This is a genomic window from Bacillus marinisedimentorum (assembly GCF_001644195.2).
GTDB classification, from domain to species: domain Bacteria; phylum Bacillota; class Bacilli; order Bacillales; family Bacillaceae_O; genus Bacillus_BL; species Bacillus_BL marinisedimentorum.
Genome location: NZ_LWBL02000005.1, coordinates 1 through 114,874, shown reverse-complemented (window position 1 = coordinate 114,874; position 114,874 = coordinate 1). Strand labels below are relative to the sequence as shown.

The window sequence follows — 114,874 nt, the reverse complement described above, 5'->3', positions numbered from 1 at the left end:
GAAACGGATGGATCCTCAGTTTCCCGCCGTTTGACGGTGATGAGCAATCCGGCGCATCAGTCATGCGTTTTGATCCGCAGGCTTCGTTCGGTACGGGACAGCATGAAACAACCAGGGATTGCCTGCGCTTTATTTTTGGTCATGACTTCAGCGGTGCCGCTGTCCTTGACCTCGGAGCAGGTTCGGGAATATTGAGCGTTGCTGCGGCCCTTAAAGGTGCCACAAATGTTCATGCGGTTGATATTGAGCCGATCGAAAGGGAAGTATTGCTCAATGCGGAACTGAACGGCGTTGACGCGGTCGCAGCTGAACAGGCTGACCTGTTGTCGGGAAGCTATCAGGTTGAAGGCCGCTACGATTGGATATTCATTAATATTGGAGCTGATGAGACGATCGGGCTGTTTGAACGGCATGATCTGTTCAACAAAGCGGAATCGATGCTCATATCGGGCCTCGTCGAATGGAATGCCGATCGGGTCATGACGGCCTTCCGGCAAGCAGGCTGGCACATCACCTGGAAAACTCAGACCAACGAATGGATTACATTATCGGCCGTAAAAGAATAAGCAGTACAAAAGGAAGCGTACTTGCGCTTTCTTTTTTTGTGGGGTTATGGAGCGGGAGCGGAAGCATTGCCTGGCAATTGCCTCGCAATTGCCAGGCAATGATATGCCAAAAGACCTACTAAAAGGAGAATTCAGCAAAAAGTCGAATTAAATAGAGAGGAATTTTCACGGGCTTGAGTATAAAAAGGGTGGTAATGTAATGAGAATTCAGAAGGCAGATGATAAAGCGGTACAGGAAATAATGGGGATGATTCATCGGACGATGCATGAAGGGACGATGGGACATTTGCCGGAAGAAGGTGAAAAAGCATCGAACCTTGTGCAGCAGGTCCTTGATAAAGGGGCGTATTTTCTTGCTGCGCAGGAAGAAGATGATCTCGCAGGATGGGTACTTTTCGGAACCAATGTTGATTACTTCACAGATGCGCATCATGCGTTCATCTATGATATTTATGTACTGGAAAAATACCGCGGCCGCGGCCTGGCCCGCAAACTTGTGATGGAAGCGATGAAAGAGGGGAGGCGGCAGGGAGCAAAAGAAATCCGCCTGAACGTTTTTGCCGGCAATCCTGCCCGCAAGCTGTATGAAGAAATCGGATTCGATGAATTCAACATTCTTATGTCCAAAAACCTGTAAAGCGGCTGCATCCGAGGCATACTGCTAATGACAAAGAAGTTCCTGGCTGACAGGAAGAATCGGCGGCATGACTTTTCACCATTCCACATGCCGGGAAGCGTTTCAGACCAAATAGGAAGAAGTGACGGACCGTGTGGAGTCAGAAATCGGCGCGCGAAACGGCAAAACTTCTGAATACAAGCATAGAGGACGGCTTAACAGATGGAGAAATCACGGTTTTGCGTGAAAAGTATGGTGAAAATGTATTCGAAGAACAGGAAAAGCAGACGGTTTTGCAGATGGTATGGGAGCAGATCAACAGTGTGCTGATCTATATATTGATGGCGGCCGCTGTTATCTCGGCAGTTGTCGGTGAAATCAGTGATGCCGTCATTATAGCGCTTGTCATCATCCTTAATGCCGCAATCGGTGTTTTCCAGGAATCGAAGGCTGAGAAGTCGCTTGATGCATTGAAAAAGATGTCTTCCCCAAAAGCTGTCGTGAAGCGGAACGGCCAGGTGCAAGAGGTGGCGTCGGAAGAACTCGTTCCCGGTGATCTGGTGCTTTTAGATGCCGGGCGCTATGTTCCGGCAGACCTCCGTCTGACGGAAGCGATAAATTTGAAGGTGGAGGAATCGGCACTGACAGGGGAGTCCGTGCCGGTTGAAAAACGTGCGGACTGGACGGCACCCGGGAATGTGCCGGCAGCCGACCAGGTGAATATGGCGTTCATGTCGACGCTCACCACTTATGGACGCGGTTCCGGCATCGTCGTAAGAACCGGAATGGATACTGAAATCGGTAAAATTGCCGGGATGCTCGGGAAACAGGTGAAAGAACAAACTCCATTGCAGATGAAACTGGCGGAGCTCGGCAAATTTCTCGGGTTTGGCGCTGTCGTCATCTCGCTCATCATTTTTTTCCTCGGTTTCTGGCAGGGCCGGAATCCGTTTGATATGTTCCTGATTGCCGTCAGCCTTGCCGTTGCGGCAATTCCGGAAGGGCTGCCGGCGATTGTGACCATTGTACTTGCTCTTGGCGTCCAGCGCATGATTAAACGGAACGCCGTGGTCCGGAAACTCCCTTCCGTTGAAACCCTCGGGTCTGTCAGCGTCATTTGTTCTGACAAAACAGGAACACTGACACTTAACAAAATGACCGTCACTGATTTTTTCACAAACAATAAGCAGGGAAAAATGGAGGATTTGGACCCGGGTGGAAACACAGAAAGGCTTTTTCTGGAAGCGATGGTTCTGTGCAATGATGCCGATATTTCGAATGGCCGGGAAACCGGTGACCCGACCGAAACAGCCCTTCTGACGGCGGGTGCGGGCAACGGACTGGATAAAAAAGCGCTTGATGAAAAGTATCCGCGGATTTTTGAAGTTCCGTTCGATTCCGAGAGAAAGAGAATGGCAACCGTTCATGAATACAGAAATGGCACAGCGGTTTTTGTAAAGGGTGCTGTAGAGAGCGTGCTTCCAAAGTTGACCGGCATCATGGCTGGCGGAACGATAAAACCGATCGGGCAAAACGAGGAACAGGCAATCCTCAAACAGGTGGACCAGATGTCAGCGGATGCCTTGCGAGTGCTCATGTTTGCTTACAAAAACACTGACAGGGAAAGATTGTCGCCAGATGCGCTGGAAAGTGATCTTGTTTTTCTCGGGCTGACCGGCATGATTGATCCTCCCCGAGAAGAAGTGAAGGATGCTGTACAAACCTGCCGGGATGCCGGCATTCGGACAATCATGATTACCGGAGATCATAAAATGACGGCGGTTGCCATCGCTAAAAGCCTCGGTATTGCCGATTCCGAGAAAGAGGCAATGACAGGTGCTGAGCTGGACAGCATCTCTGATGAAGAATTGAAAGAGCGTGTGACCGGGACCACTATATTTGCAAGAGTCTCGCCGGACCATAAGGTGAGGATTGTGCAGGCATTAAAGGGAAACGGCATGATCGCTGCCATGACGGGTGACGGGGTCAATGATGCGCCGAGCCTCAAGCAGGCGGATGTAGGTGTTGCAATGGGGATTACCGGCACCGATGTCGCCAAAGGTGCTGCTGATATCGTATTGATGGACGATAACTTTGCGACGATAACAGCTGCTGTGGAAGAGGGACGCAACATCTACCGCAATATAAGAAAATCGGTTTTGTTTCTGCTTTCCTGCAACATTGGAGAAATTATTGCGCTGTTCATTGCTATTTTGCTTGGCTGGCCTGCCCCGCTCGCTGCGATTCACATTTTGTGGGTGAACTTGATTACCGATACATTACCGGCGATTTCCCTCGGTGTTGACCCGGATGACTCTGATGTCATGAAAGAGCCGCCCCGTCAGTCGGGGGAAGGGATTTTTTCCGGAACGGCTGGTCTTTTTACGGCGGCAAACGGCCTGGTGATCGGACTGCTGACGCTCACTGCGTTTGTAACGGGATTGAAAGTATACAGCGGTGCCGAATCGTTCATCGGCATGGATTTCAGCATGATGAACGATGGTGTGATGGCTAAAGCCCAGACAATGGCCTTCCTGACACTTAGCATTTCCCAGCTTGTGCATTCGTTGAACTTGCGCCATCCGTCCAAATCGATTTTTGAAATCGGCCTTACGACAAACCCTTACTTGCTCGGTTCGATTGTCTTAGGCATTCTCCTTCAGGCGGGACTCGTGTACACGCCATTTCTGGCTGAATGGTTTAAGCTTTCACCGATTGGCATGAATGATTGGCTTTTCATCGGGGGACTTGCCCTTGTTCCGCTCATTGTCAATGAAATTGCGAAGCGATTCAGCACACGGGAATGGTGATGATTCGGCCGCAATTTCGCAGCTCGAAGCACTGAATAGGAACAAAATGGTTTTTCCGTAAATAAAGCGGGAAGGTAATGTATAAAGAAGGTCTATTCTTCTAAAGCAGGTATGCCTCTTTTGAAAGGAGGAGTGAATTGAGGAGCAACAAGCAGCGGAACATCACGTTATTCACATTCCTGGTTGCACTCTATGTCGTTCTTGCCGCATCCCTGTTTTTCTTCGGGGAAAAACTTGAAATTTATCCGAATGGATATTCTTATAACGTAAAGCAAAATGTTATGACAGTAAAAGATTACGGCCCTCTTGGCATGGAAGAGAGGACGAACAAGATCAGGATCAGCGATCAAAATTACAAAGCTATGCTGGAAATCCAATGGGGCATCCAGGAGATGAAGCTGGCCTGGACTAACATCGTTGTCATTGCGGCCCTGTTTGCGACGCTTATCCTGATTGGCGTCATCGGCCTGTTGCATCCTGCGTTCAAGCCTTTCAGGAAACTCCTCACCGGAAAGTTTTTCGTTTCCTATACACTCATTCTGTTCGGGCTTGCTGCAGGTTTTTACCTTACGATGTACCGGCCGTCTGTCCAGGAAGTGACGAGGTTTGTTTATTCCATTACATGAAAAAAGAGAACGTCCGGCGAATTATTGCTGCCGGACGTTTCTTTTTGCCTTCAGTAAGGAAGCATTTCAACAGAGCTGCTCTCCCGTGTTCGCTTGAAGGCTCGCAAATCGCCGTTTTTTTACTCTTTTATCACGACTTTCGTGCCAAGCGGGACGCGGTCAAATAACCATTCGACGTTTCTGTTATCCAGCCTGATACACCCGAGGCTGACGTCCTTTCCAATCGAAGAAGGGTTATTCGTTCCGTGGATTCCATATTTTTCACCGCTTGTACCCGGTACACTCAAGCCAAGCCAGCGCGTTCCGAGTGGATTATCCGGGCTGCCGCCGGTGATTCCCTTTGGGGAGTACCACGGATTTTCCAATTTTGCGATCACCTGGAACGTACCGGTCGGTGTCAGATCGTCACTTTTGCCGGTTGCCGCTTTTTCCTGGAAAAGAATCCGGTCTCCATCATAAAGCGTAACGAGATGCTTCGATTTGCTGACCTCTATCCAGCGTCCCTCATGAACCTTCTGTGTCTTCCCTTCAAGTTTGAAAAAATTAGGTATGTATAGGGTTGTGCCTGCTTGCAGGGACGATCCGCTCAGATGGTTGAACTCCTTCACCGCTTCAATATATGTATCGATTTTGTAATAGGAGTCCATAATGCTATAAGCTGTTTCGCCGGGCTGGATAATATGTACATCCAGATGATGCGTCTGCGGAAACATCACTTTTGCTCCTGCTTTTACATCAACCGAAGGATTGGTGATGCTGTTCAATCCGGAAAAATAGGAAAGTACTTTACTGCGGCTGTAAAAGTGTGAAGCGATGCTGAAAAGTGTGTCGCCCTGCTTCACTTTATAAACCGATAAAAAGTCGGGATCAGGAATTTTCAGGGCGGTTCCTGCTTTTATATCGGACGTTCCTGCCAGTCCGTTTGCATCAATGATGAATTGCTGCCCCTCTTTCGACTCATAATAAATACGTGCGATGCTGTACAGCGTCTCGCCTTTTGAAATGGTATGACGTAAAATGATACCCTTTTTTACTGCTGGCTGCTCCTGCTTCCCGGAAGTTTGATATCGGGCTGCGCTGCCGCTTTTTTTGCCTTGCGTAAGCGGCGGGACTGCTCTGTCCTGCTCCCTCTCTTTTTCCCCGTCAGCAATTGCTTCTTGCACTTGCTCTTTTTTCGGTTTCTCAGAATTAAGCACGGTCACCGGTTCTTTTTCCAGGTTATCCGCCGGTCGCGCAGCAGCGGCTGTTCCCTGCCTGAAAGGAATTTCATCCTGCCGAAGGCTCGCTTCTTTTGTCCCGCTAAAAAAGGAAGTAAGGCCAAGCGTTTCTGTAGTAACAAAGACACCGGCTGCCAGGACCAATGTGACAGCGGTCCACACACCCCTTTTTACCATCCTCCGCCTTTTATACACCGTTTTCCGTGACAGATTGCCTGACGAATTCTGCTCAGAATCCATTTCACCACCTCTGAAAATATGACATCTTCTCCGTTATTTTACCGATAGAGAAAAAAAGTTCCAATGTGTCTGAACGACTATTTATAGGAATGAAAGCCTGGAATACAGTCATTTGGATGGGGGAAAATAGGCGTACGCACGTTTATTTTTGACCGAACGAGAAGGATAATGAGTGAAAATTCGAATACGAAATTCGGCGAGACGTCTTTTGCACGATTCGCTGACTTGCAGGACGCCGATATCATTGCAAGTTCAGCGCTTGATTCCCATCATCTTAAGAAGTATCAAAAACATACAAGAATAGAAGTGGTGAGCACATGATTTATACCGTTACATTGAACCCATCGGTTGACTATATCGTTGGCGTGGACAATCTTGAGCTCGGTTCCCTGAACATTACATCTTTTGAAACGAAAAGCTCTGGCGGAAAAGGCATCAACGTTTCGCGTGTTTTAAAGAGACTTGGACAAGAAAATACCGCACTCGGATTCCTCGGCGGTTTCACCGGAGCTTTCATTTCGGAGGAACTATCGCGAGAAGGGGTCTCTTCCGATTTCGTCCATGTAGGCGGAGATACACGCATCAACATCAAACTTAAAACGGGGGAGGAAACCGAAATAAACGGCCAGGGACCTGAGATTACGGAAAACAATCTGGCTGGACTGGAACGGAAACTTGAAACACTCGGCAAAGAGGATGTGGTCATCTTTGCGGGCAGTATCCCGAAGTCCGTTCCTGATACCGTTTATCAATTCCTTGCCCAAAAAGCAAAAAGCAAAGGGGCAGAAGTGATCATTGATGCTAAAGGGGGCGCATTAAAGAATGCCCTCGCCGAGCAGCCGTTTCTCGTAAAGCCGAATCACCATGAGCTTGGCGGCCTGTTTGATGCACAAGTCGAAACGATGGAAGATGCGCTTATTTACGGCAGGAAATTGCTTGATCTCGGCCCTCAAAATGTCATTGTTTCAATGGGTGGAAAAGGGGCGCTGTTCCTTAACAGTTCAGAAGCTTATGCAGCAGCTGCACCGGAGGGCAAGGTGAAAAATACGGTGGGTGCCGGTGATTCTGTCGTTGCCGGTTTTACAGCATCTTATCTGGAAACCGCAGATAAAAAGGAAGCCTTCCGATATGGAATCGCAACAGGGAGTGCAACGGCATTTTCGCTTGGATTTGCCGAGAAAACAAATGTTGAGGCACTGCTGGAAAAAGTGAAGATGATAGAAATATAAAAAGTTGAGAGGTGAACCAGTATGAAAGTATGAGAGTTGCTGACAAAAGACACCTTAGTGGCGGCCGCCATGTCAGGACCATGCGCCGGATTCATTGCGTTAAGTATCGCTGACAGGCCAGGGCTTTCACCAGGTATGATCGGCGGTTCATAGCTGCATAGGGCAGCTCGGGTTTCACGGCGATTGATTGCCGGGTGAAATTAAAAAAATGCCCGAGGGCATGCCGGAGTCGCTTGCCGGGATCAGAACAAACTTGTAATATCCGCTGTTTGGCATTTTTGCGACAGGCATGATCATGTTCTACGTAGTCAATGATCTGGCGGGAGCTTTTAACATGCGCCTTCAAGAATGGTAAGGTGGATTAGGAACAGGAAATGCTGTATTATTAGGATTGTTACTTGGTGGGATGATGGCGGTTGATATTGGCGGACCGATCAACAAAGCCGCATTCACCTTTGGAATTGCGATGATTGATGCAGGAAACTATGCTCCGCATGCCGCAATTATGGCTGGCGGTATGGTGCCTCCGCTTGGATTGGCGCTCGCAACGTCGTTTTTCAAATCCAAGTTCACAAAACAAGAACGCGAAGCCGGAAAAACAGCTTATATCATGGGGCATCCTCTATAACAGAAGATGCAATCCCGTTTGCAGCTGCAGATCCGGGACGGGGCATTCCGTCCATCATCACCGGCTCTGCAATAGCAGGCGCACTGACCATGCTGTGTGGGATCGGCCTGCCGGCTCCGGACGGCGGCGCATTTGTCATTCCGATTATGGAAAGAAGCGCACTGTTATATGTTGCTGCGATTTTGGCGGGCTCCATTGTCACTGCATTGATGGTCGGGTTCTGGAAAAAACCTGTACAATAACATAGGAGTGAAGTAAAAATGGCAGAAAAGACATTTACAATCACAGACGAAACTGGAATCCATGCACGTCCGGCGACACAGCTTGTCAATAAAGCTGGACACTATCAATCCGACGTAACCCTTGAGTACAAAGGCAAGACCGTCAACCTGAAATCCATCATGGGTGTCATGTCCCTTGGTGTACCACAGGGAGCGGAAGTCACGATCAAGGCTGAAGGGTCAGATGCTGATGAAGCACTTGCAGGCCTTGAAGAATTGATGAATGAAACGCTGAGCAAGTAAGAATGGGGAAAGGATCCTGCCTGAAATGGGCAGGGTCTTTTGTATTTTTGAAGAGTAAATCTGATTAGAAAAGCTTATGAAAATCGTGTAGTGTAATTGATACATGATTTTCCGGACGATTTCATGTACAATCACATTAAATGCCAATTACAGACAAGAAGGGGAACAAGTGAATGAAACGGGTTATCATCCTAATGTTTTTTCTTGCAGTTGCAGGATTGACGATCTCAGCGTGCGGCGACTCGGCTGGAACAAACGAAAACACCAAGACGAATGAAGAGAACGGACAGCCGCAATCTGATCAAAATAAGAAGGGAACTGAAGTGTCAGAATATCCTCAATTCATGGAAGTCCAGGAAAATGAAAAAGTGGCAGTCATCCATACGACAAAAGGCGATATAAAAGTGAAGCTATATCCTGAAGAAGCGCCTAAAACAGTAGAAAACTTCATCACCCACAGCAAAGACGGCTATTATGACGGCGTAATTTTCCATCGTGTCATCCAAGATTTCATGGTGCAGACAGGCGATCCGCAGGGAACTGGTGCTGGAGGAGAGAGCATCTGGGGCGAACCATTCGAAGATGAATTTTCAAATAAGCTTGCCAATTTCCGCGGCGCCCTTTCCATGGCCAACCGCGGCCCTGATACAAATGGCAGTCAGTTCTTTATTGTCCAAAAGAAAGATGTGGGCAGCGATATGATACAGCAGATGCAGGAAGTCGGCTTCCCGGAAGAAATCATTGACCTTTATAAAGAGCATGGCGGCACTCCCACGCTTGACGGAAGACATGCCGTATTCGGCCACGTCATCGAAGGCATGGACGTCGTCGACGAAATCGCCAATGTGAAAACCGATGCTAACGACCGCCCGGCAGAAGAAATCAAAATCGAAAGCATCGAAATTGTAAAAGAATAGCGAAACGAAGAAAAGCAGCCTGCGGGCTGCTTTTTTGATTGCTCCATTGTTTGCCTGGCAATTGCCAGGCAGCATTATGTTAACTAAAATTTTCCACCCTATAGATTAGTTGAATTTAGATAATTCAGAAAAATTTAAAGGAAATAGAGAGCGGGCATCGAAAGAGTTAAAAAGCCCCGGGGGTGATTTCGTGACGAATATCGGCCTGGAAATTAAAGCGAGAAGAAAACAGCTCGGCATGACGCAGCAGGAAGCGGTCAGTGACAAAATGTCCATCAGCAAACTGAGCAATATTGAAAACGGAAAGATCAAGCCTGACCCTGAAACGTGGCATTATCTCAAAACGAAACTCGGTTTGTCAGACGATCTTTTTAAAGATGATGCAGAAGCGGACCGTGTCGAGTTTTTGCTTGAACAGGCGGCAACGTATCGCCAGGCACAGCTGGTTGATAAGGCGAAGGAAAAATATCTTGAAATCATCCGAAACGAAGACAGCAGTCTGTTTTACAAAAAACAGACTGCCCATGCATACAAAGAACTGGCACTCATATATATAGAAGGAAAGGATTATAAGAAAGCGGTTCCCTGTATCGAAAGGGCGGAAAAGCTGTTTGGTGAACTGGATGATTTAAATAACCTCATTAAATGTGAAATCATTTATGGAACGATGCATTATAGCATGGGGAAGTTTGAGGAGGCGATCCATGCATACACCATAGCTGTAAAACACCTGGAAAAAGAGAACGATCGAGGCCTGTTAGGAACAGCTTATTACAATATGGCATCAGTTTATTACTGGCTGAATAAAATGGACCAGGCTAACTATGCGTGTGAAAAAGCTGTTAATCTGCTTGATGAAAAAAGCATTCATTATGCAAGTGCACTAACCCTGCAAGCAATCTTATATAAAAAAGAAAAATTTTTTCTGTTGGCCCGTGAAAAGTTATTGGAAGCCAGGGATGTGAGTTCCCATACTAAAGATTCCTGGCTGAAGGCAAAGTACTGGCATAATCTTGGCCAAATAGAACTCGAACTGAAGAACTATGAAAAAGCATTGGAATACTTTCAATTCTCTTTGGAAATAAAAGAGCAGCTATCAGATGGTGAAGGGATCATTAGGACAAATTGCAGCCTGGCAGAGTTATATTTGAAATTAGATAATATGGAACAAGCGCTTGAATATGCACAGGAATCTGTCACACTATCACGCCAGTTTCGGCTGCACCTGGAAGAAATTATTGCACTTACGGCTAAGTGTAAAATTCATTCCAGAAAAAATGATGAAGTGAAGTTTCTTGATTCCGTTTTTAAAGCATTGCTTCTGGCTGATCAGATGAACATGAGGAATAAAAAAGTGGAACTTCTTGAATTAATGGCTGTATTTTATAACAACAAAAATGATCAGGAAAAGTGTAAAGAAAAGCTCTATGAAGCTTTCTTAATAAAACAAGAAATTGCAGAAAAAGTGGAGGTGCTTTAATGAAAAAGTTATTAGGAAGTGGAGCGATTATCCTTTTGCTACTTGCTGGCTTTTCTACAAACGTATTTGCGGATGATCCACCAGGACCAGTTATGCCAACTTCCGAGCATACCGACCTTTAAAGACCCGTTTAAAATTTTACTTTGAAAATTTTCACCCAAAAACAAGCCCGGATTTAACGGAAAGCCCCGCAGCCCGACAGCTGCGGGGCTTTTATCGTTATCACAATGCAAACAATGTAAAATTTTCAGCCTTGAATTTTATCGAAAAAAATCGATGGGAAAAAAAAGAGATTGCTAGAAATCTATATATAAGTTCTTTTTGAGAGGAGGGCGGGGAGATACGGATTTCACGGTCATTCACCATAGAGCCGACATTGCAAAAAAATTGAAAGGGGAATGGAGATGCAAACAAGCGGTAAAGTGTTATCGTTGTGCGTGGCTGCCGGGATGCTTCTTGCTCCGTCGTATGCAAGCGGTGAACAGGATGGTAAAACGACCACTGGCAAGTCGTATGAAAATGAACCCGCCCCTGCTGCAGTGATGGCTGATCGGGACGGGAACAAAGTGTTCGACAATCTTGAAAAACGGATGGAAAAATCGGCAATGTCAGACAAAATCCCTGTCATTATTCAGGTTGATACAACCAGGATGAATGGCAAGGCATCAAAGGCAATCGAAAAACGGGTTGGAAAGTACAGTCTGAAGCATGAATACACACATGCTCTAAAGGGAATTGCCGCAACAATGACCAGGGCACAAATTCAAAAGCTTCAAAACGTGCCATTCATTAAGCAAATCGAAGAAGATGTGGAAATGAAGGCGTTCAATGGCACTGCGAACTACTGGACCGGCACAGAAAAGGCCCGCACAGACTTCGGGCTGGATGGTGACCGGGACGGTAATCCCCTATCCTATTCAAAAGATGATATCGTCGTTGCGGTAATCGATACAGGTATCGATGCAGGACACCGTGATCTTGACAACGGCAAGGTCATCGGCTGGAAGGATTATGTGAATGGCAGGACAACGCCGTATGACGATCAGGGGCACGGTACTCATGTCGCCGGAATAGCAGCCGGTGAAGGAGAGGCGAACAGCACCAATAAAGGTGTTGCTCCAGGGGCTGCCCTCGTTGGAATCAAAGTGCTTGATGCGAATGGGAGCGGCAGCATGAGTGACATAACTGCCGGCGTTGATTGGGCCGTCGCAAATAAGAGCACCTACGGAATTGAAGTCCTGAATCTCAGTCTGGGCAGTTCCGGCAGTTCGGATGGAACGGATTCTACTTCGGCGGCGGTAAATGCCGCAGTTGATGCCGGCCTTGTCGTGGCAGTCGCGGCGGGCAATTCCGGACCGCGCACGTATACTGTCGGGGCCCCGGGAGCCGCCGAAAAGGCCCTGACAGTCGGCGCTATGGCCGACCCTGGTGAGAACGGGTTTTTCCTTGCCGACTTCTCAAGCCGCGGCTATACGGCAGACGGCCGAATCAAGCCAGATATTGCCGCTCCCGGTTATAACATAACGGCACCGCAGGCGAACACATCTGCAAGCTACGTGACATACAGCGGGACAAGCATGGCAACGCCATTTACCGCCGGTACGGTTGCGTTGATGCTTGATGCCAATCCTTCTTTGACTCCATCGCAAGTATTCAGCAAGCTAACTGCCACTTCCGTGGATTGGGGACCGTCCGGAAAGGACATTGACTACGGTTTTGGCCGCCTTGACGGATATGAATCAATTAAGAGCGCCGGAGGGTTCACAGGCACTAATATCAGTGCGCCTGCCCATCATAAGCGTTCAGGAAGCCTGGGCGGCTCTCGAGCGTATGACCAGTTTGACCTGGAAGTGACGAACACAGCGCATCCGCTTGCTGTCACTATGATCATGCCGGACTGGCGCTCGAGCTGGTTCTCAAGCACACCTGACTACGATTTATATGTTTATGATCCTTCCGGTAATATCGTTGCAAGAGCGGAAGGGACGAAACGACAGGAAACCGTCAGCTTCAAGCCTTCAGCTGCCGGCACTTACACCATTGAGGTTTATTCCTACAGCGGATCCGGAAAGTACTTCTTTGATGTAAGTGCAGGGGCTGCAAGCCTTACCCAGACTGTCAATCAGTAATTCTGTTTACACCCCCCCCATTGTTTAACATATATTTCAAGGCGCCGGATCCCACCCCTCCGGCGCCCTTTTTTACTGTTAAGGAAGGTATAAAATTTAAATGTTGTGGATAAAAAGCCAGAATCGTCCAGCTCCAGGCGCCAGCGGCTATCGTCATAAGCGGTGATCCCCTCCGGGAGGAAAGAGCACCTCCCTGCGGGTACCCCGCTTATGCGTATGCCGCTAAGCGACCGCCTTGGCATTTGTTCTTCCTTGATGAAAACTGCAAGAATGAAAACAACTATCTGTTCTGGTATAATATAGGACAGCTAATGGGACGCAGGGGAAAGGAGTGATGCGGTATGATGGAGTTTTTATATTTTCCTGATGATAAAACAGCGTACCTGGTGCCGGTGATCACGCTTGTCCTTTTCTTTTTGGGCGCATTGCTTGCGATGTGGCTGATTTCAAGAGCATCAAAGAAGGAACTTGCGAAACAGGAAGAAAAGTATGCCATGTTAAAAACGGAGCATGAGAAGAAAGAGCCGGAAACCCGCGGATCGTAAGCGGTATCTTTCCAGGGCATGCCCCGCAGTCATATTAAACATTTTCGGAACAGCTGGAAGCCAGCTGTTCTTTTTTAGCGTCAAGGGGTATCAGCAAGGAAGCTTTTTCAACGCCGTGACCGGCTTTAACAATATTGATGTCTCGCCAATCGGCGAGTTTTTTTATGGCTTTTTCAGGGCCGTGCCCAATATTCAACGTCGGATGTCAGGGGAAAATGATAGATTTAAGGGTTTCATTAAGTTCATCTTTGAAATTTTCTTTATGGTATTCGTCCATTGCCCTGCGCCATTGATCCATGAGATCGCTATTAGTCAGATAGCTGAAAAGCTGCTGTTCCAGGGGCTTTCGGTTATGTTTTTCCATAAGGCTGTGTACGACCCCGAGTTTCTCAAGTTCAATATAATTAATTTCTTCCTGACCGGGCAGTGAGTGGTAAATAAAAACAGGCAGGCGTTTTGCCAGGCTTTCCGTTATTGTGACGCCTCCCGGCTTGGTGATAATCGCGTCAGCTTGATCATAAAGCATATTCATTTCTGCCCTTGAATCGATATAAGGAAGCGGAGTAATCCGGGGATGATCCCGTTTTTTTATTCGACGGTAAAGTTCAGCATTCCTCCCGCACAAAACGGTATAGTGGAGATGCTGATTGGCACCGATTTTATCCAGTAAAGACAAAATAGGGCCAATACCCAGGCTTCCACCGGCAATGAAAATTGAAAAAGGCTCACGGATCGTTCGGTGTTCAGCCCTTTTTGTGATTTCTTTATGAAAAGGGATCCCTGTCATGAAAATCCGTTCGGGCTCGACTGATCGTTGTTTTAATAATTCCTTCATGGCCGGGTGGCCGACAAGGTGGTAATCAATCGACCCTGTCCCCCAAAGCTGATGGATAAAAAAATCCGTGTATGCATTGACTGCCGGTATGGTGATCTTTCCGGACCGTTTCAGCTTGCTGACAAGATAAGACGGAAGGGCATGGGTGCAAATGATGAGGTCAGGATCCCTTTCTTCAATAAGAGTTTTCATCGCCTGTAAATATAATTGTTCATATAGTTTAAAATGTTTCTGCCCGGAAGTATTCCGGCAGACTGAAAATCGGTAAATCCAGCTGTACATTGCTGGAAAATATCCAATCCATTTCAGATATGTGCTGGAAATAAGCTTTTCGAGAATTTCAGATCGATAGGATAAAATTTCCGCCTTTTCACATGAAGCGGACGGAAAAATGTCAAGAACTGCATGTATGATTGTGTCTGCTGCCTGATGGTGTCCGGAAGGGATTTGCAGGAGCGGCAGACAAAGCACTTTAATCATTTTCCTTCACCTTATCTTTTTCTTTTAGTGTTAAACCTGGCTGACTGAATTATACCTGTTCAATTGGCTGAAATTGCTATTATGAACAATCACCGATCGGTAAAAACTTAAAAAAGATAAAAGGTAAAGGAGCAAAAAATGTGTTATTCATGATTAGGACTTGCATGATTTCCATTTGGACTATTTTAGACCCTTTTTATTACGCACTGACAAGGCTCCAGTATGTAGAAAACGAGGAAAAAGAAAAACAAATCTTCAGAGTCAGGCTTACAAGGTATAAAGGGAAAGACTTAATGCTGACTGACGGCACATTGATCAAGAAAAATGATCTCCTCCTTAAAATTCATCTTCATAACATCCGGATCATTCACGAGATGAGGGGCCAACGATCAGAAGTGCGTAAAGCACTGTTTCTTTATAAGAAGGTGGAAAAAGCCCTCCCCTATCTGGCCCACTATATTGAAGCACATCCCCGCAGTACTGAAATTAAAGGTATAATCGGCATTACCGTTTTAAATAAAGGAACGGAGCGGCTGGGATTTGAGATGTTTACCCTTCATAACTCCTTTTATATAGGTATTAAGCGTTTTATCGCCATACCTATTTATTTGCTGTCGAATTCCATGGGCAAACACTCTGCAATGCAAAAGAAACCCTGTTATCTTTGTATGTCAAAAGAGAAGTTGCTGAAGAGTTATTGCAAAGTTGGAAGTTGAATTGACTTGCTGCGAATCAATGACGTCCGATGACAACGCAGCTTTTATCTTATCAAGGTTGAATGATGAAAGGGTATAATGCTTAGCAGATAGATCTTTTTAGTCCGATATCATGCGGTTCTATGGGAACGCATTGCGAGATGCTGGCTTCAGCTGTCCCGGCCATTATATAAAAAAGCACCTGTCCGGCACTTTCCTGCGCTGGACAGGTTTTTTGCTTCACTGATAATTAACGACAGCCGGGCTCGGATCAAGTTTAACTACATCAAGCGGTTCGAGAACAGGTTCATCCTTTTTGTAAAAGATTTTAAAACCGCCGTATTGGGAGGTTTCGTTACGGACGAATTTTCGGTAAAGCACTTGTTTATCAGTGGCTGCTCCCCATCCATCATTATTTAATACCACTTCTACATTACCTGCCGGCTGTATTGCCTCTTTATTCGTAAGAACATGATCTGTAAATTGGTGTACAAGCACAAATTTATCAGGCAAATTATTTTCTTCAATGATATTTGATAAATAGTTTACCGCTTTTTGTACTTCGGCACCGTCTACCTGGCCAAGGTCTTCACCGGGGACTTCTCCTTCCCCTACATGGAATTCCGTATCAATCGCTAGATGAACATGAGGAAGCTTCAGCCATTTTTCAATCAGCTTGACTTGATTCATGACAGAATCCTTGCCGAGCTGGATATCCAGCAGGATCAGGGCGTTGTGTTCCCTGGCAAGCTTTACATATTCATCGATATCGGCTTCAGGTGTCATACGGAAGTATTTCCCTTCAGGGCCGGGTTCCCGCTGGGCGACTGTCGTTATCAGTTCAATCGTCGGAATGGCAGGTCTTGATGGATCAGCATCCGAATAGGCCTGCGTCTGTTCTTTTAACTTTTTCATAAAGTCCCCGGGCTCCATCTCACCTAAAATTCCCATTTTCGTAGAGTTTGGGTGGCCATAATAGGCAACAATCCGGTTATTTTTCAAAGGGCCTTCGCTTTCATCCTTGCCCCCGTTTACAAGGGTCTGTCCGGGAGGAACCGATCTCTTGCTGTCGCCTCCATATGCTTCTGCTGTCGGCATATTCTTCAGTTCCTTATCAGAAAGCTTTTCTTTTAAGGGCGTTGCCTCATTTGAGGGCTTTAACGCTTGATAAGGAGGTGGTGTCCTGGTATCTTCTTTATTTTTCTCCCCCGGCATGTCCTTTTCATCCTTTTTTGTCTCCTCCGCTTTCTGGCCTGGATCCGGCTGCTTTTCTTTATCCTCCTGGGAAGATGAAGCCGTATTAGAACAAGCGGCCATTATGAAAGCTGCTAAAACTATGTAAAGCAGGTAAAATCTTTTTTTCATGGTGACCACATCCTTTGGTGTATTTTCTAACTTATTCGTTTAACATGTTATTCATATGTAGGGACAACTTGAAAAAGCATCCTGCATTGTAACATAGGATGCCGGATGCAGCGAGGCATAAATACTCCCGATAAAAAAGGCGGTTAATGCCCGAGTCAGTTTTCAGTATAATGATAGCCAGGGGGGATCGGATGAAACCCAAAATCAAAATATCGATCATCATATTCTTAATAGCATTTGGCTTTTATTATGTGAACTCGGTCCAGCCCGAACAATTACAGCGGGATATTTATGATGAAAACGGATTTGACGTACATGAAGTTGGCGATAACTTTACAGTACGTTTTAAATTGAATAAGAACTGGCTGGATATTTCAGAAGGGGAAACGCAAGTCATCAAGGAAGAAGTAGGCGGGAAATATGGTTCAGTCCTGCTATTGGAAAGTATTCGCAATAACGGCGGCAATTACAGCCTTTTATTTAATATAAAACATGACCTTGATAGCAAAAGCGGGAAATTCTTAACCCATACGATTTTTAACGAAGACGGCACCTTCTCTTCCAAGGATATTAAAAAAGTGTTTACCTTCTATGACAGGGAAGGCAATGTATTAAAGGCTTCCAGTGTACTAGCAGGAGGCGGCTCAGGGCCTGATGAAAAATTCAGCGGTGACTTTAAGGCTCTGGAATGTAGACGTCAAGTCGAATTTTACACTTTTTGCTCATTTCCTTTTTACACTTCTGCTGAAAATATGCTTTTCCGGTTTTTCATACGATGGCTTTCCTCATTCTCTCCGCCATGTATGACTTCCACACGATGAAGTAAACGATCTAAAATCGCCGTCGTGATCCCTTGATCACCAATCAAATTACCCCATTCATCTGGACTTTTATTGGAGGTCAGGATGATCGAACTTCGTTCGTATAAATGGTTAACCAAATGAAAAAACAGATTTGCCTCTCGCTGATCCATCGCCATATACATCAAATCATCGATAATCACAAGGTCGGCATTTCTAATTCGTTTCAGTTGTACCTTTGATTTGTTTAGATATTCTTCCGTCTTTAAGAGCTGTACAAGCTCACCCATTGTAGCGAAATAGACATTGAATCCTCTGTAAACGGCTTCGAGTCCGAGTCCAACTGCGATGTGCGTTTTTCCAATGCCAGGTGGACCTAAGAGAATTAAATTGAACTGCTGCTCTAGCCAGCTTAACTCTCTGAGTTGTGTTAGTTGGCGTGCCGTCAGAACGTTTTGACCTTTCAGTTCAAACTCATCTAAGGATTTCACGAAAGGGAAGCGTGCCCACTTCATCCTTTTTTCCAGGCTTTTTGCTTCACGCTTTGCTAGTTCATATCGCGTAATAGATTCTAAGAATTCTAAGTAGGTCCATGAAGCTTTTTCAGCTTCGCGAAGAAGCTGTGGGAGCTCCTCCGCAGTTTCTGATAGACGTAACTGACGAAATTGATCTTGTAATTCATTCACGGTCTTGTACATCATGGCCGACCCCCTAAAATGCTGGTATAAGCATTTATAGAACGGGTAGAGGACTTAATATGAGAATGTTTTGATGGATTGGTATAAAAGGATTTCACCTCTTTTACCGGCTCATGGCACAATGTATTAATGTGCTGTGCAATATCACGAAAATCATTCGCACTATACAGCCTCTCTGTCATACACTTGGTCAACACGGTATCAACTAACGTTGGATACTGTTGGATGACCTGATGAATGATCGCGAACTGGTCTCGACGATACCTTGGGTATCTTTGGCTAATCTCATCAAGATAAGCAGCTGCCTGTGTCTGATCTTCAAAAAAGGAGATCAGCCGTCGTTTAAATTCTTCAATCCCTTTTGAGCGATTACGGGTATGATTGCGATTTTGAATGAGTTTCCCTTTTTCTAAGCTGATACCATGTTCGGCAATGATTTCACTCTCTGCTCCTTTTCGAATCACGAGCGTCTGTTGTTCTTCACCTGTAACCTCAATCAAAACAAGATTCTCAGCGTTTGTTTGATAAGTCCCAAGTGGGACGGAATAACGATTTGACTTATACCGGATCGTGTTGTCCTTGCTTACACTTCTTGTTATACTTCGAGTATGGGTACTTTCAAATGGAAGTAACGAAGAGACTGGCTGTAAGTGTTGCTTTTCGAGGAGAAACACTTCTGCTGGTCTTTTTTTCGTTGTTTGATGAACCTGATGGTTCCCGGTACGCAGTAGCCATTGTAATGCCCGATGATTCCAGTCCTCTATATCACTGAACACTCGACTGTCTGCGAAGTTGCCTTTTATGTACTTCACTACATTTTCAATCATACCCTTAGACTCCGGATCAGCTCTTCTGCACAAATGAACCTTAAACTTACGTTCATTAACATATCTTTGAAACTCAGCTGTTAAAAGCAGCTGTCCTGCATTTTCACTCACTGTGATTAAGTGATCCTGATCGTATACGATTTCTTCTGTGCGCCCTTCGTAGAATTGAAATGCATTTTCATGACACCGGATTGCATCTCTTGTGGTAAAAGGACGTGTCTGCCATTCCATATACTTATGCCTGGAGTGAGCGAGTACAAACGCAATGAAATACAGCTTGATCTCTTTCTTGTCAGTAGTCCTCTGTTTTGTTTCACCCCAGTCTACCTGAAGTTGTTTCCCCATTGGTTGTTCAGGAACTGCTTCGTATTGGCGAACAATTACCTTCTTCTCAATCTGGTAGACTTCCCTGACTTCTTTTACATAAGATCTCACAGTACTTCCACCGACCACAAGGTCGGGGTATCTCTCCAGAAGCCAATCATGTATTTGTGCAGCACTCAAGTGAGGGTATTCCTCTAACCAGGCAAGTATCCAGTCTTTGTAGCGGTCTAATTTCTTTTTCCTCCCAAGAGGCTCTTCAGTATAAGCTTTTGCTTCTTCAAATGTCATCTCTAAATATTTATAGACAGTTGGTCTTGAGATCTTTAGCTCCTTAGCGATTTGTGCTACTTTAAACTTCCGTTTATGTAATTCCTGAATCTTTACATATAACACTAATTTCTCCTCCAAAATCCTACCTCCAGTAAAATAACGTCACCAACTATTTTACTAAAGTAATAGGCTGATAGAGCAAAAGTGTAAAATCTAATCAAGCAAAAACTGTCAACTTTATTCTAGCGTTTACATGGAAAAGGTAAGTGAGATAGAAGTTCGTTTATTTTTGTATGAATATACTTCATTGTAGGATGTGTAACGACATTGAAACTAACCTATGAAATAAAGAGCATGGAAGAATTTAAAGCTCTCCCGATTTTAAGCAAGATCGGCATTATCGTATTTTTGGGGGGAGCCGTTTCATTCAGTGTTTCTATTATTCTTATCTTTTTAAGTATAAAACTGGCAAATTTCAATTTTCCGCTTTATTCAATTGCGGTCGGTTTAGTTGGTTTCCTGGCGGCCGTTATTTTTGACAAAGGGAGAAGAAAGAGGACAAAGGTTGGCCCGTTGAAGGGGCGGCAGTAATTGATGTATTTGTTTGATAAAACAATTCACGTAGCAAGTTTTATTATTAATTTGAAAAGATGGTGAAACATAGGGGTATGAATTACAGTGCTGCATTAACAGCTTATACAGATTTAAAAGCTATTCAAAGGTTAATATTAAATATTCAAAAAAATTCTACTTTTTGGGGTGTTCATGGATTTTCAATTTTGAGGAGTGTTTGCATCATTTTAGATGAAATTTTTAAAGAGTTTTTTCATGATACCTTACCGAAAGAAAATGAAGAAAAAATCACTCAAATTAGAAATACCGTACATCTCTTCGTTAAAGGTAAAGGGAAAAATAAAATAGTATTGGATAAAGTATTGAAGTACCATATTAATGCTTTTGGAGAGGATACAAATAATATAGGCTTTTATATGGATAGAAGTAAGCGTGTAGTAGGAAGTACTCTGTTTAGCACGTTTATTTTAATGAACACTGACTTACTCCCTAATCCTAATATCAAAAGTGAAAAAGAATCCGGTGAAAAAATGTTTGAGTTTGCGAAATATCTTGGAGAGTTGAGTGTGGTACTGTCTAATTATTTAGAGAACGAGATTCTATACAGTATTAATTTTAATATAGATGAAGTTATAAATAAGGAGAACCTTGAGACTAAAGACGTTAACTACAAATATCTTTTTAAATCAGAAGATGGTAAACAAAATATTTTTAAAATAAGGCTGATTTTCAATTTGCAAGAAATCACCGATTTTTTATGGCTTAAGGAAAAGTATTATGATTACTTGAGTAATAAAGAATTGATTGATGAGTATCTCTTGTTAAGAATTGCTGCAATTAAAATTGATGAAGTAATGGACAACTTATTTAATTTGCAAAACTTTTTTAGAAAGGAATTTAATCATTGGAATAGCTGTAGTGAAAACAAAATATCTTTGTTACTAAAAATTTATAACGAAAGATTCGAAAAAGAATTTTGTAAGTTACGGAATATGTTGCATTACAACATGGAATCTACAGATCCAACAAAAAATTTTCTCGGCTATATAAATAAACAGACAAGAGATAAACCTGAATACATTAATTTTATGATTAATACTGCCTTAAATGATTTCTTCATACCCTTGTATAATGAAATAGAAGAATATCTCAACATAAGTAATATTTATACAATACCTAAATGGAAAATTTTAATAGGAAGGTTAATGAAATAAAATAAACTTACTACCTTATCCAAAAATAAAACGGCGGGCCCCCGCCGTTTTTCATCCTCTCATCAACCCCATCTGCAAGAAGAAAAGCAAAATTGCCGCAGCAATCAAGGCATAGGAAATCCGCCGATAGGACATGTTTTGCTTCGTTGTGCCGACCATCAGCAAAGCGATGCCGGCAATGAAGATGATAAGAATCAAGCTTGACAGGCCCATAAGGACAAGGCCCCCCTTCCGGAATGATGACATGTCCATCATACCACAGGAAAACAATCAAGGGGAAAGGCCCATGCTCCTTTCCGCTCCATCATACCTGTCAGTCATCAACATACCGGCCGTAATCCGGAACTGCGATTTTATCAAAATCAATCACCAATTTCTCAAGGCTGGTGGTCAATTCCTGTCCGCCCATCGGACAACCGTGCCCGGTTATTGCCACCGCCGGATGAAGGTTTGCCAGTTTCTTGACTGATTCATAGGCAGCGTCCCAATCCGGTGTCAAATAGCGCGGCGGCCCGCTGATTTCTTTATGCTGGGTCAACACTTTAAAAAGGGATTCCTGTTTGACCGTAATGAACGCATCCCCGGCAATCAGGAAACGGTCTTCACCACGGAACAGGGAAATATGCCCTGTTGTATGTCCTGGTGTATGGACCCAGCGCCAATCCGGCAAGCCAGGCACAGTGCCGTCGGCAGGCAGTTCATGGACATGCTTGCCAAGATCGATTCCCTCGTTCGGGAACATGCCTGCCATTTTGGCGCCGAGGCCACCTTCAACGGATGTGTCCGGCTCGGGATAATCGGCGTGCCCGGTCAAATACAGCATTTCAAGAGGATGGGCATAAACGGGGCATCCCCAGTGTTCGACCAGTTCAAGCAGACCTCCTACATGGTCAAAATGCCCGTGCGTCAGAATGATGGCTTCCGGCGCACGATCTTCCCCGAAACGTTCTTTTACTGCCTTCAAGATGTTATCTGCCGACCTCGGCATTCCTGCGTCGACAAGCACCCAACCGTAGCCCGAATCGGGATGTCCGACCATGCTCACATTCACCACCTGGATGGTGAAGCAGCTGACATCAGGAGCGACTTCCTGCAAATTGCCGCTATTCACCGAAGTCACAGGAATGAACGATTTTTCAAAAGGGTTCTCCACTGCAATACCTCCTGTCAAACATCTTGATGCTTTATATTTTTCCCTCCAGAGGAAGCGAATATCCTTCGATTTCTCACACTTTCTGATTGCATTCCCATTAAAGAAATTAAAATTTTAATAAAAAATAATTGAAATTTTCTAAATATAATACTATGATTACAAGTAACTTATATTTTAATGCCTAAAAGCATAAAAGCGAAAAAGTACCAGCAAAAAATAAAAACAAGCTTTCTTCGTGAACGGCAATTTTTTATTCTTTCATCAATAAACTAGAGAAGGTATGGCACTTATTTTAAAAGGGGGATCATAATGGCTGCTATTGTACGTAAAAGTTGGATGGTGTTGATGGTGCTGATCTTACTGACGGCCGCAGGCTGCGGTTCAGAGGAAAGCGGTTCAAGCGGCGGTGATGGTGAGGTCAAAGGGGAAAAAATGATGACGGTCGGTGTTACGCAAATCGTGGAGCACCCATCGCTTGACGCTGCTTTTGAAGGGTTCAAGGCTGCCCTCGAAGAAGCCGGCCTGAAAGAGGGAGAACAGGTCGAATATGATGTGCAGATCGCCCAGGGGGACCAGAATAACTCCCAGACGATCGCAAACAACTTCAAAAGTGACGGCGTTGATTTGATATTCGCCAATTCCACGCCAAGTGCACAGAGTGCCCTTAATGCAACGAAGAATATTCCAATCGTCTTTACATCTGTCACCGACCCTGTAGGAGCAAGCCTCGTTCCGTCCATGGACGAAGCGGGAGCAAATATTACGGGGACAACCGATACCCATCCTGACGCGATTCCGAGTACAGTGAAATTCATTAACGAAGAAACGGACGCAGCGAAAGTCGGCATGATTTACAATGCCGGAGAACAAAATTCTGTTGCCCAGGTCGAAATTGTGAAAGAAGCTATGGCAGGAACGGATCTGGAAGTTGTGGAAGCAACTGTTTCAACATCAGCTGAAGTGAAACAGGCGGCGGAATCGCTCGTCGGCAGGGCAGATGTCTTTTATATCATTACCGATAACACGGTAGTTTCAGCTCTGGAGTCAGTGATAAAGGTTGCTGAAGATAAAGATATCCCGCTGTTTGTCGGAGAACTCGACTCTGTTGAGCGGGGCGGCATGGCAGCATATGGCTTCGACTACTACGATATCGGTTTTGAAGCGGGCCAGATGGCGGCACAGGTGCTGCAAGGCGAAAAGGACATTTCAGAACTGCCGCCTCAGTATCCGCAAAACCTGAAGCTTGAAATTAATGAGGAAGCAGCAGAGGCAATGGGTGTTGAAGTGAAAGAGAGCTGGAAGGCAACAGCGGAATAAATTTCGGGATAAAACACCAGCCTTCCGCTACCCGAAAGCGTGCGGAAGGCAATTTTCAAAGAGAGGATGAATCGTATGCCAGCAGCGATATTTGGATCGGTTGAATCAGGAATCATCTATGCGATCATGGCTCTCGGGGTCTATATTTCGTTTCGCATTCTCGATTTTCCCGACTTGACGGTGGACGGGAGTTTCGTTACCGGAGCAGCTGTTGCCGCAATCATGATTACAACAGGCAGCAGTCCGGTACTGGCCACGTTCGCAGGGGCAGGCGCCGGTTTTGCAGCCGGAACGATTACGGGATTGCTCCATACAAAAGGAAAAATCAATCCGCTTTTATCAGGGATCCTGATGATGATTGCCCTTTATTCGATCAATCTGCGCATAATGGGACGGCCGAATGTCCCGCTTCTGAATCAGGAAACCGGAATGACTGCGGTTGGGGAATGGTCGGCCGCCCTTGGGATTGATGGGGCATTAAACGGTTTATATGGAATGATTTTCACAGAGAGTTACTTGCCGGCGACATGGGGCATATTGCTAGCGATGATTGTAGTAACATTCTCCATCAAACTGCTCCTCGACTGGTTCTTGAAAACGGAAATCGGACTTGCACTGCGGGCCACCGGCAACAACAAGCAAATGATCAGAAGCCATTCTGCGAATACGGACCGGTATATCGTCGCGGGACTGGGTCTTTCCAACGGGCTTGTCGCTTTCTCGGGGGCGCTCATCGCCCAGTATTCCTCATTTGCGGATGTCGGCATGGGGATCGGCATGATCATCATCGGGCTTGCATCTGTCATTATCGGTGAAGCGCTTTTCGGGACGAAGTCGATTGCCAGAACGACACTTGCCGTTATCGGCGGCGCTGTCATTTACCGAATCGTCGTCAGCATGGCGCTCAGGGTCGAGTTTCTGGAAACAGGCGATATGAAAATGATTACTGCGGCTATCGTTGTCCTTGCCCTTATCGTCCCAAAATGGGTTGATGCAAGAAAAGAAAAACGCCGCAAGGAAAAACGCAGGGCCGAGCGGGTTGCAAGCATCCAGGAGCGTAAACAGAAGGGCGGTGACCATATTGCTGCAGCTGCAACAGATCAACAAAGTGTTTAATGAAGGAACCGCTGATGAAAAAATCGCGATTGACCATGTCAATTTGAACCTGGAGCCTGGCGACTTCGTAACAGTGATCGGAAGCAACGGAGCGGGAAAATCGACGCTGATGAATATTATTTCAGGCGTGCTGTTTCCGGATATGGGCAATGTCATCATTGACGGAAAAAACGTCACGGCTCTTCCTGAATATAAACGGTCCCAGTTGATCGGAAGGGTGTTCCAGGATCCGTTGGCAGGCACTGCCCCGGCGATGACGATCGAGGAAAACCTGGCGATGGCCTACTCACGCAACAAGCCGAGACGGCTGCGGATGGGGGTTTCGAGAAAACGCCGCGACTTTTACAGGGAAGTTCTTGAGCAGCTGCATCTTGGCCTTGAAGACCGCCTGAATGCAAAGGTCGGACTGCTTTCCGGAGGAGAGCGCCAGGCGCTGTCCCTGCTGATGGCGACGTTCACGGAACCTTCGATCTTGCTGCTTGATGAGCACACTGCCGCATTGGATCCAGCGAGAGCGGAATTGATCACATCGCTCACCAAGGAAATTGTGGAAAACTACCAGCTGACGACGCTCATGGTCACCCACAATATGCAGCAGGCGATCGAGCTCGGCAACAAGCTGATCATGATGGATAAGGGACAGATCATCCTGTCATTTGATGAAGAGCAGAAGAAGGGCCTCACTGTTGAAAAACTGCTGAACGAATTCCAGCGGATCCGCGGTGAGCAGCTTGCGAGCGACCGGGCGGTGCTGGGGTAAATAAGAGCTTAATAAAAAATGCCAGGCACTCCGGCGGGAGATTGCCTGGCATTTTTTGTGAACTTCTTGTATCATGCTTTTATTCCTTTAGTGGAAGGCGAGGTCCTTTCAAGGGACGAGTAACACCATACGCTCCAGCCGTATGCGTCCCCATTTTGGAGATTAACCCGTTCGGTTCAGAGGGAGAAAATATTAATTAACATGGTAATTAGCAGGCCTAATCGCAAGGTCTGCTTTTTCCATATACAACATTGGGGATATATAACTTAGTGCTGTTATAATATAAAGGAAGACGTGAATGACAACGTTATAAGAATGGCGTTAGTTATTCAACGAACAGGAGTTGAATAAGTAATCGTGCTGAATATTATTATATGTACGAAATTGCCAAGAAGGGATTGGGGTTAAAAAGGAGTGGTTGTTTGGTCTTGTCTACTGAAGTATGCGAAGCCTGTAAGATCAATTCAATAAGCGTTGTAGAGGAATCTGATGATGAGAGACAACCCTACAGGCTTTGTCTGGATTGTCGTGATAGATTAGTAAAATATTCTCTTAAGCCTAATGATTGGTATAACTTAGCGGTTATTCATTCTCCAAAGAAATTCTTATTACACGATGATTTTTATGATGATGACGGAGAAGCTACTCAACCAGAAGAAGAAGTATGTATATCTGATAATGATATGGCATCATCACTGGAAAGTGTTAAAAATGATTTGGATTTGTTGTTAGATTTTTCTATTACAAGATGGTTCCTTGAGGATGATTTAATATATGCTCTGAGCCAGCATGATAAAGTTTCTCTATTAAAATCTGTCAAAAATCGATTTTATGTTACTGTGAATTATGAAGTAAAATCAAGAATGTTAGAAATAACAGCTGACGTTCTTGGCGATGTTGCTTCTGATTGGGTTAGAGAACTTTGGGATAATTACGATGAGAATTTCATCATGCAATTATCTTGGGCAACATCAAGTAGTTTGCCTGCCAAAGAAGGGCTTAATTACATCTTCGAAAAATTACAATCTTTAAGCGATAAAGAACTAATTATGTCTGTATTTTCGTGTTTGCATAGATTTCGATCAAATGAAGTACTTGATTGGATTGAAAACAACTGTATGAAGTTTCATGATAATTGGGGTAGATTAGCAGCTCTATGCTTTCCGACTTGGGATAGGATGAAGGCATGGTTAGAGAAAGGACGACCTCTTAGCTTGGTGGCATTAGACACAATGGCTAAATGTGCTGCAATCGGTAACGACCCATATGTTGAAAGGTTCAATCCGAAAATACTTATGACAAATATGAGCGAAATTAATACTGTGTTAGACAGATATTACGATAACGATGATGTACCTCGTGTTAAGAACAAAAGAGAAAGAATTTTAAACCATAAAGATATTATTTTTGAGTAAATGCAAGGAAGCCTACCTTTAGTAAGTTTGCTAATGAAATAAGTGAAGTTTATTCATCTAGAAAAGGTGTAGGTGAGTTTTAGTTAAATAAGAAAATGTTCACGCGTAAGGAGCCTTTTTCATCTAAGCTCCTTTTTTCGTATTTTTGATATAATCCAGCACCGTAATTATAAAATGTCTTTTAGTTCGAAAAAACCTTATCTTTAATTTACAACATTATAATTAGCAACCTTTTTATCAGTAGTGCATAAATTTATTCACAGAAGTTAATTAGGTTGCTAAACATAGTGTTATTTTGTATGTTAAAATGCAAAATTCCTCTATAGAACGTTCATCTATCAACAAAAAAGGAGATGCGAATTAGTATGCTAATTGCACCTCCAAAAGCTATGTTATTTATCGTTTTCTCCCTATCAACCGAACGGGTTATTTGGAGAAGGTAGGCCGTTTAAGGGAACGAATAGCCAATGCGTTCCCAATTTGAAGACGCGAAGCCCTTTTAGGGAACGACTAACAATATGCATTCTCTTTTTAACGATCAAGAATGAAAAAAAGCTGATCTGTCTTATATCCCCCCGCTTCAAGCTCTCTATGAAACTCATCTATTATTCTTTCACCTGCCTTTTCTTTTACCCAAATGTTGATTTCGAGTGCCTTCTCATCCAGAGAAACCAACTCAACATTGACCTTTTTATAATCCGGCATCAGTTTTTCTAAAATAGAACTTACGGTGTCATATGCGGCGTTCGCTGTTTTTTCATACGCGTATCCGTCTGTAATTTTCTTATCGCTGCTGTTTTGTCCGACATAGAACGGTAACTGTTCATTCCCTTTTTCGAAAGCCTCTGCCTTGTAGGTATTATGGAAAAAATCATAGGAAATATTTTTAATTTCAAAATCTGATTGATATGTTTTCTCCAAATAATGTTCAAACGCTTTGCTATATTTGTAGGCATTCCACGGCAGCCCGTAAAAGAAATAAATAACAACGCTTGTTATCACCACAGCAGTTAATAAAATAGCTTTCGACTTCAGTACCCTCATCAGCAGCCCTCTCCTCCTCAATGGTTCCCGGCAATGTTTCACTGTCTTATTGTTCTCTATTTAATAAAAGTGGAGATTTCTGGAATCTATTATATCACTGATCAACTAGTTTGAGTCTTTTACCTGAGTATTGTTTTTGGAGAAGGAGCGTTTAGTAATTTATTGGTGATTTAAACTGGAGAGTTGATGGTTTGCTGAATAAATTGAACGGTAATCTTTCAAACTGAGTGGATTGAAGCGGAAGGCATTCGACTCCTGCGGGGATAGCGAACAGGGGAGACCCCGCAAGAGCGATAGCGATGAGGAGGCTCTCCGGACGCCCCGCGGAAAGCGAATGCCTGCAGCGGAAAGGAACGGGCAGGGTCCAGAGCAGTCAATTTAGAACAACTAGAGTGTTTTGCTTTATATACTAATCTTCTAGAATGTCTTCATTTATTAACCAAACTTCCTACAAATACTAATGACGATACTTATTATCAAAAATACCATTTAGAATTTTCAGAAAAGTTATTGACAGTTTGTACTGTTGTCTGTATGTTTATAGTAACAAGTATAACAACAAAACATCATACCGGAAAAATAACGTCATATGATTCATAAGGCGTTATTTTTCCGGCAACAATGAAAGCGCTTCATAAAAAGTCTGGCCGGCCGCTGAACGGGGCGCTTTCGAAAAGTCCATATCTCAGGAGGGGTAAACGAAGTGATCCTGCATGACATTGAAACTGCCGACAGGGAGGAAATCGAGCAGCTGCAGCTGGAGCGCCTGAAAGAAACTGCTGAACGCGTGTTTGAGAAAGTGCCGTTTTACAGTAAGAGATTTGAAGAATGCTTGATGACACCTTCGGCCATAAGTTCATTGGAAGACATCCGCAGGCTTCCGTTCACGACGAAGAAAGATTTGCGCGGCAATTACCCATTCAAAATGTTTGCGGCTGATATGAAGGAGGTTGCCCGCATTCACGGGTCATCCGGGACAAGCGGCAAGCCTACTGTTGTGGGATACACGCATAAGGACATTGCCAACTGGGCGAATATTGTAGCCCGCTCCATTACGATTGCCGGAGGAGAACCGGGCGGAATCCTTCATAACGCTTATGGATACGGCCTGTTCACCGGCGGTCTCGGTCTTCATTACGGCGGCGAAAACCTGGGCATGGCGACCGTGCCGGTTTCCGGAGGGAATACAGACCGCCAGATTACCCTCATTGAAGATTTCAAGCCGACGGTGATTGCCGGGACGCCATCGTACGTTCTTCATATTGCGGAGGAAATGGAGGCGATCGGAAAGGACCCGAAACGCTCAAGCCTTCAATACGGGATTTTCGGCGCTGAGCCATGGTCCGAGGAAATGCGGAGGACGCTCGAGGACAAATGGGGGATTAAGGCCTGTGATATTTACGGACTGAGCGAAGTGATGGGGCCGGGCGTATCGATGGAATGCCACGAAGCACAGGATGGGCTCCATGTCGCGGAAGACCACTTCATCGTGGAAGTCATCAATCCGAAGACACTGGAACCGGTCGCGGACGGAGAAGAAGGGGAACTCGTTTTTACAAGTCTCACAAAAGAAGCCTTCCCTGTCATCCGTTACCGAACAGGTGATATCGCCTCCATCACGAAAGAGAAGTGCAAATGCGGCCGGACGACAACCCGGATGTCGCGGGTGAAAGGGCGGATTGATGATATGCTCATCATTCGCGGTGTCAACGTGTTCCCGTCTGAAATCGAACATTATCTTCTAGGGGTAAAAGAGCTTGATCCTCATTACCAGCTTCATTTGACCCGGGTTGAATCCATTGATGCTGTGGAACTCCAGACAGAGATCAGCGAAGAGTTTTTACAGGAAATCGGCGGGGACATCAACCATGAGGCGATCAGGCAGCTGCAACGGAAAGTGCGCCATATGCTGAAAAACTGCTGTCTCGTGTCAATGGAAGTGAATATTTTACCGCCAAAGTCAATTCCGCGCTCACAGGGCAAAGCGGTCCGGGTGGTGGATAGGCGGAACGAAAAGGCCAAAGTATGATTTAGGAGTTCAGAATATTCTGATTAAAATTATATCACAATTATTTTAAAAGTCGTTTATTTATCGTTATAAAAGGAGGGTCAGCATGGAAAGTTCGTTGCAAATGATGACGGAAGAACAGAAACATGAGCGGTTTATGGAGCGCATCGAAGCCGGCGAAAAGATCGAAGCGGACGACTGGATGCCGGAAGACTACCGGAATACGCTCATTAAGCTGATTTCGATGCACGGAATCAGCGAAATCATGGGGGCGCTGCCAGAAAAGGAATGGGTGCCGAAAGCACCGTCGTTACGGCGCAAGCTCGGCATCATGGCAAAAGTCCAGGATGAAATGGGTCACGGGCAGCTGCTGCTCAGGGTTGCCGAGGATTTGATGAAGCCGTACGGGAAGACGCGTGAAGATTTGATGCAGGATCTGTTTAGCGGGGACCTTAAGTTCCACAATGTGTTCCACATGCCTGCCCCGACATGGGGTGACGCCGGCTTGATCGGCTGGCTTGTGGATGGTGCGGCCATCATCACGCAGACGAATATGCTGAATGCATCTTACGGCCCTTATGCCCGGGCGCTGCAGCGGATTTGTGCGGAGGAAGTGTTCCATGCCCAGCACGGCGAAGCGATCATCATGGCGCTTGCTGAAGGAAGCGATGAGCAGAAGCGGATGGTGCAGGAGGCACTCGACCGCTGGTGGCCTGCGCTGCTGATGTTCTTTGGGCCGCCGAGCCCGTCAACAACAGGGTCTTCGAAAGTCGATACGACGATACGGTATAAAATCCGCAAGAACACCAACGAAGAACTGCGCCAGTTCTTTTTCACGAAATATGTGCCGCGCATCCTGTCTCTCGGCCTGAGGCTGCCGGATGAAACGATGCACAATGACGAGGAAAAAGAAGAGTGGGTATACAAACAGCCGGATTGGAATGAGTTCAAGAAGATCATTTCCAACAACGGACCGAAATCACAGGACCGCCTGCGCCTGCGCCGGCTATCCTATGAAAACAATGCCTGGGTGCGGGAAGCGCTCACGAAAGAAAAAACGGAGGCCGTCTGACGGTATCGGAAAGGAGGTTGCCAGGTGGAAATGGATGCGAAAAGGGCAGACGGGTTTTACCAGGAGTTTGAAGTGTTCAGCAAACGGACAGATTCCGCCCCGATGCAATACCAGTTCAGCTTGCTTGCACCGAATCACGAACTGGCGCTTGTCATGGCCCAGGAAAACTTCATGAGGCGCGAGCCGGCTGCTGATATATGGGTTGTGAAGCGATCGGATGTCCGGATGCTGAATGAAGAAGAGCGGAACATGCTGAAGCGCCTTGACAACAAAGATTACCGCACGACGAAGGGGTACGGCTACTTGAAGAAAAAGTGGCGCCATTACGAGCAGCAGATGCTTGATGAAACAGAAATCCTGTCATGGAAGGAGGGGAAGAAAAATGCAGGTGACAAGCCCGAAAGAAGCGGCACAACATGAGGAATATCTTGCAGCCCTGAAAGAATTGCTCTTTCAGCTGGCTGATGATGATTTCATTCTTGCTTACCGGGGTTCGGAATGGCTCGGCCTTGCTCCCCATATCGAGGAAGATGTCGCCTATTCATCAATCAACCAGAATACGATGGGGCATGCGGCCATGTACTATCTGCTTTTGGAAGAGCTCGGCGAAGGAGATGCCGATGCCCTTGCACACGGGAGGGAAGCGGCCGAACGGCGCAATGCCATCATCCTTGAGGAAGTGAACGGCACCGGGCACTACCTGAAAGAACCGCGGTATGACTGGGCGTTTGCGGTCGTCCGCCACTTCTTTTACGATCTTGCGAAAAAAGTGCGGCTTGAATCACTGAAAAATTCGTCCTATGAACCGCTTGCCCAGACGGCCTTAAAAATCAACATCGAACAATACTATCATATCATGCACTGGAAAACCTGGTTCATCCAGCTTGCGGGCAGTGAAGGCGAAGCGGCGCGCCGCATGAAAGAAGCTGTCGAGAAAGTGTGGAAGGATTTCGGCGGTGTACTGACCCTCGGTCCGCAAGCGGAAAAAATGGCCGAATTCGGGCTGATTGAAAGTGAAGAAAACCTGAAAATGCGGTGGCTTCATGCTGTGAGTGATGTGCTGGAAAAAACGGGAATCGCACTGCCGGGAGAACCGGGGATTGCAAGAGGTGACGGAAGAAGCGGCATTCATACCGCTGATCTTGATGCAGCGCTCTCCCAATTGAACGAAGTTTATGCTTCCGGGCCGGCTTTAAGCTGGTAGATTGCAAGGTCGGAATGCAAGATTAAGAGAATGCTAGCGAAGAAAGCGGGTGCAGTAATGGAAAGTCTGAAAGCGAACATCATGGAAGTGCTGGAAACCGTCAAAGACCCGGAAATGACAACAGTCAGTGTGCTGGATCTCGGGATGATAGAAGAGGTGGAAGTAAGCGGAAGCTCGGTCCGCATTTCCGTCCTTCCTACGTTTCTTGGATGCCCTGCTCTTGATATCATCCACAACAATGTCAAGACGGCGGCTGAAGGTGTGGCGGGGATTGAGCACGCCGAAGTCATTTTCATCAAGCATCCCGCCTGGACATCCGATCGCATCACAAAGGAAGGCCGCGAACACCTGAAGGAATTCGGCATCGCTCCGCCTCCTGAAAAGGTGGCTGATGACGGCATGTGGCAGGTGGAATGCCCGTATTGCGAGTCCCCTTACACTGCTGTCGAGAATCTATTCGGGCCGACAGCATGCCGCAGCATCCTGTACTGCAAATCGTGCCGGAATCCGTTTGAAGCGATGAAGCCGATGACTGATCTGAGCATGACCGGCAATTAAGCTTTTCAAAAAATACGAATAAGAAAGGTTGATGAAAAATGGTAAAAGTAATCGCATTGTACAAACAGCCGAAGGACAAAGAGAAGTTTGAGGAGTACTACTACAATCACCATGTGCCGCTGACGGAAAAAATCCCGGGCCTCCGCAAAATGGAGATGACAAAAATCGTCGGTTCCCCAATGGGCGAAAGCGAATTTTACCTCCTTTGCGAGATGTATTACGACGATCATGAATCGATGAAAAAAGCGCTCCGGACCGATGAGGCGAAAGCTTCAGGAAAAGATGCCATGTCGTTTGCCGGTGACATCGTCACACTGATGATCGGTGAGGAAGTTGAGCATGCCAAAGCATGAGCTGATTGAAACGCAGCAAGAGGACGGGATCGCCTGGATCAGGCTGAACCGTCCCGATGTCCTTAATGCGCTCAATCGCCAGCTTATTTCCGAAATCGTTGCCGAGATGGAAAGCTGCGACCGTGATGATAACGTCAAGGTCATCGTGCTGACCGGTAACGGCAGGGCGTTTGCAGCCGGTGCGGATATCTGTGAAATGGCTGCTGCAGATGCCGTGTCGATGGATATGGAGAACCAGTTTGCGGAATGGGACCGGCTGCTGCAAATCAAAAAACCGGTCATTGCCGCGGTTAACGGCTTTGCTTTTGGCGGCGGGTTTGAACTTGCCCTCGCCTGTGACCTGCGGTTCGCTTCCGAAAACGCGCAGTTCGGGTTTCCGGAAATCAAGCTCGGTGTCATGCCCGGAGCGGGCGGCACCCAGTGGCTGACAAAGTATATGGGGAAAGCGAAGGCGCTCGAGTGGCTCTGGAGCGGGGACCCGATGAAAGCGAAAGAAGCGGAGCGCTTCGGGATTGTGAACCGGCTGGTCGCTCCTGAATTGCTGGAAGAGGAAACGAAGAAGTTTGCACAGAAGCTCGCCCGGCAGCCGCTCATGTCATTGCGGCTCATCAAAGAAGCCGTCGCCGCCGCGGTCGATTCCACGATAGCGGAAGGAATGAAGTATGAACGGAAAAACTTTTACATGCTGTTTGCGACAGAAGACCAGAAGGAAGGCATGAAGGCGTTCGCTGAAAAACGGAAGCCGAATTTCAAGGATCGATAGGGGGGCTGCTGGATGTACGAAACGATACGTTACGAGCTGAAAGGACACGTCGCTGAGATTACGCTGAACCGTCCCGACAAGCTGAATGCTTTTACAGCCCAAATGAATAAAGAGGTTACCGCGGCGGTCAAAAAAGCGTCCCGGGACCAGGGTGTCCGCTGCCTTGTCATCACAGGAGCGGGCCGGGCCTTTTGTGCGGGCCAGGACCTTGCCGAAGTGACGGATGATATGGACCATGCCGAAGTCATCCGCAGCAACTACCGGCCGATGATATTGGCGCTTTCCGAGTGCGAAAAGCCGGTTGTCGCCGCCGTCAACGGCACGGCAGCAGGTGCTGGGATGAGCCTTGCCCTTGCCTGCGATTTCCGGCTGCTGTCGGAAAAGGCGAGTTTCATGGAAGCGTTCATTCACGTCGGCCTTGTGCCGGATTCAGGCAATTTATATTATTTGCCGCGGCTTGTCGGCCATGCGAAAGCGCTGGAGCTTGCCGTTCTCGGCGAAAAAATATCCGCACAGGAAGCGAAGGAAATCGGGCTTGCGACCAAAGTGATCGCGCCGGAAACGTTCGAGCAAGAGACGGCATTGTTCGCCGATAAGCTTGCGGAGATGCCGACAAAAGCGATCGGCCTCATCAAACGATATCTCCAGGAAAGCTGGGAGACGGACCTTGACGGCATGCTTGAAAAAGAGGCATACGCCCAGAGAATTGCCGGCCAATCAGCAGACCATAGGGAAGGTGTCGCCTCTTTTCTCGGAAAACGGAAACCGGCCTTTCAGGGCCAATAATTTTCAAAAGGAGTGGGATGAATGGCAACGGTAAAAGAACAAAAAATGGAACCGCTGGACATGAAACGGGATTTTTATCATCTGATCATTAACGGTGAACGGGTGGAAAGCAGTTCCAACGAAACGTTCACTACATATAACCCGGCAACTGGCGCTGCGCTTGCCGAAGTCGCAAAAGGGTCTGTTGAAGATGCGGATGCTGCCGTCCAGGCGGCACGGCAGGCGTTTGATAAAGGCAAATGGAAGCGGTATCCGGCCGGAAAGCGGGCGCGCGTGATGAACAAGATCGCTTCGATTATGCGGTCCCGCTTCAAGGAACTGGTTGAGCTGGAGGTGCTGAACAGCGGCAAAACGATCGCCGCCGCCCAGGGCCAGGTCATGCAGGCCATTGAGGACTTCGAATTTTATGCCGGTGCCATCGTCAGCCACCGCGGCAAAGTGAACAATGTGCCGGGCGGATTTTTCAACTATACGATGAATGAACCGGTCGGCGTATGCGCGCAAATCATTCCGTGGAATTACCCGATGATGATGGCAGCCTGGAAAATCGCCCCTGCGATTGCGGCCGGTTGTTCGGTCGTTGTGAAACCGGCCAGCCTGACGCCGCTCACCGCCATTGTCATGGCTGAAATTTGCCACGAAGCGGGAGTTCCGGAAGGGGTAGTGAACGTAGTGCCTGGGCCGGGTTCCACTGTCGGCGATCATCTCGTGAAGCATGAAGGCGTCGACAAAGTGGCGTTCACAGGTTCAACTCCTGTCGGCAAAGATATCATGGAAAAAGCTTCGCAAACGCTGAAGAGAGTGACGCTGGAGCTTGGCGGCAAATCCCCGAACATCGTATTTGAAGATGCCGATGTGGATGCTGCCGTCGATGGATCGCTTTTCGGTATTTTCTACAATTCCGGACAATCCTGCGAAGCACGGTCCCGCCTTTATGTCCACGAGGATATTTATGATGAGTTCATGGAAAAGTTCACTGCCAAAACGAAGCGGCTCGTCCTTGGCGACCCGTTTGATAAAGGCACGCACATGGGTGCGATCATTGACCGGAGCCAGCTGGAAACAATCCACGGCTTTGTGAAGTCGGCAATCGAGGACGGGGCGACTGTTGTCACGGGTGGCGAAGAAATGAAGGTTGAAGGATATGAAAATGGCCACTGGTACGCACCGACCATCATTACCGATGTGAATCATGATATGGAAGTCGTAAAAGAAGAGATATTCGGGCCTGTCGTTGTCGTCATGAAGTTCAAAGATGAAAAAGAAGTGATCGGCCTGGCAAATGACTCAAAATACGGTCTCGGTTCTGCCATTTGGACAAAAGACCAGGGCAAAGCGACACGCGTCGCCAACCAGATTCAGGCCGGCATTGTCATGGTGAATTGCCCGTTCTCCGCCTTCCCGGGCACACCATTCGGCGGATACAAGCAGTCCGGTTTCGGACGTGAGCTCAGTGCTGAGACGCTTGACCTTTATACAGAAGAAAAGAGCGTCATTTCTTATTACGGCAGCCGTCCGCTCAATCCGCTCGGCGTCGAATAAACGTACAAACCAGGCCGGCCTCTAATAGGGGGCCGGCGCAATGGCTAAAGGAAGGGGGAGTCAGAAATGGCGGACAATTTGGTTGTCATCGGTTCAGGCGTAATGGGGCGCGGCATCGCGTATGTCAGTGCTGCCGGCGGTTTCAGCGTAAAACTGTATGACATCGATGACGAAAGGCTGGATGATGCACGAGAAGAGATTTCTTCGATTTTTTCAAAAGGCATCCGCCGCGGCAAGCTGACTGAAGCTGAAATGCAAGCAGCGAAAAACAGGCTGCACTATACAACGGATCTTGCGCAGGCAGCTGCAGATGCCGACCTGATCATTGAAGCGGTCCCGGAAAACATCGAGATCAAAAAATCGGTGTTCCAGGAAATCGACCGCTTCGCACCGTCGCACTGTTATTTTGCAACGAACACATCTACCATGAGCCCGACGGAAATCGCATCCTTCACGAAAAGGGAAGAAAAAGTGATCGCCATGCACTTTTTCAATCCCGTCCACAAGATGCCGCTCGTCGAGATTATCAGGGGTATTGCCACTTCCGATGAAACCGCCGCGGCGGCCAGGGCGTTTGCGGAACAAATGGGCAAGGAAACGGTCGTTGTGAATGAGTTTCCGGGGTTTGTGACTAGCAGGATCAGTGCACTTGTCGGCAATGAAGCATTTTACATGCTTCAGGAAGGCGTCGGCACCCCGGAAGAAATCGATAAGGCGATCAAGCTCGGGTTGAACTATCCGATGGGGCCTTTCGAGCTCGGCGATCTGGTCGGCCTGGATACGAGGCTCAATAATCTTAATTATCTACATCAAACACTAGGTGAAAAGTACCGTCCCGCACCGCTGCTCGTCAAGTATGTGAAAGCAGGCCGGCTCGGGCGCAAAACAGGCCGCGGTGTCTATGATTATACAAAACGGGAAGAAGAGCAGAAGGAGCGGATCGGCAAATGAATGAAGTTGTAATCGTCGATGCGGTCCGGACACCGATCGGACGGTACAGAGGCGCACTGAAAAATATCCGGCCCGATGACCTTGGGGCCTATGCAATCAGGGCATTGATGGAGCGGAATCCGGACGTGCCCGCTGCGGAAGTGGAAGAAGTCGTCCTCGGAAATGCGAATCAAGCCGGGGAGGATAACCGCAATGTCGCACGGATGTCGGCATTGCTCGCCGGCCTTCCGGTTCAAACAGCCGCCGTCACTGTAAACCGGCTGTGCGGATCTGGACTGGATGCGGTCATTTATGCAGCCCGTGCCATAGCGGCTGGTGAAGGGGAAGTTTTCATAGCGGGCGGCACGGAATCCATGACACGGGCGCCATATGTGATGGCAAAGCCTGAACAGGAATTTCCGCGCGGAGCGATGGAGCTTTACGATACAACGATTGGCTGGCGTTTCACCAATCCGAAGCTTGAGAAAATGTATGGCGCTGACAGCATGCCGCAGACAGCCGAAAATGTCGCTGAACGGTATGGCGTCACGCGTGAAGAACAGGACCGCTTTGCTTATCAGAGCCAGGTAAAGGCAAAACAGGCGATGGAAGCCGGCCGGTTCAAAGAGGAATTGGTGCCGGTCGTGTATACGGACAGGAAGGGGAACCCTGTCACGGTGGATCGGGATGAACACCCGCGACCGGCAACGACGCTTGAAAAACTGGCTGGATTGAGGCCGATTTTCCCGGGCGGCACAATTACAGCCGGAAACGCATCGGGGGTAAATGACGGAGCGGCGGCACTACTGATGATGAGTGCCGAAAAGGCGAAAGAACTTGGAATCAAGCCGCTTGTCAGATATGTTTCCTCGGCAACAGCCGGGTTGGAGCCGGCCGTGATGGGCCTCGGCCCGATTGAGGCCTCTCGCAAAGCGATGAAACGGGCAGGCATTGGCGTGCAGGATCTCGGACTTGTCGAGCTGAACGAAGCCTTTGCATCGCAATCACTGGAATGCATCAATCAGCTGGGCCTTGATGATGGGATTGTCAACGTGAATGGCGGGGCAATCGCGTTCGGGCATCCGCTTGGGGCAAGCGGCGCCCGCATTTTGACAACGCTCGTACATGAAATGGAAAAGCGCGAAACGCGCTATGGGCTGGCGACGATGTGTGTCGGTGTCGGCCAGGGAATCGCAGCAGTTGTGGAAAAAATATAAAAGCCGTCAGCGTAAGATGAAAAATTGAGGTTTCGTTTAAGTGTTGTTATACTAGGAACTAAATTTCTGCATATTTTCAGAAAAGAGAGAGCAAAAAATCCTGTCTTTTCATTGCAAAGGAAGCTGATATCATGGATAAAACACTGAACACCCGATCAATGATCTTTACGCTGTACGGCGATTATATCCGTCACTACGGAAACGAGATATGGATCGGCAGCCTGATTCGGCTGCTTAACGAATTCGGTCATAACGACCAGGCGGTGCGGGCGGCTGTTTCCCGGATGAATAAACAGGGCTGGGTCCAGGCGCGGAAGGAAGGGAACAAAAGCTATTACTTCCTCACCGAAAGAGGCGTGAGGCGCGTCGATGAAGCCGCCAAGCGGATCTTCAAGCTCAAGCCTGAAAAGTGGGACGGCAAATGGCGTCTCCTCATGTACACGATTCCTGAAGAAAAAAGAAGCATTCGCGATGAGTTGCGGAAGGAACTGGTGTGGAGCGGATTCGGCACGATGGCCAGCAGCTGCTGGATTTCCCCGAACGATCTCGAGGAGCAAGTGAACGCCCTTGTTGAAAAATACGAAATTCACGATTATGTTGATTTTTTCACTGCGGCTTATAACGGTCCGGGGGAAAATATCCGCCTCGTGGAGAACGGCTGGGACCTGGAGGAAATCAATGCGAAATACAATGATTTCATTTCTGAATACAGTCAGAAGTATATCATTGATAAGAATAAAATCGCGCGCAGTCAAATGACGGATGCCGAATGTTTCGTGGAGCGGACAAAGCTGGTCCATGAATACCGTAAGTTTTTATTCGTGGATCCGGGCCTTCCGGAAGAACTGCTTCCGGAACAGTGGATGGGAAGCCATGCCGCCGCCCTGTTCAGCGAATATTACCGGCAGCTGGCCGAGCCGGCAAGCCGCTTTTTTGAGGAAGTGTTCGAAGCGGGAAACGGCAAGAAGAAAGATAAACAATATGATGCCCTTGACCATCCGCTCATTATCGAATAAGGTGATTCGGCTGCAGGCCATCGGCACCCCCTGTTGAGGGGAGTGCCCGCCCTGCGGCACTATTTCAGCTCTTCCTTGAATTCCCTGCCTTTATTAACATACGTATCAATTGTAAGCTGGATCAGTTCCATATCCTTCTCGGTGAGTTCCCGGACCACTTTCGCCGGTGAACCGAGCGCAAGGGTGCGCGGCGGGATTTTTTTGCCGGAAGGGACGAACGCGTTGGCGCCGACAAGCGCATATTCGCCGATTTCTGCCCCATCCATAACTACTGCCCCCATTCCGACAAGTGCTCCTTTACGGAGTACACATCCATGGATGATCGCGTTATGCCCGACGGAAACTTCATCTTCAAGTACAAGCGGGTACTGTTCAAACAAATGGCATGTCGTGTTATCCTGCACATTGCACCGTTCCCCGATTGTGATTGGGGCTTCATCCCCCCTCAATACGGTATTGAACCAGATGCTGGAATCCTTGCCTATCGTCACGTCGCCGATGATGCGTGCGCCTGGTGCGACAAACACGCTGTCATCCACATTCGGCTGCTTGCCTTTGTATGGATATAACATTGGTATCCCTCCTGTTTTCTGATTATTCTGCATTCGATTTCAAGTATAACACTTATTTTACGAGGGGTGTATAAAATGGCGAATAAGCTTTGCGAAACATTACAGATCCGTTTACCGATTGTTCAGGGAGGAATGGGGAATATCAGCAGCCCGGAACTGACTGCCGCCATTTCAGAAGCGGGAGGCCTTGGCACGCTCGGTGTCGGCACAATGACGCCTGAAGAAGCGGAACAGAAAATTTCGGCGGTAAAAAAATTGACGGATAAGCCGTTTGCGGTGAATATTCCGCTGAAAGTCACGCCTTATTTGAAGGAAGTGCTCGGGCTTGCCGTTCAATATGGTGTCCCGGTGTTATCCCTGTCGGCAGGCAACCCTGCCCCATATATCGCGCGTTTGAAAGAAAATGGGATAAAAGTCATCGCCGTTTCATCGACTGTCCGCCAGGCCCAAAAGGCGGAAGCAGGCGGAGCTGATATCATCGTGGCGGAAGGGTTTGAAGCGGCCGGCATCAATTCACCGAAGGAACTGACGACATTGACGCTCATTCCGCAGATCGTGAAGGCTGTTTCGATTCCGGTCGTTGCAGCGGGAGGGATTGCAGACGGCAAGGGACTTGCTGCCATGCTTGCACTCGGCGCTGCCGGAGTCCAGATGGGTACAAGGTTCATCACCGTTAAAGAAGCGCCATTTCACGCCAACTATAAAAACACCGTCCTCGAAGCGGATGAACTCAGGACAGTCGTAGTCGGAAGGTCGTCAGGAAAGGTGAGGCGCCTATTGCGGACGCCGTATGCCGAAAAGCTGCTCGAGCTTGAAAATAACAGGATCTCGCCTGAAGAATTCGACCGGCACACAAGTGAAAAGCAGCATTGCCTTGGTGCGCTTGGCGGCGACCTGGAAAATGGTTTCATCAACGGCGGCCAGATAGCCGGATACATTGAAGACGAGCCGTCAGCGGCTGAACTTCTTGAAACGATGATGGAGGAAGCAAAACGAACGCTGCGCTCAGCGAGTGACGCACTTAATGAAAGCTTTAGCAAAGGAGGATTGGCATGAAGGAAGGAATGGAGACCGGACAGACAGCTGAAGTGACGGCAACGGTGACACCTGAGATGTTTGCCAGCTTTGAAGGACAGGTTGTCCATCCGGCTTACTCGACTGTTTCAATGGTTTATCACATGGAATGGGCATCCAGGCAAATTATCCTACCTTATCTGGAGGAGGATGAGGAAGGAATCGGCGGGGCGGTGACAGTCAAGCATGTTGCGCCAACCGGAGCCGGTTCCGTCATAAAGGTAATCGCAACACTGACGGAGTTTAATGAGACGGTCGTAAAAACGAAGGTCGAAGCCTTCAATGAAAAAGGGCTGATCGGTGTCGGAGAAGTCAAGCAGGCTATCCTGAAGAAAAAAGACATCAAGAAGAAGCTCGAATCAGCTGTATAAAGCCATAAAAAGAGAATGGGGTGGTTTCTGTGACAGAAGAGGTTATGGAAAAGTTGAAAAGCGACCCGTTTGCCGCTTTTTTGGAGATGGAAACAGAGGAAATTGGCGAAGGCTATGCGCGTATTTCCATGGAAGTGAAGCGTGAGATGCTCAATTTCCACGGAACAGCGAACGGCGGTGTCATTTTTTCACTGGCGGATGCGGCATTCGCGATTGCCAGCAATTCTTATGGACAAACGTCAGTCGGCATCAACATGAACATTTCTTTTATGGCAGCGGGATTTAAAGGGGACCGATTGACCGCTGTTGCGGAGGAGGAAACAAAAAATCCGCGCCTCGGTCTGTACAGAATAAAAGTCTTCAATCAGAAAGAAGAACTGGTTGCGGCGGCTGACGGAATTGTATACAGAAAGAAGGAAAAGTTTGCCGGAGATTCAAAAAACTGATTTTAAATAATATTCTGATAATATGTTGACGCTGAAAAATTGCAGTGATACTATAACGATATATAAACGGTTATCACTATTTGTGTGATGGAAACCGTATTTTTTTCAAACATTATGAAAACGCTTACAATTTAACGCGGTGAAGTAATTCTACATAGGGGAGGAAGAAATATGCTTCAATTCAAGAAAGGGCTGCCGATTATGGCATTGCTGCTATTGCTTGTAGGCGGATGCGGCACGACTGCACAGGAAACAGGCGGGGACAATCCTGCAGAAGCGGAAGCGAAAAACGCCACAATCGGCGTCACCCAGATCGTTGAGCATCCATCGCTTGATGCGGCATTCGAGGGGTTTAAAGATGCCCTGGCCGAAGCCGGTTTTAAAGAAGGTGAAAATGTCAAATATGACGTGCAAATTGCCCAGGGGGACATGAATAATGCACAGACGATCGCCTCGAATTTCACAAATGACGGTGTGGATATGATTTTTGCCAATTCGACGCCAAGTGCCCAGAGCGCCTTGAATGCGACAAAGGACATTCCGATCATCTTCACATCGGTGACGGACCCGGCGGGCGCAAATCTCGTTGAATCGATGGATAAGGCCGGACAAAACATCACCGGGACAACCGATATCCATCCGGATGCGATTCCGAACACCGTGAAGTTCATGAGCGAGGAAGCCGGGGCCAGTAAGGTGGGCATGATTTATAACTCCGGCGAACAAAACTCCGTCTCACAGGTGGAACAGGCCAAAAAAGCGATGGAAGGCACCGGAATGGAAGTCGTGGAAGCGACCGTTTCCACAACAGCTGAGGTGAAGCAGGCCGCTGAGTCACTCGTTGGAAGGGCGGATGTCTTTTACATCATTACCGATAACACCGTCGTATCGGCGATCGAATCGGTTGTAAACGTCGCTTCGGAACATGATATGCCGCTGTTCACCGGGGAGCTTGATTCGGTGAAGCGCGGGGCATTCGCCGCGTACGGTTTCGATTATTATGATATCGGCTTTGAAGCCGGCCAAATGGCTGCACAGGTATTGAATGGAGAGAAGGAAATCAGTGAAATCCCTCCCCAATATCCGCAAAACCTGAAGCTCGTCATGAACAAACAGGCAGCGGATGAAATGGGAGTGGATATTAAGGAAGCGTGGTCGAGTGAAGCAGAATTTCTTGAATAGATGATGATTAAAACATTTGAGAGGGTGAGACACCATGTTTACCGCGCTGTTCGGTTCAGTTGAGTCGGGTATCATTTATGCCATTATGGCGCTTGGCGTGTATTTGTCATTCCGGGTCCTTGATTTTCCTGATCTGACGGTCGATGGAAGTTTTGTCACCGGGGCAGCGGTTGCCGCCACGCTGATCGTCGGCGGGGCCAATCCTGTCATTGCCACATCACTGGCTGCAGCGGCCGGCTTTATCGCAGGCTGCTTTACCGGCCTGCTGCATACAAAGGGGAAGATCAACTCCCTTTTGTCAGGGATCTTAATGATGATCGCCCTTTATTCCATCAATCTGCGGATTATGGGAAGGCCGAATGTTCCGCTTTTGAACCAGGAAACGGGTTTCACGAAAATAGCGGAATGGGGAGAATTGCTTGGAATCGATGCGTTCATGAACGGCCTGCTGGCGGCGATCGGGCTGGAACAATTTTCACCGGGCACATGGACGGTGCTGTTATCCATGATTGTGGTCACGTTTGCCATTAAACATCTGCTGGACCGGTTCCTGCTGACGGAAGTCGGGCTGGCGTTGCGGGCGACGGGTGACAACCAGCGCATGATCCGGAGCTTATCGGCAAACACCGACCGGCTTATTGTCGTGGGACTCGGCATTTCCAATGCGATGGTTGCCTTTTCCGGCGCCCTGATAGCCCAGTACGGCTCATTTGCCGATGTCGGAATGGGAATCGGGATGATTATCATCGGACTTGCCTCCGTCATCATCGGGGAAGCACTGTTCGGAACGAAAACCATTGTGCGGACGACACTGGCTGTGATCGGAGGGGCAATCGTGTACCGCATTGTCGTCAGCCTGGCACTTCGGGTCGAATTTCTGGAAACAGGCGATATGAAAATGATAACGGCCGCAATCGTCATCATTGCCCTTGTGCTGCCAAAACTGCTTGAGGATCGGAAAAACAAGAAACGGAAGATGAAGCGCCAGGAAGAACGGCTTCTTGAAATGGAATCTGCAGAAGAAGAGGGTGGGAAAATTGCTGCACCTTAAACAGATCAACAAGGTTTTCAACGAAGGCACACCTGATGAGAAGATTGCAATTGACCATGTGGATCTGGAATTGCAGTCCGGAGACTTTGTGACGATCATCGGCAGCAACGGAGCAGGCAAATCGACGCTGATGAATATCGTTTCCGGCGTGCTCATCCCCGATATGGGAACGGTCGCCATCAATGACAGGAACGTGACCGCCCTGCCGGAATACCAGAGGTCCCGCATGATCGGAAGGGTGTTCCAGGATCCAATGGCCGGGACCTCCCCGTCGATGACAATCGAAGAAAATCTGGCGATGGCCTATTCACGGAATAAACGGCGGACGCTTCGCAGCGGTGTGACGAAAAAACGCAGGGCTTACTTCAAAGAAGTTCTGGAACAGCTCCATCTCGGGCTGGAAAATCGTCTCAATGCGAAAGTTGGCCTTTTATCAGGAGGGGAGCGGCAGGCCCTGTCTCTCCTGATGGCGACCTTCACCGAGCCGGATATCCTGCTCCTTGACGAGCATACGGCGGCCCTTGACCCATCCCGTGCCGAGCTGATCACCGGCCTGACGAAAGAAATTGTATCCAGGTACCAGCTGACGACGCTGATGGTCACTCACAATATGCAGCAGGCCATTGAACTTGGCAACAGGCTTGTCATGATGGATAAAGGGCAAATCATCCTTTCCTTCAATGAAGAAGAGAAACAGAAGCTCACTGTTGAAAAGCTTCTGACCGAGTTCCAGCGGATCAGGGGCGAAAAGATGGCGAGCGACCGGGCTCTTTTAAGCTAGCAGACTACTATTCAAGCAACAATAAAAATAAACATATATCAGGGGAGTTTCATGAGCGGCGCTTAATCATATCTTCCCTTCTTTTTTACGCAAAATTAAAGATGGATATCGAAAACCAGCAAAATGAGGTGGAAATATTGGAGATGTTCGAAAAGATTTCTGAACATGAACAGGTTATTTTCTGCAATGATCCTGATACTGGACTGCAAGCCATTATTGCCATTCATAACACAACGCTCGGCCCGGCTCTTGGCGGGTGCAGGATGCGTCCATATAAAAGCGTTGACGAAGCGCTCGAAGACGTACTGAGATTATCAAAAGGCATGACGTATAAATGTGCTGCCGCAGATGTGGACTTCGGGGGAGGCAAGGCTGTCATCATAGGCGACCCGACAAAGGATAAATCCCCGGAACTGTTTAGGGCTTTCGGGCAGTTCGTCGAATCATTGAACGGCCGGTTTTACACCGGAACCGATATGGGGACCGATCCCGAAGACTTCATTCATGCCTGCAAAGAAACGAACTGCATTGTCGGTGTGCCTGAAGAATACGGCGGCAGCGGCGACTCTTCCGTACCGACAGCGCTCGGTGTGATTTACGCGCTCCAGGCAACGAATGAACTTTTGTGGGGCGACAATTCACTAAGCGGTAAAACGTATGCAATCCAGGGGCTCGGAAAAGTGGGCGGCAAAGTGGCCGAGCGGCTCCTTGATGAAGGGGCGGACCTGTATGTCGCTGACATCAATACAAAGGCGATCGACCGGATTGTTTCAAAAGCGAGGGAATTGAACCGTACGGTCAACGTCGTGCAGGGCGATGAAATTTATGCGGTGGATGCGGATATTTTTGTGCCGTGTGCTTTCGGGGGAATCATTAACGATGATACAATCGATCGTTTGAAGGTAAAAGCAGTCGCCGGTTCGGCCAATAACCAGCTTCTAACTCTTGAACATGGGAGGATCTTATCTGAGAAAGGCATTCTTTATGCCCCTGATTATCTCGCAAACAGCGGCGGCCTCATCCAGGTGTCCGATGAATTGTATGGCCCCAATAAAAACCGCGTCCTCCAAAAGACGAAATCCATTTACGGATCTCTGCTCGAAATCTACCTGGATGCGGCCCGGGAAGGAATCCCCACCGTGGAAGCCGCCAACCGTTACTGTGAACGGCGCATGGCCTCAAGAAACCGCCGCAACAGCTTCTTCACCCATTTAAAGCGCCCGAAATGGGCGGTGCGAGTATAGATTGAAAGTTTAAGAGAGAGGTGAAAGAATGGAAAGCGAATTTCCAATGAAACAGATTGTCGACGGACAGGGAAATATTACGGATGATTCATATAAGGATTCAGTGACAAAAGAACGTGCCCGGGATTTTTACAGCAAGCTGCTGCGCCTCAGGACATTTGACCGGAAAGCGGTCAGCCTCCAGAGGCAGGGGCGCATTGGCACATATGCCCCTTTTGAAGGACAGGAAGCTGCCCAGGTCGGAAGTGCGAGTGCGCTTCAGGCGGATGACTGGATGTTCCCGACCTACAGGGATCATGGCGCCATGATGACTTTCGGCCAGCCGCTTGCCACCGTTTTGCTGTTCTGGAGCGGCCGGCCGGAAGGATGTGTTCCGCCGCAGGACCGGAAGATTTTCCCGCCGGGTGTCCCGATCGCCACGCAGCTTCCACATGCAGCCGGTGCCGCATGGGCGGAAAAAAAGAGAGGATCGAACAATGTGTCAATCGCTTACTTCGGGGATGGGGCCACTTCGGAAGGCGACTTCCATGAAGCGCTCAACTTTGCGAGCGTTTTCAACTTGCCGGTCGTTTTCTTCAACCAGAATAATGGCTATGCGATATCCCTTCCGATCAAAAAGCAAATGAAGTCGAAAACGATCGCCCAAAAAGCGGTCGCTTACGATATCCCCGGCGTACGCGTTGATGGGAATGACGTGTTTGCCGTCAATGCGGTGACAGAAGAGGCGCTGGAGCGGGCCCGCAAAACAGGGGAACCGACGCTGATCGAAGCGGTGACCTGGCGTTACGGCGCCCATACGACGACGGATGATCCGACAAAGTACAGAAATCAGGCGGAAAGCGAGGAACGCCGGGGGGCAGCAGATCCGCTGCTGCGCATCGAGCGGCTGATGAAAAATAACGGCTGGTGGGATGATGAATGGGCCGCAAATGTGCAAGATGAGATTGCGGCTGAAATCGAATTGGCCATTTCCGAAGTGGAAGCTGTGCCGGAAGCAGACCCGGCCCTTATGTTCGATCATGTCTTTAACCGGATGACCTGGACAGTCGAGCAGCAAAAGGAAGAGTACACAGCATTGCGGAAAGGAGAGGTGCTATGAAAGCCGCAGTTGAAACGAAAAAGCTGACAATGGTGCAGGCTGTCACCGATGCCCTTGAGGTTATGCTTGCAGAGCATGATGAAGTCCTGCTGCTCGGCGAAGATGTCGGCAAAAACGGCGGGGTTTTCCGGGCGACGGACGGGCTGATGGAAAAGTTCGGTGCCGACCGGGTCATCGATACGCCGCTCAGTGAATCAGGCATCGTCGGGACATCGGTCGGGCTGGCGGCTGCCGGTTTCCGTCCTGTCGTGGAAATGCAGTTTCTCGGCTTTATTTATCCGGCTTTCGAACAGGTTGCGACCCATGTCAGCCGCATGCGCTCAAGGACACTTGGCCATTTCACCATGCCGATGGTCATCCGGGCGCCATATGGGGCAGGGGTGCGGGCACCGGAAATCCATTCAGACAGTGTCGAAGCCCTATTCACCCATATGCCGGGGATTAAAGTCGTCTGTCCTTCCAACCCGTATGATGCAAAGGGGCTCTTGATATCCAGCATAGAAGATGAAGATCCGATCCTGTTTCTCGAACCGATGAAAAGCTACCGGGCCGGCCGCATCGATGTGCCGGAAGGGAAGTACACGGTTGAAATCGGAAAAGCGAGCCGCGTGCTAGAAGGAGAGGACATCACGATTTTTGCGTGGGGTGCCATGATTCCGCTTGCGGAAAAGGCCGCGGCCGAACTGAAGGAAGAAGGTATCAAATGTGAAATCATTGACCTGCGCACCCTCTATCCGCTTGACCGGGAAACGATTGCCGAATCCGTGCAAAAAACAGGCCGGGCCGTCATCGTCCATGAAGCCCAGCTGACAGGCGGTGTTGGCGCAGAACTCATCTCGCTGATCAATGATACGTCATTTTTATATTTGAAAGCGCCGATTGCCAGAGTTGCAGGCTTCGATGTCCCTGTCCCGGTTTATGCTCTCGAAGATCATTATCTCCCGGACAAAAAGCGCATCAAGCAGGCGGTGCTTAAAACGATGGACTTTTAGGAAAGGGGGAGAAAGATGGTTGAAGTAAAATTAACCGACATTGGTGAAGGGATGACGGAAGGCGAAGTGATCAGCTATTTCGTGAAGGTCGGCGATGAAGTCGCCGCCGACCAGCCCCTTCTTGAGATCCAGACAGACAAGATGACGGCAGAAATCCCTGCACCTGCAGCCGGTAAAATACGTGATATTTTAATCGAGCCGCAAAGTACCGTGAAAGTGGGTACGCCTTTACTGATCCTGGATACTGGAGTGGCGGAGAAACCGGCACCAGAAAAGCGGGAGGCCGGCCAGGGGAAGACCGGGCACATGACAGTGAGCATCAAACGGAGCCAACCGGGCCGCCGTGTTCTGGCCGCACCGTTCACTAGGAAAATTGCCCGTGACAACGGCATCGACATTGAAAATGTGGAAGGGACGGGAACCGGCGGAAGAGTGACCGATGATGATGTATACCGCTGGATCGCAGACCATGCCGGAAAGGAAACAGAAGATGGGGTTTCAGAAGGACCTGCACTGAAAGAAAACGCGCCGGAATCTGAAAACGTCCCATCACCAGCCGGAAAGCCGGAAACCGAAACGCTCAACATGGTAGTGGAGGAACAAAAAGCTCCGGAGCAGCAGACCATTCCATTCAGGGGACGGCGCAAGCAAATCGCCCGGAAGATGGCAAAATCGCTCTACACGATACCGCATGTGACCAATTTTGAAGAAGCGGACGTCACGGATATCCAGGAACTGCGCGAAGAATGGAAAAAACACGGCAAAAGGATTTCAATGACGGCTGTGTTCGTTAAGGCAGCTGCCATTGCATTAAAAGATTTTCCTGTTTTCAATGCCAGACTTGATGAAGAACATGAGCAAATCATCCTTGAAAACCAATACCATATCGGGGTGGCGGTAGACACGGAAGATGGCTTGATTGTGCCGGTTATCAAACATGCAGACCGCAAATCGCTGTCCGCCATTCATACGGAACTGAAAGCATTGGTGGAAAAAGCCCGAAACAACAAGCTGAACATGACAGAAATGACAGGCAGCACGTTCACAATCAGCAACGTCGGCCAGACAGGCTCGACCGGGGCAACACCGATCATCAACTATCCTGAAACGGGCCTGGCGGCTTTCCATAAAACGAAAAGACGGCCGGTAGTGAACGATAGCGATGAAATCGTCATCCGTTCCATGATGAACGTATCCATGAGTTTCGATCACCGTGTTGCAGACGGGGCAGCTGCGGTAGCCTTCACCAACCGGCTCGTGGAACTGATTGAGCACCCGAATCTAATGATGCTGGAGATGGTATAAATGGTCGTTGGCGAAATCGCCGAGGAAAAAGAGGTTGTCATCATCGGCGGCGGGCCGGCAGGATATACCGCAGCCATCAGGGCGGCCCAGCTTGGCCTTGAAGTGACATTGATCGAGAAAAACCAGCTTGGCGGCCTGTGCCTCAACGAAGGCTGCATCCCTTCCAAAGTGTTTGCCCATGCTGCCCAAAAAGCCTGTGAAAAAAAGCACCTTCAGGAAATTGGGCTGGAGATGCAGGGAAGCGGTATCGACCTCGACCGGTTGCAGGCATATAAGGAAAAAGTAGTCAGCCGCCTGAGAAAAGGGGTGGAAGGGCTGTGCCAGGCGAACAAAATCGAAGTGATCAACGGAACAGCCTCCTTTTTATCGGAAGACCGGATCGGCGTTGAAAGCGGCATGAAATTTGAGGTGTTCCGCTTCAAGCATGCCCTTGTTGCAGCCGGTACGGAAGATCGTGTGCCGGAAACAGTGCCGCTTGATGGCAAGCGCATCCTCAGCATGCGCCAGGTGTACCGCATGGTTGAAGTGCCTGAATACCTTATTATTGCCGGCAGCGGTTATCAAGCGCTGGAAACAGCTTTCAGCTTCAGGGCGGCCGGCGCACAGGTCACCCTTCTGTATCCAGACGAAAGGCTTCCTTATGATTCATCCATCAGCCGGGAGCTCGAACGGAATTTGAAAAAGCAGAAGATAAAACTGATCAAAGGCGCCAAAATAAATCAGGTTTCCGCCTTTGAGGGACATGCTGAAGTCAAGTATAGAGCAGGTGAAGGTGTTCATACGGTCGCCGGCAGCCAATTCTGTACCGAGACGGCACGCCATGCAAATCTGGAAAAACTCGGCCTGAACCGGCTTGGACTACGCCAGACGGAAGAAGGCCTGCTCGATACCGACCATGAAGCACGGACCTCGGTATCATCCATCTTTGCGGCGGGTGACATTACAGCCGGCCCTGCCCTGGCGGTAAAAGCGATTAAACAGGGGAAAGCGGCTGCAGAGGCCATGGCAGGCGGCAAGCCGGAAGTGGACCTTACCTTCATGCCTGAAGTCATCCACGCTATTCCGCCGGCAGTATCCGCAGGCATGACGGAAGAAAAAGCCCGGAAGCACTACAGCAATCCGAGGATCGGCCAGTTTTCCATGGCAGGCAACGGATATGCTGCAATCAATGGGGAGACCGGCGGATTTGTAAAAATGATCAGTGATCCGGAAACAGATGCCATCATAGGATTCCATGCAGTCGGCCCGGCAGCTGTCGAGATGCTGGCAGCAGGCACACTCGGCCTCGAGATGGCAGCACGGGAGGAGGATTTCCGATTCCCTCTTTACGCACACCCTTCTTTTAATGAAGGGATTCTTGAAGCGGCAGAAGCGCTGAAACAGGAAGCAATTCATATGGCGCCTGCAAAAATAAAGAAGGAACCGGTCGATTCCAGGTAAGGGATCACCGGTTCTTATTCGTGTTCAAAAAAGGAACAGAAGGAAGTTGAACATTGAAAAGGGGTGTTCTTTGATGACAAATAGCAAAATGAACCCTAAAGTTGATGAATTTTTAACGAAAGAAAAAAAGTGGCGGGAAGAATTTGAGAAATTGAGAACGATCCTTCTTGACTGCCAGCTGGCCGAGGAATTGAAGTGGGGTGTTCCCTGTTACACGTTTCAGAGTAAAAACATCGCTTTAATACATGGTTTTAAAAACTACTGTGCAATTTTGTTTTTCAAAGGTGTCTTATTAAAGGATAATCATGATATTCTCATTCAACAAACGGAAAATGTACAGGCAAGCCGGCAGATTCGGTTCACCAATATGCAGCAAATAGATGAAATGGAAACCATCTTGATAGACTATATTAACGAAGCCATTGAAGTTGAAAAATCCGGTTTGGAAGTGGAGTTTAAAAAGGATGCAGAAATTCCCCAAGAACTCCAAAAAAAATTTGATGAAAACCCTGAATTGAAAACGGCTTTTGAATCATTGACGCCGGGTCGGCAAAGAGCATATATCCTTTACTTTTCTAAGCCTAAAAGACCGAAAACCCGTGAATCAAGGGTTGAAAAATATATGCAGCACATTTTGGATGGAAAGGGATTAAATGATAAGTGACGCTCCCAGTCCTACAGTGGGTACCGTCAGGAAAATGCGGATTTATAACGCTAAGCTCAGTTTCCTGACGGTTCCCCATTTTTAACAACATTAAGAAAGTTTTAGTGATCTTAAAGAATCTAATGAGAAACCACTTTCTCCGGATTAAAATGGTATTCTCATAGAAAATTTATATGTTCCCACCCTAAAGGTGACATATGGTGCAATAAGTCTTCATTAAAACTACCTGCTCATTTTTGATATTCAACAGCTTTTGTTAGATCTAGATTATTCCAGATACTGAAGGCATTGGATCATTTATTTAAAGCACCGGCCCTTTGAAGCTGATGCTGTATGGTTTGTTATAAAAGAGAGTTTTCTATTCCCTGTTACCAACAGACAATTATTATTTAGACAATACGTACATAAACCATAACTATATGGGGGCGAAGTGATGAAAGCTGGTTGGGAACGATCACATGATTTGATAATGCCGGACATTAAAACGGCTGGTATTATACTAAAACCATTTTTAAAAGAGAAACGAATCAACCAAATCGAGCCATTAAGTGGTGGATTAAACAATTCAAATTTAAAAATTACAACCAATACTGACGAAAATTATGTTCTTCGAATATATAGTAATAATAATAAAAGCATGGATATAGAAAGAAAAATCCTGAATCTTCTAAAGGATGTAATACCAGTACCCCAGGTTATATATAACGATTCCTCTTGCTCTGTTTTTAAATACCCTTTTTTAATATTAAGTTGGGTTCAAGGGGTTCAACTTTCTGAAATTTTATATAGGAGAAATAAAAAGGAAATAGCATGCGCAGCAAATGAAGTTGGAAAATTTTTAGCCGAAATTCATAAAAATAAATTCCCTTTTCCTGGTTTTTTTGATGAAGACTTAGGCATACAGGAATTCATAAAACTCGATGCAAATAAATTCTTAATGTATATAGAAGATAGTTTAGCAAAAGGACATGCTGCTAAACATTTAGGAGTGGATTTATCTAGCGAATTATGGAAGTTTTCTAATGATCATGCATACCTTATTGATCATATTGGTGAACAAAATTCCTTAGTACATAGTGATTTCAACCCATTAAATATTCTAGTGAACGAAAGAGAAAGTAAAGTAAATATAACTGGTATATTGGATTGGGAATTCGCTTTTAGTGGCTCACATTTAATCGATATTGGAAATATGTTGAGATATGAAAATGCAACCGATCCCGAGTTTCTAAATCCATTTATCTCAAGTTATCAAGATAATGGTGGGTTCCTACCTGCTAAGTGGCTGCAGAAAGCTAGGTTGTTAGACCTGATTGCATTGTGCGGACTATTAAACAAAAAAGAATGCGGAGAAGTAAGAGTAAATGATATACAGGGACTAATTTTTAATACTATGGAAGAGTGGGACAAATATGGATCAGTACAAGCCAATTTTGTTTAACATAGTTGGCAGAGTAAATAACGTGTTTCCAAGTAATTTATCATAAAAGAGTAATTTTCCAGAGTAAGGAAAAGCCCGATTTCTCCTAATACTGAGAATTGGGCTTTTTAATATAGGAATAATATAACGTTGTAAATTCGCATTTTCCTGACCTGCCCCTAAAGTAAAGAACCAACAAAACGAAACCAATCCCAAACAGGATCGTAAGGTAAAAGAAGGGGAGTGATAATATGATATTCATAGTCTTTGGTATTGCTGTTCTTGCGCTTATCTTAGTCCTGGCATTCGCAAATAAATTCACGCCTAATTCGGAAGTGATGAACAGTTTCAAGAAAGCGGGGTTTAAGAAAATCATCATCTCTTTATCCGTTATTTCTGCCGGCCTATTCTCATACGGCATTTATGATGAATTAACGGATGACCCCCCTTCGCTGGCTATTCAAGTAGAAGGAGAAAATCCTACTGTATATGGGGATATCGGTGAATTCGGCTACTATTCAAATACGCAAATTAAGAAAGATGCAGAAGCAGAGATTTATTTTGTATCCTGGAAGGAGCTGGATTTAGAGCATACACAAGTAGATGTCCGCTACCCTTCCGGTAAAGAAGAGATATGGGAAACCGAATTGTCTCCTGTGGAACAAGCAGCTGAAGCATCCCTGGAAGAGAAACATCAAATACATGGCGTCTTTAAAGTTTCCCCATATACATTCGAGGAAAAGGGATTGGTGCAGGTACGCATCATGAATGTGGAAAGCATAGTGAAAGAGGATTTAGTAGCTGATTTTTATATAGAGGTTGAATAACAGCAATTTTATCGGTGTTTTTTATAGGAATTATCCTCCAAATGCAGAACTAAAATGGAGACCAATCATTTGAGGAGGAGATGTTTTGATTAACAGAGTTGGCCAAATTATGCTGTATGTCAATAACCAGGACGAGGCAATCGCGTTTTGGACCGAAAAAGCAGGTTTTAGTGTCATTTCTGATCAGAACGACGGCGGGGGGATGAGATGGATTGAAATAGCTCCGTCCAAGGAAGCGGAAACAAGGATCGTGCTTCACAATAAGCAATTAATCGCTGAACTGTCACCTGATTTAAACCTTGATACACCTTCCTTAATGTTTTTCACAAAAGACCTCGAAAAATTACATGATGATTTATCGAGCAAAAGCATCACGGTTGGGGAAATTGTGAAAATGCCTTCCGGAAGAGTATTTAATTTTGCGGATCATGAGGAAAATTATTTTGCTGTAATGGAAAGTAAGTGAACCCGACTGGTTTATCCCCCTGATTCATATTCTCTTCACTATACAAGCCTTCCTTCAAGGAACTAGTTATCTAATCTTATAGATTGTCCAGGTGACCGTTTGCTGAGGTTTTCAACTTCCTATTAAAGGAAAAAAGCAAGTCGGTACAGAAAATGAATATAGTGAAGAGGAATGTTTTTTGATGGAGGGAGTCATATGGAAACAGGTTCTTTTTATACCTGGCTTCTTTCAGAAGCGGAAAAGCCGTTCGCCGGCTGGAATTTTGAATATGTAGCGAAGACGGGGCGGATGGATAGCGAGCTGCTCCCCTGGAGTTATGCAAGTAAAATCCTGCCGTTAATCAAAGAAGCCCAGTCGATGCTTGATATGGGGACAGGCGGAGGCGAGTTCCTGACAATGATGCAGCCCCTGCCCGCCGAAACTCATGCCACTGAAGGGTACGCCCCTAACGTGCAGGAAGCTGCCCAACAGCTTGAACCGCTGGGTGTCCACGTCCATGCGATTGACCAGGATGAACATCTTCCATTTGAAGACAGACGTTTTGACCTTATTATAAATAGGCATGAATCCTATCATCCGGAAGAGCTGTTCAGAATATTGAAACCTGGCGGACTGTTTGTCACCCAGCAGGTCGGCGGCAAAGATAATCTTGAAATAAACCGGATGCTCGGGGTTGAGGAAAACTTCGGGTACGGATTCTGGAATAAGAAATATGCAGTCGAAGAGCTGAAACTGAATGGGTTTGACATCCTTCAATCCCAGGAAGCATACCCTGCCGAACGGTTCTACGATGTAGGTGCGCTTGTCTATTATTTAAAGGCGATCCCTTGGCAAATCCCTGATTTTTCAGTTGAGGCCTACCTTCCGCAGCTTGAAGAAATTCACACGATCATTGAACGGACCGGTTATTTTGAATGCCATGCCCACCGATTTTTCATTATGGCAAGAAAGAAGTAGTCATATAGATGCCTGCCCCCTGATATTATTGCTTTTTTCGGTGATACGGTGCCCCTTTTTCTCTTCTGTTTAAAATACTGCCCTTCTGTCAACAATGGGAAAAGAAACGGATGAGGAGGGGCAGTTTGTGAAAAAAGTGGCAAGTATAATCAGTTTTCTATTTTTATTAACAGCCGCTGCCTGTTCGGAATCGACTCCCGAACCGGTGGATGTTGATCTTTATAATGATGTTGGAGATACAATCGGCACGGCTGAAATCCAGCCTCAAAATAAAGGAGTAAAGATAAAATTAGAAGTATCAGGAATTGAGCCGGGTGTGCATGGCATTCATATCCATGAAAATGCCGAGTGCGAAGGGCCGGATTTCAAATCGGCAGGTGCGCATTTCAACCCTGAAGATAATGAACATGGCCTGATGAATACTGAGGGGCCTCATGCCGGAGATTTGCAAAACATCAAGGCGGATGAAGAAGGCAAAGTTGATGTTGAACTCACAGCTGAAAATGTGACACTGGAAGAAAATAAGCCGCATTCATTGCTTCGGGAGAATGGTACCTCCGTTGTCATTCACGAAAAAGCGGATGACGGCATGACTGATCCTGCCGGCGATGCCGGTGAGCGGGTGGCGTGTGGTGAAATCGTGAAAAAAAATGGAGATTAAAAAAAGGCTGGCTCATTTGATGAGCCAGCTTTTAATGTGATTATGAGATGGATAATGTGCTTATGGTTTTAGTTCCCGACATGTTGACGCTGGGTCACGGTTACGGGATTGTACACTCGTATCCGAAATCCGGCCGAAGTGAGTTTTTGGCCACTGAATGAAGAATCAGTGACCGTGTAAAAGAAACCAACTATTCAGCAGCACTTTCCATCCCGCTCACAATCCGCTCCAGTCCCTCTTTCAGCGTGCTGCGCGGGCAGGCGATGTTGATGCGGAGGAAGCCGCGCCCGCCTTCACCGAATATATGTCCCTGGTTCAAGGCGATTTTCGCTTTCTTCAACATGACGCTTTCCAGTTCTTTATAATCGAGGCCGTATTTACGGAAGTCCATCCATACGAGATACATGCCTTCCGGTTCGATGACATCCACTTTCGGCAGTTTTTCTGCAATGAACTCTTTTAAAAACTCGAGGTTGCCTTCAAGATATGAAATGAGCTGATCCAGCCACTCATCGCCATGATTATACGCCGCTTCCATTGCAGCTGCGCCGAATGAATTGAGCATTCCGATTCCCTGTGTTTCAATCTCATCAGCGAAGGCACCCCTGTGTTCTTTATTCGGCAGGATGATGACGGATGTCTGCATGCCGGCAAGATTGAATGTTTTACTTGGCGCAATGCACGTCACCGTCTGCTGTTTGAACTCCTCCGACAGCGATGCGATCGGTATGTATTTGTTGCCGTTAAGCATCAGGTCGTAATGGATGTCATCCGAAATGATGATAACGTCATTATCGACGCAAATGCTTCCCATTCTCTCAAGCTCTTCCTGGTTCCATACTCTGCCGACAGGGTTATGGGGATTGCTCAGGATGACCATCTTAAGGGCAGGGTCTTTTGCCTTTTGTTCGAAATCCTCGAAGTCAATTACATAGCGCTTTTCTTGTTCCTTGTAAACAAGCTCATTTTGCACCAGTTCGCGATCGTTTTTTTCAACCATTTTGAAAAACGGGTAATAGACAGGCGTCTGGATCATGACTTTATCACCGGGTGCTGTCAGCGCGCGGACGAGCGTGCTCAAAGCTGGAACAACACCGGGGCTGAATTTCATCGATTCTTTTTCAACTTCCCAGCCATGTCTTTTTTTCAGCCAGTGGGCGACTGCATCGTATGTAGAATCGGATTGCATGTTATATCCATAGATTTTGTGGTTTACCCGTTCCTGGATTGCTTCGACAATCGGCTGGGCCACTTCAAAATCCATGTCGGCAACCCATAGCGGCAGCAAATCTTTTTCGCCGAAACGCGCTTCATTTGCATCCCACTTGATGGAGTTGGTATTGCGGCGGTCAACCACTTTATCAAAATCGTATTTCATCGAATACCTCCTGTTTGTAAACTATTTATTTTTCCCGTTATGACAATTGTAGATTTTCCTTTCATTTCCGTAAAGCAACAGGCTCGGGATTCATCTGCAATTCTTTTTCCTGCATTCCACTTGACTGTAAGAATAGCACTGTTTTCTGACTATATGCTATGATTGGGGAGGAGCATGCTGCACACAGATCAAGCAGCATGTTTTATCATGAGTTCAACAGGTAAAGTAAAGGCAAAGGTGATCGCAATGAGTGAAAATGATAAAATTTTAGCGGTCCTGGCAGACTGGGACCCGCTTGGCTACGGAAAAGGAAGCTATGAAATGGAATGGGCTGATGTTTTGCAGGCAGTCCATGAGTGCCCGGGTGCGGCGCAAATCGCCGAACGGATCCAGGGCATTTTCCATTTCTCATATGATGAGCATATTCCGATGGATAGATGCAGGAAAACCGCCGAAAAACTGGTGGAAGCAAGAGAAACGACATCCTGCGATATTTAACGGTTTAAATGGGAAGAAAGGTTAAGGGAGGCTTCGGAAGACGTGAAAAAAATCACTTTTACCGGCGGCGGTTCAGCCGGACATGTAACGCCTAACCTGGCAATCATTTCAAGGCTGAGGGAAAAAGGCTGGGAGATATCATACATAGGATCGAAGGACGGCATCGAAAAAGACATTATCGAGCGCACCGGCGTGCCGTATTACGGCATTTCAACCGGGAAGCTGCGCAGATATTTCGATTTAAAAAACGCAAAGGATCCATTCAAAGTCGTAAAAGGGGTGGGGGATGCTTATTTTCGGCTGAGGCGCCTCAAGCCTGATGTCATATTTTCGAAAGGCGGCTTTGTGTCCGTACCGGTTGTCATCGCGGGAAAATTGCTTGGTATTCCGGTCTTTATCCATGAATCGGATATTACCCCGGGCCTTGCCAACAAGATTGCGGTGAAGTTTGCTACCAGGATATTTGTCACGTTTGAAGAGGCAATTGCCCATCTTCCGGCTGACAAAGCGGAACATACCGGTTCGCCGATCCGGGAAGAAATTTTTAATGGGAGCAAGGACGAAGGACTGGAGTTTCTCGGTTTTCATGCAAATAAGCCGGTCGTTACGATCATGGGCGGTAGCCTCGGCTCGAAAAAAATCAATGATGCGGTGAGGGGATCGCTGGACCACTTGCTGGACCGTTTCCAGGTCGTCCACTTATGCGGAAAAGGAAATGTGGACAGCAGCCTAACAGGGCGGGAAGGATACCGGCAGTTCGAGTATGTAAGCGAAGAATTGCCGGATGTCCTGGCCGCAACAGACCTCGTCATTTCACGGGCAGGCTCGAATTCAATCTTTGAATTTCTGGCTCTCAGAAAGCCGATGCTGCTTATCCCGCTTTCCCGGCAGGCAAGCCGCGGCGACCAGATCCTTAATGCGAAATCATTTGAAAAGAAAGGCTTCGCTTCTGTCCTCGAAGAAGAAGAGCTTACATCCGAATCATTGCTGGAGCGGGTGGAAAACCTTTATGACAACAGGTTTGAATATAAAGACAGAATGCACCAGGAAGCAAAGCGGGACAGCCTGGACGAAATCATCCGCCATATCGAAAACGCTTAGGGTACGGTTCGGACGGGCAGGGGTATAGTAAAAAAACGGAACAGCGCAGAATGCTGTTCCGTTTTTGCTGACGGAAAACGGTATTAAAGTGTGGAGATATCAAAGCCGCCTTTTTCCCATGCCGGGAATCCGCCCTTAAGTATGATGGTGTTAAAACCTGCCATTTTTAGTACTGCAGCAGTCTGTGAAGCAGTTTGTCCGGAATAGCAGACGACTGCGACTTGCTTATCTTTCGGAATTTCCGCCATCTTTTGTCCGACCTGCGCAAATGGAATGTTCACCGCTCCATTGATGTGCCCCTTCGTGAAGTCCTCAGGGCTACGGATATCCAGAATGAAAAGCTGGTCGGCAGCAAGGCTGACTTGCTCGTTCATTTTTTCCACATCGATCATGTTCACATTTTCAGGGAGGTTGTTGAAGTACGCTTCTGCTGCTTCAGCAATGATAGCCGTTTCATCGACAACAGGCTCTGCTGTTGCTTCTGTATTTTCCGCACTTTCTTCAGCTGCCGCCGTATCATCTGCAGGCGCTTCCGCCTCTTCATCACCGCTGCAGGCTGTAAGGAACCCCGTCAAAGATAAAGACAGCACCAGCATCATAAGTAACGCTTTTGATTTTTTCCACCACATCTTGTTTCCCTCCGTTTTCGTTCAAAATAATGTTCAAACCCCAAAACAATGTCCGGACAACCAGCTTGCACCCCCCTTTAATTGGACTGCATGCTATGAATTGGACAACTTCATTTATGATTATACATTGCTGATATACCTTGCGGAGTAGGGCAGAACCATAGTTTGAGAAGTATTCACATGCTAAAGAATTTTTTTGGAACATTATCTTTGAACACAGATTATTTGTTGTTTTAACACATATGGATGCTATAATTGGCAACTTCGCATAGAAAAAGACAGGTGAGAAAGCAGCGGCTTCCTTTCCTGTTTTTTCCTAAATAGAAAATGAGCAGTTTCTCACTGCTCATAGCTGCATCCTGTTCCGAAAATGTTCCTATCACTTTCAAGTTTAGGTTGTTGGTTTTAAAGTTATCACTCCACATTTCTCCAATGCTTTCCGATAAGGAAAACTTAATAAAGCTACTTCATAGAAGATGCCGGTTCAGAGAGATAATCCGGTTTACCAAGCGCATAACCCTGGCCTAATGGGATACCGATATCATGGATGAATTCAGCAACCCGGACATCTTCAATCCCTTCCATGATCAGTTTTGTTTTAGGAGAAATAGACTGGACAAAACCTTTTAGGAAGGTCTGTTTACTACGATTTTTCAGAAGATTTTCAGCAAGGTACTTGTCCATTTTAATATAAGAAGGATTCAGCTCGAACAGCCGTTCAAAAGAAGATGATTCCTTCCCGAAGTCGTCTATTGCAATGGAAAACCCGTGCTTTTTCAGTTCTCTCACTTGCTTTTTAAATAACTGCATATCCGAAATTTTTTCAGCTTCGCTTATCTCAAACACCACCTGGCCGGCAGGGAATTTAAGTTTCCATTTCAATTGCAGGATTTCTTTTAAAAATCGCTCATCCATAAGGGTGGAAGGGAAGACATTCACGAACAAATGACACTTCCTTGTATATCCATTAAAAAATCTGACCACCGCCTGGTATACGGATCGCATATCCGCTTCATTCAAACTGTCATGGTTCGATTTTTCTTCAAAGTATGCTTCAGGGCCCATTTGCTGACCGGTTCGCAGGAGCGCTTCATATCCGTAAATTTTGTTGGCATCAAGATCATAAATCGGCTGGTACAGATGGTAAAACGTGTCCTTAAGGCTTTGATTTGCCTGCAAAGCCATCCCTCCTCTCAAAATAAAAAAGATATCCACGTGAAAAAAGCACACACGAAGATATCTCTTGTAATGTGTCTTTTTCGGCGGCCCGACTACCGTAGAACAATACCTTAGGTTCGTAGCTTTGCGTCCCTGCTTTTCAACAGGTTTGCCATTATCGAAAGTCACGATATTATTTAAATATTAATACATCCTACTTCAATCCTATATATCGACATAATTATTCATTTGTTTACCTCTTTTTATATAAAAAATGTTAAAAATAAAGTAAAAAAGAACTAACGAAGATTCGAGAGAGCAAGTCGTAAAATGAAAACTCCCTCTTGCTATAAAAGAGGGGGCCTACTTTGAGTCCGTGAGATTCCGGTTATCTATTTCGTCTCGCAGCAGTTCTATAAACTCTTCGGATAAATTGAATTCAAGTGCTATTTTGTAAGCATCCAGTAATTCCTTCCAATCCAACAATTTCAAACTATTCAAGCGATTCCCTCCTGTTCGTTAACCAGTAACAATTTTACACAATCCTTTCGAGGGCAATATGAACCAATCGTTAATCATATGTATTTGAGCTGATCACGGAGTTCCTTACCGACAACTGTAATCAAAACGTTCGCAAGCGGACTGCATTTGTTTAGGGCTTTTGAGGGTTGTAACTTCATGTTTTGCAAAAAACAAAGAACAGCTGTGATGAAGTGATCTCCCTCAGCACTACGCTGAAAACCGAACCTGTTAGTGGAATGGTTAAAGTTTGTTGTTGATCATTCGCCATACAGAGTAAATACAAAAAGAATGGAAACCATTGAAGAGAAAAGTGTAATTAATAGAGGGAGTTTAATGAGCCAAATTTATGGGAGTTATACTTTTGCTGCTGAATAACAGCATTGACCTTTAACATGCCCATTTTTTAAGATAAGAGGATTTTTGATATCAAAGAAGAATATATTAACAATAATTATTTATTGTGATACGATAAATAATGTCTTGAAATCATATTAACGCTAAATAAGCGAGGTGCTTTTTATGAAACATGGTTCACCCCTTTTTTTAAAGATAGCTGTTTTTCTTATTGGGACTCCAGTTCTTGCGTTAAGTGTATTTGGGTTGGTTTGGTTAGCCGATCATCCTGTAAATCCCGATTATGCCTATATACTGTATCCCATAGTAGCAGGTTTGTATGTAACAGTAATACCGTTTTACATTGCATTGTTTAATGCGTTCAGGCTTTTAAGTTATATTGATAAGAACGAAGCTTTCTCCCAAATTTCTGTTAAAGCTTTAAAGAATATAAAATACTGTGCAATCACAATCAGTGCCTTTTATGTGATAATGATGCCATTCGTTTTTCTCGCAGCAGAGCTGGACGATGCCCCGGGTCTCATAATAGTCGGAATGGTCCCTATCTTTGCTTCAATGGTGATCGCAGTATTCGCTGCTGTTCTTCAAAGGCTTTTACAAGAGGCGATTATTATAAAATCAGAAAATGACTTAGTGGTCTGAGGTGATACCAATGGCAATCATAATCAACATTGATGTGATGCTGGCTAAAAGGAAAATGAGCGTGACGGAACTTTCTGAGAGGGTTGGAATAACAATGGCAAACCTTTCAATATTGAAAAATGGAAAGGCAAAAGCAATCAGGCTTTCAACGTTAGAGTCAATTTGCAAAGCATTAGAATGCCAACCTGGGGATATTTTAGAATACAAAAATGATGAAGACACAAAAGGATAAACAAAACATAGCAAGAAATGAAAATGAACCTGGTAAAACAGCAAGGGGTTCCGATAAGATCACAAAGTGAAAAAGCCTTAGAATAACTCCATCAGCAAGAGAAGGCCGACTCAATTAACGGAGTCGGTTTTCTAATTCGAAACAATGTCATCTTCAACTAAAGTACCGTTTAGCGGAATGAATAGGATAGTGTCTACTGGAACTTACCTGTACCTTTCCGCTGCAGGCTTTCGCTTACACTACGTGCCACAAGTGCGGCATCCGTCCCTGTTTCCCACCGATCGCACTCACGGTGTCGCCTTCGCCGCCGCGTCTTTCATCAAGTGCAAAACAACATCCTCTTTTGCGCCGTTTAAACTAATGGTTATCTAGTCGAAAAGGAAATAAAACGATTTTCCACTGCAGACACTACCCTATAACCACATTAAATACGGTGCAAATCTTTATTCACACAAACTTTCAGGATTTTTCACAATTGTTTGCTATTCTGTGGCTAGACCAATATCTGGATGGTAGATTATATGAAGATAATAAAGTTATTTAAAAGAAGAAAAGGCGTTGAATTGAGCCCTGTTCTGATAAGCGGTTTTCTTTTCGTGTTTTCATTCTTTTTCCAGACAACGGCGGCTGGTGCCGAATCGGTTGTCAGGCTGCAGCCGGGCGATTCGGTTCAGCAGGCGGTCGATCAGGCGGAAACCGGTGACCGGATTGTGCTGGAAAAGGGGACATACCGCGAAAACGTGACGATTTCCAAATCGGTGGTCCTTGAAGGGGAGAAGGGCGCTGTCATTGACGGGGGCGGAAGAGGCAGCATCATAGAAATCATCTCTGATCACACGATTATAAAGGGATTGACCCTTTTGGCAAGCGGACAGACTGGGAATGATGCAGGCATCCATGTATCCGGAGCACACAATGTAATTGAAAACAACACGCTGCAGCGTGTCCATTTTGGCGTATACGTAGAGGAAGCCGAAGGCAACGTCATCCGGAATAACAGGATAAACGGTTATCCTGTCCATTTTTCCAGGCGCGGCAACGGGATTCACCTTTTCAAAGGATCCGGCAATGAAGCATCCGGGAATGAAATTACAGGCATGCAGGATGGCATTTACTTCGATTTTGCCAAAGAGAGCAAAATTGAAATGAACCAGATCAGCGATTCGCGCTACGGTCTCCACTTGATGTTCGCAGAAGGCGGCGAAGCTGAGGGAAACACGCTGTCTGAAAATATAACCGGCCTGATGGTCATGGGAACGAAAAATATTAAGTTCGAGCGGAACACGGTGACCCGCCAGTTAAATTACCGGGGGTATGGTGTCCTTATCTTCGATTCGGAAAAGATCGAGCTGCTGAATAACAGAGTGGAATATAACAGCACTGGGCTGAGCCTGCAGGATGCCAGGGATAGTGTCATCAAAGGGAATCTCTTTGCCGGAAACCATATCGGCATCCACTTAAAAGACGAAAACAGCAGAAACATGGTGAGTGGAAACCGGTTTACCGGCAATGTCGTCCAGACGAAAATTGTGGAACAGAAAGAACCGCTTGATGACGGTTCTTCAGGGAATTACTGGGATGATTACCGCGGATTCGATACAGATGGAGACGGCATCGGTGAAATTCCGTATGAATCTGGAACGATGTATGACCGGCTCGTTTTTGAAAACCCTGAGCTGCAGTTTTACTTTGAAAGCCCGGCAATCAAAATGTGGGCAGCTGCTGAGAAATGGATGCCCTCCCTTGCGTCTGAAAAAGGTGTGGACAGATATCCGCTGACAAATCCGCCGGGAGAAGAAGAGGACACAGTTCAAGAAGGGCCGAACCGATGGCAGATCGGCATCCTTTCAATCATACTGTTGTTGCTAACGGGTGCAATTGTGTATGGGAGTGTGAAAAGATGAGAATTCTAAAGGTTGGAATCGTGATGATTGCTGCAGTTTTGTTTATCCTTGCCGGCTGTGGAAAAGAGCAGAGCTATGAACCGGAAAAAATAAATCCTGATATCGATGCATGTATCGTCTGTAATATGTCGGTTGCCCATACCGATTATGCGACACAGCTCATTCTCGAAGATGGGACCGTCCACAAGTTCGATGACATCGGCTGCATGATGGAATATATTAACGGGGAAGGCAAGGAGGAAGAAATCAAGAAAAAGTATGTCCGTGATGTGGAGACAGCGGAATGGGTTGAACTCGAAGAAGCGGGGTTTGCCTACGATGAAGATTTTTGGACGCCGATGGCTTATGGTGTGCTGTCATTCGAATCGGAAGAGAAGGCAAAGCAATATATTGAACACGAAGGCAAGGGCCGGCTGCTGAGTTATCAGGAAATAACAGATTTTGATTGGGAAGGCCACTGATATGTGGACGATTGCCAGGCAGGAGTTGCGCATCATCCTGCGCAGTAAATGGATATTCAGTTTTGCCTTCTTATTCGCGCTTCTCGCAGTCATCATTACAACCTTTGGGGCTGCCGGCGCAGAATCAGGATATACAGGTTTCAACCGGACGACCGCCAGCCTCTTGAATGTCTCCCTTTTTCTTATCCCGCTGCTGACTATGCTTGCCGGCAGCACAGCGCTGGCCGGTGAAAAGGAAGATGGCGGGCTCGGGCTGCTGCTTACGTATCCAGTCAAGACAGGAACAATTATTGCGGGGAAGTATATCGGCATGTTTCTGGCTTTGTTTGCTGTGATCAGCTTCGGCTACGGCGTTGCCGGAGGAGCTGCAGCGATAGGCGGGGGCAGCGTTTCATTGCCGTTTTTTCTGTTGTTTTATTCGTTTTCCGTCCTGCTGATCCTCATGTTTTTATCTATCGGATTTGCAGCGGGAACGATTGCAAAAACGCGTTTTCACGCACTTGGATTGAGCGTGCTCCTATGGGCGGTTTTTGTGCTTTTTTACGAATTTGGCGTTATCGGCCTGTCAATGGCTGCCGGAAAAGATATAATCATTCCGCTCTTTTCCATCTCCATTTTGCTCAACCCCGCCGAACTGGTAAGGGTTTGGACGATTATTGCAATGGGGAGCGGAACAATTTTCGGGCCGACTCTTTATGACCTTGCCATATGGTCTGACAGTCAATGGGGACAAGCTGCATTTGCAGCTGCGGCGGCAGTATGGATTGCAGTGCCGCTGCTCGCAGCCGGCTATTCACTGAAACGGGGGATCCATCGTGGCTGAAAAACCGATGATTAACGTAGACAAAGTAAAAAAACGGTTTAACCGTGAAAATATAATCGGCGACGTTTCCTTTACAGTTGAAAAAGGGGAAATATACGCCCTTTGCGGCGGAAATGGAGCCGGAAAAAGCACGGTCATGCAAATGGCGACCGGCCAGCTGGCCCCTTCAGAGGGATCCGTTTTCATAAATGGGTTCAGCAGCAAAAACAACAGCCGGGAATATAAACGGTTATTTGCATACATGCCTGATGCGATGCTGTTTCCGAAAGTGTTGACAGGTTATGAGGTTCTGGCCTTTTTTGGGCAGCTGGCCGGAGCGGAGACCGGCAGAGTGGAAGAATTATTGAAAAAGACGGGACTCTGGGAGGACCGGAACAAAAAAGTGAAGGCCTATTCAAAAGGGATGCAGCAGCGGCTTGCCCTTGCCCAGGCCCTCATTCCGGGGGCCGACGTCCTCATTCTCGACGAACCGACAAATGGACTGGACCCTTACTGGGTTAAAATCTTCAAGGATATGCTGCGAGAAGAGAAACAAAGGGGAACGGCCATTTTGCTATCTTCGCACATCCTTGCAGATGTTGAAGAAGTCGCCGACAGAGTTGCGTTCATGAAGGATGGGCAAATCCTGGTGGAAGGCACAGTAGAGGAGCTCAGCATCCAGGATGGGATAAGGCGGAGGCTGGAGGATGTATTTTTTGATTCGATTGTGTCTTCCTGACGGGAGATTGCTTCCCGTGCTTATAATCAGAGCTGGGCCTGCAATACAGGCACGGGAGACTGATTCCCGTGCCTATAATCAAAGCTGGCCCAACAATACAGGCACGGCCGATTGCATCTCGTGCCTATAATCATAGTTGGGCCAACATTACAGGCACGGTAGACTGCTTCTCGTTCTTATAATCAGAGCTGGCCCTACAATATAGGCACGGCAGACTGGATTCCGTGCCTATAATCAGAGCTGGGCCTGCAATACAGGCACGGCCGATTGCATCTCGTTCTTATAATCAGAGCTGGCCCAACATTACAGGCACGGCAGACTGGGTATGATAGTTTGCTTTCCCGAACCAGTTTGTCAGTAAAAAAATCTACGAATCGAATTATGATTGTTTCTTAGTGAATAGAGTATTTATAACTGAGTGGATTGGAGCGGAAGGCGAATGCCTGCATCGGAAAGGAACGGGCAATCTCTAGAATAGGCTGGCTCTCATAAATTAGGATTTAAATAATTATATTTCGAGTTTGTCAAACGCAACCTGGAATTGAAGAACTATATCTGTGAACATGACAGTTGTTAGCCCCTCCTGTCACTTTTTTCTTGCCGGGTTATAATGGAACATATCGTTTCAGGAGGGGAAAAGAATGTTTTTATTGGAAGTTGAAAATGAAGTCGCCCTGAAATTCCCGGATCACCGTGATGCTGGTGAACTCTTTAAAGCGGTGGATACTGACCGCCGTTATCTGCGCGAATGGCTGCCGTGGGTGGATAGCATGAAGAATGAAGAAGATTACGTGCCGGTCATTGAGATGTGGCTGAAACAGTACGCGGCCAATGATGGATTTCAAGCGGCGATTCTGCACAAAGGCGCGATTGCCGGGATGGCAGGATTCCTCAGCATTGACTGGAACAACCGGAAGACGGCAATCGGGTACTGGCTTTCTGAAGACAGGCAAGGAAAAGGAATCATGACAAACGTTTGCCGGAAGCTGACAGACCTGGCTTTTGTCCATTACGGATTAAACCGAGTAGAAATTCAATGCGGCACTGATAACCTCAAAAGCCGTGCGATACCAGAGCGGCTCGGTTACACAAAAGAAGGCGTCGTCCGTGATGGCGAGTTCTTGTATGACCATTTCCATGACCTGGCCCAGTACAGCATGACAAGGAAGGACTGGGAACAGCACAATAAAGAAGGGAGTTAAAGACGAATACCGAATTATTGTAAAAGAGGTACATAGTTTTACAGGAGGGAAGACAAGTGAAAAATTCAAATGTCATGAAGTGGGTGACCGGCTTTCTGGAAGCGCTGCTCGGCATCCCGATAATCGGCGGTACGATTGTTCTTTCTTTTTTGTATACCCCTCTATTCATTATGCTTATTTTGCATATCATCACACTATACTTAGTCAGCAAAGAAGGGCTTGGCAGCGGACACAAAACAGGCAGCATCCTTGGCATTGTCACCTCCTGTATTGCCTGGATACCATTCGTCGGAATGACCATGCACATCATCACGGCTGTCGTACTGCTGCTGAGTGCAGCGCGTCAGAGTGCCGAATCCGGAAAGCAGGCCGCTTAATAACACTTGAAAAATGGGGAGTTGAACCGGACATCATATCGTCCGGTTTTTTGTTGTTAAGGAAATTATAAAATTTTTGCGAGGTGGTTAAAAAACCAGAAGGGGTCATCCAGCTTCAGGCGCCAGCGGCTATCGTCATAAACGGTGGGTGAGAACCCCTCCGGAAGGAAAAACCACCTTCCAGCAGGCATCCCCGCTTACGCCTGCAACACCGCAAAGGGGCGTTTTTCTTATTAGGGAAGTAAGACAACAGAGTGTGAATTTAAGATATTAATAAGGAGAGCCGAATAATTTTCTATAGAAATCAAAAGGACAGGCCGTTTATCGGCCTGTCCATTTATCCATAATTAAAGGGAAGGGGGAAGAGATTCGTCTGGTTACTTCAGGGTCAATCAGCAGATAAAAGCTGACAGCAGGTTATCAGACTTATTTTGTTATGCTTTAACCCAGTATGCGGCACCGTGTACAGCAGGAACCGGCGGAAAACGTTCGCCTTCCTCCAGGTTGACAACCATGTCGGTATCAGCCTGCTTACGATCGCCGTTTTCACCTTCATAGCTTTCAAACTTGTAATCACCTGATTCAGGTGCGTCTTCTCCAGTTTTCCAGCGTTCTGCCAATGTGATTACCTCCTCTTTAAACAAATTTGTTCACAGTCTATATTCCTTCATTTAAGGGACAATAAACGAGGAGGCGGCAAATGTAAATCGGCTGTAACATTCACCGGTGCCCTTTTGGTTGACAGAGGGGGTGGTGCGGGCGTTAAATGGCTTTAAGCCGATACAGTAATGCAAGCTGGAGAATAATTGAAATGATGTTTGTGGCAGACAGAAAAGAGGGTGACCGATGAAAAAGAAACAATTTGCAATTCTCGGACTCGGCCAGTTCGGCGGGAATTTGTGCATTGAATTAAGCAAGCTGGATGTCGAGGTTCTTGCTGTGGATAAGAATGAAGAAAAAGTAAATAAGTATACGGATGCCGTAACACAAGCATATCAGGCAAACGTAATGGATGAACCAACCTTGAACTCACTGGGCATCAGAAACTTTGATTATGTCATCGTTTCACTTGGGGAGAATATCGAAGCGAGTATCCTGACAACCTTGCTTTTAAAAGAAATGGAGATAAAAAACGTCTGGGTCAAAGTCCATAACGATTATCACCGAAAAGTGCTTGAAAAGATAGGCGCAGACCGGATCATCCACCCGGAAAAAGATATGGCTGTCCGGATTGCCCACCATATCGTATCAGAAAAGATCATAGACTATATTGAGCTTTCAAAAGATTACAGCATTGTTGAAATTGCAGCAAATAAAAACATCGACGGCAAGCAGCTGTATGAACTGAATGCGAGGACCAAATATGGTGTTACAATCATAGCCCTGAAAAATCAAAACGGCATTATTGTATCGCCTTCAGCTGATGACATCGTGCATAAAGACGATATCATCGTGACGATGGGGCATAATCAAGATCTGGAAAGATTTGAGCGGAACGGGATTTGATGAGGTTTTTCCGGGGCTGTTGCGGGAGCTATAAAATACCGATGAGAGAGTTAATGCTGTAAGGAGTAAAAACCAGGCATTAACCCTCTAAGGGAATGCCTGGTCCGTTATGCCTACTTGCAATCATATTGGTGTAAATTACATTTTGCCTTTCATCATACCTTTCCAGTAAAAGATCGGAAGCAGATTTTTCTTCAGAAAGTACATGGAGTACCGTTCCTTTGCCTGATTGAATGGGAAGGTTTCTTTCGGATTTTTATCATAGTCAAATTCTGCGAGAACAAGTTTTCCTTTTCCTGTAACAAGCGGACAGGACGTATAGCCGTCATAGCGTGCAGTGAGCGGCACATTCTTGCGCCGGCTCAACAGATTCTTTACAACGACAGGTGCCTGCTTTCTGATTGCAGCTCCTGTTTTTGATGTCGGCAGGTTAGACGCATCGCCAAGGGCGAAAATGTTTTTAAACTTTTTATGCTGGAGTGTATATTGATCAACATCGACCCAGCCGGCTGCATCGGCAAGCGGGCTGTTTTTAATAAAGTCAGGCGGCGCCATCGGCGGGGTTACATGGAGCATATCGTAGTGGACCGTTTCAGTTTCGCCTGTCTGCATATTTTCAAAGACTGCTTCTTTGTTGTCAGGCCGGACTTCAACGAGGTTATGCTGGTATTTTGTTTTGATGCTTTTTCGTTCGATTACCGTTTCAAGCGTTTTCCGGTACTTGTCCACCGCAAAAATGGCGGGATCAGCCGAATAGAACATAATATTGGTGTTATCTCGGACTCCCCGCTCTTTTAAAACATCATCAGCCAGATACATGATTTTTTGCGGGGCGCCTCCGCACTTGATCGGTGTGTTCGGATGGGTGAAGATGGCGTTTCCGCCTTTGAATGTTTGCAATGCTTCCCATGTTTTTTCTACATAGCGGTAGTCATAGTTGCTGACAACACCGTCTTTCCCTATGGCATCTTTAAGGCCTTTTACCGCTTCCCAGTTCAATTTAAGGCCTGGCGCTGCTACGAGATAGTCGTACTGTATTTTCTTTCCGCCTTTTGTCAGCACAAGCTGTTCTTCAGGAATAAAGCTGTCTGCGGCATCCAGGATATGATGGACACCTTTAGGAATGAGTGACTTCTGTTTACGCATAGAAGCATTTTTGTTTAAAATACCGGCTCCGACCAGAGTCCAGATTGGCTGATAGTAATGCTCGTCAGCCGGATCGATAATCGCGATTCCTTCAGGATTCATCTTTTTTGCAAGCTGAGCGGCAACGGATAATCCTGCTGTGCCCCCTCCAACGATTACGACCTGATATTTTTCCATTTTCCCCATCTCCCCTTAATTTAGTGAAAAATACATCTACCCCTACGTGTATTATTACTAATTCAACTATACTAACAGTGGAAAATATATTCAATAAAAACGCTTTCAATATTCTAAAAATTTCATAAGTTTGTTGCGTAGAATCCGGGTTTTCCCGTGTGAACGGGGTTATTTTACACCAGATTTTTAGTTTTTTATGCGGCACCAGGACGTTTCCGCGCAATAACTCCGGGTAATCAAGCCAGTGCTTTGTGCACCATAGGGTCAGAGGCAGGTTTCGCGCGGTAAGCTCGTATTTTTATGCCAAACATTACCCATTTTACGCCAGTATTCTGTGTGCTATAGGGCGGGGGGCAGGTTTCGCGCCAAAAGCTGGGATATTCACGCCAAACTTTACATCTTTCACGCGGAACGGGGCAATTTCACGCCAAGTCTCCTGGTTTTCACGCCGCAGCATCTGTTTCGCGCGGTAACATCTCCTATTCACGCCGGACCACCCCGGTTTCACGCCGTATTCTGTGCACTATACGGCCGGGACCTGTTTTCGCGCCAAAAGCTCGTATATTCACGCCAAACCTTACATCTTTCACGCGGAACGGGGACAATTTCACGCCAAGTCTCCTGGTTTTCACGCCGCAGCATCTGTTTCGCGCGGTAACTTCTCCTATTCACGCCATACCACCCCGGTTTCACGCCGGACCAGCCCGGTTTCACGCCGTATTCTGTGCACTATACGGCCGGGACCTGTTTTCGCGCCAAAAGCTCGTATATTCACGCCAAACTTTACATTTTTCACGCGGAACGGGGACAATTTCACGCCAAGTCTCCTGGTTTTCACGCCGCAGCATCTGTTTCGCGCGGTAACTTCCCCTATTCACGCACTACCAACTGTTTTCACGGTGATCTCTGTGCACCATAAGGCCAGGCCCAGGTTTCACGCCATGCCCTCCAGGTTTCTCACCAGTATTCTGTGCATCACAAGACCAGTGGAAGGTTTAGCAACGTAACTTTGGCATTTCACGCCAAACCGCAAAAGCAGCGACTTGCCCGCTCATCATGCCCGGGACTGACCTGTCTCCCATTGACCGGTCACACGCATCAACAAAGTTATGCAACAGAACAATATCCTTACCCTAGGCTAAAAAACCAGCTCCTTTAGGAACCGGTTTTAGAGCGGGTCAAGTGCCAGGTGTTCGCTGATCCATCAAGCCTGGCGCTGGTAAGGTGTTTGTTTTATTCTTGTTCATGGTCCATTTCTTCATCGCTGTCCTGGTTCATGTCATGGGCGTCTTCGCCGTTTTGCTTCATCATTTCCTTTTTCTTTTGCATGCGTTCATTCGCTTCCTCGTTCACTGCTTCCATTGAAGTCAGCATGGCTTGGAGCTCTTCATGTTGTTCAGCCCATGCCTTTGCATCTTCTTCATTTTTAAAAAGGGCCACGCCGTATTTCATTGGTGTTTTAATATCAGCCTTTACCGGTACTGCTTCCTCTGCAGGAATCCATTCTTTCGTGTTATAGTCGCGGACCCATGCAGCAGCCGGCTCCCCATCGGTTTCATGTTCGTGATTAAGCAGGCATCCGATATCATCAAAGTAAAGATGTTCTCCGTCCTCTGTAACCATTTGAGCCGTATGGGCGCCCATCTCATGCTCCTGACCGTAGACTTTCATGTTGCAAAACGCGCACTTATCATCAGCGGAAGGTTCTTTCGGCTCAACTGCAGCGCTATTGACTTCTTCAGATCCGGCGTTCTCTTCGGATTGCTCCTGTTCTGCAGCTGTCTCTTTTTCATTTCCTGCTTCATCACTTGTACCGCACCCGGCGGCAAAAATAAGGCTGACCAGCACCATTCCGATCGCTGCTATCCATTTTTTCATATTCATCCCCCTGGTTTGCTATATTTTTACGATTGCAATGATAGAATAACAGGTATATGTGTCTGAAGTGTGAAAGCCATTTATGGGAACTTTGAAATTTTACTGAAACAGATGAAAACTTTTCACTCAATCCACACAAGTCACCGTTATAATAATAGCTAGTATGGAAAGAAAGGGGGAAGATGGTGAAACCGGTTTATTATGTTATGTGGTGGCTCATTATATTGATGCTCGCGGGCTGTCAGGGAGAGACATTTACAAAAGTGCCGAAGGATGGATCCGTGCTCATTTCTGCAGACATACTGGATCACCGTTTGACCTTCACGAACACGGAAAATGGGGAAAATACGGCTGTCTGGGAGCTTGAAGAGCCATTTACCGGGGCATTGCTGCTTCCGGATCACAATACACTCATCATTTATGGGCCAAAAATGGAAGAAGTTCTTGTTTACAATATGCAAAAGGGCACACCATCAGGTAAGTGGGATACAGGAAAAGGGATTGTCAATGCGAAGCTTAGCCGTGATGGTGCACATGTTCTTTTTGCTGACCAAAATCATGACACGCTAAGATTTTATTCGCTGGCAGGCCATGAAGAAGGTGAAATAAAGACAGGTAAGTCACCGCTTACCATTTTACCTCATAAAGAAGAGAACATCGTTTATGTGGTGAACTTCCACGAACCGACTGTCTCTGTAGTTGATACAAACCTGATGAAAGTGACAAGGGAAATAGAGGTTGAGCCAGCTTCGACAGGCGGGGTGCTTATCGAAGAACTGGACGAGCTCTGGCTCGGCGGCCATGGGGAAGGCACTGAACTGCAGCAATCGGTCGCAGTCTATAATGCAGGGAGCGGAGAAAAAACAGCCGAAGTTAAGGCACCCGTGATGCCTGTAGATCTTACCCGCCATAACGGCCATTTATATGTTTTAAGCCATGGGTCCAACGAGTTAAGAAAAATCGATCCCGATTCCAAGAAAATTATCGATACAACTGTAATTGGCGCAAATCCGTTTGAAATCATATCGGCAGAAGAAAGACTGTACCTGGCCAGCTATGACAGCGGGGAAGTTTTTTCGGTAGATCCTGACACGCTCGAAATAATTGATCAGTATAAAGTGGGACGGGGACCGTTCCAATTAATTTACAGGGGGGCGAACAGATAATGACTCCAACAAAAATATTAATTGTAGATGATGAACCGGATATGAGGGAATTGATCCGCATGTATCTTGAGAAGGATCATTATGAATGTATAGAAGCCGGTGACGGCAATGAAGCACTCAAGCTGATGGACAAAGAACATTTTGATTTGATCATCCTGGATATCATGATGCCTGAATTGGACGGGATCACCTTTACGATGAAAGTAAGGGAGCATTCCAATATTCCGATCATTTTCCTGACAGCCAGAGGGGATGAATGGGATAAAGTATACGGTCTTAAAATCGGTGCGGATGACTACATTGTCAAACCGTTCAGCCCGACTGAGCTGAGCGCCAGGGTACAGGCTGTCCTGCGCCGCACCCAGGGTCCACATATAAGTGACGGCAAGTTTGAAAAGCATGGCCCGATTGAAATCAACGAATCGGGACGCAAGGTGAAAAACGATGGCGAAGTCGTATCGCTTACCCTGAAAGAATTCGATTTGCTGCAGTTTTTCATCAAACACGAGGGACAGGTGCTGAGCAGGGAACAGCTGCTCGAAAAAATCTGGGGCTATGAGTATATCGGCAGTGTGCGCACGGTTGATACACATGTTAAAACATTGCGCCTGAAGCTCGGTGACAGCGGCAAACTCATTCAAACGGTGTGGGGAATCGGATATAAATTTGAGGTGTAAGCCATGAAGCGATTTCCATTGTCCCTTCACCAGAAGCTCTTTTTTACCATCAGTTTCATCATCTTGCTGACGGTGATTTTTTCCTATTCATTAATGAATTATATATATGAAGACCTGTATGTCCAGGAAGTGGAAACGTCACTGCTGGAAGAGGGGAAGCGGCTCGCAGGCGAGTATGAAGGCGGGGAGATTCCGCAGGAGCTTTATGACCGGGTGGAATGGTATAATTCCGTTTCCGAATCGGAAGTGTTCCTTGTCGATAATCCGCGCGAATTGAGCGCCTGTCTCCCTTTTGACATCGACTACCATTCATTGATCGGGGAGGAAGAGCGCCTTCAGCTTCTGAGTGGCGAAGCTGTCGTGAAGGATGGTTTTGAAGAGCGGTTTGACCGGCAAATCACCGGTGTCATTATTCCGCTGCTTGAAGACGAACGGCTTCAGGGAGTCATCTATTTGTACGTTCCAATCGCTTCAATTGAAGAGGTGTTCAAAAAGCCCCAGCTTTTCCTGTTTATCGGCATTCTCGTATTCGTGCTGCTCGCCATCATCGTCGGGCATCAGATTATAAGCAAACTGACAAAACCGCTCGCTGAGATGGAAAAAATCACGCACCATATGGCGCGCGGCGATTTCAGCAGGCGGGTTGAAATAGATACTTCCGATGAGGTCGGACGGCTGGGCGGGTCCTTTAACCGCATGGCTGAGGCGCTGTCGCAGGTCGACAGCAGCCGCAAGGAATTTCTGGCAAACGTGTCACACGAACTAAGAACGCCGATCAGTTATGTAAAAGGCTACAGTGAGGCACTGATAGACGGCGTCGTCTCAAAAAAAGAGGAGCGGAAGAAGTATTTGCGGCTTATCAACCGAGAAGCCGGCAGGATGCAGCGCCTTGTCCGTGATTTGCTCGATTTAGCCCAAATGGAAGGCCAGTCCTATCCTTTGAAAAAAACCCCGCTGTCACTTGCCCAGCTCATTAATGAAACACTGGAAAAATATGAACCATTTCTTAATGAGAAACAGATCCCCCTTAAAACGAATCTTGATGACGGTGTCATTGTGATGGGGGATGAGGACCGCCTCGAGCAGGTCATCCAGAATATCATGGATAACGCCATCCGCTATACTCCTGAAGGCGGAACGATCAAGGTTGACCTCGTTGAAAAAGACGGGGAAACCGAGCTGTCGATCACGGACAGCGGGCCGGGGATTTCAAGTGAGGACATCGCCCGCATCGGCGAGCGTTTTTACCGGGTCGACAAGGCGCGCTCCCGTAGTGCAGGCGGAACGGGCCTTGGCATGGCGATTGTGAAGCAAATCCTCGTTCTCCATCACGGGAAACTGGAAATTGAAAGTGAAGAGGGAAAAGGCACGACGATGAAGGTTGTGCTGCCGGTGCTTGAGGATGAGGAGTGAATTCCGCTGAAAATAAAACAAGTTTGATGCAATTGAGCATGCGGTCGAGTGGCTGCATGCTTTTTGTGTTGTGGAAAATTGGCCAGCAAGGAAATGTTTCGGGGCTGTGGACAAATTTAAGACTATGGATAAGGGCAACTGCGCCTTTGTCTTCGTTTAATGCCCGCCAGTCGGCGAGTTCATTTTGAAATCTGCCCGGCGGTAATGTAAAAAAAGAAAAACGGCCGATTTTGCAAAATAAATGATTCTGTTAAAAGAAGGCTGTGTTAAAGCACAATGTTGATTTTTTCACTAGTTGATTGGAGTGGAAGGTGCGAGACTCCGGCGGGATTAGCGGGACAGGTGAGACCCCGCAAGAGAGATAGCGATCAGGAGGCTCACCGCCCGCCCCGCGGCAAAGAAGACACCGTGAGTGCGACCGGAGGGAAGCAGAAACGGATGTCGCACTTGTGCCCTTGGTTGAAAGCGAGTACCTGCAACGGAAATCAACACTAGCGTTTAACAGAGCCTAAAAGAAAAAAGCCGAATTTTTAAAGATAAAAAACCAGAATTGAAAATAACAGCAGCCAGCACTGCCCAAAATGAAAAGCCGTGTGGCTCCAGACCGTTACAAGACGGAGTTTAAAAATAACAATAACAGCCGACTCAAACCGTATTCTCACCGACTTCCTTACTTATTCAAATGAACGTTTGACTGATAAGTGTAATAAGATATACTATATTCAAGTGAGCATTTGAATAAGGACGGAGTGAGAAGATGGGCAGCAAAGATACTTGCGATATTTATTGTTACGATGAAAAAAAGGTCAACCGGATACAGGGTGACCTTCGAAATGCGAACATAACGGGTGTCGCCCGGCTGTTCAAAGCGCTTGCGGATGAAAACAGGGCAAAAATCGCCTATGCGCTATGCCGCAATGATGAATTATGCGTCTGCGATGTCGCCAATATCATCGGAGCGACTGTCGCGACAGCATCCCATCATCTGCGGACGCTTCATAAACAGGGGATTGTAAAATACCGGAAAGAAGGGAAGCTGGCATTTTACTCGCTTGACGATGAACATATCAGGCAGCTGATGCTGATTGCGCTGGAACACAAGGAGGAGGTGGAGACCAGTGTCTGAACAAACGGCAGCACAAGAAACGAAAACGTACCGTGTACAGGGATTCACCTGAGCAAGCTGCGCGAAAACGTTCGAGGAGAACGTGAAGCACCTGGAAGGTGTTTCTGATGCTAAAGTGAATTTTGGAGCTTCCAAAATAACGGTGACAGGAAGTGCCGCGATTGAAGCCGTCGAAAAGGCCGGCGCATTCGAAAATCTCAAATTGCGGCGTGAGAATGAACAGCCGGCTGAGCAGGAACCGTTTTGGAAACAAAAAGAAAATACGAAGGTATATATATCAGCTTTTTTACTGGCAGTCAGCTGGCTGCTGGGCGAGCAATATGGGGAAGGGCATATCGTTTCGACGATCGGATATGCCGCTGCCATCTTAATCGGCGGGTACTCGCTTTTTACAAAAGGGTTAAAAAACCTGACGAGGCTCAATTTCGATATGAGTACACTCATGACGATCGCGATCATTGGAGCTGCCCTCATCGGTGAATGGGGAGAAGGGGCAATGGTTGTCATTCTGTTTGCCATTAGTGAAGCGCTGGAACGCTATTCTATGGATAAGGCGCGCCAATCGATCGAATCATTGATGGACATTGCGCCGAAAGAAGCGTTAATCCGCCGCGGTAATGAAGAAATGATGATTCATGTCGATGATATTCAAGTGGGCGATATCATGATCGTAAAGCCCGGCCAAAAGCTCGCGATGGATGGAATAGTCGTTAAGGGCATCTCATCGATAAACCAGGCGGCCATTACCGGTGAAAGCGTCCCGGTAACGAAGAATGCAGATGATGAAGTCTTTGCCGGGACATTGAATGAGGAAGGCTTGCTTGAGGTGAAAGTGACAAAACGGGCAGAAGATACGACGATTGCAAAAATCATTCATCTCGTTGAGGAAGCCCAGGCGGAACGGGCACCTTCCCAGGCATTTGTTGATAAATTTGCGAAGTATTATACCCCGGCCATCATCGCATTGGCACTGTTGATTGTAATTGTGCCGCCGCTGTTTTTCGGGGCGGATTGGAGCAAATGGATTTATGAAGGGCTGGCCGTACTTGTTGTCGGCTGTCCATGTGCACTTGTCGTGTCCACGCCGGTCGCTGTTGTGACTGCAATCGGAAACGCTGCAAGAAACGGTGTGTTGATAAAAGGCGGCATTCATCTGGAAGAAGCGGGGGCGCTTAAAGCGATTGCCTTTGATAAAACAGGCACGCTGACAAAAGGGGTGCCTGCTGTCACCGATTTCATCGCGTACAGCGGAAATGAGAAAGACTTGCTCACAATAATGGCGGCCCTTGAGAAAGGATCGCAGCACCCGCTTGCTTCCGCTATCATGAGAAAAGCTGAAGCAGAGGGTGCGGACACTGGCGGAATAGCGGTGGAAAACTTCCAGTCCATCACGGGTAAAGGTGTAAAAGCAGAAATAAACGGTGAGGTTTATTTTGCCGGAAGTCCTGGCCTGTTCGGAGAATTGCACGGCAGTCTCAGTGATGAAATGAACGGACAGATTACAAAGATGCAGACTGACGGAAAAACCGTCATGCTCCTTGGTACCGAAAAACAGGTCCTGGCATTGATTGCTGCAGCGGATGAGTTGAGGGGAACATCAACAGAAGTCATCAACAGGCTGAACAAAATGGGCATCGAAACCGTCATGCTGACAGGGGACAATGAACGGACGGCTGCAGCGATCGGCAGCCTGGCCGGTGTTACAGACATCAAGTCCGATTTGCTCCCGCAGGATAAGCTGAACTTCATAAAAGAAATGCGGGCAAACCATCGGCGGGTTGCAATGGTAGGCGACGGTGTGAATGATGCGCCGGCATTGGCCGCATCGACAGTAGGTGTTGCCATGGGCGGGGCAGGAACAGATACTGCCCTGGAAACGGCTGATATTGCGCTCATGTCTGATGATCTGGAGAAACTCCCTTATACAATCAAGCTGAGCCGAAATGCATTGAAGATCATTAAGCAAAATATCACGTTTTCACTGGTCGTCAAAGCACTTGCATTGCTGCTGGTCATCCCTGGCTGGCTCACCCTATGGATCGCAATATTTGCGGATATGGGGGCAACCTTGCTTGTGACACTGAACAGTTTGCGTTTATTAAACGTTAAAGATAAATAGGGTGCTAAAAAAAGATGGTCCCGTGCACGTATGCACGGGACCATCTTTTTTCCATTTTAATTGCGGCAAACGATTTTGCCGAGACGCTCGGTCAGTTTGGTGTTTTCACGGTAATCAACCGGACACTCGATCACAACCGGGCCATTTGCCTGCAGTGCCTTTTCAAGTGTCGGCTTCAGTTCTTTTTCATCCTCAATGCGATGTCCTTCCGCACCATAAGCTTCAGCAAGTTTTACAAAATCCGGATTGCCGAAGTCGACGTTGGATTTCCGGTCGAATTCATTCATTTGCTTCCATCCGATCAAGCCGTAGCTGTTATCCTTCCATACCATGACGACAAGCGGAAGTTCAAGGCGCACTGCTGTTTCAAGTTCTTCGCCTGTCATGAGGAATGCACCGTCACCTGCTACTGCAACGACTTTGCTGTCGGGTTTCGCCAGTTTGGCTCCAATCGCTCCCGGCAGAGCGATTCCCATCGATGCGAGCCCATTTGAAATCAGGCATGTATTCGGTTTGTAGCAATGATACATGCGGGCGATCCACATTTTATGGGCGCCGGTGTCAGACAACAGGATATCATCTTCGCCCAGGACGGAACGCAGGTCTGAAATGATGCGCTGCGGTTTTATCGGGAAGCTGTCGTCATTTGCATAATCTTCGATTTCGTCCAGGATCTTTTTCCTTAGCTCTGCATAATGTTCGTTTTTTTCAGAGCGTTTATCCGCTGTTTCTGCCAGTTTACGGAGATTGGCGCTGATATCGCCGACAACGTTGAGTTTTACAGGGTAGTGTGCATCTGTTTCTGCTTCCTCCGTATCGATATGGAGCACCGGCGTGTCCGCTTCCGGGTTCCAGTTTTTCGGCGGATATTCAACCATATCGTATCCGACGGCTATAATCAGGTCGGCATGTTCAAATCCGCAGTTGATATAATCTTTTCCGCCCAGCCCTGATGTCAGCAGGCTCAGGTCATGCGTATAAGGGAGTGCGCCTTTCCCCATGAACGTATGGGTCACATGGACCTGCAGTTTTTCAGCAAGGGCCTGGAGGTCTTCTGAGGCTCCACCACGTGTCACGCCGTTACCGGCCATGATCAGCGGCTGTTTGGCATTCTTGATCAAGTCGGCCGCTTCTTTGATGGTGCTGTCTGAAGCTTCAGATGTATGGTGGTTCATTTTAGGAAGCTCTTTGTATTCCACATCCATATCCGCAATATCTTCCGGAAGGACGATATGGGTTGCGCCCGGTTTTTCGGCCGTTGCAAGGTGATACGCCTTGCGGACAACACCCGGGATGATTTCCGGATCATCGACTGAAGTATTCCATTTTGTGACGGTATTGTACATTTCCTTCAAGTCATATACCTGGTGGGAATGGATCCCTTTATACTGGCGCTCAAGGTCGGCCTGTCCGGTGATGGCGATCATCGGGGACAGATCCATATTTGAATTGGCGACACCTGTCATCATGTTTGTCGCACCGGGTCCGAGTGTGGCAAGGCTGACACCGGGTTTGCCGGTGAGCCTGCCCATTGTGCCGGCCATATAAGCCGCCCCGGTTTCATGCCTGGTCGTAACAAACTTCATATCAGATGCCAATAGGGCATCCATGAAATCGATGTTTTCTTCTCCGGGAACGCCAAAAATATATTCAATGCCTTCTGCTTCGAGATTTTTCACCATTAACTCTGCTGCTTTCACGTTTCTCGTCACCTCTCCCTAAAAATGGTCTACTATTTCTCATTCCTCTTATGATCCAAAACCAAACGGTAAATGAAGGGGGAGGGGAGAGAATGCCTGGCAATTGCCTGGCACTTCCCAGGCAATTGCCAGGCAAATGTTAATGAAATGCGATATACCTATATGTGCGCAACTATGGTAAGATATTGCCAATTCTAAAAAAAAGGGAGGCGGTTTGATGGAGGAGCACGTATATCTTGCGAAGCCGTCAATGGAATTGGAGGAGGCATATCTTTCATTCTACCGCGAATGGAAGGACAGCGGGGAAAATATGGTGCCATGGGTCATTTCCAAGGATCCTGAAGACTTTGAAGCGATGATTCGGTCCCTGGAGGATCAAGCTGAAGGAAAAGGACTTCCTGAAGGATGGGTGCCGGATTCGACCTACTGGCTTGTAGGTGAAGATATGAAAGTGCTTGGTGCTGTAAATATCCGCCATTCACTGACGGAACAGCTGAAAAATGCTGGCGGCCATATCGGTTACGGAATCCGTCCATCCGAACGAAGAAAGGGATATGCCACACGGCTGCTTGCCCTTTCCCTTGAGAAAGCGGGGGAGATTGGCATCGGTAAAGTACTCGTCGTCTGCGATGAAGATAACATTGCCTCCGCTAAAACGATACAGAATAACGGCGGTGTCCCTGACGATGACTACGTTGAAGAAGACGGCAATATCGTTAAGCGATTCTGGATTGATGTTTCTGGTGAGTGACCAAACATTTTGAAAATCAAAAGTGAAATTCAAAGACAAACCGCTCCGCCGGCAGGGTCCTAGACTGCTGAAGGAGCGGTTTTGTTGTCGACAAATACCGACAAGTGACAGGCACCGCTACGCAAAGTGATGTGAAATATCATCAAGTGTGTCCGGATTGCCGGAGATGAGCAGGTGATCGCCTTCTTTCAACCGGGTATCGCCGTGAGGGAGGATGAATTGCCCTTCCCGGACAATATGGAGGATAAGGGCATCACCGAGAAATTGTATCTGTTTGAGCAGCATGTTGTCATAAAAATGGTTTCCGATCAGGATTTCCCGAATCTGATGCGGGCCCTCTGAAAGCAAAGTCAGCATCGCGGGTTGGTCAACGAGTGTTCTCAGCACTATGGCGGAAGATTTTTCGGGTGAAAACACACGGATTCCATGCAGTCCAAGCTCATCTTGAATAGATGAGTTCTCCAATTTTGCGACAACGTCATGAATCCCATGTTCGCGGGCATACCCGGCAATGGCCGCATTTTTACCGTCATCGGCAGTAGCGGCAATTAGTTTATCCGCGTTAAAAGCACCCTTCTTTTCAAGTGTCTCAACCTGAAAAGATGAAACGAGCACAACTTCAAAATTATGGGTTTCATCGCGATTGAGCGGGTGGTCACTGTAGACTTTGACGATATGCGGACTGTTGGATAACTCCAGTGAGAGCGGAAGAGTCAGGCTGTTCGCTCCGATAATGCTGTAAACGTTGTGAACATGAAGCGTTTCGTTTGGCACCAACCTGTTGAAGGCGACCGGTGAAACAAGACAAGTCGTGACCGCAACGAGGATAAGCGCCCCATTCAATGCAGAACTGATGATGCCGGCATCATACGCAATCCGTGCCGCCGCAATGACAAGGCTCAATTTCGAAGTCGAAAGCAAACCGGCTGCGAGCGCTTTTTTCCATGAATACCATCTGGCAAGAACAATCGAAGGGACCAGCTTTGCTATGTACATATAAACGAGCAGAACGGGCATTAACAGCAAAACCGTTTTATTATCGATGATGGCCTGCAGGTCAAGCCGCACCCCTACCATCACAAAGAAAATAGGAATCAAAAAACCGTAGCCGAATGAATCAAGCTGATGCCGGAACTCCTGCTGCGGCCTTAGCAAGGAAATGATGATACCGGCTAAAAACGCACCGAATATCGCTTCCGCACCAAGGCGTTCTGACAGTCCGGCAAACAGCAGGACAAGGGCAAAAACGCCTCTTGTGCCAAGCTGGACGGTAGCTGTTTTCATCAGTTTGTCAATAAAAGGGATGTGAAGGGTCCGTTTCACTGACCGGTAAATGACGAACATCGCGATAAACAGAAGCAGGAGCAGGGGAATTCTGAGCGGTTCACCAGCACGGATCATTAAATAAGCGGTAAGCAGCAGCATTGTCGCAAAATCAGCAACTGTTGCTGTCATGAGGAGGGTCTGTCCGTAATGGTTCCCGAGAAGCTGCCTTTCTTTTAAGACGGGCAGCACGACACCAAGGGAGATTGTCGTAATGATAAGTGCCATTAACGGCGCTTCTTTGATCAGCCCGAACCAGACAAGGGTGAGGGATAGTACATAGGAAACCGAAACAATCAATCCAAACATCAGCAGGCCCAGCAAAAATGGATGCGGCTTTATGCTGTCGTTCTCTTCTTTGAATGCTTTCGGTTCAAAACTTATTTCAAGCCCGCTCAAAAACATAAGAAACAGAAAACCGAGAGCGGCCAGCAGCTCTAGCCACGGGTCTTCCTGGACAAGGTTGAGTCCGCTCTGCCCGACAATCAGGCCGGCGGCAATTTCAGCGACAACGACAGGGATCATCCGTAAATGAAAGCGCTGGAGAAAAATCGGAATGAAAAAAGCGATTGCGAGCACAAGGATCAGTGAGGTCATTGAGTGGTGATCCATGGGGACCGCCTCCATTTGAAAAAATATATCCTTATAGTTTTATTATAAATGCAAATCGGTATATTTGGAGAGCGATCCTTAAAAATTGATGTTAATGTGTGAGGTTGAGTCATGCTATATATAATTTGCAAAGGAGGTATGATATGAAACACGGAAATTTGCAACGGGTGAATTTAACTTGGAATTGATTGTTGTTCTATAAGTGGGAGTTTATTAATCACGGAACAATTTCAAAAACACTACCCTGGTTAAAGTCAGTCACTTTCATAGAGCCATTAACCCCTAAATATAAACTGGTTTGGCCCAGGCTCGCACCCAGACTAACGTAATAAGCAGATTCGGAGCCAAAATTATAATCGGTTTCTATAACACTAAAATCACTTAGTTTGCAATCCGGCCTCACTCTCGTATAAGCTAAAACTCCTTTAACCGGAGTTTGAGATTCATCCTTCCGGGCAAGGTCGGTAAACACAACCGACCCTGTTAAAGCCGGGATTTCTCTCCCCATGTATGGATGGACGCCTGTAAGTGCAGTTCCCGCAAACTTATCGGGGCGGGGATCTTTATGAAAACAACTAGTTAAAGGCTGAATTCGCTTTACTGACGTTTTAATGGCTTCGTTGTAATAAACGATAATCTTTTCGTCCACATCCGCATTTGCAGAGCAGTTCCTCACAATTGAAGTGGGAAAAGCACCTTCCCATCCCCGCCAGCCGAAGTTAATCAGTCCCTCCTGATCAAGTTCAGCGTTCATTAAAGAAGCTTGAACGAGCTGGGTAACCGGTATCGGTTTATAATGAACAAATGAAAAAATCGACTCTACCAGATCCTGCCCGACATTCCCGGCATATTTAATATACTGATTGCCATACCTTTGATAAGAAATCCCCGGGATATTGCGGACCCCTCTGGCAATAACCGTAAGTGTTTCCTGAATAGGTGCAGGCAGTTCATTAAAACGTGTGGCTGCGGGCGGGTTTTCGATAGATGTATGTTTGCCTACATCAATTTCAATAATTTTACCCGCGATTTCCATCTCGTCCTGGCTTAAATTAAAAGGATCATAGCCCGATCCGCCATCTCCGCTTGTTAACACAAGTTTTCCTGTTTCAGGTGAAAAGGTTAAGTTGTTGACACCGTTGTGATTGTAAAAGGGCCTTCTTAAATTAAGCAATGTCCGTCTTTTTCGGGGCTGGCCATTCGATGTCAAACGCCATTCTTCAATTGTGTCGATATGATCATATTGCGTATCCCTGTTTGTCCACCTCAGGTTTAACGTCTCGGGGTCACACGGATCAGGCTTAAAAGAGTCAGGAAGAGCACCGGGGCCCTGTGTTCCGGCAACTGAATAATAAAGATAAAACAAGCCGTTATAGTAAAACTCCGGATGAAACGCCAGGCCCAGCAATCCGCGCTCATCGTATCCATCCAGTTTTATGATCCGCGGACGGATGTCCAAAAAAGTCCTGATGTCCCCATTACCGATGTAAAAGATTTCCCCTGTCTGGGTTGCAATAAATAATCTTTCCATGGAGTCACCCGGAAGTACAGCTGTTTTCAGTACAGTAGGCAAATTAATTCGATTTACGATGGGACGTAATCTGACTTTAACTTTGCTCAAATGATTTTACACCCCTTCTACTTATCTTCTTTTAAAAGAGTATGATTAGGCGTGTTCAAATAGCACGAATCAGGGCTTTTCAAGGCATTGCCCATTTCCGTGCCGTATTCATGCCAGGGGCGATTTCGGTACATATTGACTTTCCGGTCTCCTTAACATTTTATGTACAAAAATGTTTGCATCATTTCCCAGCATAAACTTTTTTCTAGCTGCATTGCCTATTATGGGGGTGTAAGATGCGGACATTTTTCAAGAAAGCAACGACGAGTGGTGCGGAAGATGGGGTCATTCCGACTATTGACGGCTATTCCAACACAATGCGGCTTGTAGTTGGTGCACTTTTAGGGTCAATAGCTGTTATTTTTCAATCTGCGGGTATTTACACTGGTTTTGGTTATGTGCTTAGTATGATGAGCACCGGTCCCCTTGTGCTTGCCAGCCTGTTGGCACTCAGAATAGGGGTGATGACTTATTTCACAACCATCTTTCTTTTGGCGATGTTCCAGCCAAGTGAGGTTTTGGTGTTCACCTTTACTACAGGATTATTAGGACTCAGTTTAGGCATTGGCCTTAAGTATTTAAAGAGAGGCATAATTATTATTCCATTTGCAGCTTTGTGTTTGACACTGGGTATAAGTGTTTTATTGTATGGATTTAAGTTTCCTATACTGGGGCCATCGGTAACATCCAGCTTTAATGGTATGGTTCTTTTAGGGACGTTAGCTTTTTCTGTACTCTACAGCTGGATTTGGAAGAGATTAAGTATCTCTGGTTTCAAACTCCTGAATAAAGTTATTTCACGTTGAGGACTTTTGGAAAATAAGGTTCACATCTTTGAAAGAAGCAGGTAGAGATATCTGCTTCTTCTTTATGATTGAAGTGTCGGATTGACGGGAGTGTACTGAACGATATCATTTTTCTATGTAAGGGACTTTGTATATCAAGTGACTTCATGGAAGGAAGACCTTTTACATGACGAAAACAACAAAAAAAGCAATTGGAGAAGGAAGTTTATAAGGTGAAATGGAAAGAAGTTATAATGCCAGAATTGGCCATAATAACATTCGTGGAATAGAGAGAAATAAGATAGTGGAGATGATGAAGATGCAATTAGATTTAGAAAGCGCACTTAAGTTGCGAAAAAGCGGTAAAAATGAAGAATCTAACGACTTACTTATACAACTGGCCAAGGAATTCCCTGATAATGCATCAATTAACTATCAGTGTGGCTGGAGTTTTGATTTAGTAGGAGACGAATCGAAAGCAGTCTTCTTTTATGAAAATGCAATAAACATGGGGCTCTCTTCTGAAGAATTGGAAGGGGCAATATTGAAATTAGGCAGTACCTATCGAACATTAGGAGAATACCAGAAATCTAAGGACGTTCTTATCAAGGGAATTGAATTATTTCCTAATAATAGAGCAATTCAAGTGTTCTATGCGATGACCCTATATAATTTAAAAAAGCACGAAAAGGCAATGGAACTATTATTAAAAGTTTTGATAAATACAACAGAGAATGAAGAAATCTGAATTATAAAAAAGCAATAGAGTTCTATTCTGGCAAATTGGATGAGACCTGGAATTAATCTTCCCTGTTAGCTAGTCCCGCAGAAGACTTATGCCTACTGCTCCGACCCACTTAGTTATTTTGTTGAATTAGAAAGTGATTATCTAATCAGCACTAGCTCTAATGCTGTGTCGTCAGGATGATGAACCTCAGAATAGAATCTGATTGTTTTGCTTGCTCGTTTCTGATAATTAGACGGTATACGGTTCCTAACGCTATTTCTCACTCTTTAACAATAGTGAGTACAAGGGCTTGTGAAATATCATTAAGTGGTGATCCATAGGAGGCGCCCCCAGTTATGGATGTATCCTTAAAACTTCATTATAAATGCGGATATGAGGTAGAGGTATTCTATTCTTGATATCCAACTTCGTTCGAGAGATGAAGATTAAATAGCAGCATAACCAAAGGGGACTGATCCGGTGATTCATTTGTTTGAGAGGATGAAAACAGGCAATCAAAAGCAGATGAACGCGTATAAAGCGATTGATGAACTCAGGATACTTGAAGACTTGAGGTTATACAAACCTGTTCTTTGCGGAACCATTCCAATCGGTATCGACGTAGAAAGTTCTGATTTGGACATTATCATGGAGGTAAAAGAATTAAAGTCATTTCAACAAAAGCTATACGATCTATATGGCCGTCAGCATCGCTTTACACTGGAAAAAAAGATGATTAGAGAACGGCAAGTGGTTAAAGCCAATTTTATGTTCAAGGGTTTTATGTTCGAATTGTTTGGCCAGGACCAGCCGGTACATAATCAGAATGCGTATCTCCATACGCTCATCGAAGACGAACTGTTGAGAAAAAATCCACCCCTGAAGAATCAGGTTATTACATTGAAAAAACGAGGATACAAGACTGAATCAGCCTTTTGTGTTCTATTGGGTATTTCAGGAGATCCTTATGCTGGTCTGATTCGATATGGTATTGAGGAAGGAATAATCAAGGGGTAGAAAAAAGTCCTTATTCAAAAATTGTATTAATCAATACTGTTTTTTGAGCTGATGGTTACTTTTGATTGGAATGTATTCTACTTGTTTTTTATGGGGACTGTCTTCGGCCAGGGTGTAGGAGATATGAGATATAAATAATGGTGTTCTGTAGGGGGTGGAAGAATGTCCTTTCTTATTCCAATGGAACGAAATCGAATACTATTATTATTGGTTACGATTTCTGTTACTGTTATTTTAACTTCATGTAATCCAGGTGAACCTCTTATTATCACCGGTCAAGTGAATTCAATGACTGTTAATTGCTTGGATTCAGATACTGATATTCTTATAGATGATAAGAAAACTCTTCAGGAATTTGTTGAGAAAGTAAACAATGGTTCCAGAAACGGAACACATGAATTAGAACTGGCTGAAGGACATAAAGCAATACTAAACACTTCATCAAGCAACTATGACATGACCTTATATAACACTGGAAAAATTGTGGTTGATGGCTTTTATGTAGATGCTGATGTAGAGAATTTCTGTTCAGAGTAACAATACTGCTGTTATCCCTTACTGACATAAGAGTGCGCTCTAAAGGAGGAGAAAATGAAAATATATCGATTCGATAAAGAAGTAAGCAAACAGGTTGACGCCTATGGAAGCAAGAATTTCTACATTTCTCCTATTTCAAGAATTTTAGAAGATCAAGTTAGTATGCAAATAGCTGGTATGCATCTCACGAAAGGCGGATTGATCGGCGGACACGAGGCAACCGTCACACAGATGTTAATAGTGGTGGAAGGTGAAGGTTTGGTGAAAGGTGCAGACCGTGTAGCCCTGCCTATTAAAAAGGGGCAAGTTGTTTTATGGGAACCGGGGGAATGGCATGAAACTTCTACGGAAGAGGGTCTGGTTGCTATTAATATTGAGTCCGATAAGTTGAAGCCATTGAAAACATTGCCATTAGTGGAGGAGTGACATTTTTAACTGATAGACGTTTTTTCTTATAGTTGCTAGAGTTAGCATTATATCTTACATATAGTGTTTGCAAAGAGTGTAAGGGACTCTTGTCAATACTCTCTTTTGTAGCTAGGGGCAAATGTATAAGAAAACAGCCTTAAAGGAAGGTGCTTTCCGAAATCTTGAAATAGACAAGCGTTTGGCCTTCGAAAAACAGCTGGAGCAAATGCTTGTTTCTACCTGCCCCTTTTACTCTATTTATGAGGAATCAAGTTAAAATCCTTTAATTGCCATCATTGTACCACATCAAAAACTTTAAATTGAAAAGCAACAAATTTCTCGAAATCAGCGTATTAAAAGGGAGCGATGACAGGAGTTTTTTTGTGAAGTGTAACTCTTTAACTAAATGAACAGAAAGTTTCATGGTTTTATATGGTAAAATTTTAGTGGAAAGGAGGGAAGTAATTGAAAAGATTTAAACTAATGTTCATGCTATCATCTTTGTTATTTTTGCTGGGAATTACGGCTTGCTCTTCAAAACCAGACTTTAAAGTGTACGAAGGCAGGCCACTAAATATTGCAGTTATTGGAGAACTGCCAGAAGTTAAAGAAAACCAGATAAGCTTTGAAGAAATTAACTTCGACCGCTTGCTTAAAGAAGATTTAACGAACTATGATGCTGTATTTATAACAAAAGAAAATTTATCAAAAGCTTCTGGAAGCCAATATGCAGATATATATTTGAATTCGGATCTCCCTTTTTTCTATATAGAAGCAACAAAGTCTTATCGCTCTTTTATCGAAAGGGATTTAACATATGAAGAAGATATAGACCTAAAGGGTACCAGCAATCACTATGCAATCGGCTTTCTCTCTTCGGAAGAAGCAGAAGATAAGTATTGGTATTTTGGATTATACAATGACAAGGAAAGTCCAGAGACTATTAAAGAAATGTATTCAAGAATTTTCTCAACGATCGTAAGCAGTCATTAACGTTTAATGTTTTAACGGGTCTTTATGTTGGCGGTCTTGCCGCTTTCGCAATTGGTGAATGTGTTCTTTCTTCAGTTATATCAACAGAATGATGCCTGGTTTAAAGTTGTTTTTATTTTTAATATTTTGTTGTTTGTCATTGTATTGGTGTTAGCAGGTGCTCTTATTAAATCGTAAAAATTAATAGGATGAGGCTTCAAGAAGCAATTTGGGGGGAATCCGGACTGCTCTTTTTAGCTTTTTTGGTTTCTTATTTTTTTCTCTACGATAAAAGAAAGATAACCAACAGAAAGAAGCCCTATACCGCCTAAAATAACCGCTATAACATCAGGTGTAGAAGCTTTAAAATCAATAAACATTGTAGAAAAACTAAAACCGACAATAAATAGTAATAACCAGTGTGAATATCTTGAAAACAATTGCTTCATCCTTTTTGCCTCCTCTTCTATGGGAATCTTTGTATCAGTTTTGGCTGTGATTTCCGAGTCTTGTTTATAATGAAACATTCTTCTTTTACCCAGCTCTTTTACTATGTAGTAAATTCCCTCGTATAGCCTTTCTGCCCCTGAAAAGCAGCGTTTTATAGCTATTCAGCTTGACTCCCATCACGCCTGCCCCTTCTTCATAGGATAGCTTATAAATATCCCGCAGCAACACCGCTTCCTGCTGTTTCTCCGGCAGGGAATAAATCTTTTCCAGCACTTCCTCGGTATTTTCCTTCATGATGACTCCTTTTTCAGGCTCGGAAGCTGTTAAGGTTCCACATATCTCATTGAAGAAGACAGACTCTTTCAGGATGATCCTGCCCTTTTTGCGGAAATGATCGATGGCAATGTTTCTTGCAATGGTATAGAGCCATTTTCTGATCTGATAGGGTTCAAACTGACCGAGTGACGTATACGCCCGCAGAAACGTCTCCTGGATGATATCTTCTGCAAGATAGCTGTCATAGTTGGTGTACTTCAATACGAAATGGTAAATTTCATCTTTATACTGTAAGTAAAGCCCCTCAAAATTATTCAATTTTATGCCCCTTTTATTTTTGTGTTTAGTCTTATTTTATCAAATATTGGAAAATAATGGGCCGTAAAAAGGGAAAATCTTTTATGATTCATAGAATCATTGTTTTTGTTTCACTTTACTGCATCTTAAGAATAGACCATTTCAATAATGGTCTTAAGAGGTTGCTGAAGTAATCTCCCCTTAATTTTTTGGTTCCCGGTCTTCGTATCGGGATTTTTTTGTTCAACAATCTTTCTTTATGTTTTTCGCGATCAAATAATCGTAAATATGCTATCCTTAAAATATAAATTTTTCCAATTCGAGGAGGTGTGTTAGGTGTTATTGTATTTTGCTGCACTGGTGTTGGTTGTCGGCAGTTGGTATTGGTTTATAAACAATATCCAAATGAAAAAATCCAATTTACCACTGGTGGTTGTGGTGATTGTGTATCCATTCTTATATTTTGCCGGAGGGCTTGCTTACTCCTGGCAGATACATAGCCAGGGGGCTGCCATTACCGCCGCTGGCATAGCGTATTTTTTATTTTTAAATAGTTTAGTAATAGTAGCGATAATTGCTGTTCTGGCAATAAAGAACAAACGGAAAAGGAATTCTGCATAGTTTGGGGTGGAACAAAAATGAAACCAGTATCAGGATGGAAATGTTTATTGATACCCAGGCATCATCAATGTAGCTGTCCCAATGTATCTGATTGTGTGGCTGTTTGACATGTTTTAGTGGAACTGGACGGCAATCTCAAACAGTATAGTTATTGGGGGGCACATGATGAAATATTTCGTCAAGTTAAATGTAATAAGTATTCTGTACGCCATCATGGTATTTGTTCCTCTTGAACTTATGGTGAATGTTTATAGAATCAGCAGATTAACAGGATGGGAAATGAATAAGGTAAACATTTTGACTGGCGCTACACTTATTGTAGGAATGGTAGCGGGTACCGTATTCCTCTTTGCATTAACAAAGAAGTGGATGGTTGGGAGAAAGGCAAACTTTTGGACTGTTATACTCTGGGCACCCTACTTTGTTGCTTTTATTTATGTGTTTGCTTCCTTATTTCCAATGACATACGGTGGAGACGTCCCGAGCCCTGTCACTGGGCTTTTGATCATTGGAGGACTGATTGTGTATCCATTTTATATTCTGATTCTAAATTACCTTGGTATGGCGAGTTATAATAATGCGAAAGCCCGTTGATCGGCCTTATGGTTGTTTTTGTGACTAAGACGTGAAACAACTGGCAGCCAACAGTAGGACTGCGATCCCTCATAATACATAAAAATGATCACCAGCCGTAAAATCCGAATAGCTAAAATATCCAAGTGAAATGACACATGTAAAAAATGAAAAAATCATCCATTTTTTTAACCGCATCGTTACTTCCTCCCACTATTGAAAGCGGGACTAGGTAAAGATTTTGATGGGCAAGACCAAGAAAAAGTAGTACACCATTTGTGACCTGATCGTCTTTACATATTAAGAAACGTAAGCTAATTGAGGAAATGAGGGGGATTAATGAAAGTCGCTACGTTTATTCTGGCATTGGTTGTGGTCATTTTATCAAGTTTCAGTTTATTGGTCGGAAACTATATAACCTTGCCCTATGCACTTTTATTATTAGGGGTCATGCTCGTGCTTATTGGTGTTTCCCAATTCAATGAAAACCGAAAAGCGACTGCAATAACTCTCTTTCTTGTAGCTGGATTCAATTTGGTTGTTACGGTTTATTTATTATGATGAGGCGTGAGATTGAGAGAGGCAGAAATTTCGATTGACAGCAAGTTAGGATGGATCGAATAAGTAAATGGAGGTTTATGGTGTTTTTGGTTAATTGGATATTAAATTATTTTATCTTACCGTTTTTGGTCTTGCTGGCAGTTATTTTTTACTCCGAAAAAAGACTCCTAAACTTGGGCTATTCCTTGCTGTGCTGTCCTTATTTTAAGTTGTTTTTAATGTTTTAAGTGCCCTTTAAGAAGCCATTAATGGAAAAATGGGAGTTGTCGTTAGTATTCACTCTTTAGGATACTTGCTGATTTCCCTCATCTTGCTTTTTATATGGTCATATATCGTGAGGAAGAAATAAGAGAGAGTTTAAATTTATAAGGATTTATTCCACGTACATACCAGAAATAAGTATTCTGTAAGAAAGTGATTAAATAAAGTGCTTATTTCATCCTATTGGAGTAAGAAAGAAACCATAACTTGGGTTTATACGTAAAAGAAATTAGGGAGTGGTATTTTGACTACAAAACAGTTTCATTACCTAATTGCTGTTATCGCTTTTCCCATAACTACTCTCCATTTTATTTTTGGGGATTACAAAAATGATAAATTGATCTCCGGCATAACATTTTATACAGTTGCCACCATCATTTATGTAAGTTTTGTTTATTTGTATTACAAAAACGAAAAAGGTAAGAAGGTTGTATTATGGGGATTAGTAATTATTGCAATTGTGAACATATTATTGATCCTGCAACAATGATATCATTTATACCCGCCAAAGGATTTGGTTAGGAGGTGGGGGATTCTAAGGGACCGTAGAAGGTTCGTACGGAATTGACCGAAGCTGATAAAGTAGTTGAAATTTTTTAGAAAATGGGAAGTTCCAAAAGTGGTTAGGAGCTGTCAAGAACAATGAAGCAATCGATTTGAGTCAATACGAGGTTAGCTTAATGACATTTACATGTAAGGAAAAGGGTGCTATGAAAAAATATATATTTGTTCTATTATTTTGTGCGGTGTTTTTGCTAACAGGCTTCAACCGAGCAGATTACTATATAACCGTTTGTGAAGATGAATCTACCGACGTGAAAATGGTGGCAACAGTTGCAAATAAGTATTCCATGGCGGAAGTGGAGAAATACATAATAGAAAATTTCTATCTCAATCTAAAAGGAGATGGAATTATTAGTTATGATTATGAGCTTTATGAGCAAGAGGAAGAAATCATTATCGAAATTCGGGTGAATTACCCTGATTTCCATTCCAATTTAGATTTAATTCATTTTGGATTGTTTGATATCGGTGGGAATTCAAGCGCCAGTGTACGACAGTTACCATTCTATAAAAAGGGATCCTATGACGCTGTCATGGCTATACCTGAAGAATCTATTAAAGGGTATGTAAATCAAAGCTTTTTTCAGGAAAATGAAAATTTCCGCGTTCTTCTGTCTTTACCTTTTAAGGTTATTTCCCATAATGGAAATTACGATGGAGAAACGCTAGTATGGAAGATCGATCCGTATAAAGAAAACCACCTCAAGTTCACCTATGTTAAAAATGAACTATATAAACCGGTGCTCTTTATCTTGAGTATAGGCGTAATCATTGCAGTAATCCTAATAAAGAAAAAGAGTCAGGGTAAAAAGACAAAGACGCTTCACTATCATGATTAACACGTTACAAGCCGGATAGGTGTACAAGGGAAAGGTGGATTTATAAAAGAATTATATGGTCCCTTATCCTGATGATGGCAGCTATCCTTATTAATACAACTTGATTAAAGGATGAGTACTCAGGAATCGGCATGTTTATCTGTGTAGTTTTTTTATCATGAGGAATCATTTTTTTGTGGATGAGAAACAGGAAATGGTATGGAATGATGGCAATAAAATTGCCTCTTTGGCCATTGTCCATCAGGATGAAAAGTAAAAAGAATATGCAATGTTTAAGGGGGAGTGCCGTTTTGTTTATCTGGATGTACATAATCGGGCTTATCATCGGCCTTGGGGTTTACGGACTTACATATTTATTTTCTAAAGAAGCAAAAAACAGTAAAAGGGTGCTTGTTGTTCTGGTGTTAGGGGTACTCGGGTTACTTGGAAGCATCCTCATTATCGGTGGTTTTGAAGGGATGCCTTTTGGAGTGTTGGCTCTTGGCATCATCACCATATCCATTTTAATGGCGTTTATCGGTGAAAGTTCATTATGGAAACTCTCCATTTCCACCTTTATTGTTCTGTTTGTTCTTTCATATAGCGCTGTCATGTACTTCAATCAAGTGGACTACTGGATTGTAAAAAAGCCGCATTACGATTCGGCTCCCGATATTCGTTCCTACATGAACGAGCTGCAGCAAAATCCATCAATCAAGGGATATAAAACCTTCACCATTTCTGAAGGAAACAAAGGCGTTGTCCTCTCGTTAGGCGGACAAATGGCCGGCAATAACATTGAAGTGATGGATGTGACCGAACACGGAAATACAACGGAAATCAAGGTGCGGACCTTTTATAACAAGTCACCTGAGCAAAACCCGGTGGTGATGATCGGCCTTGACCGGATTCAACCTGAAGTTGTGATTATGGATACGGACGGAACAATTTATGAAGAAGCTAAAGTGCAATAGAAGAATAGAGACGAACAAGTGTATTTATATATAATCGGAATCGAATACCGCTATCGTTTGTTGTGCTAACGGATTAAAGAATTGGAGGGTAATAAACGAAGTAGAATACGAGGTTAGACGGTTGAAAGGAGTCTCTTTATGCCGAAGACTTTTTCCGGGAGATTGTCTATTGTCGTATCAGCCTTGTTTGTTGCTCAACTTATTTATTTTATTATTTCCTCAGTGAGCGATAATGGGTTAGGAGCTATTGTGAATTTTATTCAACTGGCACCGTTTATGGTCTTATTTGGACTTATCTTTGGAGCCACTGGCATTATAAAAGAAATGGGGAAAAGAAAGGTAATTCCCATTATTACTTTAATCATAAGTATGTTTTTTGCAGGTTTCACGTTTTTCCTTTTGTATGGCTGGTCCTTTGGAGGATAGCTTTATGCATGAAAGGCGGGAGCAATGGTTGAATTGAATTTTTGGAAAGGGCGTGTGCTTTCTGAAAAACAGAAATAACAGCAAGCGAGAAGTTGTACAGTGGATTGGTTTTGGAATTGTCATGCTGGCCTTTCTTTTATATTTGCTATTGCTAGTAACAGGAGTAGCTCGGAACTTATCTGTAATCACACTTGACGGTCTTAATGTTATAAAATGGGGTGTGGTTGGGATTGGAGTTGTTGTAATTCTCATATCCTATTTAATCCCAAAAAAGAAATGAGGATATGTAAAAATAATGCACTTAGGGATTAACAGTCGAGTTCGAGTTCATTAACATCCACATCCTCTAACTTCTTATTGAAGTAAACAGCAATCTGTTATTAGGAAGGATAGATACATGAAACCAGTATTATTCCTAACGACATATAATCTTGTTATAATTGTTTCGTCCATTTTGTATATTTCATTCGGAGTAGAAGTTCGGAAAACGGCGTCTTTTCTGGATAGTGTAATCCTGGTCGGTGTTGTTTACATATTTGGATGGGCGATTCTTGGATTACTATTTAGGTTTAAGTTTATAAAAAAACAGGTGACACAGCGGGATGTTTGGATTTCAATGATTCCAAACGGCGTCATCACCTTATTTTTAATCGTAACTGGAATGATGTCGCACTTGGGGTTTATAAGCTTTTTTATTAGCCAGGTTGTTTTTATCTCTATAATGGTAATTCCGTTTCTGTTCTTTGGATTGGCAAGAATCAAAATTCACAATTAGGAAAGGAAATTCAACTCTCCATTCAGTGCCTTATTCCGGTGTGGGCATTGAATGGAGAGTTGTCTCGTGATATAGCTTCTGTTGTTAGCCCCATAGCAAAACGATAATGACAGCTGAAAGACTAAATCGAATGATGTGATGCATGAGATTGATTTTTCCATAAAGATGAAAACCATTTACGATTGCAGCGACGTGCATGAATACTAAACAAAGAATTAAAATTATGATCATTTTCGGATTTATTAAAAGGAATAAGGCAGAAGTTACAAGAGTCCCTCCTACTATTGTTATCAGTAATGCTGACCACATCGGTATTTGCCTTTCTTTAAATTGAACGACTCCGCTTAATGCACTTATCAATCCATATACAATAGCAAGAGAAACGCCGATCCACAAGAAATAAGCCATTAAAATTACCCCCAATAAGGTATTTTATAGTAATTTAAATATGTGGGGTTAACCCCATGTCAAGGAATTTTTTAAAGGGAGCGACTGAATTGAGAATTGGAAAATTCGTCGAATTACTCAATACAACTAAAGATACTGTTCGCCATTATGAAGACTTAAATTTAGTTACGCCAAAGTGGGAAAATCATCATAAAGAATATGGGGAGAAAGAAATCTTAAACTTTCATGTAGTGAAGGAATTACAGGAATACGGATTATCCTTAAAAGATATCCAAATCATATTCAATTTAAAGGAAGCGTATCAGTGTGGCGACAAAAAATTAATTCATCAGGTATTAGAACAACTGACCGATCACGTGAATAATCTTCGAAAGGAAGAGGAAGAAGTACGCAGAAGGAGAATAGCTTTAGAAAATAAACTGAAAGAAATTGGGGATTTCCTATGATGAGTGAAACTCTTGATATAAACAAGCGTTTCAACGTTCCTATGCCGTTAAATAATCAATCAAAAAGCCTAATACGATTAAGCCAATCCCCATAGTGAAATGAACCTTCATGGCGTTTATGTTTGTCTTCTCCAAGATGGTAAAGATTCCCCCAACTAGAACAAGAAAGAACGCACTTCTTATGAAATACGATGTGTTTACAAGAAAAAAATCAGGAAACTTTTGAAAAAGACCGGAAATGGTTCAATCCTTAGTTCCCAATACATCCAACCACCTCACTTTATCTCCAACTAGGATACGTATACGATCCAGCAAAGTGAAAGTTTTCTTTGGTGAGCAATTATCCTGATATGACGTTATTCCAAATGGAAATTCTCCAGTCGCAAATAGAGGTGTCACGAAAGTTAAAAACCGGAAGTATAACTTCTCCTATAGAGCACTTATGTAGGATGAAAGGAATATGTGAATTATTGTGACAACAATCCTAATTATCAGGTAAAATATTCCTGTAAGAGAAAGGGGAGAAATTATGAAATCTACTGGCATTGTGAGAAAAATGGATCCGCTGGGAAGGATTGTGCTGCCTGTCGAAACACGGCGTGTACTTAAATATGGGCCGGGAGATTCTCTGGAAATATTTGTTGAGGATGAACGAATTATTCTTAAAAAGTTTGAATCACGTGAGCAATGTGCTGTGACCGGCAAGGTATCGTTCGACTTGATCCAATTCGCGGACGGCAAGATAACGCTGAGTGAAGAAGGGGCACGATTGTTGTTTGAGGAATTGCAAAGTGTCTTAAAAGAGGAAGGAACGAAAGAAAACCGAGCAGATTAAAGGAGTTTTTGGATGGAACAAGCATTATTAAATGATTTTATAGACTTTTTAGCAGAGTACAGAGATTCCTGGAATAGTTTAAATTCGGAGAGGATGTTAACATATCATTCAAAGAATTTAAATGTTAGATGGGCCGCCACTGATGCAATGGCTTTAGATTGGGGCTATGATGAAGCGAAAAAAGGCTGGGTGCATGCATATAGCCAATATCAAGGAAGAAATCCTAAATGGATATTTGACGATATTTTAATTGAAATCAATCAGCAAGAAGAAGGTGTAGCTGTATTTTGGGTAAGTTTTGAAATTGACGGAGAAATGACTGATGCTAAGTTGCTTTTTGTAGAGACTTTCCGAAAAGAAGATCATGAATGGAAAAAAATCAGGGAATACGTTGAAAATAGCTTTACTAGATAGCCATGTAATCAATTATAAAATACATATTAAGATAACTGGTTCTAAAACCAATAATGCCTCTATAGGAGAATCTCATCAATTGGATGGTGAAGATCGAGTATGGATATTGCGGCAATCATTATCATTTCATCGAGTTTGATAATAGGTCTGATCAGTGTCATGGCGGCTTTAAATCGGAAAAAGAGCAATAAAGAAAGTTAACTTTATTTGTTAATGCAAGCAAGATAAACGTAGGATTAAAAAACCATATTCTTACTGACTAAGGTGGTTTTAAGATGAACGTGAAGCTAAGGGTATTATGGATTGCTCCCCACATATTCCTTTACCTTGTTAATTTCGGATTTTTACTGTTTATTGTCCTTAACTGGACAGACTTAAAACAATACGGAAATCCTGGAGTCTTTGTGTTTATCTGGATAGTTTTCACCTTCGTGCAGTTATTTGGAAGTTATAAAATTTTTGAATGGCTAAGAAACGGCCAACTGTAGACCATTGGTTTTACAAATAATGGTTTTGGTTCTTGCGACAAAGGGAAGGATATAAATACCATTCCAATATATGGAATGCATCGATATCAGTGGCTAGTACCAAGTTATCCCCTCATATTCTCTAGGCTTCTGGTCTGTTGACCGGAAGTTTTTTTGCTGTTAAGAAGTTTCTAGTGTAGGACCAACCTCTAAAAATCAATGTTTCGGAATTCGGTGACGAAAACTTGCTTCCGATTGTGTAATTGGACAGGAACTTCTCCCGTTTCCTAGGGGTTGTATCAGGTGGCCCGCCAGTTGCGCCTGGCAGCAGCTGCACGCAAAAAACAGGTTGTAAAACCGAAATAATGGACGAAAGGGGTGCGTTTCGCGTCCCTTTCGTCGCAAGTGCAATATTATGGTAAAATAGGAAGGGTTTAAAACGTCAAGTCTGAGGGTGGGTCCGGGCGTCTATGAATCAACGAAAGATAGAGACAAAAGAAAAGGGAGAGGGTCAAAATGCGAAAGCGCAAACGCACAACAGGCGCCAATTTGGCTGCAAACGTGCTGCTGTCTGTGTTTCTCGTCATGCTGTTAGCAGCTTGCGGTGATTCATCGGCAACAGACGGCGCGGCTGACAAGAACACCGGTGCGGCTACCAAGGCGAAAACAGAGAAAAGCGCACCGACTGCGGAAGATTTGGAGGAGGATTTCGGGCACATTGAAAATCCGGCGAGTGAAATTGTGAAGATTACAGAGGAAGTGAAAGTGGTACATGTGATTGACGGGGACACAATTGTCGTAGAGGGCGAGAATGGCGAAGAAACGGTGAACCTCTTGTTGGTTGACGCCCCGGAGCTTGTTTTGCCGGATGGCAGCGAGGATGGTATGTATGGGTTTGAATCGAACAAATATACGACACTGAGATTGGAAGATTCACCGGCGCTTTTGGAGCGGGGAGACCCCGAGAAAGACAAGGACGGTCATACGCTTGGTTACATCTGGATGGAAAATAATGCGGATCATTATAACTTCAACAAACTGATGCTCCAAGACGGAATCGCTCGGTTGGCCGATGAATCGGCTGAAACCGACAAATACCTGGATGAATTCCGCGAAGCGGAAGCAAAGGCGAAACAAGAGCAAAGACACATCTGGAGCATCGACGGGTATGTGACAGAGGACGGCTTTGATTCGTCACTTGTGCAGTAAAGTGATGCAATAAACGTTTATGAAGAGTGTAAAGGAGTGTCGTTCAGTACACTCCCTTAGATAGAGCATTTCTTTTTTGGATACAGTATAGGCCAGTTGCAAAGCTGCAGTTGGTCTATATTTTAGATTTTTTTATTTAAAACATTTTATTTCAACTCGTCATTCTATTGGTTCCTACTTCACTTTTAAATATTACTTTTCTAACAAAGAACTCTGAAACACCATATAGAACAGGTATGAATAAAAAATAAAACATTGCATGGGTAGAGTTTTCCTTTTGAATTATAATAAAAGGAATATAGAGTAAGAGGGAACATATAAAAAAGTACATTCCAACTGAAAAAATGATATGCGTCCTTTTAGTATATTTTTTAATAAGATCTACTAAGTATGAAATCAGAACCCCCGGTGACAAATACAATAATATTAAAGGGTACATCATCAACGTGTAATAGATAACCCCACTGAAACCTTTTTGCGGAGGATACACAACAATAACAAAATAAAAACTTCCAATAATTGATATAAGTAAAAGTGTTATGATTTTAGAAATAAAGGTCTTCAAATTTCTCCATCCTTAAAAAGCCACTTTTGTTTACCTCTATAAACTTATTAGAAGGGGTAGTAACAGCGTAGCTGTCATTACCCTTCCTAATGGTTCTTCATTTTCATTAGTTGGAGCCTAAGAGTCTGTTGGCATAAGGCTTAGTCATGCCGGTCCACTCATAAATCTTGGCTTCAATTTCTTTGCTGTTTGCAGCCTCCGCGCATGCTCCGCAGACAAGGTTGTTATCAATTTTTACATAGTACACAATTTTATTCGGACGAAAATTTTCATAGCAGATCTGGCATGAGTTAACGTGTGTCGTTTTTAAAGACATTTCCTCAGTTTCTCCAGCTTTTTTGTTATGTAAAAACTTTCCCCGGATGGACCGTCGGCCTCGGAACAGCCACAACAGGAAGGCTCCTTTAGGTGAAATGAGATAGCCTGCCCGGTTGTGGCTTGGGGAGGATACAATATTAGACAAAAATTTTTCTGTCAATAGAGCAAATCTTTCTTTTTAAAATAAATCAGGCTAATGATATAGGTGGCAATTCCATATATAACGATAATGAAAATACCTATAACCGCCTGGTTGTATTCTTCGGTGAAGAACAAATATTTTGCCAGCCCTCTAAAATAATCAACTAACAGATACGGACGCAAGAAAGGAAAAAGTTCTCCTGCTAAATTCAGGAATATCAGAAATCCAACTGACACCCCCAACGCACCGCCGTTACTTGACAGCAACAGTGCTGCAAGCATGATAAACGTTCCGAAGGCAGTCAGCGGAAAGGCGGATACAATATACGATCCAACCGTTTTTATTATGCCATCCAAAGTGGCGTATTCTACTCCATCAAAGACTAAGCTATCCCCAAATCCCCATATGATGCTGCCTAACAAATAAGCGAAAAATGCTGCATATAATAAGAGAAATAATAGGGAAATGAACAAGCTGATTATTTTAGCTGTCAATAATGATGCCCTTGATACCGGATGCAGCAAAGACAGTTTAAGAGTACCACTTACGTACTCATCCGTAATCATATCGGTGATGATAATGATGGCGAACAGGGGAAGCAGAATCATTACATGGGTTGTCAGCATATACATTGGCAGGTTTTGGCCGGTTAAATCAAATGGCACCTGACCAATCAACTTCTCAAACGCAGGCAGAAAGGTGAATAGCGCCATGACAACCATAAATACATATAGTTTTTTATTTAAAGCAATCTTTAGAAGTTCATTTTTAATGAGTCTTGCCAGCATATTATACATCTCCTTCGGTAAAATCAATGAACAATTCTTCTAATGATTTCTTTTTAGGAACGAGATAATGAACCATATATCCATTGTCATTCAACTTTTTGTTCAATTTACCTGAATGGTTAGGTGTGATGGCAGCTTTTATTCCGAAGGATGTGGCCTCAGCAGAAATCACATATTCAATGTCTTTTATAAAAGATAGCAGATCATCTGAAGCAGCAGTATGAATTTCCACTATATCACTATCGGTGTTTAGCATTTCTTTCACATAGCCTTCTGTAATTAATTCTCCATTTCGTAGAATAGCCACCTTGTTACAGATTTGCTCAACTTCATATAATAAGTGAGTGGTGATGAAAAAAGTAATCCCCTGTTCATGCGCAAGTTTGGAGATCAGGCTTCTTGTCTCTATGACCCCTTGAGGATCAATTCCGTTGGTAGGTTCATCCAGGAATACAATGGTGGGTTCATTTAATAAAGCCATTGCAATTCCTAACCGCTGTTTCATTCCGAGGGAAAAAGCTTTGACCTTCTTATGCTTGCTTTCACTCAATCCAGCTATCTCCAATACCTCATCTATCCTTGCAGCTGATATATGGGAATGTAAATTAGCAATGACCTTTAAGTTCTGTACAGCTGTCATATTCAAATAAAATTTTGGTGTTTCTACAACAGCCCCAACATTATTGATTCCCTGTTTAAAATTTTCATCCATGTCAAATCCATTAATGATGACTTTTCCTCTTGTTTTATGTATTAATCCAAGTATCATCCGGATTGTTGTTGTTTTCCCCGCACCATTCGGACCAAGGAATCCGTATATATCTCCCTTTTGAATGGAAAAACTGACGTCTTTGACAACTGTTTTACCAGCAAAAGATTTTGTCAAGTCTTTCACAGAAAGTACTGTCGTATCGGCCATAATATTCACCTCTATTTTTTATTTCTAACATCGTTTTTGACCAGGAAAATAATCATTCCTCATCTGTAAATATAAATAACTCATCGATACTCCCGTCTAATATCTTTGCGATATCATGAGCCAGCTTTAAGGAAGGGTTGTATTTCCCCTTTTCAAGATGGCTGATCGTTTCTCTTCTTACATGAACACGTTTCGCCAGTTCATCTTGAGTCATATTTTTCTTTGCGCGATATTCTTTTATCCGGGTCGTTAGAGCCATAATCGTTACCTTTCTTGTTTTTCATAATGTTGAAATGAGAATACGAACACTAACACAACAATACTAAAATGAAGGGCATACAACAGTGCCAGTAATGTATCATCTCGAACAATATTTACAAGTATTACGACCAATGAAAACATCAAGACGAATACGATCAGTGCGTTGCGAGAGGCTTTATTAACATTTTCCTCAAACCGTTCGTCGTGTATAACCTTCGAGAATCGAAAAAAAGCAAAAAAAGCAAAAAAACTAAACAATGTAGGGTTCAATGGGTAGACACCCAGAAAACCTAGAAACCCAATGAAGCCAAAAAGCTTTAACCATGTATACTTCATACTCCTCCTCCTACTTGCATTTCACATCGAGATGTTATAAATATATAACATCAAACGCAGTTGTTCAACATTAGATTTTTCAGAACAATACAGGACAGTCCCTGAGAAGTGCAAAAAATACGCTATTAATGACGAGGCCAGTGCTGATTTACTTATTAATTTTCCGTCTGGTCAACCAACAACTAATCGATATGTATGATTACACTTGTGCTTACAATTTGTTATTATGAACCACCAAGCATGCTTCAATAAGCGGTTTCGACCATGGAAAATGGTGTGATATTTTTGGTTGCCAGCATTTGAAGAGCATTGGAGCTTTCCAAGTTCAAATCCTGCTGTTAACAAAACACAGACCGGGTAATGGGACAATTAAAAGATCAATAAAGCGGAGCCGAACCGAAGGGGCAAGCCTTTGTCTTTTTTAAAAGATTCGGCGAAACGGAACAGCAGGAATGGGAATTAAAGCTAAAGTTATACACAACATTACTCTTTTAGGGCAGGAACCAACCGGGAAAAGGTACGTAACGAAAATAACCTGTCCCCTCTATGAAAGGGGCAGGTTGTTTTCGATTTGATAATAGAAATGACAGGAACCGCCTTCCCGCTATTCTGGCACAACCTTCCGATAATAATCCGTCTCCAAAATCCGGGCCGCATAGTGGAATTTGGCCTCTACGATGGCAGATGTCCGCTTTACGTAATCTTTATCGACGCTTTCCCCTTTAGCCGGGGTGAATGTGCCGGTTTCTGAGTTATAACGGCCTTTGTCGGTAATAAAGCTTTTATTATTAAATAAGACAAGCGGTTCGGCATCTGACAGGATATCTTTTCCCATCAGAAGCCTAGAATCATATTCCAGGCCGAGCAGGTTGGAGAGGGTCGGGATGATGTCAAGACTTGAAGCCGGTTTATCGATTGTAACTGGCTTCATTCCTTTCGCATAGAGAATGAATGGGCTTTTGTACAACTCAAAGTTCCGTTCCACACGATGTCCAGCAAGTTCGTCGATGACTTCATTTTCGAGGCCATACGGAAAATGGTCGGCACTCAAGGCGATAAGCGTTTTGTCGGCGACTAAGAAAAAACAAAGTTGTACAACGTTATTTAAATGAGAGGATCAGTACCGGACACTGGCTAAAGAAGTGGGTGTCGACAACTCAGTGCTTTGGTTCTCGGTCAAATTATTCGAATATCATAGTGATGATGCCTTTAGTTCAAGTTATCGGATTTACCGGTGGTATCCACCCGGTTTTTCTTAATAAAAACTAAGTGTAAATTATGTGAATTTTTTAATGTTACAGCAAGTGGTTGTAGGTAAGTCATTTGGGAGGAAATCTATCCTAAGCTAAAAATTGTAAATACTTTGAAACGCTACCCTATGTTTAAGGCATGCATTATAGACGGAAATATTGCAATGACGTAGGTAGATGCTAGTTGATTATTTCATACTCTTGCACAGCTAGAACAAGGAAACATTTTAATTTTAGGGGCTAGTTTTTCCACTGTACGCATGTTCATGTGGAGGATTTCCATCAACGGATGTTACTCCTCTAAATTCATGAAAGTGACCTCCCCCAGGAAGCGGAATGTCAGGACCTGTTTCTCCTTTTATTTTATGTTTATGTCCGGCATCGAAAGAAGTAACAGTAAAATAGCTATGTGTGTGGGGAACGCCACTTGGAGCTGGTTCAGTTGTACCTGCATATTGATGTCGGTGTCCAGAATCAAACGAGGTTATCCCACCGAATTTATGAACATGAACTGGACGTCCATTCCAAGAAGTAAGGTATAATACATGGGAATGTTCTTCATCTTCTTTAGACAGCCCAGAATCTAAAATAAATCCTGTTATAGGTATTTCCAAAACGTATTCCTCCTTCAGAAAGTAAAAGTCATTTTGATCTTATGATGTTCGATTCAAAGTATGAACTAAATAAAAAATGCACCTCTTAGGTGCAAAGAATAAAATTGATAAGAGATTAGAAACTTACTAACCTTAATAGTAAGGATATGGATAAGGGGAGTATGGGTAAGGGAGATAATAATAAGGATACGGTGCTATAAAGATAAATGGATAAAACGGGAAACGCGGCTCGCGGAATCGTCGAACCTTCCTCTGCCAAAACAACCTTATTGCCTTGTTTGGCTAGTAAGCTCCGTTTCGTCTACTTCTTCAGGAACTAACATTGTCATACCATCGTGATCCATATCCGTTACAATACCTTCTGCTGTTTATCATCTCTCATTAGTCCTTGAACACGAAAGTTCAGGCTTTTCTGCAGAGTTGCATGGGCCTTTGTACTTCCTGGTTAGTCTATAACTCAGTGTGCATATCAGCAATATCTCCTATTCCGGCAGGGTGCTCACCTATTAATATTTTGGTTGCAGTACAATTAATTGATTGGAATATTAAAAGAAGCTTCACAAATCCTAGAGCTTCTTAAGGCCAACTCAGCGGAGTAAGATTAGTAGCTTTTATTTACAAACGCTGCACCAACAATAATCAGAAGAATGAAAAGAACTACAATTAACTCAAAGTTGTTTCCGTATCCTCCTCCGTAACTCATAATTTCATCTCCTTTCTTGCTTTTGGTATATTTTATGAATCTTTTTCTATATCGCTTAGACATATGTTGGGGTTTTGCTAAAATGTGCAATAACTACATTGAAAAAACGAGTGGGTGGGGGTGGTGAAAGGGAGATTTAATGGTTGGCTACGGATTAGAATGGTCTTATCATCTGGATAATTTAGAGTAATGATTTTTTTATCACAATTAACATGTTTTTTATGAAAAGCTATCCGTATTGAGGGTGCTGAGTTTCAGGACTCTTTAGGAGATGTGAATGTGCACATTCCAAATAAAGATTTGTAATTCGATCATAAAGGGTATATTTATATATCATTCCTTTCATCCAGGAATGAATATAGATGATCGGTTAGAAACCAAGTAATCCCCCTCATATTCTCAAGGATTCTGGTCTATTAACTGGAAGTCTTTTGATGTTAAGGAAGTTATTAACTTTTTGCGTTGTGGATAAAAAGCGAGAAGAGAGTCATTCAGGCGCCAGCGGCTATCGTCATAAGCGGTGATTCCCTCCAGAAAGAAAGATCACCTTCCTGCGGGTACCCCCGAATATGCGTACGCCGCTAAGCGGGGGCCTTGCGCTTTTGTTCCTGTTAAATTTTTTTCCTTGCCGGGTGTAGGACAATCATGGTTCCTGAAAAGTTATAGAAATAAGGGGGCGATAATGTGATGAATACCTTTGAAGTCCTGCCGCTGATGATCAGTTTCAGCATGCTGGTGATTGTCATCCTCAAATTCCATGACCATGATAAGCATTCCTGAACACGCTGCAAGCGTGTTTATTTTTTACTTTTCATTTTGGAGTTATTTTAAAAAATAATTCCAATACAAACTACTTTTTAATTATGGATTTGTACATAAATCTTAAGTAGAATCGTAAAGGAATAAAATATGAACATGAAATATGTGAAAAAAAAGATGGTAACAAGGAACGCTGGTTATGAATGAAACCGGCGTTTTTTATTTTACGACCAACTGTCTTTTTGATTTTAAAGGAATTTGGAAAATTTATGGTAAAATAAGAATTACAGGAAATAGTCAGTTATTGATATGGTAGTTGCGATCGACTATAAAAAATGACGTATCTTATTTTAGATATACAACGATTTATGCATAAGGAAGTTGATATGATGAAAACAATATTTTTGGCTTTATTTTTAATGTTAATTATAGCTGGATGCAATGAGCCAGGGGAAGGTGTGAAAACAAAAGTTGGAAAGCCCGAAGCACCCCTAACAAATGAGAAACAACGAGGAGACAACAAGCTCAAATCTGTTTCCACTCTTGAAGAGGCAATCGCTTCTTTGAACGTTCTGAGAGATGCGGATACTATCCATATTGAACCCTTTCAAAAAGGAGTGTTCGTGTTTTCTCGAAAGAACATCAATGCACCAGAAGGGGAACGACAAGATCTCATCCTTACAACAATCCGAGGGAATGCCGATATCGGTTGGGAAATTCCCATCGGGCAGCCAACTATCCTTCGCTGTGAAAAAGCCGCCCTTTGCAGCGATGCCGCTTCCGGTATCAATGTCGCTGATCCTGACAAATGGACAGAAAAAGCAATTCCAAAGATTGTCTTTGGAGTTATTAATGATGACACAATCGCAAAAGCGGATATTAATGTTCGGTATAACGGCAAAGTCATTCCGCTTACAGTCATCGACACGAACTGGAAGCCCGTCTTCTTTACGATGACAGACGAAGAAATTGACGAGATGACGGTGACTGGTTATGACAAAGACGGACATCCGTTAGCAGAAGCCGTCTGGTGATGAGAAAAACGTTGACAATCATTTATAGCAGGGGGAACAAAGGTGACACCAAACAACCATGACGAAGTATCGATCGCCGGAACTTTAACGTATTCAGATTACAAAAGGCATAACGCGTATCATAGAAAGAAGTTTGTGCTCGGTTATTTTGTTCTTGGGATTCTTGTTTTCATGTATGTATATTCTAATGTTGTTTCAGGAAGCTGGATTTTGGTCTACCCGGTTGTGGCATTTTTTTCAATCATATCATCCGGGTTAATCACCACTATCATGGTGCTTTTAATGAATATGAGGGTGCGAAGAGAGTATAAAAGCGACCAAATCATTAAAAATGAAATAAGTTACGTCTTCAGTGACGATGGCATAAACCAGAAAGTATGAAGATCGAATGCTCATATCGAATGGGGCGACATATCGGTTGCAAAAGAGGATAAGGATATGTTCCGCCTGTATGTTTCGAAAAACAAAGCAATCATCTTGCTAAAGCGTTTCTTCGATTCAAATGATCAGAAGAATGTATTTAAAACGCTTATTAAAAAGAACTTGGAGTCAAAGAAGATTAAATTAAGAAGTGGATAACTATAGATTTATATCTCATATTCCGTTTGTTTATAAATATGATTACTACCTTTTTTCAAAATGGTAGTTGAGTAGTCGGCTTTTTTTACTTGCTGTTAAGGACATATGAGAGTGATAGACTAGTACTGTAATATATGGGGAAGTCTGGTTTTAAATGGGGACAAAATAAGGATCGTAACGAAGGCGACTCCAGATTAATTATAGGGGGATATCATGAAAAAGAATAGATTTTTATTTACCGCTATTTTGTTGTCAGTCCTGGTTTTGTTTACCGGCTGTTCAGAAAAAAGCGGTGGGGATACCGAAGAAAAGGAAACGCTGACTAAAGGGCTTCCTAATGAGAAGATAGTCGAATCTTTTGTGGTAAATGAGTTTACAGGTCCCGGTGTTGAACTGGAAAATGCTCTTGATAAAGGACCGAATTCACCGGAAGTGAAAAAGTATCTTGAAGTGAACTATAATTCCGTTGTCACGGACCCGCAAGCGTTCTATAACAAGAATTTTATCTTGATGTATCTCAGTGCTGCTTACAGAAATGGATATCAATTAGATCCTAAAACTATCGATATCGAAAAGGTCGACGGTTCAAATGAAGCCTATTATTATGAAGTCGAAGTGGAATACAGTAAGGACGGAGAAGCCAAAACAGCGGTTGCATCAGGACGGGTTAACATCAATGAGGACGGGAAGATTTCGACCGTTCGGATGCATGGTGGCGGTTTGCTTCAAGAGATGGAGGAAGACCGCACCCCAAAAAACCAATTTCACACAGGCATTCCTTCCATAAAGAAAATAAGTTCGGATGAATCAGTCTCCGCGTTTGATCATGCATACGAAGAAATGTGTTGGAATGATTGTGGTGATAAGAGGTCATATACATATCCTGACATCCATCCTGGTGATGCAGAAATTGGTGACAGAATTTTAATTGACTGGGGAACAATGAAACAACCTCCATCAAAAGTTAGGTTAATTCGTGTAACAAGTTCAGGGGAAGAAATCAAGGAAGATATAAACACCAATAGCCCTACATTAAACATACAAGTTGATGACGAAAAAATAGGGAAACAATATGCGGTTCATTTTTTGTGGAAAGATGGAGAAAAATTTAAGGGTCACAGTGTATTAACTTTCAAACTGGGTAGAGAAGGAAGCGGTGGAGATATCGGCATTTCAAGCGGAGAAGAGGCTGTCCAACGCTTGAAACAACAACTTCCTGAGGGTAAGGATAAGGATGTTTCGTTCGGTGCGGATGAAACGATCAGAACAGACGATAACGGCTCATATTATGTAGTGCAACTTGTGTCCATATCCACACGTGCTTCTGGAAAAACCGGAACATTGGGCTACTACAAGGTTTATCAAGATGGAACCTATGAGCTCTTTTAAGTGATCACTAGAGACAATGAAGTTGAAGTCTGCCCATATTAAATGGAGGGACTTACCGGTTCCAAAAGAGAGTAAGGATATATGCAGCCTGTAAAACATCTTGTTAGAGAGATTTTTCGATTCAACTGGACAGGTGATCGTGTTTTAACCGGGTTAACTTTATCCCAAAAGAACATGGGAGGGCTGGGCTATGGAAGATATTGTTCCAATTATTACAATTGTTGTATTTATCTTATTGATAAGCATAGTTAAGTACAGGGACTATAAGAAAAGCAAACTAAATCCTCGAAAACAATGGGAAGGCAAGTCTCAAAACGAGTTGGAGCAGGATAGAGAGAACATAGAACGTAAAACAGAAACACAAAAAGGCATGGGAAGAGGGGGAGGCCCTTTTGGGGGCGGTGGAGGGTGGTAGTATTTAAAAACAAGTGTGTTAGTTTTCAAAAAAGAGCTTGTAGTGATCAAGCTCTTTTTTTGTCATCTAAAATACATTATTTATTTTTTAGTTTTTGAGAGGAAAGGCTGAAATTTTAGGTTGGCTTATTTCATAAGTTTACCTATAGGTGAGTAAGCCACTGTGCAAATAATTCCATATTAAGTAAATTAACGGCTCTATCTCTAACCTGCCAGATAACCGTTCTTTCTTATTTTTGGGTCGATTGCTTGCTTTACAAAAACGAATCCGATCAGAAGGATAACCGCCAAACCGTTCATCAAAAACAAGTAGTGAAGAGAAACCACGGTTGATAGGGTCCCAAAGAAAACCAGGGAGAGGGTGTCAGCAAAATACAGCAGCACAGCATTGAAGCTAAATCCTTTTCCGTGCATTTCTTCCGGAACGAAATTTTGGATGATGTAAACCCTTGTCAGTCCGGTGATTGGAATCCCTATCCCAATGATTGTTGCACCTATAAAAAACATGGGCACATTCATCGAAAGCCCCAAAAAAGTGATTCCTGTTCCCCAAATAATCGAACCGATCAGATAAGTCCTTAAGTTCAGCTTTTTCCAAATAAAAGGAATGAGCAGATTCGTCATGATGACAACAGCACCATATGCGCCCTGTAAAATTGCGTATATAGATTTTCCGTTATCCGTCATATCCAAAAGCGATAATAAAAGGCCAACCTCCCAGATCCATGTGTTCAAAAACACCATGACAAACGTCAACCAGAACAGGGAACGGACTGTATGATTGCCTTTAACCCATGAGCCAAATTGAGCAAGAGCTGCAAAGGCATTGCGCAAGCTTCTCTTTTGGCCGGTTTCCATTGGCTTACTTTGAAATTTGACTCTTGAAATGGCAAAGGCACTGACAGCATATGTAATGGCGTCCCACGTGAAAAAGTGTATTTGGCCGACTGTGTCCAGCAGGAGTAAGGTCACCAACGGACTGAGCACCGTGATTCCCCTTGTAAAGGAATCATAAATACTGTTGGCCGCATTTCTCTGGTCCTTTGGAACAATCAAGGGTAAGGCAGATCGATAGCTCGGATTAAAAAAACATCCGAGGGACTGAACGGAAAAACTGATGAAAAGTAAATAAACATAATTCAGAGCATCGACATAAAACAAAATGACCGTTGATAACACAAGCGGCACCCTGAGGAGGTCAATGATGATCATCAATTTCTTTTTATCGACCCAGTCCGCTACGACGCCGCCAAGCAGCCCGAACAATAAATAAGGCAGCGTTTCAGCGATAACTACACCTGTCGTGTGGGTTTTCGATCCCGTTAAATCATAGGCGATGAATAAGAAAGCAAGGCCCGATAAGATATCTCCGAGCCTCGAAACACTGCCGCCGGCGAGATAATATAAAAAATTCTTGTTTACCAATATGTTTTTATACACCGAAAACCCTCCCTATACATTTCTGCGATACCGAATGCTTCTATATTCCTCATTATCGTTATTGGCGTAAGACTGAATCCGGCCCTGTTCCTTGAATCCTCTTGCCAGATAAAAGGGGATCCCCATGTCATTATTTTCTGCTGCCGATACCCATTGGAGGCGTGCACCCATATTTTTTTGTTGTTCCGTGAGGGCTTCCAAAAGCATTGTCCCGATGCCTTCTCTTTTTCGGGCAGGATCAAGGTATAATGCAAACAATTCCGCTTCCTCTTCCGATATGAACCCTCCACAGGCAGCGCCGACAACCCTGTCCCCGTCAACAGCAACATGCCAGCCACTCCAGGAGTTTGAAGGTTCCAATTCCGACTCCAACCGTTCAAGATTGTAAAACTCCTGTATGATCCGCTCAATATATTCCTGATCATGTGTTTGCGCATATGTGTTTCGATAACCCGAACCGCAAACATCGGCAATTCCCTGTACGTGCTCCTTTAACGCCCTCTGAATTGTAATCATCAAAAATTCACTCCCCAATTGTTGATAGGTTTTTCCAACTCCTGTATAATCATCTTATAACCAAATATTGAATATGTAAATATAGAATATTAAAAATTTTTTGGAGGTTCGGAATGAATCGATACATTACTGAAACGTACCCTGAGACATCCATGCGCATCACCCCATCACTTGGTGTGAATTTCACGACTAATATATTGCTGATTGATTATTGCCTCAATGATTTATCAAGGACATCCGATTGGACCGAGCGTTTTTCCCGTAAGCTTCCTGAAAGTGTAAAACGAGATTTGAAGCAGCTCAGGACCGTTTTTGCACATGGGGCGATATTTCGGGAGTTTTATATCATGAAGGTCAAAAATCCGCATCAGGATTGGGATAGCTTCATCCATTGGTGGAAAAACCTTTCAATTAATGACATAACAGAACTGATTAGTTACGGAATCAGCGAAAACGTAACCTACTATTATGAAAATCTCTTTCCTATTCCTGAAGTTGAAGAAGTGTTTGGGGAAGGGCGGATGACAGAAGAAACGGATGTAAATGAAGAAAACCGGCATATTGCACTTGAAGCGGTTCTCAGGAGCTGGTCCGCAGGTAATGTTGCAGAACAAGTCCGCTTTTTTGAAGAACCAAAAAAGGTGAAAGAAACAATGATCCATCTATTTGAAGGGATTTGGAAATATGGATTTAACGAGCTCTGGGAAACCAATAAAGAACATTTAATGGCATTGGGAGCCAAACTGATAACCAAAACCTATAAAAAAAACGATGAGGCTATCCATGCAATAACCAACCTGTACCCTGATACAAACGAAATCCCAACAATCAATCGGGCAGAAGAGATCAATTTCATTCCGACACTGAATTTAGGACGATTCCTGTCTTTTTACACACTAAACAAAACCCTGCATGTCATGTATGATCCGCAGGAAAATAGGGTGCCGGATGAAAAAGAGGAGAAAAATGAGGGTGTAACAGATGTTTATTCATTATTTGAGGGGCTTGGAGATAAAACCAGGCTGCAAATTCTCACCTTGCTTTCCCAAAAAGGCGAACTGTTCGCCCAGCAAATCGTAAAAAGCCTCAACCTTAACCAGAGCACCGTATCACGCCACTTAAATCACTTGCAAAAGACGGAATTAATTTCAATCCGACATGAGGGGAATACGAAATTCTACTCGCTGAATAAAGGGAATCTAAAAGGGGCAGTTGATTTTTTGAATGGTTTGCTGAGATAAGTATATAGTCCAACACAGCCCTGTCGAATCGTTACTTAGATTTATTTGGTTGTGGGTGTTCTGTATGTATATGTTGAATTATGTTAATCAGAGATATTGTATAACAAAACAATCTGAAAAACCCCCGATATTTAATACTTAAGTATTGGGGGTTAATTAAATTATAACTTGTTTTGTTCCTTTACTTTTTCAATTTTTTCTTTATTCTCAGCTTTGAATTTTTCAATTATACTCGTGCTTTCCTTTTTCCAAACCGTTACTTTATCTTGAGGTGTATTCTCATTTTTCGTAACTTCATCGAATAGCTTGTTTTCTAATAATTTCGCTTTAAAACGATCATAAACGTACTTGCCATAGTACTCTTCCACAGTTATACCAAGACCATTTAAAAACTCATTAAACTCTTTATCTTCATGCGCTTTTGATTGCTCTATAGAAAAATCAATTAGCGTTTGTATCTCATCTTCATAAACACTCATCCCTCTTTTTATCGCTTCTTTTTCCAGCGCTCTATTTTGTATTAATACTTCAATCGCTTTTGCGGTAGGGGATTGTCCGGCATCTAACCGACTATTTGCCATGTGCTCATAAAAGTAAGATAGTTTGTCAATTTTATTTTGACTTAAGAAATCGTTCTCAACTTCCCCATTTTGTTTTTCAGATATAGAGTTAAGAAACTGGCCGTAATAATTGTATTTAGATTCTTTCTGACTCATTGCAAGTGATATTATGGTTGCTGTTAATAATAAGATTGATATAATTAAAACCTTTTTTCCCCTCATAAGAAACACTCCTTTTTAAAAGATTAGTAGTACCATGGTGACCCATTTCAAATTTCGGTAGTCACCAGAACAAGCACCGGCAACATGATCAACAGCGCCATGATTGGAATGATCAATATAGATAAAGTTGTGTCCTTCCTGGATGAATGTAATATCCAAAAATTGCTTGTTTGCATTTGTTTTTTGATATAATTAAAGAGAGTCAAAAACAGGAGGTGCGGGAAGGTTGAAAGAAGGACGAGAAAAATCAAGTAAATCCAAACAAGCAGAAAGTTTTTTAAAGGATTTAACGTCCGGTTCGAATTTCGACCCTAAAATTGTTCTCCGGTTTTTAATTCTGTAACTCTCTCCGTTTAAATGGATTACTTCTATTTT

At 44.7% G+C, this 114,874-nt stretch carries 125 protein-coding genes, 3 pseudogenes and 1 riboswitch (1 of these 129 cut by a window edge); of the genes and pseudogenes, 92 read left to right on the top strand and 36 right to left on the bottom strand.

Annotated features, from left to right (window positions below; all coding sequences use genetic code 11):
* From A4U59_RS01010 to A4U59_RS00995, 4 genes are all read left to right on the top strand, one after another.
* A protein-coding gene (locus A4U59_RS01010; RefSeq protein WP_070119431.1) for a 50S ribosomal protein L11 methyltransferase crosses the window boundary here: on the top strand, window positions 1–566 show its 3' portion. It extends 316 nt beyond the left edge of the window; the window shows 566 of its 882 coding nt (coding positions 317–882); its start codon lies off the left edge, out of view; it ends in the stop codon at window positions 564–566.
* A 199-nt stretch (window positions 567–765) separates the two neighbouring features.
* Window positions 766–1,203 (top strand): GNAT family N-acetyltransferase, encoded by a 438-nt coding sequence (locus tag A4U59_RS01005; RefSeq protein ID WP_070119430.1) that lies wholly within the window; start codon window positions 766–768, stop codon window positions 1,201–1,203.
* A 131-nt stretch (window positions 1,204–1,334) separates the two neighbouring features.
* On the top strand, window positions 1,335–3,992 hold the full coding sequence (locus A4U59_RS01000; RefSeq protein ID WP_070119429.1) for a cation-translocating P-type ATPase: 2,658 nt from the start codon (window positions 1,335–1,337) through the stop codon (window positions 3,990–3,992).
* Window positions 3,993–4,129: 137 nt separating this feature from the next.
* Window positions 4,130–4,618, top strand: a complete 489-nt coding sequence (locus A4U59_RS00995) for a hypothetical protein (protein WP_070119428.1) — start codon at window positions 4,130–4,132, stop codon at window positions 4,616–4,618.
* A gap of 119 nt (window positions 4,619–4,737) precedes the next feature.
* Here A4U59_RS00995 and A4U59_RS22135 read toward each other — a convergent pair whose 3' ends face one another.
* A complete protein-coding gene (locus tag A4U59_RS22135; protein WP_169823883.1) occupies window positions 4,738–6,012 on the bottom strand; it encodes a L,D-transpeptidase family protein in 1,275 nt (424 codons plus the stop codon).
* 231 nt (window positions 6,013–6,243) lie between these two features.
* On the opposite strand from A4U59_RS22135, the gene A4U59_RS21185 reads away from it, so the two are divergent.
* The 9 genes and pseudogenes from A4U59_RS21185 to A4U59_RS00955 all read left to right on the top strand — a co-directional run bounded on the left by A4U59_RS21185 (window position 6,244) and on the right by A4U59_RS00955 (window position 13,527).
* Window positions 6,244–6,396, top strand: coding sequence for a hypothetical protein (locus tag A4U59_RS21185; protein WP_157888105.1), 153 nt, complete (start codon window positions 6,244–6,246; stop codon window positions 6,394–6,396).
* Window positions 6,393–7,304, top strand: a complete 912-nt coding sequence (gene pfkB / locus A4U59_RS00985; RefSeq protein ID WP_070119426.1) for a 1-phosphofructokinase — start codon at window positions 6,393–6,395, stop codon at window positions 7,302–7,304. Before A4U59_RS21185 ends, pfkB begins: the two co-directional genes overlap by 4 nt.
* A gap of 223 nt (window positions 7,305–7,527) precedes the next feature.
* Window positions 7,528–8,174, top strand: a pseudogene (locus A4U59_RS20710) (fructose-specific PTS transporter subunit EIIC); the annotation flags it as partial.
* Window positions 8,175–8,192: 18 nt separating this feature from the next.
* Window positions 8,193–8,456, top strand: a complete 264-nt coding sequence (locus tag A4U59_RS00975) for a phosphocarrier protein HPr (protein WP_070119424.1) — start codon at window positions 8,193–8,195, stop codon at window positions 8,454–8,456.
* 173 nt (window positions 8,457–8,629) lie between these two features.
* Entirely contained in the window at window positions 8,630–9,373 is a 744-nt protein-coding gene (locus A4U59_RS00970; protein WP_070119423.1) for a peptidylprolyl isomerase, read from the top strand.
* A 190-nt stretch (window positions 9,374–9,563) separates the two neighbouring features.
* A complete protein-coding gene (locus tag A4U59_RS00965) occupies window positions 9,564–10,853 on the top strand; it encodes a helix-turn-helix domain-containing protein (RefSeq protein WP_070119422.1) in 1,290 nt (429 codons plus the stop codon).
* On the top strand, window positions 10,853–10,975 hold the full coding sequence (locus A4U59_RS22290; protein WP_281183295.1) for a hypothetical protein: 123 nt from the start codon (window positions 10,853–10,855) through the stop codon (window positions 10,973–10,975). Before A4U59_RS00965 ends, A4U59_RS22290 begins: the two co-directional genes overlap by 1 nt.
* 276 nt (window positions 10,976–11,251) lie before the next feature.
* On the top strand, window positions 11,252–12,982 hold the full coding sequence (locus tag A4U59_RS00960; RefSeq protein WP_106406271.1) for a S8 family serine peptidase: 1,731 nt from the start codon (window positions 11,252–11,254) through the stop codon (window positions 12,980–12,982).
* A gap of 341 nt (window positions 12,983–13,323) precedes the next feature.
* On the top strand, window positions 13,324–13,527 hold the full coding sequence (locus tag A4U59_RS00955; RefSeq protein WP_070119420.1) for a hypothetical protein: 204 nt from the start codon (window positions 13,324–13,326) through the stop codon (window positions 13,525–13,527).
* A gap of 205 nt (window positions 13,528–13,732) precedes the next feature.
* Here A4U59_RS00955 and A4U59_RS00950 read toward each other — a convergent pair whose 3' ends face one another.
* A complete protein-coding gene (locus A4U59_RS00950; protein ID WP_070119419.1) occupies window positions 13,733–14,842 on the bottom strand; it encodes an MGDG synthase family glycosyltransferase in 1,110 nt (369 codons plus the stop codon).
* Window positions 14,843–15,006: 164 nt separating this feature from the next.
* Here A4U59_RS00950 and A4U59_RS00945 point away from each other — a divergent pair, with 164 nt between their 5' ends.
* The gene (locus A4U59_RS00945; protein WP_245680466.1) at window positions 15,007–15,558 is read left to right on the top strand and encodes a YkoP family protein; all 552 of its coding nucleotides are present in this window, start codon (window positions 15,007–15,009) and stop codon (window positions 15,556–15,558) included.
* Between the two features lie 219 nt (window positions 15,559–15,777).
* On the opposite strand, the gene A4U59_RS00940 is transcribed toward A4U59_RS00945, so the two are convergent.
* The gene (locus A4U59_RS00940; protein WP_070119418.1) at window positions 15,778–16,902 is read right to left on the bottom strand and encodes a hypothetical protein; all 1,125 of its coding nucleotides are present in this window, start codon (window positions 16,900–16,902) and stop codon (window positions 15,778–15,780) included.
* 191 nt (window positions 16,903–17,093) lie between these two features.
* On the opposite strand from A4U59_RS00940, the gene A4U59_RS00935 reads away from it, so the two are divergent.
* The gene (locus A4U59_RS00935) at window positions 17,094–17,723 is read left to right on the top strand and encodes a hypothetical protein (protein WP_070119417.1); all 630 of its coding nucleotides are present in this window, start codon (window positions 17,094–17,096) and stop codon (window positions 17,721–17,723) included.
* Here the strand turns inward: A4U59_RS00935 and istB are convergent.
* Together istB and istA are read right to left on the bottom strand one after the other, a co-directional pair.
* Window positions 17,636–18,400 carry an IS21-like element IS643 family helper ATPase IstB gene (gene istB, locus A4U59_RS00930; protein ID WP_070119509.1) on the bottom strand — a complete coding sequence of 255 codons (765 nt, stop codon included), beginning with the start codon at window positions 18,398–18,400 and terminating at the stop codon, window positions 17,636–17,638. The genes A4U59_RS00935 and istB overlap by 88 nt on opposite strands.
* Window positions 18,400–19,944, bottom strand: a complete 1,545-nt coding sequence (istA, locus tag A4U59_RS00925) for an IS21 family transposase (RefSeq protein ID WP_106406276.1) — start codon at window positions 19,942–19,944, stop codon at window positions 18,400–18,402. The genes istB and istA overlap by 1 nt, the downstream gene beginning before the upstream one ends.
* Before the next feature lie 231 nt (window positions 19,945–20,175).
* Between istA and A4U59_RS00920 the strand changes: the two genes are divergently transcribed.
* Both A4U59_RS00920 and A4U59_RS00915 read left to right on the top strand, forming a co-directional pair.
* Window positions 20,176–20,412, top strand: a complete 237-nt coding sequence (locus A4U59_RS00920; protein ID WP_169823882.1) for a hypothetical protein — start codon at window positions 20,176–20,178, stop codon at window positions 20,410–20,412.
* A gap of 77 nt (window positions 20,413–20,489) precedes the next feature.
* Entirely contained in the window at window positions 20,490–21,608 is a 1,119-nt protein-coding gene (locus A4U59_RS00915) for a hypothetical protein (RefSeq protein ID WP_070119414.1), read from the top strand.
* A gap of 51 nt (window positions 21,609–21,659) precedes the next feature.
* Here the strand turns inward: A4U59_RS00915 and A4U59_RS21180 are convergent, their stop codons facing one another.
* Window positions 21,660–21,863 carry a hypothetical protein gene (locus tag A4U59_RS21180; protein ID WP_169823881.1) on the bottom strand — a complete coding sequence of 68 codons (204 nt, stop codon included), beginning with the start codon at window positions 21,861–21,863 and terminating at the stop codon, window positions 21,660–21,662.
* 58 nt (window positions 21,864–21,921) lie between these two features.
* A complete protein-coding gene (locus A4U59_RS00910) occupies window positions 21,922–22,761 on the bottom strand; it encodes an MBL fold metallo-hydrolase (RefSeq protein ID WP_070119413.1) in 840 nt (279 codons plus the stop codon).
* Between the two features lie 309 nt (window positions 22,762–23,070).
* On the opposite strand from A4U59_RS00910, the gene A4U59_RS00905 reads away from it, so the two are divergent.
* The 4 genes from A4U59_RS00905 to A4U59_RS00890 all read left to right on the top strand — a co-directional run bounded on the left by A4U59_RS00905 (window position 23,071) and on the right by A4U59_RS00890 (window position 27,369).
* Window positions 23,071–24,078, top strand: coding sequence for an ABC transporter substrate-binding protein (locus A4U59_RS00905; protein ID WP_070119412.1), 1,008 nt, complete (start codon window positions 23,071–23,073; stop codon window positions 24,076–24,078).
* Window positions 24,079–24,153: 75 nt separating this feature from the next.
* Window positions 24,154–25,194, top strand: coding sequence for an ABC transporter permease (locus tag A4U59_RS00900; protein ID WP_070119411.1), 1,041 nt, complete (start codon window positions 24,154–24,156; stop codon window positions 25,192–25,194).
* Window positions 25,160–25,954: an ABC transporter ATP-binding protein gene (locus A4U59_RS00895; RefSeq protein ID WP_070119410.1), complete on the top strand. Its 795-nt coding sequence runs from the start codon at window positions 25,160–25,162 to the stop codon at window positions 25,952–25,954. Before A4U59_RS00900 ends, A4U59_RS00895 begins: the two co-directional genes overlap by 35 nt.
* Window positions 25,955–26,382: 428 nt before the next feature.
* Window positions 26,383–27,369, top strand: coding sequence for a hypothetical protein (locus A4U59_RS00890; protein ID WP_245680465.1), 987 nt, complete (start codon window positions 26,383–26,385; stop codon window positions 27,367–27,369).
* Between the two features lie 531 nt (window positions 27,370–27,900).
* Here the strand turns inward: A4U59_RS00890 and A4U59_RS00885 are convergent.
* Window positions 27,901–28,413, bottom strand: a complete 513-nt coding sequence (locus A4U59_RS00885) for a YfjL-like protein (protein WP_070119408.1) — start codon at window positions 28,411–28,413, stop codon at window positions 27,901–27,903.
* 703 nt (window positions 28,414–29,116) lie between these two features.
* Between A4U59_RS00885 and A4U59_RS00880 the strand changes: the two genes are divergently transcribed.
* From A4U59_RS00880 to paaX, 12 genes are all read left to right on the top strand, one after another.
* On the top strand, window positions 29,117–30,442 hold the full coding sequence (locus A4U59_RS00880; RefSeq protein WP_070119407.1) for a phenylacetate--CoA ligase family protein: 1,326 nt from the start codon (window positions 29,117–29,119) through the stop codon (window positions 30,440–30,442).
* A gap of 85 nt (window positions 30,443–30,527) precedes the next feature.
* Complete coding sequence (gene paaA / locus A4U59_RS00875) at window positions 30,528–31,493, top strand: 1,2-phenylacetyl-CoA epoxidase subunit PaaA (protein ID WP_070119406.1); 966 nt, start codon at window positions 30,528–30,530, stop codon at window positions 31,491–31,493.
* A 30-nt stretch (window positions 31,494–31,523) separates the two neighbouring features.
* Window positions 31,524–31,913 carry a 1,2-phenylacetyl-CoA epoxidase subunit PaaB gene (gene paaB / locus A4U59_RS00870; protein WP_070119508.1) on the top strand — a complete coding sequence of 130 codons (390 nt, stop codon included), beginning with the start codon at window positions 31,524–31,526 and terminating at the stop codon, window positions 31,911–31,913.
* The gene (gene paaC / locus A4U59_RS00865; protein ID WP_070119405.1) at window positions 31,876–32,697 is read left to right on the top strand and encodes a 1,2-phenylacetyl-CoA epoxidase subunit PaaC; all 822 of its coding nucleotides are present in this window, start codon (window positions 31,876–31,878) and stop codon (window positions 32,695–32,697) included. Before paaB ends, paaC begins: the two co-directional genes overlap by 38 nt.
* A 30-nt stretch (window positions 32,698–32,727) precedes the next feature.
* Window positions 32,728–33,255, top strand: coding sequence for a 1,2-phenylacetyl-CoA epoxidase subunit PaaD (gene paaD, locus A4U59_RS00860; RefSeq protein ID WP_245680464.1), 528 nt, complete (start codon window positions 32,728–32,730; stop codon window positions 33,253–33,255).
* Window positions 33,256–33,293: 38 nt separating this feature from the next.
* Window positions 33,294–33,608 carry an EthD family reductase gene (locus A4U59_RS00855; protein WP_070119403.1) on the top strand — a complete coding sequence of 105 codons (315 nt, stop codon included), beginning with the start codon at window positions 33,294–33,296 and terminating at the stop codon, window positions 33,606–33,608.
* Window positions 33,595–34,371 carry an enoyl-CoA hydratase/isomerase family protein gene (locus A4U59_RS00850; RefSeq protein WP_070119402.1) on the top strand — a complete coding sequence of 259 codons (777 nt, stop codon included), beginning with the start codon at window positions 33,595–33,597 and terminating at the stop codon, window positions 34,369–34,371. Before A4U59_RS00855 ends, A4U59_RS00850 begins: the two co-directional genes overlap by 14 nt.
* A 12-nt stretch (window positions 34,372–34,383) precedes the next feature.
* Window positions 34,384–35,157 carry an enoyl-CoA hydratase-related protein gene (locus A4U59_RS00845; protein ID WP_070119401.1) on the top strand — a complete coding sequence of 258 codons (774 nt, stop codon included), beginning with the start codon at window positions 34,384–34,386 and terminating at the stop codon, window positions 35,155–35,157.
* 21 nt (window positions 35,158–35,178) lie between these two features.
* Entirely contained in the window at window positions 35,179–36,699 is a 1,521-nt protein-coding gene (locus tag A4U59_RS00840) for an aldehyde dehydrogenase family protein (RefSeq protein ID WP_070119400.1), read from the top strand.
* Window positions 36,700–36,765: 66 nt separating this feature from the next.
* Window positions 36,766–37,650, top strand: a complete 885-nt coding sequence (locus A4U59_RS00835) for a 3-hydroxyacyl-CoA dehydrogenase (protein ID WP_070119399.1) — start codon at window positions 36,766–36,768, stop codon at window positions 37,648–37,650.
* Entirely contained in the window at window positions 37,647–38,846 is a 1,200-nt protein-coding gene (locus tag A4U59_RS00830; protein ID WP_070119398.1) for an acetyl-CoA C-acyltransferase, read from the top strand. Before A4U59_RS00835 ends, A4U59_RS00830 begins: the two co-directional genes overlap by 4 nt.
* A gap of 131 nt (window positions 38,847–38,977) precedes the next feature.
* Window positions 38,978–39,862 carry a phenylacetic acid degradation operon negative regulatory protein PaaX gene (paaX, locus tag A4U59_RS00825; protein ID WP_245680463.1) on the top strand — a complete coding sequence of 295 codons (885 nt, stop codon included), beginning with the start codon at window positions 38,978–38,980 and terminating at the stop codon, window positions 39,860–39,862.
* A gap of 59 nt (window positions 39,863–39,921) precedes the next feature.
* On the opposite strand, the gene A4U59_RS00820 is transcribed toward paaX, so the two are convergent.
* The gene (locus A4U59_RS00820) at window positions 39,922–40,434 is read right to left on the bottom strand and encodes a gamma carbonic anhydrase family protein (protein ID WP_070119397.1); all 513 of its coding nucleotides are present in this window, start codon (window positions 40,432–40,434) and stop codon (window positions 39,922–39,924) included.
* A gap of 75 nt (window positions 40,435–40,509) precedes the next feature.
* Between A4U59_RS00820 and A4U59_RS00815 the strand changes: the two genes are divergently transcribed.
* From A4U59_RS00815 to A4U59_RS00760, 12 genes are all read left to right on the top strand, one after another.
* A complete protein-coding gene (locus A4U59_RS00815; protein ID WP_070119396.1) occupies window positions 40,510–41,490 on the top strand; it encodes an NAD(P)H-dependent flavin oxidoreductase in 981 nt (326 codons plus the stop codon).
* Window positions 41,487–41,879, top strand: a complete 393-nt coding sequence (locus A4U59_RS00810; RefSeq protein ID WP_070119395.1) for a thioesterase family protein — start codon at window positions 41,487–41,489, stop codon at window positions 41,877–41,879. Before A4U59_RS00815 ends, A4U59_RS00810 begins: the two co-directional genes overlap by 4 nt.
* Window positions 41,880–41,923: 44 nt before the next feature.
* A complete protein-coding gene (gene paaI, locus A4U59_RS00805) occupies window positions 41,924–42,325 on the top strand; it encodes a hydroxyphenylacetyl-CoA thioesterase PaaI (RefSeq protein WP_070119506.1) in 402 nt (133 codons plus the stop codon).
* Between the two features lie 171 nt (window positions 42,326–42,496).
* Window positions 42,497–43,507 (top strand): ABC transporter substrate-binding protein, encoded by a 1,011-nt coding sequence (locus tag A4U59_RS00800; RefSeq protein WP_070119394.1) that lies wholly within the window; start codon window positions 42,497–42,499, stop codon window positions 43,505–43,507.
* A gap of 34 nt (window positions 43,508–43,541) precedes the next feature.
* Window positions 43,542–44,558, top strand: a complete 1,017-nt coding sequence (locus tag A4U59_RS00795) for an ABC transporter permease (protein ID WP_070119393.1) — start codon at window positions 43,542–43,544, stop codon at window positions 44,556–44,558.
* Entirely contained in the window at window positions 44,545–45,339 is a 795-nt protein-coding gene (locus tag A4U59_RS00790) for an ABC transporter ATP-binding protein (protein WP_070119392.1), read from the top strand. The genes A4U59_RS00795 and A4U59_RS00790 overlap by 14 nt, the downstream gene beginning before the upstream one ends.
* 101 nt (window positions 45,340–45,440) lie before the next feature.
* A complete protein-coding gene (locus A4U59_RS00785) occupies window positions 45,441–46,583 on the top strand; it encodes a Leu/Phe/Val dehydrogenase (RefSeq protein ID WP_070119391.1) in 1,143 nt (380 codons plus the stop codon).
* Window positions 46,584–46,611: 28 nt separating this feature from the next.
* Entirely contained in the window at window positions 46,612–47,682 is a 1,071-nt protein-coding gene (gene pdhA / locus A4U59_RS00780) for a pyruvate dehydrogenase (acetyl-transferring) E1 component subunit alpha (protein WP_070119390.1), read from the top strand.
* Window positions 47,679–48,674 carry an alpha-ketoacid dehydrogenase subunit beta gene (locus tag A4U59_RS00775; protein WP_070119389.1) on the top strand — a complete coding sequence of 332 codons (996 nt, stop codon included), beginning with the start codon at window positions 47,679–47,681 and terminating at the stop codon, window positions 48,672–48,674. Before pdhA ends, A4U59_RS00775 begins: the two co-directional genes overlap by 4 nt.
* Window positions 48,675–48,689: 15 nt before the next feature.
* A complete protein-coding gene (locus tag A4U59_RS00770) occupies window positions 48,690–49,979 on the top strand; it encodes a dihydrolipoamide acetyltransferase family protein (RefSeq protein ID WP_070119388.1) in 1,290 nt (429 codons plus the stop codon).
* A complete protein-coding gene (locus tag A4U59_RS00765; protein WP_070119387.1) occupies window positions 49,980–51,419 on the top strand; it encodes a dihydrolipoyl dehydrogenase family protein in 1,440 nt (479 codons plus the stop codon).
* Window positions 51,420–51,492: 73 nt separating this feature from the next.
* Window positions 51,493–52,083, top strand: a complete 591-nt coding sequence (locus A4U59_RS00760) for a YdeI/OmpD-associated family protein (RefSeq protein ID WP_070119386.1) — start codon at window positions 51,493–51,495, stop codon at window positions 52,081–52,083.
* Window positions 52,084–52,173: 90 nt separating this feature from the next.
* Here A4U59_RS00760 and A4U59_RS22130 read toward each other — a convergent pair.
* Window positions 52,174–52,424 (bottom strand): annotated as a pseudogene (locus tag A4U59_RS22130) (Tn3 family transposase); the annotation flags it as partial.
* A 92-nt stretch (window positions 52,425–52,516) separates the two neighbouring features.
* Between A4U59_RS22130 and A4U59_RS00755 the strand changes: the two are divergent.
* The 5 genes from A4U59_RS00755 to A4U59_RS00735 all read left to right on the top strand — a co-directional run bounded on the left by A4U59_RS00755 (window position 52,517) and on the right by A4U59_RS00735 (window position 56,414).
* Entirely contained in the window at window positions 52,517–53,524 is a 1,008-nt protein-coding gene (locus tag A4U59_RS00755; protein WP_070119385.1) for a phosphotransferase family protein, read from the top strand.
* Between the two features lie 230 nt (window positions 53,525–53,754).
* Entirely contained in the window at window positions 53,755–54,330 is a 576-nt protein-coding gene (locus tag A4U59_RS00750) for a hypothetical protein (protein ID WP_083270579.1), read from the top strand.
* A gap of 85 nt (window positions 54,331–54,415) precedes the next feature.
* The gene (locus tag A4U59_RS00745; RefSeq protein WP_070119384.1) at window positions 54,416–54,796 is read left to right on the top strand and encodes a VOC family protein; all 381 of its coding nucleotides are present in this window, start codon (window positions 54,416–54,418) and stop codon (window positions 54,794–54,796) included.
* 195 nt (window positions 54,797–54,991) lie between these two features.
* On the top strand, window positions 54,992–55,753 hold the full coding sequence (locus tag A4U59_RS00740) for a class I SAM-dependent methyltransferase (RefSeq protein WP_070119383.1): 762 nt from the start codon (window positions 54,992–54,994) through the stop codon (window positions 55,751–55,753).
* Between the two features lie 127 nt (window positions 55,754–55,880).
* Window positions 55,881–56,414 (top strand): superoxide dismutase family protein, encoded by a 534-nt coding sequence (locus A4U59_RS00735; RefSeq protein WP_245680462.1) that lies wholly within the window; start codon window positions 55,881–55,883, stop codon window positions 56,412–56,414.
* A 190-nt stretch (window positions 56,415–56,604) separates the two neighbouring features.
* Here A4U59_RS00735 and A4U59_RS00730 read toward each other — a convergent pair whose 3' ends face one another.
* Window positions 56,605–57,792, bottom strand: a complete 1,188-nt coding sequence (locus A4U59_RS00730; RefSeq protein WP_070119381.1) for a MalY/PatB family protein — start codon at window positions 57,790–57,792, stop codon at window positions 56,605–56,607.
* Between the two features lie 207 nt (window positions 57,793–57,999).
* Here A4U59_RS00730 and A4U59_RS00725 point away from each other — a divergent pair, with 207 nt between their 5' ends.
* Together A4U59_RS00725 and A4U59_RS00720 are read left to right on the top strand one after the other, a co-directional pair.
* On the top strand, window positions 58,000–58,290 hold the full coding sequence (locus A4U59_RS00725; RefSeq protein ID WP_245680461.1) for a DUF1871 family protein: 291 nt from the start codon (window positions 58,000–58,002) through the stop codon (window positions 58,288–58,290).
* 42 nt (window positions 58,291–58,332) lie between these two features.
* Window positions 58,333–59,391 (top strand): undecaprenyldiphospho-muramoylpentapeptide beta-N-acetylglucosaminyltransferase, encoded by a 1,059-nt coding sequence (locus A4U59_RS00720; protein WP_070119380.1) that lies wholly within the window; start codon window positions 58,333–58,335, stop codon window positions 59,389–59,391.
* Between the two features lie 83 nt (window positions 59,392–59,474).
* Here A4U59_RS00720 and A4U59_RS00715 read toward each other — a convergent pair whose 3' ends face one another.
* From A4U59_RS00715 to sda, 3 genes are all read right to left on the bottom strand, one after another.
* Window positions 59,475–60,020 carry a rhodanese-like domain-containing protein gene (locus tag A4U59_RS00715; RefSeq protein WP_070119379.1) on the bottom strand — a complete coding sequence of 182 codons (546 nt, stop codon included), beginning with the start codon at window positions 60,018–60,020 and terminating at the stop codon, window positions 59,475–59,477.
* A gap of 462 nt (window positions 60,021–60,482) precedes the next feature.
* Window positions 60,483–61,199 carry an EAL domain-containing protein gene (locus A4U59_RS00710; protein WP_070119378.1) on the bottom strand — a complete coding sequence of 239 codons (717 nt, stop codon included), beginning with the start codon at window positions 61,197–61,199 and terminating at the stop codon, window positions 60,483–60,485.
* A gap of 79 nt (window positions 61,200–61,278) precedes the next feature.
* Window positions 61,279–61,362: riboswitch (cyclic di-GMP riboswitch) on the bottom strand.
* Between the two features lie 179 nt (window positions 61,363–61,541).
* Window positions 61,542–61,661, bottom strand: a complete 120-nt coding sequence (gene sda / locus A4U59_RS20700) for a sporulation histidine kinase inhibitor Sda (protein WP_245680460.1) — start codon at window positions 61,659–61,661, stop codon at window positions 61,542–61,544.
* Between the two features lie 558 nt (window positions 61,662–62,219).
* Here sda and A4U59_RS00705 point away from each other — a divergent pair.
* From A4U59_RS00705 to A4U59_RS00670, 8 genes are all read left to right on the top strand, one after another.
* Window positions 62,220–62,696, top strand: a complete 477-nt coding sequence (locus A4U59_RS00705) for a DUF2975 domain-containing protein (protein WP_070119377.1) — start codon at window positions 62,220–62,222, stop codon at window positions 62,694–62,696.
* A gap of 10 nt (window positions 62,697–62,706) precedes the next feature.
* Window positions 62,707–62,928 (top strand): helix-turn-helix domain-containing protein, encoded by a 222-nt coding sequence (locus A4U59_RS00700; protein WP_070119376.1) that lies wholly within the window; start codon window positions 62,707–62,709, stop codon window positions 62,926–62,928.
* A 521-nt stretch (window positions 62,929–63,449) separates the two neighbouring features.
* Window positions 63,450–64,832 (top strand): nitrous oxide reductase family maturation protein NosD, encoded by a 1,383-nt coding sequence (gene nosD / locus A4U59_RS00695; protein ID WP_157888103.1) that lies wholly within the window; start codon window positions 63,450–63,452, stop codon window positions 64,830–64,832.
* Window positions 64,829–65,293 (top strand): nitrous oxide reductase accessory protein NosL, encoded by a 465-nt coding sequence (locus A4U59_RS00690; protein WP_083270574.1) that lies wholly within the window; start codon window positions 64,829–64,831, stop codon window positions 65,291–65,293. Before nosD ends, A4U59_RS00690 begins: the two co-directional genes overlap by 4 nt.
* Window positions 65,274–66,116 carry an ABC transporter permease gene (locus A4U59_RS00685; RefSeq protein WP_245680459.1) on the top strand — a complete coding sequence of 281 codons (843 nt, stop codon included), beginning with the start codon at window positions 65,274–65,276 and terminating at the stop codon, window positions 66,114–66,116. The genes A4U59_RS00690 and A4U59_RS00685 overlap by 20 nt, the downstream gene beginning before the upstream one ends.
* Window positions 66,109–66,834: an ABC transporter ATP-binding protein gene (locus A4U59_RS00680; protein WP_245680458.1), complete on the top strand. Its 726-nt coding sequence runs from the start codon at window positions 66,109–66,111 to the stop codon at window positions 66,832–66,834. The genes A4U59_RS00685 and A4U59_RS00680 overlap by 8 nt, the downstream gene beginning before the upstream one ends.
* Before the next feature lie 641 nt (window positions 66,835–67,475).
* Entirely contained in the window at window positions 67,476–68,036 is a 561-nt protein-coding gene (locus tag A4U59_RS00675) for a GNAT family N-acetyltransferase (protein WP_070119374.1), read from the top strand.
* 56 nt (window positions 68,037–68,092) lie between these two features.
* Window positions 68,093–68,413, top strand: coding sequence for a hypothetical protein (locus tag A4U59_RS00670; protein WP_211274888.1), 321 nt, complete (start codon window positions 68,093–68,095; stop codon window positions 68,411–68,413).
* A 434-nt stretch (window positions 68,414–68,847) separates the two neighbouring features.
* Here the strand turns inward: A4U59_RS00670 and A4U59_RS00665 are convergent, their stop codons facing one another.
* Complete coding sequence (locus A4U59_RS00665; RefSeq protein WP_070119373.1) at window positions 68,848–69,033, bottom strand: YjzC family protein; 186 nt, start codon at window positions 69,031–69,033, stop codon at window positions 68,848–68,850.
* Window positions 69,034–69,259: 226 nt separating this feature from the next.
* On the opposite strand from A4U59_RS00665, the gene A4U59_RS00660 reads away from it, so the two are divergent.
* Window positions 69,260–69,919, top strand: a complete 660-nt coding sequence (locus A4U59_RS00660) for a potassium channel family protein (RefSeq protein ID WP_070119372.1) — start codon at window positions 69,260–69,262, stop codon at window positions 69,917–69,919.
* A 138-nt stretch (window positions 69,920–70,057) separates the two neighbouring features.
* Here A4U59_RS00660 and A4U59_RS00655 read toward each other — a convergent pair whose 3' ends face one another.
* From A4U59_RS00655 to A4U59_RS00650, 4 genes are all read right to left on the bottom strand, one after another.
* A complete protein-coding gene (locus A4U59_RS00655; RefSeq protein WP_070119371.1) occupies window positions 70,058–71,251 on the bottom strand; it encodes an NAD(P)/FAD-dependent oxidoreductase in 1,194 nt (397 codons plus the stop codon).
* 495 nt (window positions 71,252–71,746) lie between these two features.
* Window positions 71,747–71,914 carry a hypothetical protein gene (locus A4U59_RS21950; protein ID WP_211274886.1) on the bottom strand — a complete coding sequence of 56 codons (168 nt, stop codon included), beginning with the start codon at window positions 71,912–71,914 and terminating at the stop codon, window positions 71,747–71,749.
* The gene (locus tag A4U59_RS21565; RefSeq protein ID WP_169823880.1) at window positions 71,907–72,080 is read right to left on the bottom strand and encodes a hypothetical protein; all 174 of its coding nucleotides are present in this window, start codon (window positions 72,078–72,080) and stop codon (window positions 71,907–71,909) included. Before A4U59_RS21565 ends, A4U59_RS21950 begins: the two co-directional genes overlap by 8 nt.
* 395 nt (window positions 72,081–72,475) lie before the next feature.
* Complete coding sequence (locus A4U59_RS00650) at window positions 72,476–73,120, bottom strand: nitrous oxide reductase accessory protein NosL (RefSeq protein WP_070119370.1); 645 nt, start codon at window positions 73,118–73,120, stop codon at window positions 72,476–72,478.
* Between the two features lie 206 nt (window positions 73,121–73,326).
* Between A4U59_RS00650 and A4U59_RS00645 the strand changes: the two genes are divergently transcribed.
* The 5 genes from A4U59_RS00645 to A4U59_RS00625 all read left to right on the top strand — a co-directional run bounded on the left by A4U59_RS00645 (window position 73,327) and on the right by A4U59_RS00625 (window position 79,621).
* On the top strand, window positions 73,327–74,286 hold the full coding sequence (locus tag A4U59_RS00645) for a YncE family protein (RefSeq protein WP_169823879.1): 960 nt from the start codon (window positions 73,327–73,329) through the stop codon (window positions 74,284–74,286).
* On the top strand, window positions 74,286–74,963 hold the full coding sequence (locus A4U59_RS00640) for a response regulator transcription factor (protein WP_070119368.1): 678 nt from the start codon (window positions 74,286–74,288) through the stop codon (window positions 74,961–74,963). The genes A4U59_RS00645 and A4U59_RS00640 overlap by 1 nt, the downstream gene beginning before the upstream one ends.
* Before the next feature lie 3 nt (window positions 74,964–74,966).
* The gene (locus A4U59_RS00635) at window positions 74,967–76,376 is read left to right on the top strand and encodes a sensor histidine kinase (protein ID WP_070119367.1); all 1,410 of its coding nucleotides are present in this window, start codon (window positions 74,967–74,969) and stop codon (window positions 76,374–76,376) included.
* Between the two features lie 757 nt (window positions 76,377–77,133).
* On the top strand, window positions 77,134–77,502 hold the full coding sequence (locus A4U59_RS00630) for an ArsR/SmtB family transcription factor (RefSeq protein WP_070119366.1): 369 nt from the start codon (window positions 77,134–77,136) through the stop codon (window positions 77,500–77,502).
* Window positions 77,495–79,621, top strand: coding sequence for a heavy metal translocating P-type ATPase (locus A4U59_RS00625; RefSeq protein ID WP_083270571.1), 2,127 nt, complete (start codon window positions 77,495–77,497; stop codon window positions 79,619–79,621). Before A4U59_RS00630 ends, A4U59_RS00625 begins: the two co-directional genes overlap by 8 nt.
* A gap of 56 nt (window positions 79,622–79,677) precedes the next feature.
* Here the strand turns inward: A4U59_RS00625 and A4U59_RS00620 are convergent, their stop codons facing one another.
* Window positions 79,678–81,321 (bottom strand): acetolactate synthase large subunit, encoded by a 1,644-nt coding sequence (locus tag A4U59_RS00620; protein ID WP_083270570.1) that lies wholly within the window; start codon window positions 81,319–81,321, stop codon window positions 79,678–79,680.
* Window positions 81,322–81,538: 217 nt separating this feature from the next.
* Between A4U59_RS00620 and A4U59_RS00615 the strand changes: the two genes are divergently transcribed.
* Window positions 81,539–82,072: a GNAT family N-acetyltransferase gene (locus A4U59_RS00615; RefSeq protein ID WP_070119365.1), complete on the top strand. Its 534-nt coding sequence runs from the start codon at window positions 81,539–81,541 to the stop codon at window positions 82,070–82,072.
* A 117-nt stretch (window positions 82,073–82,189) separates the two neighbouring features.
* On the opposite strand, the gene A4U59_RS00610 is transcribed toward A4U59_RS00615, so the two are convergent.
* Together A4U59_RS00610 and A4U59_RS00605 are read right to left on the bottom strand one after the other, a co-directional pair.
* Window positions 82,190–84,007, bottom strand: coding sequence for a monovalent cation:proton antiporter family protein (locus A4U59_RS00610; RefSeq protein ID WP_070119364.1), 1,818 nt, complete (start codon window positions 84,005–84,007; stop codon window positions 82,190–82,192).
* A 217-nt stretch (window positions 84,008–84,224) separates the two neighbouring features.
* Entirely contained in the window at window positions 84,225–85,628 is a 1,404-nt protein-coding gene (locus A4U59_RS00605) for a PQQ-dependent sugar dehydrogenase (RefSeq protein WP_070119363.1), read from the bottom strand.
* 236 nt (window positions 85,629–85,864) lie between these two features.
* Here A4U59_RS00605 and A4U59_RS00600 point away from each other — a divergent pair, with 236 nt between their 5' ends.
* The 6 genes and pseudogenes from A4U59_RS00600 to A4U59_RS00575 all read left to right on the top strand — a co-directional run bounded on the left by A4U59_RS00600 (window position 85,865) and on the right by A4U59_RS00575 (window position 90,095).
* Entirely contained in the window at window positions 85,865–86,434 is a 570-nt protein-coding gene (locus A4U59_RS00600) for a hypothetical protein (RefSeq protein WP_070119362.1), read from the top strand.
* Window positions 86,435–86,732: 298 nt separating this feature from the next.
* A pseudogene (locus A4U59_RS00595) lies at window positions 86,733–87,217 on the top strand (tetratricopeptide repeat protein).
* Window positions 87,218–87,641: 424 nt separating this feature from the next.
* Entirely contained in the window at window positions 87,642–88,157 is a 516-nt protein-coding gene (locus tag A4U59_RS00590; protein ID WP_070119498.1) for a DUF4269 domain-containing protein, read from the top strand.
* A gap of 162 nt (window positions 88,158–88,319) precedes the next feature.
* Window positions 88,320–88,694: a hypothetical protein gene (locus A4U59_RS00585; protein ID WP_070119361.1), complete on the top strand. Its 375-nt coding sequence runs from the start codon at window positions 88,320–88,322 to the stop codon at window positions 88,692–88,694.
* Between the two features lie 54 nt (window positions 88,695–88,748).
* Complete coding sequence (locus A4U59_RS00580; protein WP_070119360.1) at window positions 88,749–89,120, top strand: cupin domain-containing protein; 372 nt, start codon at window positions 88,749–88,751, stop codon at window positions 89,118–89,120.
* 447 nt (window positions 89,121–89,567) lie between these two features.
* A complete protein-coding gene (locus A4U59_RS00575; protein WP_245680457.1) occupies window positions 89,568–90,095 on the top strand; it encodes a hypothetical protein in 528 nt (175 codons plus the stop codon).
* 233 nt (window positions 90,096–90,328) lie between these two features.
* Here A4U59_RS00575 and A4U59_RS00570 read toward each other — a convergent pair whose 3' ends face one another.
* Both A4U59_RS00570 and A4U59_RS00565 read right to left on the bottom strand, forming a co-directional pair.
* The gene (locus tag A4U59_RS00570) at window positions 90,329–90,523 is read right to left on the bottom strand and encodes a hypothetical protein (RefSeq protein WP_070119359.1); all 195 of its coding nucleotides are present in this window, start codon (window positions 90,521–90,523) and stop codon (window positions 90,329–90,331) included.
* 85 nt (window positions 90,524–90,608) lie between these two features.
* Window positions 90,609–91,118: an RNA polymerase sigma factor gene (locus A4U59_RS00565; protein WP_070119358.1), complete on the bottom strand. Its 510-nt coding sequence runs from the start codon at window positions 91,116–91,118 to the stop codon at window positions 90,609–90,611.
* Between the two features lie 315 nt (window positions 91,119–91,433).
* Between A4U59_RS00565 and A4U59_RS00560 the strand changes: the two genes are divergently transcribed.
* The 12 genes from A4U59_RS00560 (at window position 91,434) to A4U59_RS00495 (ending at window position 100,449) form a co-directional block, all read left to right on the top strand.
* Window positions 91,434–91,718, top strand: a complete 285-nt coding sequence (locus tag A4U59_RS00560) for a hypothetical protein (protein WP_070119357.1) — start codon at window positions 91,434–91,436, stop codon at window positions 91,716–91,718.
* Window positions 91,719–91,883: 165 nt separating this feature from the next.
* Window positions 91,884–92,312: a hypothetical protein gene (locus A4U59_RS00555; protein WP_070119356.1), complete on the top strand. Its 429-nt coding sequence runs from the start codon at window positions 91,884–91,886 to the stop codon at window positions 92,310–92,312.
* A gap of 318 nt (window positions 92,313–92,630) precedes the next feature.
* Complete coding sequence (locus A4U59_RS00550; RefSeq protein ID WP_070119355.1) at window positions 92,631–92,852, top strand: DUF3953 domain-containing protein; 222 nt, start codon at window positions 92,631–92,633, stop codon at window positions 92,850–92,852.
* Window positions 92,853–93,357: 505 nt separating this feature from the next.
* Complete coding sequence (locus A4U59_RS00545; protein WP_070119354.1) at window positions 93,358–93,603, top strand: hypothetical protein; 246 nt, start codon at window positions 93,358–93,360, stop codon at window positions 93,601–93,603.
* A 220-nt stretch (window positions 93,604–93,823) separates the two neighbouring features.
* Complete coding sequence (locus A4U59_RS00540; RefSeq protein ID WP_157888102.1) at window positions 93,824–94,516, top strand: hypothetical protein; 693 nt, start codon at window positions 93,824–93,826, stop codon at window positions 94,514–94,516.
* Window positions 94,517–94,806: 290 nt separating this feature from the next.
* Window positions 94,807–95,469 carry a hypothetical protein gene (locus A4U59_RS00535; protein ID WP_245680456.1) on the top strand — a complete coding sequence of 221 codons (663 nt, stop codon included), beginning with the start codon at window positions 94,807–94,809 and terminating at the stop codon, window positions 95,467–95,469.
* Window positions 95,470–95,607: 138 nt separating this feature from the next.
* Window positions 95,608–95,895: a hypothetical protein gene (locus A4U59_RS00530; protein WP_070119351.1), complete on the top strand. Its 288-nt coding sequence runs from the start codon at window positions 95,608–95,610 to the stop codon at window positions 95,893–95,895.
* A 397-nt stretch (window positions 95,896–96,292) separates the two neighbouring features.
* Window positions 96,293–96,670, top strand: a complete 378-nt coding sequence (locus tag A4U59_RS21560) for a hypothetical protein (RefSeq protein WP_070119350.1) — start codon at window positions 96,293–96,295, stop codon at window positions 96,668–96,670.
* A 464-nt stretch (window positions 96,671–97,134) separates the two neighbouring features.
* A complete protein-coding gene (locus tag A4U59_RS00515) occupies window positions 97,135–97,524 on the top strand; it encodes a MerR family transcriptional regulator (RefSeq protein ID WP_245680455.1) in 390 nt (129 codons plus the stop codon).
* Between the two features lie 529 nt (window positions 97,525–98,053).
* On the top strand, window positions 98,054–98,359 hold the full coding sequence (locus A4U59_RS00510) for an AbrB/MazE/SpoVT family DNA-binding domain-containing protein (protein ID WP_070119348.1): 306 nt from the start codon (window positions 98,054–98,056) through the stop codon (window positions 98,357–98,359).
* 12 nt (window positions 98,360–98,371) lie between these two features.
* Entirely contained in the window at window positions 98,372–98,773 is a 402-nt protein-coding gene (locus A4U59_RS00505) for a hypothetical protein (protein WP_070119347.1), read from the top strand.
* A gap of 983 nt (window positions 98,774–99,756) precedes the next feature.
* Window positions 99,757–100,449: a thermonuclease family protein gene (locus A4U59_RS00495; RefSeq protein WP_070119345.1), complete on the top strand. Its 693-nt coding sequence runs from the start codon at window positions 99,757–99,759 to the stop codon at window positions 100,447–100,449.
* A 671-nt stretch (window positions 100,450–101,120) separates the two neighbouring features.
* Here the strand turns inward: A4U59_RS00495 and A4U59_RS00485 are convergent.
* From A4U59_RS00485 to A4U59_RS20695, 8 genes are all read right to left on the bottom strand, one after another.
* Window positions 101,121–101,492 (bottom strand): hypothetical protein, encoded by a 372-nt coding sequence (locus A4U59_RS00485; RefSeq protein WP_157888101.1) that lies wholly within the window; start codon window positions 101,490–101,492, stop codon window positions 101,121–101,123.
* The gene (locus tag A4U59_RS00480; RefSeq protein ID WP_070119342.1) at window positions 101,489–102,262 is read right to left on the bottom strand and encodes an ABC transporter permease subunit; all 774 of its coding nucleotides are present in this window, start codon (window positions 102,260–102,262) and stop codon (window positions 101,489–101,491) included. Before A4U59_RS00480 ends, A4U59_RS00485 begins: the two co-directional genes overlap by 4 nt.
* 1 nt (window position 102,263) lies before the next feature.
* A complete protein-coding gene (locus A4U59_RS00475) occupies window positions 102,264–103,181 on the bottom strand; it encodes an ABC transporter ATP-binding protein (RefSeq protein ID WP_070119341.1) in 918 nt (305 codons plus the stop codon).
* A 52-nt stretch (window positions 103,182–103,233) separates the two neighbouring features.
* A complete protein-coding gene (locus tag A4U59_RS00470) occupies window positions 103,234–103,440 on the bottom strand; it encodes a helix-turn-helix transcriptional regulator (RefSeq protein WP_070119340.1) in 207 nt (68 codons plus the stop codon).
* A gap of 5 nt (window positions 103,441–103,445) precedes the next feature.
* Window positions 103,446–103,778 (bottom strand): DUF2178 domain-containing protein, encoded by a 333-nt coding sequence (locus tag A4U59_RS22520; RefSeq protein ID WP_070119339.1) that lies wholly within the window; start codon window positions 103,776–103,778, stop codon window positions 103,446–103,448.
* Between the two features lie 604 nt (window positions 103,779–104,382).
* Window positions 104,383–104,763, bottom strand: a complete 381-nt coding sequence (locus A4U59_RS00460; RefSeq protein ID WP_169823878.1) for a hypothetical protein — start codon at window positions 104,761–104,763, stop codon at window positions 104,383–104,385.
* Between the two features lie 498 nt (window positions 104,764–105,261).
* Window positions 105,262–105,642, bottom strand: a complete 381-nt coding sequence (locus tag A4U59_RS00455) for a YmaF family protein (protein ID WP_070119337.1) — start codon at window positions 105,640–105,642, stop codon at window positions 105,262–105,264.
* A gap of 601 nt (window positions 105,643–106,243) precedes the next feature.
* Window positions 106,244–106,345 carry a YjcZ family sporulation protein gene (locus tag A4U59_RS20695; protein WP_083270566.1) on the bottom strand — a complete coding sequence of 34 codons (102 nt, stop codon included), beginning with the start codon at window positions 106,343–106,345 and terminating at the stop codon, window positions 106,244–106,246.
* A 687-nt stretch (window positions 106,346–107,032) separates the two neighbouring features.
* Between A4U59_RS20695 and A4U59_RS22120 the strand changes: the two genes are divergently transcribed.
* The 6 genes from A4U59_RS22120 to A4U59_RS00435 all read left to right on the top strand — a co-directional run bounded on the left by A4U59_RS22120 (window position 107,033) and on the right by A4U59_RS00435 (window position 110,521).
* The gene (locus tag A4U59_RS22120; RefSeq protein ID WP_245680454.1) at window positions 107,033–107,125 is read left to right on the top strand and encodes a putative holin-like toxin; all 93 of its coding nucleotides are present in this window, start codon (window positions 107,033–107,035) and stop codon (window positions 107,123–107,125) included.
* 368 nt (window positions 107,126–107,493) lie between these two features.
* Window positions 107,494–108,138 (top strand): hypothetical protein, encoded by a 645-nt coding sequence (locus tag A4U59_RS00450; RefSeq protein ID WP_070119336.1) that lies wholly within the window; start codon window positions 107,494–107,496, stop codon window positions 108,136–108,138.
* A 42-nt stretch (window positions 108,139–108,180) separates the two neighbouring features.
* The gene (locus tag A4U59_RS00445) at window positions 108,181–108,519 is read left to right on the top strand and encodes a hypothetical protein (RefSeq protein ID WP_070119335.1); all 339 of its coding nucleotides are present in this window, start codon (window positions 108,181–108,183) and stop codon (window positions 108,517–108,519) included.
* A gap of 15 nt (window positions 108,520–108,534) precedes the next feature.
* Window positions 108,535–108,717: a YcxB family protein gene (locus tag A4U59_RS22515; RefSeq protein WP_083270565.1), complete on the top strand. Its 183-nt coding sequence runs from the start codon at window positions 108,535–108,537 to the stop codon at window positions 108,715–108,717.
* Window positions 108,718–108,930: 213 nt separating this feature from the next.
* Window positions 108,931–110,106, top strand: coding sequence for a hypothetical protein (locus A4U59_RS00440; protein ID WP_070119334.1), 1,176 nt, complete (start codon window positions 108,931–108,933; stop codon window positions 110,104–110,106).
* A 190-nt stretch (window positions 110,107–110,296) separates the two neighbouring features.
* Window positions 110,297–110,521 carry a hypothetical protein gene (locus tag A4U59_RS00435; RefSeq protein WP_070119333.1) on the top strand — a complete coding sequence of 75 codons (225 nt, stop codon included), beginning with the start codon at window positions 110,297–110,299 and terminating at the stop codon, window positions 110,519–110,521.
* A 203-nt stretch (window positions 110,522–110,724) separates the two neighbouring features.
* Here the strand turns inward: A4U59_RS00435 and A4U59_RS00430 are convergent, their stop codons facing one another.
* Both A4U59_RS00430 and A4U59_RS00425 read right to left on the bottom strand, forming a co-directional pair.
* Window positions 110,725–111,960, bottom strand: a complete 1,236-nt coding sequence (locus A4U59_RS00430; RefSeq protein WP_070119332.1) for an MFS transporter — start codon at window positions 111,958–111,960, stop codon at window positions 110,725–110,727.
* Window positions 111,961–111,972: 12 nt separating this feature from the next.
* Window positions 111,973–112,476, bottom strand: coding sequence for a GNAT family N-acetyltransferase (locus A4U59_RS00425; protein WP_070119331.1), 504 nt, complete (start codon window positions 112,474–112,476; stop codon window positions 111,973–111,975).
* 113 nt (window positions 112,477–112,589) lie between these two features.
* On the opposite strand from A4U59_RS00425, the gene A4U59_RS20685 reads away from it, so the two are divergent.
* On the top strand, window positions 112,590–113,717 hold the full coding sequence (locus A4U59_RS20685) for an ArsR/SmtB family transcription factor (protein ID WP_083270564.1): 1,128 nt from the start codon (window positions 112,590–112,592) through the stop codon (window positions 113,715–113,717).
* A gap of 161 nt (window positions 113,718–113,878) precedes the next feature.
* Here A4U59_RS20685 and A4U59_RS00415 read toward each other — a convergent pair whose 3' ends face one another.
* Both A4U59_RS00415 and A4U59_RS21945 read right to left on the bottom strand, forming a co-directional pair.
* Window positions 113,879–114,499 (bottom strand): hypothetical protein, encoded by a 621-nt coding sequence (locus A4U59_RS00415; RefSeq protein WP_070119330.1) that lies wholly within the window; start codon window positions 114,497–114,499, stop codon window positions 113,879–113,881.
* Between the two features lie 192 nt (window positions 114,500–114,691).
* On the bottom strand, window positions 114,692–114,874 hold a 183-nt coding region (locus tag A4U59_RS21945; protein ID WP_211274885.1), incomplete at its 5' end, for a hypothetical protein.

Excerpts from the sequence above, each read along its gene's own strand:
- A4U59_RS01005 (WP_070119430.1), top strand. The coding sequence starts at position 766 with ATGAGAATTCAGAAGGCAGATGATAAAGCGGTACAGGAAATAATGGGG.
- A4U59_RS22135 (WP_169823883.1), bottom strand. The coding sequence starts at position 6,012 with ATGGTAAAAAGGGGTGTGTGGACCGCTGTCACATTGGTCCTGGCAGCC.
- A4U59_RS21185 (WP_157888105.1), top strand. The coding sequence starts at position 6,244 with ATGAGTGAAAATTCGAATACGAAATTCGGCGAGACGTCTTTTGCACGA.
- pfkB (WP_070119426.1), top strand. The coding sequence starts at position 6,393 with ATGATTTATACCGTTACATTGAACCCATCGGTTGACTATATCGTTGGC.
- A4U59_RS00975 (WP_070119424.1), top strand. The coding sequence starts at position 8,193 with ATGGCAGAAAAGACATTTACAATCACAGACGAAACTGGAATCCATGCA.
- A4U59_RS00970 (WP_070119423.1), top strand. The coding sequence starts at position 8,630 with ATGAAACGGGTTATCATCCTAATGTTTTTTCTTGCAGTTGCAGGATTG.
- A4U59_RS22290 (WP_281183295.1), top strand. The coding sequence starts at position 10,853 with ATGAAAAAGTTATTAGGAAGTGGAGCGATTATCCTTTTGCTACTTGCT.
- A4U59_RS00960 (WP_106406271.1), top strand. The coding sequence starts at position 11,252 with ATGGAGATGCAAACAAGCGGTAAAGTGTTATCGTTGTGCGTGGCTGCC.
- A4U59_RS00955 (WP_070119420.1), top strand. The coding sequence starts at position 13,324 with ATGATGGAGTTTTTATATTTTCCTGATGATAAAACAGCGTACCTGGTG.
- A4U59_RS00950 (WP_070119419.1), bottom strand. The coding sequence starts at position 14,842 with ATGATTAAAGTGCTTTGTCTGCCGCTCCTGCAAATCCCTTCCGGACAC.
- A4U59_RS00945 (WP_245680466.1), top strand. The coding sequence starts at position 15,007 with ATGATTTCCATTTGGACTATTTTAGACCCTTTTTATTACGCACTGACA.
- A4U59_RS00940 (WP_070119418.1), bottom strand. The coding sequence starts at position 16,902 with ATGAAAAAAAGATTTTACCTGCTTTACATAGTTTTAGCAGCTTTCATA.
- A4U59_RS00935 (WP_070119417.1), top strand. The coding sequence starts at position 17,094 with ATGAAACCCAAAATCAAAATATCGATCATCATATTCTTAATAGCATTT.
- istB (WP_070119509.1), bottom strand. The coding sequence starts at position 18,400 with ATGTACAAGACCGTGAATGAATTACAAGATCAATTTCGTCAGTTACGT.
- A4U59_RS00920 (WP_169823882.1), top strand. The coding sequence starts at position 20,176 with ATGGAAGAATTTAAAGCTCTCCCGATTTTAAGCAAGATCGGCATTATC.
- A4U59_RS00915 (WP_070119414.1), top strand. The coding sequence starts at position 20,490 with ATGAATTACAGTGCTGCATTAACAGCTTATACAGATTTAAAAGCTATT.
- A4U59_RS21180 (WP_169823881.1), bottom strand. The coding sequence starts at position 21,863 with ATGATGGACATGTCATCATTCCGGAAGGGGGGCCTTGTCCTTATGGGC.
- A4U59_RS00905 (WP_070119412.1), top strand. The coding sequence starts at position 23,071 with ATGGCTGCTATTGTACGTAAAAGTTGGATGGTGTTGATGGTGCTGATC.
- A4U59_RS00900 (WP_070119411.1), top strand. The coding sequence starts at position 24,154 with ATGCCAGCAGCGATATTTGGATCGGTTGAATCAGGAATCATCTATGCG.
- A4U59_RS00885 (WP_070119408.1), bottom strand. The coding sequence starts at position 28,413 with ATGAGGGTACTGAAGTCGAAAGCTATTTTATTAACTGCTGTGGTGATA.
- paaA (WP_070119406.1), top strand. The coding sequence starts at position 30,528 with ATGGAAAGTTCGTTGCAAATGATGACGGAAGAACAGAAACATGAGCGG.
- paaB (WP_070119508.1), top strand. The coding sequence starts at position 31,524 with ATGGATGCGAAAAGGGCAGACGGGTTTTACCAGGAGTTTGAAGTGTTC.
- paaC (WP_070119405.1), top strand. The coding sequence starts at position 31,876 with ATGCAGGTGACAAGCCCGAAAGAAGCGGCACAACATGAGGAATATCTT.
- paaD (WP_245680464.1), top strand. The coding sequence starts at position 32,728 with ATGCTAGCGAAGAAAGCGGGTGCAGTAATGGAAAGTCTGAAAGCGAAC.
- A4U59_RS00855 (WP_070119403.1), top strand. The coding sequence starts at position 33,294 with ATGGTAAAAGTAATCGCATTGTACAAACAGCCGAAGGACAAAGAGAAG.
- A4U59_RS00850 (WP_070119402.1), top strand. The coding sequence starts at position 33,595 with ATGCCAAAGCATGAGCTGATTGAAACGCAGCAAGAGGACGGGATCGCC.
- A4U59_RS00845 (WP_070119401.1), top strand. The coding sequence starts at position 34,384 with ATGTACGAAACGATACGTTACGAGCTGAAAGGACACGTCGCTGAGATT.
- A4U59_RS00840 (WP_070119400.1), top strand. The coding sequence starts at position 35,179 with ATGGCAACGGTAAAAGAACAAAAAATGGAACCGCTGGACATGAAACGG.
- A4U59_RS00835 (WP_070119399.1), top strand. The coding sequence starts at position 36,766 with ATGGCGGACAATTTGGTTGTCATCGGTTCAGGCGTAATGGGGCGCGGC.
- A4U59_RS00830 (WP_070119398.1), top strand. The coding sequence starts at position 37,647 with ATGAATGAAGTTGTAATCGTCGATGCGGTCCGGACACCGATCGGACGG.
- paaX (WP_245680463.1), top strand. The coding sequence starts at position 38,978 with ATGGATAAAACACTGAACACCCGATCAATGATCTTTACGCTGTACGGC.
- A4U59_RS00820 (WP_070119397.1), bottom strand. The coding sequence starts at position 40,434 with ATGTTATATCCATACAAAGGCAAGCAGCCGAATGTGGATGACAGCGTG.
- A4U59_RS00815 (WP_070119396.1), top strand. The coding sequence starts at position 40,510 with ATGGCGAATAAGCTTTGCGAAACATTACAGATCCGTTTACCGATTGTT.
- A4U59_RS00810 (WP_070119395.1), top strand. The coding sequence starts at position 41,487 with ATGAAGGAAGGAATGGAGACCGGACAGACAGCTGAAGTGACGGCAACG.
- paaI (WP_070119506.1), top strand. The coding sequence starts at position 41,924 with ATGGAAAAGTTGAAAAGCGACCCGTTTGCCGCTTTTTTGGAGATGGAA.
- A4U59_RS00800 (WP_070119394.1), top strand. The coding sequence starts at position 42,497 with ATGCTTCAATTCAAGAAAGGGCTGCCGATTATGGCATTGCTGCTATTG.
- A4U59_RS00795 (WP_070119393.1), top strand. The coding sequence starts at position 43,542 with ATGTTTACCGCGCTGTTCGGTTCAGTTGAGTCGGGTATCATTTATGCC.
- A4U59_RS00785 (WP_070119391.1), top strand. The coding sequence starts at position 45,441 with ATGGATATCGAAAACCAGCAAAATGAGGTGGAAATATTGGAGATGTTC.
- pdhA (WP_070119390.1), top strand. The coding sequence starts at position 46,612 with ATGGAAAGCGAATTTCCAATGAAACAGATTGTCGACGGACAGGGAAAT.
- A4U59_RS00775 (WP_070119389.1), top strand. The coding sequence starts at position 47,679 with ATGAAAGCCGCAGTTGAAACGAAAAAGCTGACAATGGTGCAGGCTGTC.
- A4U59_RS00770 (WP_070119388.1), top strand. The coding sequence starts at position 48,690 with ATGGTTGAAGTAAAATTAACCGACATTGGTGAAGGGATGACGGAAGGC.
- A4U59_RS00765 (WP_070119387.1), top strand. The coding sequence starts at position 49,980 with ATGGTCGTTGGCGAAATCGCCGAGGAAAAAGAGGTTGTCATCATCGGC.
- A4U59_RS00760 (WP_070119386.1), top strand. The coding sequence starts at position 51,493 with ATGACAAATAGCAAAATGAACCCTAAAGTTGATGAATTTTTAACGAAA.
- A4U59_RS00755 (WP_070119385.1), top strand. The coding sequence starts at position 52,517 with ATGAAAGCTGGTTGGGAACGATCACATGATTTGATAATGCCGGACATT.
- A4U59_RS00750 (WP_083270579.1), top strand. The coding sequence starts at position 53,755 with ATGATATTCATAGTCTTTGGTATTGCTGTTCTTGCGCTTATCTTAGTC.
- A4U59_RS00740 (WP_070119383.1), top strand. The coding sequence starts at position 54,992 with ATGGAAACAGGTTCTTTTTATACCTGGCTTCTTTCAGAAGCGGAAAAG.
- A4U59_RS00730 (WP_070119381.1), bottom strand. The coding sequence starts at position 57,792 with ATGAAATACGATTTTGATAAAGTGGTTGACCGCCGCAATACCAACTCC.
- A4U59_RS00725 (WP_245680461.1), top strand. The coding sequence starts at position 58,000 with ATGAGTTCAACAGGTAAAGTAAAGGCAAAGGTGATCGCAATGAGTGAA.
- A4U59_RS00715 (WP_070119379.1), bottom strand. The coding sequence starts at position 60,020 with ATGTGGTGGAAAAAATCAAAAGCGTTACTTATGATGCTGGTGCTGTCT.
- A4U59_RS00705 (WP_070119377.1), top strand. The coding sequence starts at position 62,220 with ATGAAACATGGTTCACCCCTTTTTTTAAAGATAGCTGTTTTTCTTATT.
- A4U59_RS00700 (WP_070119376.1), top strand. The coding sequence starts at position 62,707 with ATGGCAATCATAATCAACATTGATGTGATGCTGGCTAAAAGGAAAATG.
- nosD (WP_157888103.1), top strand. The coding sequence starts at position 63,450 with ATGAAGATAATAAAGTTATTTAAAAGAAGAAAAGGCGTTGAATTGAGC.
- A4U59_RS00690 (WP_083270574.1), top strand. The coding sequence starts at position 64,829 with ATGAGAATTCTAAAGGTTGGAATCGTGATGATTGCTGCAGTTTTGTTT.
- A4U59_RS00675 (WP_070119374.1), top strand. The coding sequence starts at position 67,476 with ATGTTTTTATTGGAAGTTGAAAATGAAGTCGCCCTGAAATTCCCGGAT.
- A4U59_RS00660 (WP_070119372.1), top strand. The coding sequence starts at position 69,260 with ATGAAAAAGAAACAATTTGCAATTCTCGGACTCGGCCAGTTCGGCGGG.
- A4U59_RS00655 (WP_070119371.1), bottom strand. The coding sequence starts at position 71,251 with ATGGGGAAAATGGAAAAATATCAGGTCGTAATCGTTGGAGGGGGCACA.
- A4U59_RS00650 (WP_070119370.1), bottom strand. The coding sequence starts at position 73,120 with ATGAAAAAATGGATAGCAGCGATCGGAATGGTGCTGGTCAGCCTTATT.
- A4U59_RS00645 (WP_169823879.1), top strand. The coding sequence starts at position 73,327 with ATGTGGTGGCTCATTATATTGATGCTCGCGGGCTGTCAGGGAGAGACA.
- A4U59_RS00640 (WP_070119368.1), top strand. The coding sequence starts at position 74,286 with ATGACTCCAACAAAAATATTAATTGTAGATGATGAACCGGATATGAGG.
- A4U59_RS00635 (WP_070119367.1), top strand. The coding sequence starts at position 74,967 with ATGAAGCGATTTCCATTGTCCCTTCACCAGAAGCTCTTTTTTACCATC.
- A4U59_RS00630 (WP_070119366.1), top strand. The coding sequence starts at position 77,134 with ATGGGCAGCAAAGATACTTGCGATATTTATTGTTACGATGAAAAAAAG.
- A4U59_RS00615 (WP_070119365.1), top strand. The coding sequence starts at position 81,539 with ATGGAGGAGCACGTATATCTTGCGAAGCCGTCAATGGAATTGGAGGAG.
- A4U59_RS00610 (WP_070119364.1), bottom strand. The coding sequence starts at position 84,007 with ATGGATCACCACTCAATGACCTCACTGATCCTTGTGCTCGCAATCGCT.
- A4U59_RS00600 (WP_070119362.1), top strand. The coding sequence starts at position 85,865 with ATGCGGACATTTTTCAAGAAAGCAACGACGAGTGGTGCGGAAGATGGG.
- A4U59_RS00590 (WP_070119498.1), top strand. The coding sequence starts at position 87,642 with ATGAAAACAGGCAATCAAAAGCAGATGAACGCGTATAAAGCGATTGAT.
- A4U59_RS00585 (WP_070119361.1), top strand. The coding sequence starts at position 88,320 with ATGTCCTTTCTTATTCCAATGGAACGAAATCGAATACTATTATTATTG.
- A4U59_RS00580 (WP_070119360.1), top strand. The coding sequence starts at position 88,749 with ATGAAAATATATCGATTCGATAAAGAAGTAAGCAAACAGGTTGACGCC.
- A4U59_RS00570 (WP_070119359.1), bottom strand. The coding sequence starts at position 90,523 with ATGAAGCAATTGTTTTCAAGATATTCACACTGGTTATTACTATTTATT.
- A4U59_RS00555 (WP_070119356.1), top strand. The coding sequence starts at position 91,884 with ATGAAATATTTCGTCAAGTTAAATGTAATAAGTATTCTGTACGCCATC.
- A4U59_RS00550 (WP_070119355.1), top strand. The coding sequence starts at position 92,631 with ATGAAAGTCGCTACGTTTATTCTGGCATTGGTTGTGGTCATTTTATCA.
- A4U59_RS00540 (WP_157888102.1), top strand. The coding sequence starts at position 93,824 with ATGAAAAAATATATATTTGTTCTATTATTTTGTGCGGTGTTTTTGCTA.
- A4U59_RS00530 (WP_070119351.1), top strand. The coding sequence starts at position 95,608 with ATGCCGAAGACTTTTTCCGGGAGATTGTCTATTGTCGTATCAGCCTTG.
- A4U59_RS21560 (WP_070119350.1), top strand. The coding sequence starts at position 96,293 with ATGAAACCAGTATTATTCCTAACGACATATAATCTTGTTATAATTGTT.
- A4U59_RS00515 (WP_245680455.1), top strand. The coding sequence starts at position 97,135 with ATGTCAAGGAATTTTTTAAAGGGAGCGACTGAATTGAGAATTGGAAAA.
- A4U59_RS00510 (WP_070119348.1), top strand. The coding sequence starts at position 98,054 with ATGAAATCTACTGGCATTGTGAGAAAAATGGATCCGCTGGGAAGGATT.
- A4U59_RS00505 (WP_070119347.1), top strand. The coding sequence starts at position 98,372 with ATGGAACAAGCATTATTAAATGATTTTATAGACTTTTTAGCAGAGTAC.
- A4U59_RS00495 (WP_070119345.1), top strand. The coding sequence starts at position 99,757 with ATGCGAAAGCGCAAACGCACAACAGGCGCCAATTTGGCTGCAAACGTG.
- A4U59_RS00480 (WP_070119342.1), bottom strand. The coding sequence starts at position 102,262 with ATGCTGGCAAGACTCATTAAAAATGAACTTCTAAAGATTGCTTTAAAT.
- A4U59_RS00475 (WP_070119341.1), bottom strand. The coding sequence starts at position 103,181 with ATGGCCGATACGACAGTACTTTCTGTGAAAGACTTGACAAAATCTTTT.
- A4U59_RS00470 (WP_070119340.1), bottom strand. The coding sequence starts at position 103,440 with ATGGCTCTAACGACCCGGATAAAAGAATATCGCGCAAAGAAAAATATG.
- A4U59_RS22520 (WP_070119339.1), bottom strand. The coding sequence starts at position 103,778 with ATGAAGTATACATGGTTAAAGCTTTTTGGCTTCATTGGGTTTCTAGGT.
- A4U59_RS20695 (WP_083270566.1), bottom strand. The coding sequence starts at position 106,345 with ATGAGTTACGGAGGAGGATACGGAAACAACTTTGAGTTAATTGTAGTT.
- A4U59_RS22120 (WP_245680454.1), top strand. The coding sequence starts at position 107,033 with ATGAATACCTTTGAAGTCCTGCCGCTGATGATCAGTTTCAGCATGCTG.
- A4U59_RS00450 (WP_070119336.1), top strand. The coding sequence starts at position 107,494 with ATGAAAACAATATTTTTGGCTTTATTTTTAATGTTAATTATAGCTGGA.
- A4U59_RS00440 (WP_070119334.1), top strand. The coding sequence starts at position 108,931 with ATGAAAAAGAATAGATTTTTATTTACCGCTATTTTGTTGTCAGTCCTG.
- A4U59_RS00435 (WP_070119333.1), top strand. The coding sequence starts at position 110,297 with ATGGAAGATATTGTTCCAATTATTACAATTGTTGTATTTATCTTATTG.
- A4U59_RS00425 (WP_070119331.1), bottom strand. The coding sequence starts at position 112,476 with ATGATTACAATTCAGAGGGCGTTAAAGGAGCACGTACAGGGAATTGCC.
- A4U59_RS20685 (WP_083270564.1), top strand. The coding sequence starts at position 112,590 with ATGAATCGATACATTACTGAAACGTACCCTGAGACATCCATGCGCATC.
- A4U59_RS00415 (WP_070119330.1), bottom strand. The coding sequence starts at position 114,499 with ATGAGGGGAAAAAAGGTTTTAATTATATCAATCTTATTATTAACAGCA.